This window comes from Maribacter sp. IgM3_T14_3 (assembly GCF_049603095.1).
Classification (GTDB): Bacteria; Bacteroidota; Bacteroidia; order Flavobacteriales; family Flavobacteriaceae; genus Maribacter.
The window spans coordinates 2,736,982-2,852,324 of the sequence record NZ_CP187138.1; the positions used below are offsets into that span (position 1 = coordinate 2,736,982).

The window sequence follows — 115,343 nt, forward strand, 5'->3', positions numbered from 1 at the left end:
TTGGTTGATGAAGAAACACGAAAAGACGGACACCTTTTATTACAAAAAGCAATTGAAGATAATATTACGGTAATTTGGGGAACGCCAACGATATGGCAAATTTTATTGGACTCTGGCTGGAAAAAACCATTGCATATTAAAGCGCTAATTGGTGGTGAACCGGTTTCTAAATCACTTTCATTAAAGTTGCTAGAAAAGGTTGATGAAGTTTGGAATATTTATGGTCCTACAGAAACCACGGTTTGCTGTATACTCACAAAAATTACAGATCAAAACAATCCGATTACCGTTGGAAAGCCTATCGCAAATACCGATATTTATATTCTAGATGCTCACGGTAAACCGGTGACAGCTGGGGAAGTCGGAGAAATCGTAATTGGTGGCGATGGTGTTACCAAGGGATATTTAGGACAGGAAGAACTTACCAGTGAACGTTTCATAAACAATACGTTTCAAGCGGAAACGTCCACTAAAATGTATTTATCGGGAGATCTTGGTAAACTTTTGCCAAACGGTCAGATTGAATGTTTAGGACGTAAAGATGGGCAAGTGAAAGTTCGCGGACACAGAATTGAACTCGGAGAAATTGAGCATTCTTTAAATAAATTGAAAGGAATTCAGTCAGCTGCTACAGATGTTAGAAATAATGCTTTAAAAGCATATATAGTTTATAATGGTAACGAATGGAATTCTGATGTTGCACTTTGGAAAAAGCAATTAGCAGCGGAGTTACCCGTTTTTATGCTGCCTCATGAATATATTAAATTAGATAAACTGCCAGTAACTATCAACGGTAAATTAGATAGAAAAAGTCTACCAGACGATACGCATATCATCACTACTAAAGAGGAGCATATTCAACCTTTTACCAAGGCTGAAAAATTAGTTTCAGAAGTTTGGAAAGAGTGTTTGTTTATAGATACTATTAATTTAAACGATGATTTCTTTGAATTAGGTGGACATTCGTTAATTGCTGCCAAAGTAATGACTAGGCTAGAAGAAAAATCTGGTCAACGCTTGCCGTTATCTTCTTTGTTTGAATATTCAACGGTTAAAAGTTTAGCTAGTTTATTAAAAATTGAGGAGCATATCGTAACCTGGGATTCTTTAGTGCCCATTCAAAAAAACGGATCCAAAACACCACTATTTATAGTTCACGGTGCAGGGTTAAATATACTTTCTTTTAAAACCTTAAAGCATAATATGGATCCTGATCAGCCTATTTATGCTTTTCAGGCAAAAGGGTTAGATGGTAAAGAAGAATTATTGACTTCTGTAGAAGAAATAGCAGCACATTATAATGAAGCTCTTTTGGCAACACAACCAAAAGGACCTTATAAGTTAGCGGGTTATTCTTCTGGTGGTATTATCGCCTATGAAATGGCAAAACAATTAATGGCAAAAGGGGAAGAGATTTCTGCTTTGGTATTGTTAGATACCTACGCCTATGCCCATTACGGTAAGAGTACCAGTTTAGGCAAAAAGATGGCTTATTTTAATTATTTAGCCAATAAGACCTTGCATGTTTTAAAGCAATTATCTAGTAGAGAAGGCTTTAAATATAGAATTGGAGTCACTAAAGCCAACCTGAAGAAATTGTACTTAAGAGTAAAGAAAGATAAAACTACAGTTTCTAAAACGGATTATGATTGGGAGTATGAAAGCCGAATTATTGAGCACAATAAGGTTGTTGATAGCTATCATTTACAACCATTAGCTATAAAGGTCGACTTATTTAGAATCGAAGATGTTATTGATTATACACACGATAGTGTACATCTTGGCTGGAAATCTTTTGCAGAAAACGGAATTGAGCTACATTATGTACCAGGGGACCACCTGAGTATGTTTTATCCGCCAAACGACAAGGTATTATCTGCATCGCTGCAAAGAGTACTCGATAATAACTAAAGCTTAGAAGTACTGCTAAGAGTTAAATAATAGTAGCGGCTAAAATTTCTTTTTCGCTATAATTGTCAGCACCCATATAGCTTAGATAGTGCTCTGTATTACTGTCTTTTTTGGAGTGATGCCACAAATTAAAGCCTGCATTTTTGAAAAGTAGTTCGTAATTGTGAGAAAATGAACGCTCATAACCATAAGGTTCTGAATGCTTATTAATTTTTAAATCATGATTAATGCCATTGGGTTCAATAGCGATGAAAATGGTATTTCCTAAACGATTTACCTGTTGAAGAAAATCTTGTAGTCTACTTTCAGTAAAGTACTCTAGTACTCCTCTTGAAGTTACAAAGATCATATTTTTGTTCGCATAGGTATTGACCCAATCAAAAGCATCACTAGCCACGAATTCAAGCTGAACGTTCTTTTTGTAAGTTATTCTGTTCTGTGAAATCTGATTTTGATTTAAATCAATACCGACAAATCTTTCGATTTGAGGGAGTTGTTCGCTTAGGTAATTTAAAACCTTACCATTACCTGTTCCTATCTCAACTATAGTATTAAAATCATGGTTTTTACCAGATAATTTCTCCTTCAGTAATTCAAAAATAAAAGAGCATTCTGGTAAGAAATTGTTTTCAAAAGAGTCTGATGTTGCAGCAAAAAAGTTGTCCCCCTGATTTTCCCAATAAGCTTTATGAAATTTAGACAAGGTTTCGTGATCCAAATTTACTTCGACCTTTCTCAAAAGAGATTTACGGATAAACCGTTCAGTTAATGTAATTTTATTTCCATCAGTAATAGTCATGCCGGTTTTAGCAAATTCTTCAGCCTTTTTAGGCATTAGAAAGACAAGTAAATCACCAATAAAAATTATAATTTTACTTTTCATCACAGGGTAAAAAAATAATTGATATGCAATATTAGGTATAAAGTCGATTGTTTTTTTAAAAACGTATAATTCTTAACAGATATTTTTAGTCATTTACCGATGAAATCTGCATATAAACTATGGTTATTTACCCTCATTTTTTAATCTCAATTCAATTTCGAAGAACGTCATTTTTTTATCGATGAAATTTTTGGGAATAAAATAATAATGAGTGGAGTAATTTGCACTATTATTTATTTTAAAATATTGATATTCAAATATTTATGTAATTGTAGTGGCCAAAATACCACTTTTATGCCACTTCTTTGAAATTGAATTGTTTATGATATTTAGTAATTTTACTTGATTGATTATTTGCATTATTTTAGACAGAAATGTGTATTGAGATTGAATTGTACAAAAAACTGTTGGATAAAAATTTTTATGTAATTATAAAGTTATCCATCTAGTGTTTTAAAAGGTTCGTCATTTTCCAATAAAAAATAAGTAAATAGCAACCCCACAAGTCTATATATAATTATCATTTTATAATGGAAGCCAAAAAAGTGAATTTAATAACCGATTCTACCATAGCATATTGGAAGAATATTTTATTAGATGATGTAAAATTACTAGACCTACCAAGTAGAAAGCTAACTGTAAAAAATAGCGTTGATCAAGGTTCTTTGTTACGTACCCAATTTTCTGCTGATGTCACTAGTAAAGTACAAGCCCATGTAGCTGGTGATTCTAACATCGAAGCTTTTTTAATAACAGCGTTAAGTGTGCTTTTACAGCGATACACCAATCAAAATGATATTGCATTCGGTTTAACTGTCGATGATAACGACAATGCTCATAATAGTCTAGCGCTATTTAGAAATAACATAGACCCTACAATAGACTTTACTACTTTAAATAATCAAACAAAAGAGATACTTGCATTACATAAAGCGAATCCATACCCGACCGATAAATTTTTAAAAGATTTTAATCTGGTTAAGGACAATGGTGATAATGTAGTTTTAGATGTTCTATTAGCCATAAATTCTATTATAGATCCGGCTACTATTTCAAATGACAATGATGCTACAGATGCCATTGAATTTATTGGCTCGGTCGATTCTAATTCTAATATCAAGTTTGTATTCAATATTGCTGATGAGCATATTAAATTCGATCTCATTTTCAACGAGAATATTTTTGACAAAGAGTTGATCGAGCAGTTCATGCAGCACTATAAGCATATGGTGCCGCTCTTAATTGAACAATCTTCAACAGCAGTTGGTAGTCTTAATATTCTTTCAGAAAAAGACCAATCTACATTATTGAATGAATTTAATACCCCTTATGCAGCATACCCAAAAGAGAAAACTATTGTTGATCTTTTAAATGAGCAAGCAGTTAAAACTCCGAATAACATAGCGGTAGCTTACGAAGAAAATTCGTTTACCTATGCTGAGCTTCATAAATTATCGAATCAATTTGCCGACTATCTTATACAAAAACATGGCGCCGCTAAAGGTAATTTCGCATGTTTAATATTGGAGCGTAGCGAATGGTTGATCATAAGTATGATCGGTATTATAAAGGCAGGGGCTGTATATGTACCTGTAGATCCAAATTATCCAGAGGAGCGAATCGATTATATTAAAGAAGATAGTAATTGTGATTTTACGGTTGATGCTTCGGTAATAGAAGAATTTAACGCAACTCGTGATTCTTATTCTACTGAAGACATTAAAGACATCAAACTTGAGCCAAATGATTTAATATATATTATTTACACTTCTGGTACTACGGGTAAACCTAAAGGTGTGCAATTAGAGCATAGAAATATTGTAAGTCTGTTCGTTAACGACGATCAGTTCTATGATTTTAATGAGAACGATGTGTGGACCATGTTCCATTCCTATTGTTTTGATTTCTCGGTTTGGGAAATGTACGGGGCATTATTATTTGGGGGCAAGCTAATCATTCCTTCAAAAGAGGTGATTAAAGATCCTTATGAATTCATGTCTTTAGTAATAAAGGAAAAGGTGACGATTTTAAATCAAACACCATCTTCCTTTTTAAACATTATGGGCAGTCTACCTACGGGTGATATCGATTTATACTTGCGATATGTTATTTTTGGCGGTGAAGCACTATTTCCTAAGTATCTAGAAAAATGGTATCGCAAATTCCCAGGAATTCAATTTGTAAATGGGTATGGTATTACAGAAACGACCATATTTACCACTTTTAATATCATTGATGATGAAGATATCAAAACCAATATTTCTAATATTGGTAACTGTATATCAACATTAACTTCTCATGTAGTAAATACCAATAACCAATTGCAACCTATAGGTGTTATTGGTGAATTATATATTTCTGGTCATGGTTTGGCAAGAGGTTATTTGAACAGACCAGAACTTACTGATCAGAAGTTTATTGACAATCCTTTTGAAGATGGAGAAAAAATGTACCGTTCAGGTGATTTAGTAAGAAGACTTTCTGATGGTACTTTAGAATATATTGGTAGAATAGATCACCAAGTTAAGATCCGTGGGCACAGAGTAGAATTAGGGGAAATTGAATCGTCTATTGATGCTATTGCAGGGATAAAACGTACGGTGGTATTGCCGAATATAAATGCAGAAGGTGAAGCCAGGTTGGTTGCCTACCTTTTAGCTGACGGTGAAAAACCCGAAATAAGTAGTATTAAGCAACAACTTTTTGATACCCTACCAGAATTTATGATGCCTACATTTTTTATGTGGGTAGATGAGTTTCCGACGAATTCAAACGGTAAAATCGATAAAGATAAATTACCAGAGCCGGAGTATCTTAGGTCATCATCAGATATAATTTTTAGAAAACCTCGTACTAAGACTGAAAAAGGACTTGCCAGTATTTGGGAAAAAGAACTAAAAGTATCGGGTATAGGTTTAGACGATAACTTCTTTGAAATGGGCGGTACTTCTATTGTAGCACAAAAGGTAGTTAATGCTATCATGAAAACGCTTCAAGTAAGAATACCGGTAACCAAATTATATCAACATACTACTATATCTGCGCTTTCAGAATTTATGGGCGGTGATAAGAAAACAGTGTTGTTTTCTAGTAAGCGAAAAGTAAAAAATAAGTCTAACGATGTTGCCATAATCGGTATGGCAGGTCGGTTTCCTGGTGTAAATACCATTGATGAATTTTGGGATGTCTTAAAAAATGGAAAAGAAACGATTTCATTTTTTACGAAAGAAGAATTAGATCAAAGTATTCCGGCATCTTTACGAAACGATCCTTTATATGTTGCTGCAAGAGGTGTTGTGCCTTCTGCAAGAATGTTTGACGCCCGTTTCTTTGGCTTAACGCCTAAATTGGCAGAAGCTATGGATCCCCAACAACGTCTATTTTTAGAATTGGCTTGGGAAGCCCTTGAAGAATCTGGTCACTTGCCAGAACATTATACAGGTAGAGTAGGAGTTTACGCTGGTACAGGAACAAACACCTATTATAAAAAGAATGTACTGCCAAATAGTGAAGTCGTAGAAAGCATTGGGCAACTGCAGTTAGATACGGTGAACGAGAAAGATTATGTGGCTTCAAGAACTGCGTATCAATTAAATCTAAAAGGTCCGGCAGTTAGTGTGCATTCGGCATGTTCCACATCCTTATTGGCTATTGCCGAAGCCGTAGAATCTATAAGAAACGGTCACTGCGAAGTTGCCCTAGCGGGTGGTTCTAGTATTACCGCTCCTATTAATAGCGGACACCTTTATCAAGAGGGTTCTATGCTAAGTACAGATGGTCATTGTAGACCTTTTGATGCTCAAGCAAGGGGAACTGTTTTTAGTGATGGCGCCGGTGTAATCGTTTTAAAGAATTTAGAGGATGCTAAAAACGACGGAGATGTTATTTATGGTGTTGTCAAAGGTGTAGGTATCAATAACGATGGTGGCGGTAAAGGAAGTTTTACGGCACCAAGTGCAGAAGGTCAAGCGAATGCTATTAAAAGTGCTATCGACGATGCCAATATTTCACCTGATACCATTACCTATGTAGAGGCACATGGCACGGCGACTCCATTAGGTGATCCTATAGAAATAGATGGTCTTAATCTCGCTTTTGGTACGCAATCAAAAAAGAATTTTTGCGGTCTAGGTTCTGTAAAGAGTAATATGGGGCATATGACTGCCGCAGCAGGTGTTGCGGGTGTAATCAAAACAATTTTAGCATTTAATCATAAAGTAATTCCACCTTCTTTAGGTTTTGAGAAACCTAACCCGGTAATTGATTTTGAAAATAGTCCGTTTTACGTCACTAATACATTGATTCCGTGGGAAGTTGAAGGTCCGCGAAGAGCAGGTATCAGTTCATTCGGTGTAGGTGGTACCAATGTACATGTTGTGGTAGAGGAATATGAAATGGAGGCGAAGACTTCAAAATTTCAACGTCCGTTACAATTATTGCCTATTTCTGCAAAAACACAAACTAGTTTAGCCGGATTCGAAACCGTACTTAAAAAACATATCGATGCTAAACCAGATTTGAATTTAGCCGATGTTGCGTATACCTTAAGTACTACTAAAGCTAGTTTTAGCAATCGTAGATTTATTTTAGCGAGTGATACAAAAGACACTTCTGAGTTTTTGATTGATAACGATCTAAAAGCTACACAGTCATCGGTTGTAAAAAACGTTCCGAGTGAGATTGTATTCTTACTGCCTGGTCAGGGTTCCCAGTATTTAAACATGGGTAAAGATTTATATGATGAGGAAAGCATTTTTAGAGAAGCTGTAGATATCTGTGCCGATTTACTGTTAGACACTATAAAGGTAGATATTAGAGAAATCATTTTTCAAGATGCGAATTCTGAAGCGGCAGAAAACAAGTTACGAGATACCCGTTATACACAACCTGCATTATTTACGATAGAATATGCACTTTCACAATTGTGGATGAGCTGGGGAATACAGCCAACTGTATTATGCGGACATAGCTTAGGGGAATTTGTAGGTGCTCATTTAGCCGGAGTATTCAGTTTAGAAGATGCCTTGAAATTAGTTTCAATGCGGGGTGTTTTGGTAAGCGGACTTCCAAAAGGGAGCATGCTTACCGTGAGAATAGACCAAGAATCGTTAGAAAAAATTCTTCCGAAAACATTATCAATTGCAGCTATAAACTCCGTTAAACTTTGTGTAGTATCTGGCGAAGATGATGAAATAAACAAATTCAGTGAGCTTCTAAAAGAGCAGAGCTTAGCATACCGTTTAATTGCTACCAGACATGCCTTTCATTCTTCTATGATGGATCCTATTTTAGAGGAATTTGGTGATGTGGTCAAGAATATCAATTTAAACATTCCTGAATTACCAATAATATCTACCGTTACAGGTACTTGGCTTACGAATGAAGAGGCTGTGGATCCTGTATACTGGACAAACCATTTACGAGATACCGTACGATTTTCAGATGCTATGGATACCATAGTGAAGTTAGAAGATGTGGTGCTGTTAGAAGTGGGTCCGGGTAATACGCTTACCACTTTAAGTCGCCAGAATACAGGTGCAAAAAATATAAAATCTTTGGCTTCTTTACCTATCCCGAAAAACGAAGAGAATTCTTATCACGGGGTATTGAAAGCTTTAGGTCAATTGTGGCTAACTGGTCTTACCATAGATTGGAATGCCTTTTATAAAAACCAAGAAAGGCAAAAACTTAGATTACCAACCTATGTTTTTGACCGCAAACCATGCTGGATTGACCCTGTGGTTTCTATTCCAAAAGAAAGAACCCATTTGAATGCCGATCAGCCCATAACTAGAATAATAGAAAAACCAAAAAGTGCCGCACCAATGAGAAACGTCTCTATTTTAAATAAAATTTCAGAGCTAATTTCAAATTCATACGGAATTGAGCTTGAAGTTGCCGACAAAAACAGCAGCTTTCTAGAATTAGGATTAGATTCTTTAATTCTAACACAAATGGCGATTACCTGTAAAAAAGAATTTAAAATTTCGATTACATTTAGACAGCTTAATGAAGGTATAAACACTCCTGAGCTTCTAGCTAATTACTTAGATAAGAATTTGCCGGCAGAGTTTATGGCGCCACAACCGGTTGCAGAAGCAGCTCCTCAACCAGTTGCCGCTTTTAACCAAGTGCAACAAATTGTTCCTGCTAATTATAATACTTCGGCAACGAACCAAACGGCTATTGGCTTAATAGGTGAGCAGCTTAACTTATTAAGTAGACAACTTCAGTTATTACAAGGTAATGCAGTAGCTCCTGCTCCGCAGCCTGTTGCTGTTCCAAATCCTGCTCCGGCAAAAGTGGTGAATGGGTCTTCTAGTTTAGATTCAAGATCCGAAGAAGAGAAGCTTGAACATAAAAAACCGTTCGGTGCATCACCAAGAATTGAGAAGAAATCAACGGGATTAGATCAAGCGCAATCGCAGTATTTAAAGGATCTTACTATAAAGTACAATACCAAAACTATTGGTAGTAAAAACTATGCTCAAGATAATAGAGCTAAAATGGCGGATCCTAGAGTAGTATCTGGGTTTAAGCCGTTAACCAAAGAATTAGTATATCCGGTTGTAATCGGAAAATCTTCAGGTAATCGACTATGGGATGTAGATGGCAATGAATATATAGATGCCTTAAATGGATTTGGTTCTTGTTTCTTTGGCTATCAGCCAGATTTCATTAAAAAAGCCATGCATGACCAAATTGAATTAGGTTATGAAGTAGGACCACAACACCCTTTAGCAGGTGAGGTTTGTGAACTTTTATGTGAATTTACGGGTCATGATAGAGCTGCCTTGTGTAATACGGGGTCAGAAGCGGTTCTTGGAGCTATGAGAATTGCACGTACGGTTACCGGGCGTTCACTAATTGTGGCATTTACTGGTGCTTACCATGGTATTAATGATGAGGGTATTGTAAGAGGTTCTCAAAAGAAAAAAACGTTTCCGGCTGCTGCAGGTATACTTCCAGAAGCAGTTCAAAATATGTTGATACTTGATTATGGGACAGATGAAAGTTTGCAGATAATAAAAGAGAGAGCTCATGAAATTGCTGGAGTACTTATAGAACCTGTTCAAAGTCGTAGACCAGAGTTTCAACCTATAGAATTTATAAAGAATGTAAGAGAACTAACTACTAAAGAAGAGATTGCTTTTATTTTCGATGAGGTGATTACAGGTTTTAGAATGCACCCAGGTGGTGCTCAGGCATTATTTGATGTCAAGGCAGATTTAGCTACCTATGGTAAAGTTATGGGCGGCGGAGTTTCCATTGGTGCCATTGTAGGTAAAAAAGAATATATGGATGCGCTTGATGGCGGATTTTGGCAATTTGGTGACGATTCTTATCCTGAAGTAGGTGTAACCTATTTTGCAGGTACTTTTGTTCGTCATCCTTTGGCTTTAGCTTCATCAAAGGCTGCCTTACTTCATATGAAAGAACAAGGTCCAAGTTTGCAGGCAAATGTATCTGCTATGACAGAACGCATGGCCAAAAGCTTGAATGATACTTTTACGAAAAGCGGACTCCCAATAGAAATCACTTATTTTGGATCGTTATGGAGATTGAAATTCAAGAAAGACATTCCATATTCAGAATTACTATTTGTTAGTATGCGTGAAAAAGGTATACATATCTGGGATGGTTTCCCTTGTTTCTTGACCACTGCGTATACTAGTGATGATGTTGATTTCTTGATGAAAACCTTGTTGTCTTCAATAGATGAATTGGTGGCTGTAGGAATCCTTACTAAGCAAGGGGTAAACGGTAATCATGTTGCTAGCTCGCAATCATCTTTTGATAAACTAAATACGCCTCCAGTACCTGGTGCACGTTTGGGTAGAGATGAAAAGGGTCAGCCGGCATGGTATGTAGCAGATGCGAGTCAAGAAAGTGGTTATATGAAAATCGATATTTAAAAATAATTATGACCATTTAGATGACACATGTATTGTTTACTTATTTAACCGATGAAGGCAACGATTCTTTTTTTGCCGAGGCAAAGCATCGTTTCTCAAAGGAGTTTGTAAACAAGTTCTCTAAATATAAACGTTGGCAAGATGCAAAATCTACTATACTTGGTAGGTTGCTATTAGCTTACGGATTACAGAATTTGTATCAAGTAGATATAGATACCCTCAAGATGAATTTCTCAAAGGATAAAAAGCCCTTTTTAGAGAATTCATCTATTCAATTCAACATTTCACACTCCAATGATGTAATTGTTTGCGCAATTACATCGGTGGGTGATATAGGTGTTGATGTGGAGAAAATCAGTGATATCAATATTCAAGATTTTAAAGAACAATTCTCTCGGTCAGAATACGAAGCAATCATAAGCTCGTCAAATGTGCTAGAGCAGTTTTATAGATTTTGGACTCAAAAAGAGGCCATTGTTAAGGCAAATGGTTCTGGTTTGCATATACCATTGAATTCATTTGAAATAAATAACCATCAGGCAACAATTGGTAATCAATGTTATTTTTTGAAGGAAATACCTCTCAATCCCCAGTATATATGCAATGTAGCTACTCAAAATATAATATCCGATAGCGTAATTACGTTAACAAATCTCAATACGGAATTGATTACAGATTTTGGGTCATGTAATAACTTTAAATCTTTTTGCTAATAGCGGTGTATGCCTTTTGTGGCCGTTAAAGTGTTTTCGTTTATATTCAATCTGCATAGGCGGCAATTGTGATATGGATGATTTTCTTAATTACGACGATTATATAAACGATGACGTCGGAATTTATAAGTAATCAATTTTTGTTTGGTCTAATTTTGAGCCTTACCATGTACAATAACTATAAGCTACAAATTATTTATTTTATGAAAGCTGAATTTTCCCCAATTAACCTGAAAAAAATAAAAGCCAATCTGCTTAAATTTTCTTTACTACTCTTGGTTGCATTACAAATTGCATCATGTGGTAGTGCTAAAAAATCCTCTTACTTCAATGAAGTAGGAAACAATTCATTTGCTACTTACTTTGAACCATTAGAACCAATATTACAGAAGAACGATTTGTTAAGCATAAACATTACTAGTTTAAATGCAGAAGTTACAGAGATGTTCAATCTAGCTAATAATGCTGGTGGTGCGCAACCTATTGGATATTTAATTGATCAAGATGGTTACATACGTTTCCCGGTTTTAGGTAAAATAGAAGTTTCTGGGTTGACCAAAAAAGAGCTAAGAGAATATATTAGGGAACAATTAGTATCCAAAAAATTATTAAACGAGCCAATTGTAGATATTCGATTTATGAATTTCAAGGTTTCTGTTTTAGGTGAAGTAAATCAGCCTGCAGTATTTACTATTCCTAATGAGAAAGTAACTTTATTAGAAGCATTAGGTATGGCTGGTGATATGACCATTTATGCACAGCGTAATAATGTTTTGTTAATCAGTGAAGAAGATGGAGTTAAGAGTACTAAAAGAATTGATTTGACATCAGATGAATTATTCACATCTCCAAATTACTATTTGAGACCGAATGATATCGTATATGTGCAACCTAACGATAGAAAGGTTAGAAATACATCTAATGCTGCGCAATGGTTTTCAGTAATATTAGGTTCGTTATCATTAGCGGTAATCTCAATTTCTACTTTTAAGTAAAACTCAAAAGAATATTATAAATATACGGTTTGTAAAGGCCCTAGTGTTTTTAAAATAACAATACTGGTTTTATTTACCGATTATTATTTCCCATTTAAATTTAATTGTAATGACCGAAAAGGAATATTTTGATTCACAAATGTCTTCCAAACAAAATGCAGAGAATTTTGATTTGAAGGGACTGTTGAATAAATACCTTAAATCATGGAAATTTTTCATGATTTCTTTGTTAGTGTTTTTGGGTTTAGCCGTGGCTGCCTTGCAATTTATAAGTACGTCTTATAATGTGTCGAGTAAATTATTACTAAAGAATGAAACGTCTAATATAGATGCATCTGGCAATAATTTAGCAAACAATAACCCTTTTAGTAATTCGGAAAGGGTAAACAATGCAATTGAAGTACTAACTTCAGTCCATTTAATGCGTTCTGTATTAGATACGTTGTCGTTGCATGCTAGAATTATGGTTCCAGATGCTTTTCCAAAGAAAGAAATTTATGGGTCGGCATTACCTTTTAAAATGGTAATAGATACGTTATACCCATCTGCTTATGAAACAACCTTGACTATTAAATTAGAAGCAAAGGATAGTTTTAGTATAATAGAAGAATTTGAGAATTCGGTAGAAGAGGCAAGTACGGTCAGTTCTGAATATGGTTATAATAAATACAATTATGGTTACAAAATTGAAAAGCCATATGGAGTTTTCAAGATTATGCCAAATGAAAAAAACATATCCAAGGATACCGAGTTTATTCTAGATTTTAGGGATATTGATGAAATGGCACATGACTATGTTAAAAAAGCATTAAGTGTTCATGTAATAAATAAAGACGCTTCAGTAATCAATATTTCATTAAAGGAACAAATACCTGAAAAGGGCGAAGATATTATCAATAACCTAGTCGAACTTTATGGATTAAAGTCATTTCTAGCTACAAATGCCTTGGCTTTAAGTAACGTTAAGTTTATAGATGATCGCTTAAATACACTTTCTACAGAGCTTAGTGAGGTAGAAATGAACGTTGCACAGTTTAAAACTGAAAATGAACTAGCTAGTGTTGAGTTTGATGCCAATTCTTTTGCTGCACAAGAAATAGATTATAGTAGAAAATTAGCGGATTCGGAAATCGAATTAAAGGTGCTAAGTGCTATTGAGCGTAATTTAAAAAGGGGAGATAATGAATCTACCATAAATTCGTTGAGTGTCACTAGTCAAAACTTAATTTATTTAATTGATAGTTATAATAAGTTGCAGATAGATAAGAAAAGTTTGCAGCGAACTGTACCTGAGAACAATCCTAGAATGATTGATATCAAAGATCAATTAGAACAGCTTAGGAGAAATATATTGGGTAGCCTTTCAACATCTAAGCAAAGCTTAAGAACTACAATTAATAGCATTAAGGGTAGATCTGATCAGTTTGCAGAGAAGAAGCAGAGAATTCCAACCATGCAAAGACAATTACTTGAGATTAGTAGAGAGCAGGGTATTAAAGAGAATTTGTTTCTATATCTATTACAAAAAAGAGAAGAAGCAGCTTTAATGGTTGGTGTTAGAAATGATAATTTCACCATTATCGATAGGGCGATAACCGATTTTGAATCTGGCTCGCCTAGTAAAAAATTATTTCTTTTAGTTGCCTTTTTAATGGGTCCTTTGGTGCCGATTGGTTTTATACATTTAAAAGAAGGATTAAGCACTAAAGTAAAGAATAAGAAAAATGTTGAGGACAGAATAAGTGTACCCGTAATTGGTGAGATAGTGCATAATAAGACCAAAAACAATTTAATAGAAAAAGGCGAAGAAGAAAGTCCTTTAGCACAAAGTTTTAGAATGATGCGAATGAATCTAGATTTTATGCTTTCTAAAAAGAAGGTACAAACCGTTCTAGTAACATCGGCAATTAAGGGTGAGGGGAAAACTTTTTTCTCTTCAAACTTAGGCGTGGCCTTGGCATCATCGAGTAATAAGGTGCTAATACTTGAATTGGATAAGCATAACCCTGAATTAATTGAGGCGCTAGGTGAGACAAAAAAGGAATATGGTGTTTCTAATTATCTAAATCAAAATTTTAATACCATAACCGTTAATGATCTATTAATACCTGTAAGTAATAATCCTAATCTATTTGCAATTGGTTTGGGGTCAGAAAATATTGACGGTCTAGAGTCTTTCAATTCTAATAGAATGAATATTTTAATGAATCAATTAAGAAATGAGTTCGATTATATAATAATTGATTCTGCTCCCATAGGTAAATTGGCTGATACATTAGCGCTATCTAAATTTACAGACTGTTGTATCTATATGGTTAGGGAAAACCACTCTAATCTAGAAGATTTAGCGATAATAGAAGATATTAAGGTGAACAAAAAGTTTAAAAACCCAATGGTGGTTTTAAACGATGTAACTTCTAATAAGTAGGTTGATTATTTCACCGAAAAATACTAGTACAAGGTAAAAAGAGAATGAATATATATTATATTATTACTTTGTTTTTTTTATTATTTGCTTCTAAAGCCAATTTTTTAGTTGAATCTAATTTAGCTTGGTTTGCTTTTGAAGTATGTATGATTTTTGTTGCTTTTTATTTTAAAAGGGTTAAGAAAAAAGATGTACAGTTTTTTCTAATAACTGGCGGAATTTATTTTATTTATATCTTATTTAGGTTCAAATTAAATCAATTACCTGGCGATTATTTAAAGAGTGATGTATTCTATTTTTTTAAGTTCATTTTTACATCTTATCTATTCTGTTTAATTCTAAAAGAAAAAACACTCTACTATTTAGTGAAAGTTATTTCACATTTGGCATTGGTATCTATAGTGTTCTATGTCATCCAGTTTTATCAGAACGGTGCTATTGTTAAAGCAATAGGTAATACGTTTGAAAGCTTTACGATTAATGATAACTCGCCTAGGTTTACCAACTTTTTAATATTTACTTATGATAGTCTTCATTACTATAGAAACTCTGGTTTTTGTTGGGAGCCAGGAGCCTTTGGGTCATTTTTGATTTTAGCAGTCTTATTCAATTTTTTAATGAATAATTTTAAGTTTGATAAACAAACGGTTATTCTTTTAGTCGCTATTTTAACTACCGTTTCGACTACGGCATACTTCGGGTTGTTTTTACTATTATTCTTAAGATATAGAGTATTAAGTAAGGGTAGTAAGACAACGATGATTATTTTTGCGATTATTTTTGCTCTGGCAATACCTAATGTACCATTTTTAGGAGAAAAAATAGTTGAAATTTATAATCAGGATATAAGAGATTTGAATGAATTAGAACAATTATCAACCTATTATAATGATGTTGACAGACAAATGCCGTTGAATAGATTTGGAAGTGTCATCTTCCTTTATCAACAATTTGATTGGAAGCTGTTTTTAGGGGTAAGCAATCAATATGAAAAATATTATATAGATGAGTATAATGTCAATATATCTAATGGTATCATGGACTTCATAACCAAATTTGGTTTTGTAGGGCTGTTTGTTCTCTTATATCGTTATGGGAAAGTTTGCAAGGTGTATCTCCGTAGGACAGAGTTTGTGATCTATTCCGTACTGATTTTAGTAATTCTAAGTTTTGGTGAACCTATACTTATACTACCTATTTGTATAATATTCATGTTTTTACCCACATTTAAGAATCAAGATTTTTTGACATTATCTTATACATATAGAACTAAATATTTAAAGTTTCAAAGTCCCAATAATTTATGACTATTAAAAGATATATAGTACAGTTAGGGTATTTGTAAAATTTTTTTGTTGAGAACGATTTAAAAAATAATCTATTAGTTAAGAATGTATTTACCTTTTGATATTAAGAAGTTTGGCACTGCTATTAATATTTTCAATGTGTCTATGGCATATCTTTCATCGGTAAAATTAGAATAACGAATTTTTGGAATTTGTATGGCAATTGTAATCACAAGCATAACTGGATTAATACTAGCACCTTATTAGGTGTATTTGGAAAAGAGCATGAATCAAAAAAGTATTGGTTTAAAGATTTAAATAAATTAGAGATGATGTCTTTTAAAAAAAAGAAATTAATAACAGTTTTACTTACATGTCATAATCGTAAGATGAAAACATATTCTTGTTTGGAAGCCCTTTTAAACTGCGAATTGGATGACAATTTCGAGCTAAAAATTTATTTGGTGGACGATGGTAGTACGGATGGAACGACTGAATTTATACAAGGAAAATTTGCTAATCTTCAAATAATTCAAGGTTCAGGGAATCTTTTTTGGGCTGGTGGTATGCGGACGGCTTGGAAGTATGCGGATGAGCATGAAAAAAATACAGATTATTATTTATTATTAAATGATGATACCATTGTCTTTAAGGATACATTAAAAAGATTGTTAAGTGATTTAAAATATGTAGGAGAAACTAAGAGTATCATAGTGGGACCTACTCAAAATCCAGAAACTAAGAAAATTTCTTATGGGGGGCATAAAATTTTAAGTTGGTTTTTGTTTAAAAGTGAAATGGTTGTTCCAAACGATAAATTTCCTCAGCGATGCGAACTTGGTAACGCAAATATTATGTTAGTGCCTAAAGAAGTTTATAAAGCGATAGGGCCACTTTCTGAAAAATATACGCATGGTATTGCGGATTATGACTATACTTTAATGGCTTTTAACAATGATATTTATACATATGTTTCAAGTGGTTTTTGTGGTTATTGTAATTATGACCATGGCGTAAATTGGTTAACCCAGAAAAGTAATCTCAAAGAAAGAATAGCATATTTGTATAGTCCTAAAGGGTTGTCCTACAAAGAATATTTGCAGTTTATTAAAAGGCATATTCCTTATCATTTACCTATTGCCATTACGTTAATGTGGGCAAAGACGCTCTTTCCAATTATTTGGCAATTGTTTAAGAATAAAGAATACTTAAAATGAGAAAAGAAACACCACAAGCACCTATACTTTTTATCATTTTCAATAGACCAGAGCAAACAAGAAAGGTTTTTGAAATGATAAGAGAGGCTAGACCTAAAAAACTGTATGTTGCAGCAGATGGACCTAGACCAAATAGGACGGATGAGCAACGTTGTAAAGAAACCAGATCTATTGTCGATTTAGTTGATTGGGACTGTGAAGTAAAAACCCTTTTTAGAAATGAGAATGTTGGTTGCGGTTTAGGACCTAAAGGAGCGATTGATTGGTTTTTTGAAAATGAAGAGGAAGGTATTATTTTGGAAGATGATTGTTTGCCGTCAGCTAGTTTTTTTAAGTTCTGCTCAGAACTGTTAGAAAAATATAGAGACAATAGTCAGATTATGCATATAGGCGGTTCCAATTTTCAAAACGGATATGTTTCAGATGCCGATTATTCTTATTACTTCTCCTATTTTAGCCATGAGTGGGGTTGGGCAAGTTGGAGAAGGGCTTGGAAGCATTATGATTTTAAAGTTTCAAGTTATCCTGAACTAAAAAAGAAAGGATATTTTGATAAATTTTTTTCAAACTTTATTGAAAAGAAATACCGTCTTAGTAAAATTGAAAAAACTTTAAACGCCAAAGAAGTTTCTTGGTGGGATTATCAATGGGATTACACTAAATTGGTAAACTCAGGCCTATCTATTATTCCACACCAAAATATGATTAAAAATTTGGGCTTTGGTGAAGATGCTACCCATACCATTAGTGCCAATGATGAAAGGCAAAAAAATGAAGCACATGATATGCCCTTTCCATTAGCGCATCCTAATTTTATTATCAGAGATATTAAGGCGGACAGAAGGTATTTTAAAGTTTTTTTTAAGAAAATAATCTTACGTAGAAAAATACTAGGAATTTTGAGAGTTCCAGGGTATTCTAATAGAGGTTAATTGAAAGTGCAGCTGTCCGGATAAAAAGTAAAATCTGTTTTCTCAATTTAGTTACTAGGCAGACAAGCAAAATCAAGGACTATGGCGCTTCGTGGTTCAAAATCAATATCATTCCTATAGTCTATAACGTCAAAATTATATTCTGGCCAAACAATATTGGTAGGGTTACATGATTCATAAACGATGCAGTCGATTATTTTATTACCACCACTTGTATCAAAAGCTGCAAATATTAATGAATTAGACCCTGGTTGTCCTCTGCCTTGACCTAAATCGCCACATATAATTTGCTTAGCACGTAATCTATTAAAAGTTACATTTCCAGAACCTTCAACGGATGATGCTACACCATTGCCCATCTCCAAAAAGTCAACATCTTCAACTAGTCCACCCGTACCTCCACGTGCGCCTTCGGTATTTTGATCTTCAAACATTACACCAACACCGGTAGGACTGTTATTGCCGATTATCAACCCTTTTTTAATTTGTTGACCGGCACTTTTATAAATACTAATATTATCTTCGGTCCATGCAATTTCTGTGTCATTAATCACCGAAAAATTCTCCAATAATCCTCCAATGCATTTATCGTATTGTACTAATTGCCCCCTAGGAAAAGGGCCTCTCATATTATGGCCTTCAATAAAGGTCAATACAGATGCATCGCATTGATCTAATCGAATACCCGTAGAGCCATCTTCTACTTTTACATGGGTAATTACTAAATTCTCAGTATCAAATCCCTCAATACAATTTCTCGTAGCATCAGGTAAAGGACCACTAGTAGGGGCGTTTGAATATTTTATGGAACAGTTTTTTATAGTTAAATTATCTGCCTTAGCAAATTTAATACCCATATACGCACCAGTGTATTCAATAATACAATTTGATATTACGACGCCTGTAAATCCATTAATTTCTATACCATGCTGATTTGATGTTTTAATATGCAGGTTTTCTATTCGCTGGTTATTTTCAGTGACAATTATTGGACCTGAATCTTGACGATTGCTCGTACACGGAGTTTCTACGATTATTGGTTCTACAACTGTCGGTATTACGGTATAGTCCACTTCTGCTCCTTCTACATTAGTTACCGTGTAAGTTACTTCATCACTAAAATCTTGTGGAGTGTCAGTATTGGGCTCAATCGTGGATTCTCTATCAATAGCTACAGTAGGCGTTAACTCCTCAATTAAAGTACTGCTTGAATCAATTTGAATATATATAATTTTTTTTTCTTCATCAATTACACCTATGATATCTGATTTTAAACCTTCATTATCGGCAGATTGAATGCTGAAATCAAAAATTCTAACAATCGGTGCAACACCGGATTCTTCTGGTGGCAAATTGATAACTGTTTCGCTAAGAATATCGTGATCTGACGAACAAGAAATCAATTCTAAGATAGTTAATGATACTATTAATAAGGATATTAAATTACTGTTTATGGAAAATAGGTTTACCATGTTTTCATTTATTCATTATTAATAACCACAACATATATACTACTATAAGAGACTATTGATAAAAATATTGTTCAAAGAGATTAAATTTTATAGTAAAAAATGATTAAACGGTGCAAATAATATATAATTATATAAAAAAATTAAAATATTTCTTGAAGCATATTTTTAATCTAAATAATTGAAATATAGCAATTAATTTAAATTTATGTAAGTATTGAGAATTTATTTGAAGACTTTTCTATTTGATTTACAAATCACCCTATGCCACTATTTAATCAAATAAAATCGATGTCTCAGATTAATTGTAAATCGGCAAGGTTTCTATGTAGCAGAAAATTTAATAAACACTTTTAAAATCAACTATTATAAATTTTCATAATTCCATTTACTCCATTTTGAATGCTGAAATTTTTGCGTACAAAATTTAAAGCATTCTGAGCCATTTCATCGCTAGTTTTGTCATTTTTTTGAAGATAAAGTATTTTTTCTGCCAGTTCATTATAATTTTCAGAAATTAAAAAACCGTTGTCATCATCGTGTATCAAATCTTTTAAACCATTTACGTTATACAATATGGAAGGTTTGGCACAAGCCATTGCCTCGATGGCGGCAATTGCTAAACCTTCAAACCTAGAACTCATTATATAAACATCAGAAGCAATTAAGTAATCTCTGACATTACTTTGATTACCCAAAAAAAGAATCTGCGAATTAATCCCTAAAGACTTACTAAGTTCAATTTCTTCATCTGATGTAACTCCTTTGCCCAAATGAAGATATATGCAATCTATTTCCTTATTTACAATAGACAATGCTCTAATAATGTCATGGTGATTTTTGACATCACTACAACCCCCTGTTGAAATGATTACAAATGAAGAATTTAAGATATTCAATTTTATTCTCATTTCTTCTTTTTCCTTTGCCGAATTTTGAGGATAAAACCGTTCGTCATCGTACCAATTAGGTACTAATATGGTATCGTTTTTATAGTAATTAAGTTCATTTTCATAAACACTTTGACCAATTGATTGCATTTTCAAGTTTAAAACTTTAGAACTAACATAACGTTCTAAAAAACCTTTGATCCAAGTCCATTTTCTATGCTTATAATTATTATGAACAGTGCTAACCGCTTTCTTTCCTGCTAAATAAGTAGTCAACGAAAAAAGGAAAATGTGTTTAGAGCGATGTATGTGCAAAACATCAATATTATTATTCTTCAACACTTTGTAAATCCATCTAAAATATGGTATAACAACAAAAGGATTGAACTCATTTGATGAAAGTGGCTTGTGAAGTACTTTAATGGATTCAGCTTCAAATTGAGGAAGAAACTCTCCAATGTTCTCGGCAGTACTCAATGCCATAAAATCAACACCTTTTTCTTGAAAATGTGATGCCGCATTGGCATACATTATTTCAGCACCTGAAAACTTTAACTCATAGAAAATATGTAAAACTCGCATAGTATAATTTTTAGTATTCTAATGACCAATGAACATTCTCCTTTATAACCTTATTCGGTACCCCTACCGATATGGTTTTTTTTGGGATATCTTTAGATACGATAGTGCCCATTCCAACAATGGCCCCATCATTTATTTTCGTTCCTTTCAAAATTGTTACCCGACTGCCTACCCACACTTTATCTCCTATGTAAACAGGTAACTCTTTATTAATTTTTTCGTTTTTAGAATTAAAAATACTGTGTGTATCACTAGCCCATATTTCAATATGGTCAGAAAAAAGACAATCTTTTCCTATTTCTACATTGTTTTCTTTGCCGACATTTACAATTCTAATACCTCCAAAAGTCGTTGACTTTCCAATTGAAATATTACAATCAGAACCTCTTATGATTATATTTGCTTGTCTAAGTTTAACATTTTCAGCAATGTATAAAGTGTTATTTTGTCCGCTAATTGCTATTTGCGAATGCTCTATTAAACCGTTTGTAGATTTAATGCTATTACCATAACCCGAAATTTCTATAAAAGTTTTTTTAAAGTTACCGTTCGTCAAGTTTATAATATTTCCTTTTTCTTTTTTTATTCTAACCAAAAAGAAATTTCCTGAGTAGTTGTCTTTATTATTTTTTTTAAACTGTAAAATGATTTTGTTCAGAATAGAAATAATGGTTTTAATCATGCTGTAAAATTATTAATTTATTCTTTCTTTCTATTACATTTATTTGAACCAAACACCCTTAGCTTTCTCATTGATTATTTTTTGATATTGTATAAATCCTATAATAGCGGACATCAAAGAAGAAACGCAAGTGGCTAAAATTATACCAGATAAACCTAAACCCAGGTTTTTTGCAAATAAAATACTTAGTGGGATATTAATACATAAAGTAATTAAACTAATAATTAATTGCATTCTAATTTTACCAGTTGCATTGATTAGCATAAAATAAATGGACTGAAAAGTTGATATGTCTATATAAAGAGCCATAGATGCAGATAAGGATAACGGAATGTTAATAGAATCACCTATCCATAGTACATAGAACCAGTTAGACAGAAATAACATCAATACTAGAATTACGGTAAGTGAAAGCCATATTTTCTGTATATTTTTAACTGATTTTTTTATCCAGTCAAAGTCTTTTAAGATATAAGCTTCTGTAAAGGAAGACCAATATGGTGTTGTAATTAAAGAATGAATCATAAGCAATATAGAAAAATATTTTAAGGCTATGTTGTATGGAACTACTTCTTCCGGTCCAAATATATTGGTAATAATGAGGTTGTCCGTAGTAAGTAAAACAATGTTAGCTACTTGTATTATAAAAAATATAAAACCTAAACTAGTTATATCCTTTAATTTGTCATAACGCCAATCTTTAAATTCTGGTTTAAACTGTTTGTATCTGCCATTGAATGCAATAAAATTAAAGCTGATTAATAAGATGATTGGCAACCCAGTATAGAGTGCACCAAATATCATTAAAGAGTTACCAGAGGTTTTAGTCAATAACCAAATGCCAAGTAATAGTAAAGCTTGAATAAAAAATTCTATTTTTCCTTGTATGGAAGGAAGTTGGTCAGCTGTATATATGGTTAAAATCAATTTAGCCACCAATTGCAAAGTGAAAAATGTAAATAAAATGGGCATCAGAAAGGACAGTTCCCTTCCTAAAATTTTTGAGGTATTGAATATTGTTGACCAGTCAATTAGAAAATTGCCAAATATAAAGAGGATGATAACACCTACACAAATTACCGACATAGTAATATATGCAATGCTAACATATACTTTTGCTAAGTGTATTTCTCCATTTGCTTTCGCTTCGGCAAACCTATTTCGCAAACCATGACCCAAACCTATATCAAGAACGGTAAACCAACCAATAAAAGAACTTAACGTGAGCCAAACACCATAATTTTCCTGACCTAAATAGTCAATACTTATTGGTACTAATAAAAAATTAGCTAAAATACTGCCGCCTTTAAATAAGGTGGACCAACCTATATGTTTAACTATATTTTGAGTTCTAGTACTTGAGCCTACTAATCGTTTGTAAAACTCGTTAATTTTTATGGGCACTTGAAATACTTTTAAAAGATTGAGTTATTTGAAGAAATAGTAAAATTTCTATTTTTCTTGCTTTAGGCTAATGTTTTATCAAAATTTAGCCAATATTAATTCTCATATTTTATAATCTATTTTCACTGATAATAAAATCTAAGATATTTTACCTGTTTGTTAAGAATAATTGATTGCCAATAATCTCTGGCTGGCAAACCATAGTTATCAATACTTTCTTAAATAATTTGATATATTCATCATCAAAATTAATAATCATACCATTAAAAATGTAGTTCATTTTTTTAAATCATCTGTTCATGTCAAATATACCCATTTACCCTTGCAGGGTTAGAGGGCTTGTAATTAATCAAGCTCAGACCTGTGGCAATTAAAGCTTTTCGTTAGCAAAAAATCTTGTCAATGTTACATTATATTTTTTGGATTATAATCCATTATACGATGAAAGACCTTTTTCCAAGTCCCTAATGCATAATAATTATGGTAAGAACTGACGAGAATTATAAAAGATTGTGTTTTTTTAGTAAGGAAAATCTAAACATCCATCAAAACTTTTTCAGATATTATGTTATACTTAAAAAATTCTTGGTGCGTTAAATATTGTAAAAAATTATTATTTCCATCAATAGCAAGGTTGTGTATACAATGATGCAGACCAACTTTAAACATTTTAAAATTAAAATTAGCATAAGATTTTGAAGAAAAATAAATTTTTGAATCGGTACTAATTTTAGTATTGCTAATAATATTTTTAATCCTATGCTCGTTCTATTAGAAGTAAAACCAGTTAAATTAATTTAATATTTTGTATTGAAAAATTAATTTTAAGACTTTTCTACTTGAATTATAATTCATTATACACAAATGAACTATTTCTCTTATTAGCTTTTAATTAACATCTCATTGAATAAAATCATGCAGTGGAATAAAATAATAAAAGTGATTCTCAGTTTGATTGAAAGATGGCATGTTTTTTTATTCAATAGATATCTTTAAGCTTCCTTTTCTGCATATTAACGGAACTATAATGTAAATATGGTGTAATTAGATATCTTTGTTCGTGAATTTTATTAACCCCCACTGTAATTACATTCCTATTTGATACAGTATTTGTTTTAAATAGGAATGTAATTACGATGCTTTTAGATTATTTTATGAATACTATTGATGCTAATTCAGAAGTTTTATGTCTTGGTTACCCTATTTATAATTCTTCCCTTGATGATTTACCTAACAAATCTAAATTGTTGGTGAATACTATTAATCAATACTCATATTGTATATCAGAAAAAGATCCAATTTTTAAAGAAGCACTTTTAAATAGCGATGTTATTTTACCCGATGGTGTAGGTATTGTATTTGCATCAAAGTGGTTGAATGGCGTTAGGGTAAAAAAAATAGCTGGGGCAGATTTTCATGAATATCAATTAAAACGTTTAAATGCAATAAGCGGTTCTTGTTTTTACTTGGGTGCTTCTAACGAAACATTAGGTAAAATAGAGACCAGGTTGAAAAAAGAATACCCAAATGTAAAATTTGGTAGTTACTCGCCTCCTTACAAGCCAAGCTTTACAGAAGAAGATAATGCTAAAATGATACAAGAGGTGAACAGTTTTAGTCCAGATGTATTATTTGTGGGTATGACAGCTCCAAAACAAGAAAAATGGAGCTATGCACATAAAGGTGAACTCGATGCTAAAATCATTTGCTCTATTGGCGCTGTTTTTGATTTTTATGCCGGTTCAGTAGAAAGACCTAGTAAAATTTGGCAAAATTTAGGTTTAGAGTGGTTAGGTCGTCTTTTAAAAGAACCTAAAAGAATGTGGAGACGATATATTTATTATGGTTTTATTTTTTCTAAGCATCTGGTGAAGGCTAAATTCAGTCGATTATAAAAATATACGGTTAAGAGATATCGCAAAATCTTAACCTTGTTATATCTAAATACAGTATTAATTTTAAGTATTTTCTTTGTGGAATAAACATTAATCCACTATTTATTAATTACATAGGTTAAGACTTGAATTTTCTATTGTATTGTTAGTCCCTCTTAATCTAAAACAACCGGGGCTGGTAGTAATAACCTCTACTCCAGATAATGTGACGTTAACTCCATCTGCACTGTCTAATGGGTATACCGTAGAAGTCAATGAATTATCTTTGAGTACCATATTTTCGAATATCACATTATCTAAATTACCTACAAACCTTAAGGTGTTAAATTTATGATTGGCTTGGAATATATTTGTTTCACTTTCAGCATACAGGTTTTTAAATGTACCGTTAGATATATTTTGCATGTCCGCTAATCCGTCTCGTCTGTAAGAAGCGTAACCATCTACATTTACGTTAGTGATGTTATCTGTCAATTTAAGGGAATTACAGTACCCACCACCCGATCTAACATTTATGGATCCAACATATTCTCCATAATCTATAATATCAGTCATATATACTTCGTTTGAATCGTTTGGCTGACCGTCTCTATTAATATAAAACAAATGAGGAGGTGGCGACCAGGTACCTCCATTACCTCCAATATCTCCGCCAGCTGAATTTTGAATGTCTGTATACCTATGTGAACGTATTGTTTCAGCATTAAAGTTTGAAACATTACCTTGTATCCCCATTATTGTGCCATCTAAAGTCAATCTTCTTAACGTAACATTTGATGTTTGAGTTTTAGGGTCAGTACTTTCGTTCGTTACACTGGTATTTTCGTTAAACTCTGTCGTTAACTTCATGAAATAAGGGCAGAATTGTTGTGCATTTGCACCATCTGGCACTTTTAATGAAACATCTTCTAGTAGAATATTTGAGGCGCCTCTAATATTAAAAACTGCCCAAAAGGAAATTGCTCCCGACCATGCAGGGTCAGCGCCAGAAAAAGACATTCCTTTATTAGCAATTAACCAGTTTTCTACCTGTAATTGATTGGCGGCATTTGTTTGCGAATCAATCGGTAAGGTGGAATAGGTTTGATCCCATACCATATTTAAATTTTTAAAGGTAACATTATCGGCAAGTGCTATTATAAATGCTGGTGAACGTAAGTTGTTGATAATTAATTCTGATTCAGATGTACCCTCTATCCAATCATTATCATTCAAGAAAATTGACTTTGTACCAGTAGCAGAAACATCAATAAACATTTTTCCATCAATCAAAATTTTGGCATTTGTATTATTTGCTTGCTTAAGGGTCTCTACAAGATAGTCCCTGTCATCGGTCGAACCGTTCATGTAAGCACCAAACCATTGAGGCTTAATAAATTCTGTGCCAAGGGTTCCTACTAAGTTAATAGATTCAAAAATACGTTGGTTGTCTTCAGTTTGAATTATTGTATTGTTGAAGGATATGGTTCCATTAACTAGGGTGCCACCTTTAAAAATTAAGGTAATATTTTCCGGTAATATTATTTCTTGACCACTAAGCTCAAAACGGTCAAAAATCTCCCATGAAGCATTACTCATATTTGCAGGAATATTATTCCAATCAAAATTGCTTGGGATTACAAAATTTGTACTACTTATTTCGTCGGTACCACTAGTATTATCAGTTTCCTCGTTTCCTTCTGGTTCTATTGTTACAGTGCCTTCTTCAGTTGTAGTAGAACCATCTTCCTCTTCTACTTCAATAACATAATCAAAGGTGTCAGTTTCTTGATTGATTTGTTCTTCAGTTTCAGAATCGTCGGATGATGACTCTGAAGTTTCAGTTGTTTCGGACGTTTCAGTTGAAGTTTCTGATTCATTAGCAGAAGAATCAGAAGAATCTTCATTTGGCGTTTCTGCTGTATTGGAATCATCTTCATTATCAGAAGTATCTGTAGGAGTATAAATAATTTTTTGATTTTCACTAATCTCTACAGCTCCGTTTTCTGGATTAGATGTTTGAATAATTTTTACATTTTGCCCTGTTGCAAATGTATCATTAGCTAATACATCTAAAACTATAGGGTCGTACCCGTTAATTATAAAAGCATCATCTACTGCATATTGATTATTGTTTTCAGAAATGTTGGTGACATATTCTGAGAGAATATCCGTATCCTTACTACAAGAAAAGTGGAGTGAAAATATTGCTAATAAAAAAAGTATATTAATCTTCTTGAAAATTAATCGTTGCATAAATAGGTTCATATTGTAGATGTAATTTTGGGGTCGGTGGTACTTAAACAATTACTTTGGGGTTGTAATTATTTAAATAATTATTCTGAATTATTAACTGTGTTCTCTATTTGTTTTTTGTTTATATTTTTGATATACGTATACAATTAAGGTTTTGGTTGTCCAAGACCTTGATTATTAGACTATTGCTTTTTAAAATGTTGTGAAAACCTCATTTAGGATAAGTGAAATTTTGGTTTTTTGTTGTAAATAAATACTTAAAATTTTTTTACAAAAATATTTAAATAAATAAAATAATCGATGAAATATTTAAATAATCGATGTAATACACTTAATAATTTTTTAATCTATTTTTTATTCAGCTTTTTTTAGCAAAACTTGAATAAAATGTAATTAATAGTTGAATTACGTAGTTTTTGGAAAAAACTTAATTAACAATATTTTATTTAAAGGATCTATTAAGAATGTAGAAATACAGATTTGGGTAAGATTAGAATTTGTCTGTTTCAGGAGGTAAAAAGTAAGTATAATTAAGAATATCTCTTAATTAAATTCTTACTATAGTATAGGTAATACTGTATAGAACAGATGTACCTCGATTTAAAAATGAATCTAATTATTTTTATATTTTATAAAGACTATTCTCGTAGTTTTTATAAAATTAATAAGGTATAATAAAATACTAGGTTTAAATTCTGACATACCATAGTAAATTACGGTAATCGGAAAAATTCTGTTTTCTTGAATGGTATTAATCTTGATACTTTGTATTTTTTTTGCTATTATCAGTCGAATTGTAGAGTTATGATTTTTAAGGAAAATTTAAATATTTTATTTTATTGTTTCAATGATAGAACATAGTTGGAAACTTCTATTATTTCGTCATTTGAAAGTTTATTTTTCCAAGCAGGCATAGCGCCGTTTGCCGATCCATTTTTGATAATAGATTTTATATTTTCTTTTCCCTTTCCTTCTTTATCGTTAATTAAATTAGGTGCAATGGCTCCTTGTCCCTCTTTTCCGTGGCATGTTTGACAATTTTGTTGGAAGATAGTTTTTCCAGTTTTTAATCTTTTATTAAATTCTTCATTGGTTGATGATAAGATTTTATAGTTTTCTTTTCTAATGGGTTTAAATAATGTAATGGTCAAATTATTAAAACCAGATACATAAATATTACCATTTTTAGTATCTTCTATAAGATCTAAAGGTCCGCCATCTAAAACCAAACCCATATCAGAACCTAGATAATCTTGAACTATATCCTTTTTTGATCCACCAGGTCTCAGAATAATAATATCATTGTATTGCATTCTTGTCACTAGAATACAATTTTGCAATTTTCCATTGAATGTTTTGCTTTTATATTCAATAATTCCAGTGGGGGCAACGTGTGGTCCAAAATCATAAGAAAATCCTCTAAAATTGGTATCTGCTTCTATTCCGTTATATTTAAAATTTTCAACATCTATATCACCTCGATTGAGAACGTATTCTGCTCTTAAAGGGTTTGGGTGTCCATAGTAACCGTCTTGCTCTACACGAACCATGAAATCATTTTGATCAGGCTGAGCTCCTATAATCGCTGGAATATTTTTTGGCCCTTTATAGTTTATTGATGATAGAGGCGGGACGTAGTAGGGAGATTTTGGGTTAGAGGTTGGTGTGTTTTCATTTCCTCCAGAACCATTAATGGTAGTGTATAACTGACCATTGCTATGCCAAACTAAATCATATGCATTTCTTACACCTGTAGCATAGATTTTTAATGGGGAACTATTTTGATATGGGTCATAATTGCCACCACCATCTTTTGTTTTAACATCTAGAGGTAGTTCATTTGGTAATTTATTGGTGTCTAAAATTAATATAGTAGCGGATAATGATGCCTCTTGAAAAGGTTTTTGCTTTTTCTCACAATCACACCATCCCATACCTGTGTTGGCTCCTTGACTAAAATATAGCTTACCATTCTCGTCAAAAACAATAGAGTTTGCAAAATTTTCTTGATTTGGACCAAAACGGGGCAAACCTTTAATTATTATTTCATTTCTCAGGACCTCATCTGTTTCGCTACTTAATTGTAAACGTGTTATACTACCAGCCCAATCTATTTTATCTTGATTCATTGAAGAATTTGAGAACTTTACCCAATCACTATCGGTTTCTGAATTTGAAGTCCAAATAATTAAACTGTCGGGACTGGATATGGGATCGAAAGCTAAACCAATTGTGAATTTTGATAAGTCGCCATATGGTTTAAAGGTGTGTTCTAATTGTAATTCTCCAGTTGGCTGAATGTTAAACCGTAAAATCCTTCCATTAATTTCACTTGCATATAGTTTGTGGTCAGGTCCAATAGTTAAACTGGTAAATTGTCCTTTAATAGTTTTGTCTAAATTGACTTTTTGGAACAGAACACCATCTAATTCATTGTTAGGCATTGTGTTGTATATGCGTATTTGTCTATTTATATATCTATTTATTCGATTTGGATAAAACACAAGAATTAGTAATAAGCCTAAAGTAAATAGCATTGCTATTTTTTTTGATTTACCATTCATACAAATCATTAAATAGATGAATTTTTTTAAAATTTAAAGCCTTATTTGATAGTTTTGAAGTATAAACAACTTCATTTTTTCTTTATCGCCTCCGCAATGCTTTTTTATTTCATAAATTTTTGCATCTACTAAGGTTCTATACCACCAGCCTTGTAAAAAATGCCATAAAAATCCTTCTTTACCTTGTGTAAAGCCAAGTTTTAAAAAATAACGGTAAATAAAATATATATAGGATCGCCAAAAGAGGGGCATATTAGCGTATTTTTTTTTCTTGTCTCGTTTGGACAAGGCGTCTTTTGACATCTCATATTGCAATGCTTCTGAAGATTTCGGTTTTATAAAGTTGTATTCTAAATTTAATAAATCTATCGCCTCTCTAATAGAATATCCATCATGTTTTTGAATCCACCAACCAAGGGGGTTTAAGTTATGGTCTACAAAGTATCCTTCAAAATGAATGCTTTTTCCCTTTGTCAATACTATATGCTCATCCATCCAACGCTCTTCACAAAAACCATGACGATATTTAAACAACCTTAACATATTCATTTGCAACATACCCTTGGTCATTAATGTATTAAGAAAATACATTTTTCGTTCGAATACTATTCCTGATATATTTTTTTCTAAATGTGGTAGTTTTCGATTGATTTCGGAAATCAAGTCTGCCATTAAATATTCATCGGCATCTAGACGAAAAACCCACTCGGTAGTAATTGGCAAGTTGTTCAAGCCCCAATTTAGCTGTTTGGAATAATTATTTTCCCATTTATTTTGATATACTTTTGCACCTAACGATTCTGCAATGTGAATTGTATTGTCGGTAGAAAATGAATCTACCAAAAAGATTTCTTTAGAAAATTTTTGAGCATTTTTTATACAGCGTTCTATATGCTTTTCTTCATTATAAGTTAGAATGATTGTAGAAATGGTATCCATTAGCTTTTTATTTCTCTGATTTTTATAAATTTTGCAGGATTTCCACCAACTACTGTCCAAGAATCTACTTTCTTAAACACAGCCGACCTTGCTCCAACAACGGCTCCATCTTCAATTATAACCCCTGGGCCTATAAATGCATCTGCGCAGACCCAAACTTGATTTTTTATATATATAGGGGCTGCGTACCATTCTAAAGATGGTGTTGTGTGGTAGTGAGAACTAGCGCAGATATAACTTTTCTGAGAAATTATAGTGTTTGACCCTATGCAGACCAAGCCCTGGTTATAGATATCTACATTGCGACCTATTGCACTAAACGAGCCCATTTCTAAGTTCCAGGGTGCCCAAATTTTTACACTTGCATATACTAAACTATTGTTTCCTATTTTGGCACCAAACAATCTTAATATAAAGTTTCTCCATGTTCTAAACATGTTTAAAAAAAAGAAGCGAAAGAATAAAATATAAGTAATAGACCAAATAACCCTTTTTATCCTACTTTTTAATGTAAAAGGATCATGATATTTAGACATGTCAATTCTATTCATTAAATATACTTTTAGATTGTTATTGAACTTTTAAAGATTGAAATCTCATTAGATTATAAACTGGTTTTAAGTTTTCGGCTATAAAATGAGAAGAAGTAATTAACTTTTCTATCATCCAAATCTTAACTGAACTATAATTTAAAATTTCTTTACGAATCTTATTTGCTTCTGCTAGACCCTGTTTTTTATTTACACTGGAAACTCCATCTAAGTTGAACAGGCAAATCCAATTATCGATGTATTGAATATTTGATGCCTTGCTCAAAAATTCAATTGTGAATTTATAATCAGCAGAAATAGGATAGTTATGTTGATCAAAAGATAAATTATTTTCTTTTATAATTTTGAGTGAGTATATCATGGCTTGATGATTTGTAAACATACCATACCATGAATACTTGTGGTTTCTAGCTTTCTTGTAGTTTAGGTCATTTGAATTATGTTGTTTTACAACGGCATTGCCATAAATGAAGTCAGACTCTTTGGTTTTAACATCTTCAAATATAGAAGATAGTGTGTGCTTGTTGAATAAAGAGTCTCCACTGTTTATAAAGATCACATAATCTCCCGTAGATAGGCTTAAACCTTTATTCATTGCATCGTACAATCCTTTATCAGGTTCAGAAATAAAAACATCTATCTTTTCATTGTATTTATTTATTATATCTGTAGTTCCATCATTAGAAGCTCCATCTATTATAATATATTCTTGGTTTAAATATGTTTGATTTATACAGCTAAGAATCGTCTTTTCAATTGTTTTCACTTCATTATAGGAGATAGTTATAATGGATATTTTTTTCATAGTCGTTAATTTTTTAGCAAACCATTTAGAAAAGTATTCGCAGTCATTTCTATAGAGAAATATTCTTTGTAAACATTTATAGCAGATTGGGCAAAATTTTCTTTTACTTGAAAATCGAAATCATACCATTTTCTTAGTAAAGCTTCCGTGCCTATCATGGTATCTTGTTCAATAATACCGGCATTACCTTGTTCTATTTCACGCCAAATATTAACCTTGTTACTTATAAGCACAGGTTTTCTACAAGCCAAAGCTTCAACAACAGCGATACCAAAATTTTCTTGATGGCTTGGAAGAATAAAGACATCACTTTCGTAAAATGCCCCCCATTTAGAAAGCCCTTTTAACATACCCGGAAATATGATGTTATTTGATGTTGAGGCTAGTTGTTGCATCGCTATTCCATAAGACTCTTCCAAACCTGGTCCGGCGATTATTAATTGGGGCAAGTTTTGTATTTCTTTTTCTAGTTTTAAATAAGCCATGATCAAAAGATCAACTCCTTTTTTAGGATGTACCCTACTTAGAAAGATAATATGAGGTTTCCCGTTCCATTGGGGTACTTGTTTTGAAAAAGCATTTCGCATTGAAGAATGCTTTTTTGGGGGTGGTTGAATACCATAGCCAACATTTATTTCTGTTTTAGGATTGTAGTTGGGGAAGGTAGTCCTTGCCAATAGCAACTCTTCTTCACAGGTAAATAAAATTCCATTTGCATTGTTCACTACTTTTTTCTCAATTAATTTCCAGTAAATATCATTCCGCAGTGCTTTTAGTTTGCGTGTTGTTGCTTTTTGGAAATATGGGTCTAACATGCCATGTGGCATAACATATACTTTTGGTGATGTTTTATGATTTTTTCTATGTGTTAAAATAGATTTGATACCTGCGTAACTAGAAAAAAGCCATAGCCCATGTATTATGACAATATCAAATTTATTATAGTTGTCAAGTAGCCATGGAATTAGTTTTTTATTGTATTTCCAAGGCGTTTTAGCTTCACCTAATGTATGAATAGGAAAGATATCTTGACCTAGATAATCTGCGTTTGGGCTGTCCAAACAAACTACTTCGTTATGAACATTTGATTTTTGTAGCTCGGGAATTGCGTTTCTGATTCCTTGGCAAGGTCCTCCCTGTTTAGGATCCATACTTGGAATAATACGTAGAATGTTCATGTTTTGGCTAAATTTTGATATAGTTCAACATATTGTTTGGCTATGTTCTTAACAGAAAATCTTTTTGCGTTCACTAATCCTTTTTCAATAATATCCAAGCGATACACATTATCGGTAATTACCTTTTTATATGCTCTTGAAATTGACTTTTCACTAGTTGGATCAACAAATACAGCTCCATTTCCAGCAACTTCAATAATGGGCTCTATTTTTGAAGTAATAACTATTCGACCGGTTTGTTGACCTTCAATTACGGGCATTCCAAACCCTTCATATAATGAAGGAAAATTAATTATATCACTATTAATATACTCTAATCTTATTTCTTCGTCCGTAAGATTAAACCTGTTGGAATAATCTATGTTATACATTTTTAAAAGCTGTAGTTGTAACTCGTTTAAAGTACCTATAATGCGAAGATGACAGGGTATTTCTTCTAGCGCTTTTATCGTTTTGTCTAAATTTTTATTCCAACCTGTGCCTATATGTAGAATAACCGGTCTTTCTTGATTGAACGACTTCTTGGAAAATTTAAATATCGGGTCAACGGCGTTGTGTATAACTTCTAGTTTGTCGGTTTTAATTTTACTGAGGATATTTCGTTTGGTTTGTTCAGAAATGCATACTACTTTATCGGCAATTTTTAATGGTAAATACAACCAAAACAACCATTTGTAGCAACGTTTAAAGGGGTTTTTTACATTGTCTAAGAATACAAGATCATGTATAGTTAATACGGTTTTAACGCCAATTAAAGCTAGTAATACATCATGAATATGTCCTGTAATATGATGTATGGCGTGTTTATTCTTTTTTTTATAAGTAAAAATATTGTTTTTGAGAACGTCTATTGGCATAGAGCCTACGCAAGAAACTTCATAAATGGTTATTTCTAATGTGGTATCCAACTCTTTGATTAATGTTCTGAATACTCGATGTATGGAATGACCTACCTTTGGGTTTCTAAAGAAATAGTTGATTTTCATCGTAATTTTTTTAAATATTAGATGTTACATTACTAATAATTAATGGGATTTTGTTCCCTACTTGACGTATTTTATCGGTTTTTGTATATTGAATTTTAATTTCAGAACGAGATCGTTTTTTTAATAAATCCACCATTTTTTCTGCGCTAATTTTACAACCATCTTTTCTTCTAGGCACAAAATATATTGATACGGAGAAGTCAGCTTGTTGAATTAATTGGAGTTCTTTAAACATACCCATATGTTTATTGAACATAGCTATTATATGCTCTCCTTTAATATGAAGTCCAGAAGGTGTGATAATATGAGTCGACTGTCGCCCATGTACATTATTCATTAAAGGTAAAGGGTTGCCACAAGTACAATTCAATTCTTTGTATTGACCTTCATCACCAATTTCATAACGTATTAATGGAAAAGCATAGTTCGTTAAATCTGTCAACAAAATTTTACCTGTTGTATTCGGTGGTACTGGCTGATTAAATTCATCTACAAATTCAACATGAACAGTGTCTTGCATAATGTGTAGTCCTTCTTTATTTGGGCATTCTGCGGCAATCAACATTATTTCGGTATTTCCATATTGATCGCATACAGGTGCACCAAAGGCTTTTTCCATTAGTGTTCTTTGTTCTTCAAATAATGGTGCAGATGTTACCCATACCATTTTGGGAGCATGTATTTTTATATTGTTATCTAATAAATACAAGGCAAATTCGAAAACAACATCTACATATCCTTGTAATAAAGTAGGCTTAATTCTATTAAAATCCCTAACATATTTTTCTAGCTGTTTTTTCTGGGGATTAGCTGCCGCCAAGAAAATTCTTTTAGTAGGCCACCATAGAATTGTGTTAAGTGTTTGTTTAAAAAATGACTTTTTAAAACGATAAATAAATGCTTGGTTTTCCCATGGGTTAATGCCCCACCAACTTAAAATACGCCATCTAATTGGTGTTTCTGGATGTCTATTGTCATGAATTACCGAAACAGGAAGGCTGGTACTGCCAGATGTGCTAACCTTATCACAATAAGATGGTGATACATTATTTACCTTTATAGAATGAAAATTATTACGTATTTCTTCTCTGGTTAAGGGTGGTATTTTTAAAAATTCTTCAGGTGTTAGATTACCTGTTATATTGATTTTTAATTTTGCATATTTCTTTTTGTAGAAATCAGAATGTTCTTTTGCATGTTGAAAAATTGCATTACGCTTTTTAATATTGATACTTGAAATATTTTGATTCTTCAGCGCATCATCTGTTTTCCTATGTAATCGATCTAGCTTGGGACGTAGAATTTTTGTCTTCAATAAAAATATCAATTTTGAAAAACTGCCACGTGCTGTTAATACATTTTTAGGGGGTGTAATTTGCATAAACGTTTTAGTTAATATTTAAATTCTAATCAACTATAATTTAACTGGATATTATTTCTAAAGCCTAGGTATTTCATTTATTAATGGGTTTAATGTCACTATTTTATTCGTGTAAAAGTCGATTGTTAAAGGAGTGCATAATGTTGTCAATAGCCAAATGTTCTTCGGCATAGGTTCTTGCAGCTTGTTTTATATTATGGTTGTTTGTATTAAGATATGCCTCTAAAATACCGGTGTTTAAAGCTTCTTGATTTTCCGCAGATACTAAAAGCCCCATACGATATTTACAGACCACTTTGTGTAATGTAGATTTGGCATTTGCGGTAATTAGTGCTAAGCCTCCTACGGCCAAAATAGTAGTAAGTTTGGATGGCATGACCAAATCACTAGCTTTTTCTTTTTGAATAATTAAATGCATATCTGCCATGTTTAAAAAGGTATTAAATTCTTCTTTAGGCTGTAATGGCATAAAACTTACATTATCTAATTCCATAAGTTCGGCTTTGTTTTTTAGAATTTCTTTGTAAGGTCCTGTACCGCAAATTATAAATTGAAGATTGCGATGAGCGTTTAGTGCTTTTGCAGTTTCTAGTATAGCTTCTAGTCCTTGTTTTTCGCCGATTGCACCAGAATATAACACTACGTAATCACTCAATTTAAAACCGAACTTCTCTTTTAATAGACCCTTTTCCTTTATTGGAAAAAAGTTATTTGTTTCTGTCCAATTAGGAAAGAGACTTATAGGCTTATGGGCTTTTTTACCTATTCGATCAATCATTCCTTCAGAAATACTACTTATAACGTCTGTATTTTGAAATATATAATGTTCTACTTTATATAACATTTTCAATAAATTATTAGACTTAATTATTCCCAAGTCTTGAGCAGCTTCAATTTGCATATCCTGAATGTGATATAAATGTTTGGCACCTCGAATCTTTTTTTGAAATACACCAATTAATCCTAGTTGAAAAGAAGGTGCGACCGTAATAACCCAATCGAATTTCTTTTGAAATAGAATAGGGGTACTACCCAAAAGTGCCGATATTGAAAAAGAGGTGTCTAAAAGCATACGTTTTAAGCCATTTGGTTTATTAGGTACGTACATAGGACATCTAATAATATTTAACCTACCACCTGATTCGTAATGTTTGGTTTCTTTCTTATACCAAAATCTATTTTTTCGATAAGGTTCCTGAACTTTCCAATAAGGATAATATGGATATGCGGTAAATACACAACAATGGTGTCCTTCTTGAGCCAACCAATGCATCATTTCTCCAGAATATTTGCCTATTCCGGTCAATTCGGGTGAAAAATTATACCCAATGAATAAAATACGTTTAGTGTTTTTTAGTTCCATTTCGTGTTCGTTTTTAAGCGTTATTTAATTAACCAAATCTTATAAGTCTGAGTTAAAACTATTTTTAGCTTTCATTATCCATCAGGCCATATTTCAAGTATTTTTGGTATGGAGAGAATGTGCTATTTATGTTATAACAATATGCTCAAGTTGATTTTAAGGCAATCTTACAGATCAAAATGTTTTTAAATGAGTTATATGCGGTCTCAAAAGGCTCGCATTTGTCATTTAAAAATAATGGGAGAACACGGGGGAAGTTTACATGGTAATAATGTTGAAATAAAAATTAAAAATTATAGGTTTTAGAAACCTTAGAGTGTATTCTAATTGAACGTTAGATAATATTTCTAATTATGCTTAATTGCTTCTATTCTATTATTCATTAATTGAAGGTCAAGCAACCTTATTGCCCAAAACATCTATATAAATCTCTTCAAGATGATTTAGTATAATGCTCTGGTCAAACTTACTGATGTTATCTAGCCCTTTATGAATTAAATTACTTCGCTCTTCATCGTTCAATTGAAGTGTGTCTTCAAGAACCTTAGCGGATTGAAGTGCCCAAAAAAGTAATTTTTTATGATTTGGACTACGTTTTAAATATATTGCGGCACTACCTCCAACTTCATTCATTGGAGCTTTATTTGTTGTAATGACAGGGCAGCCGGCTGCCATAGCTTCAATAATAGGAAAGCCAAAGCCTTCTTCTAATGATGGAAAGACAAATACACTCGCTCCTTGATACGCATAAGATAAAAGATTATCATTGGCGTCTTCTATAAAATAGATATCTTCTTTGTAGGGGGACCGTTCATAATAAGCTCTTATATTAGTTGATGGTTTATAACCAATCATTATTAACGGTAAAACTTTTTCAGAAATGTCTCTCCAGGCGTTGTATAGTGTAATAACCCCAATTCTGTTTTTGTAAAAAGTATTACCCCCAACATGTAATACATAACCATGCTTTAAATCTAATCTCAGATGCTTTCCTACAACGACTCTCGCATTTTCCATATTACCGGGTACAAATATTGAATCTAATGCATTGTATACTTGTTCAACACGTATAGGTTTTTTCTTTAAAAAAAATAATAAATCCTTTTTGGTGTTATTGGAGATACATACAAAATTATCAGCCATAGATAGACCTCTAAGAATTAGTTTTTGGTATATTTTTCCCGAAGTACTTGTTGGGTTTTCCTTTATAGTGCCCAATGCGGATTTTAATGCGATAAAATCATGGCAATGTACAATATGTTTTTTTTTTCGAATCAGTGGCATCCACATACTTAATGCTTGGTCAATTAAAACAAATAATACATTTTTATCCAAGACTTTACTTTTCTTTTTGAAGTATATTGGAAATATTATGTATTGATCTATATATCTTAACCACTTATTAATACCCTCAGGAAATTTATATTTTGATAGATAAAGTTTTGGACCCCAGACTTCAATATTATGCCCCTTTTTACACATCCCTTCACGTATAAAATTTTCATACCTTTTCATACTATAACCTAAGGTGTTCTCGTGATGAATTAAGAGTATAATTTTCAACTTCAATTTGAATTTTTAAATAGTAAGTAACCTTAATTAATTTAGTTCTTTTTACAGCCTAATTCTCTTCTATTTGAACTATTGGCAGAAATTAAATTTATAGCCAATCTTACTATGTGAAAAATTATGAGATATGTAAATATGCCTTCCAAATAGCCTCTTATGATATAACTGAAATCTCTTGTTATACCATTTGCATTTCTAAACATACCTAAAAATATAAATACATTCATAAGTGCAAAAGGAGCATATTGTAAACCTTTTTCGTCGAAAAAGACAAAGGAATTAAGTAGTTTGAAAATAATGAAGAATACAATAAATTGTATTGGGAAATACCAGAATCCGAAGGTAGCTAAACCATCTCCTATATGACTTGTTATTCGATAGCCGCCGAAACCAGAACCATATAAAAAATCTCCTCGCGAGAACTCCATTTTGCTTTTATCGATATGAATGTTTAAAAAACGTAAAACCGGAGTTGGAAATAATGATAAAAGATTAGTTTTAAATAACTCTCGCATTAATGGATTCGAATAACCTTTTTTTTCGGCATAATATAAGGTCTCATCTGTAATTCTTAAATTGGCATATCTAGCCATCATGAAATTATCAAGGTAATCTTCTGTCCAGCCTTCATTATATTTAGTGGAATTTTTATCTTTTTTTTTGAATTTGGCCGATTTTATTCGATTCATTAATGATTCGTTCTGCAATGTGTTTACAGTTTGTTCAAATAGCTCTAACTTATCTACCTTGGCTCTCACTTTTCTTGTATGCAGCATGGCTAAAGAAACATTAGATAGAAGGCCAATTATGAACCATAAGGTAATACCAAAGCAAATTGTTTTAAAGGGAGATAAATAGTTGTAAATTTTAATGTCATTTAAGACTACGTATAAAAAAGTAAGAATAGCCATTATTGCGATAGGACTAATAATACTTTCTCTACTGTTAGACGCAATGTTTATTATGAAAATAATACCAGTGTATATTAGAATACTTTTTAGATGAGTAAACTTTATATGTAATAGAGAAGGGAAAAATAAACATAATGGGGCATACATTAAATAGTCTAGTCCTTCTAAAAACTTACCGGTTACATTTCCGTACTCCACACCGCCTGCGCTAAAGTTGTAAATTCTTATCATTAAACCAATAATCCCAAGTCCCCAAATTATTGCAGGTGTGATTTCGAAAAAACGTAGTTTATAAAGGGTTTCCTGTATAACATTATTTTTAAGTTTTTTAGATGAATTCTGGCATGTCAAATAGAATGCCGAGGATGAAATTAAAAATAAAATTATTTCATATAAAAAAGTTTCGAAAGGGCGCTCAAATCCATAAGATATTGGCTTACCTTCTATTAATGTTCCTATCAATGGTAAATACCTGTACATAAACATTGACAAATACATTAAAAAGGCAAATGGGAAAAAACGAATATACTTTTCTTGCAAAAAATGGGAAAAAATGCTGAAACTAATTACGGCCATAATACAACCATAAAGGTTTGCCAAGGACGGAAAAATTAATAATTCTATCAGAATACCGATTATTAAAAACCACCTTAGGCCAATTTTAAAATTGGTTAAAACATGAATTGATGTTTTATTCATTTACTTTAATGATGTCAAGCATTTTTTTAATGCTTTTATTATTGGAGTAGCCAGATGTTTGACATCTTTTCAAACCTGCCTCGGTAATTTTTTTTCGTTCATCTTCATTAATTAAATAATATTTACAGTGCTTTAAGAGTTCTTTGTTAGATGAAAAATAGACAGCTTCCTTCCCTTCTTCAAAAAGATTCAAATGCTCATTTGTGCGTTCTGCTAACATAAAACCGCCACAAGCAGGAATTTCCATTGTTCTAGTAGTTTGTTGGTCAAAGTTTTTTTTACGTAAAAAGCATAGTGATATTTTAAAGGCTTGTAAAGCTTTTGAATAATCTTCTGAAAAAATGGCCGGTAATATTGTTAAATATGGTGAAGTACCTTTATAATCATTCCATTTGCCGTCTCCAAATACTTTAACTGGGATATTATTTTTAACAAGAAACAGAATACTTTCACATCGTTCTTTTTCCCATGACCCTACAAATCCTACTTCTCCACCTAACCTTTTTATATCGATATCAGCTAATTTTCTAGGGTAGTGAAAAGAATCTTCATACATATTATCTATAAACTTTATGTTTTTTGCTCCGAGATTTTTCATCTCATTTAAAATGTATGATTTATTAGTAAAAATATAATCGTAATGTGGAATACATTGAAGATAGTTTAGACTTTGATTATGGCGCAAGACCATATTATCCGGTGAGTAACTTATAACCCTGGTTTTTGGAGATTTACATTTTATAAAGGTTAAGGTAGATTTGTTAATTGTTACCCCCTTATCTATCCAAACTATATCGTATGCATTTTGAGATACTAATTCTTTGATTTTTTTATTTGCATTGGTATTATCGGGAAGCTTTATCGGAATACCTTTTTGAAATAAATGATAAGCTATTCTATGCCACAAATTGATCTTTGGCAATCCAGTTTCAATTTTATCTATAGTATCTGAATTATTTTGTAATGCCCAATGTCTATGTAATGATGTACTACTTAAACTTCTGAACCAACCAATAGATAAAATCTTCATTTTAGTTTTTGAATTCTTGAAATTTATAGTTTATCTGAGATAGAAGTTCTTGTAATTCTTGCAAACCTTTTAAAAACAAATCTTTTACTGACATTTGCATTAATCTACATGCATAAGGAATTACTAATAACACTAAAATAAAATCTAGGGAAATACTGCCTATTGCAGCACCAACTAAACCATATTGTTTCGATAAAACATATGATAGCAAAACAGATATTATTGCAACAATTACTCCGTATAATGCCATTTTATATGGCTTGTTCACAACACCAAAAACCATTTCTGCGGTCCACCAAAGTGCATTGAAAACCATGCCAGCTGTAAAGATGTACCACATAGTTTTTGGTATTTCCAATTCATTTTGTGTCCATATATTATAGAACCATAATCCAAATAATGCTAACAAAATAAAGCCCAAAATAGAAAGGGATAAAATACCAAGTATTGAAACTCGAAATACCCTTTGTGCTGTTTTCCAATTACCTTTTCCAATTTCAAATTGTAGTTCTGGAAAAACAGCTGTTTTTACCATAAACAATAATTGGTTGAGGGATCGACTCAAGGTTCTAACAGTATTAAATGCGGCAACGGCTTCTGGTCCTAAAACGATGCGGACAACAAAAGTCGTTCCTTGAAAGTAAATAACCTGCCACACAGGTGACATTAGGTAGCCAAGACCTTTTTTAGTAATATCCCTTAAAATATATGAATCTTTTTTTCCTTGAAATGTTTTAAACAAACCTAAAATTTGTGTTCCTTTTATCCAATAAAAAATATTAAAGAGAATAGTAACCATAAGCTGTGAAAGTGCAAATTCTACTACTCCATATCCTAAAAGCAAAATACATAAACCTGCCAATAAATTTAAAGTTGATTTTATCGTCAAAAAATTTATGTTCAATGCCGCTTTTTGGGCAGATCTGAAATACGATTCAATTAGTTGATCGTAAAAATTTAATAATCTTACGAATATAAGAATTGATACTGCTATTTTGGCATCTTGACTTTGTATTAATGACTTTTCAAAAATATGGAAATGGTCTAAAATTGAAATACCTACAAAACTCAATACCATTGCGGCTATAATCATTCCCGTAATAACATACATTCCTGTTTTACTAATATCGGCAGCTTTTTGCTTATCACCCGCTGCATAGCTAAGTACAAAACTATTGGCGGCTGCAGTACCAAACCCCAGATCAGAGAAGGCTATAACACTTGGTATTATGGTAAGTGTCAACCATTCTCCATAATATGCAGAACCCCAAGAGGTAATAAAAAAAGGTACTAACAGTAATTGATCTAGAATACGTATACCTTTTTGAAGAACAGACGCAATACCGTTTTTTAGGAGTCTTATTTTTAATGACATTTAGATTTGTTTTTCTATACCTAAAATAGCTTTAGAAATAGACTGCTGAGAATTATAATTTATATAGTACATGTTATAAAATTAGATTATTTAACTCTCATTTATTAATGGTGGTCATAACCATAAGATTGTCCTTCCTTAGTGTCATTAAGCAATATCATAGTGTTTTTTAATTTCTCATTTTTATAAATTGTTTCTATAGTTTTTAAATGTTCTTTATTGGTTACATCTTTTCTAACAACATATATGGTACTATCAATATATTTATTTAAGGCAAAGGCATCAGATACTAAACCAATTGGCGGTGTGTCTATAATAATACGGTCGTAGTCTTCTTTTAGGGTTTTAAATAATATGTCTATTCGTTTGCTCAGCATTAGGCGTCCAATATTTGAGGATACCACTCCTGAACCAATTAGCGATAAATTTTCTAGCGTAGGATGTTTTTGAATAATTTCATTAATTTCTATTCCTTTTTTTATTATAAAGTCAGAAATACCAGGAGAGTTGTCTAAGTTGAAATCAGCCATTAATTGAGGTTCTCGTAAATCAAATGCTAGTAGTATCACTTTTTCTCCTATGGATTCTAAAGTAACCGCTAAGTTGGAAGATATAAAAGTTTTTCCTTCGCCTTTTGAGGTAGAAGTAACTAATAGCGTCTGATTTTTTTCTGTTTTTTTAAGATAATCTAGATTAAAGTGTAATAGTTGAAAGAGTTCAGCAGTGGGCGATGTAGCTCTACCACTATTATGTATTAGAATTCCTTTTTTCTTACTTCTAGAAATTTCTCCAAGAAAAGGTACTGATAAATCTGTTGTGAGATCCTCAACTGAAGTAACTTTGTTGTCCCAAGCATCTTTGATAAAAATCATTGAAAAGGGTACTAAGAAACCAAATAATAGTCCGGTGAGATATAGAATTTTCTTGTTGGGACTTATTGGAAATTTTCCGGCTTGAGGATAGCTGACAATTCTTGTAGATGAAACTGGTGTAGCAAGTGATAGTACTTCTTCTTCCCGTTTTTGTAATAAAAATAGGTATAAGCCTTCTTTAGTACTTTTATCTCGGCTTATTTCTAATAATTTCTTTTCCATTCCTGGAACTCTCGCAATTTGCGCATCATATCGACTTGCGTTACTTAATAGATTTTGTCGTGCTATTGAATAACCATTTTTGACACTTCTAATATTCTGTAAAATAGATTCTCGTAAGTTGTTCAGTTTATCATTTAGATTCACTAGAACAGGATTGGAGGTTACGGCCGATTGTGATAATTGATTGCGTTCCAATAAGGTAGCGTTGTAGATGTTAATTAAGCTGGTCAGGCTGCTATTGTTTATAGAAAATGACCCGCCGATAGTAGATTCTGTTGTTCTTCCCAGTAATGACATTTCAATATTTTCCAATACATTAATTTGGGTTTGATATTCTGCCACTTGTTTTTTGTATTCGTTGGATTGTTGAACGTAACTATCGGCATTTCTTGCTACATCGGTTACGACATTTTCAGATTTAAAATCTGCGACTGAAGTTTCTACATCTTCAATTTCTCCAGATAAGAGTTTTAACCTCTCATCTATCATCTTTATAGTGTTCTCGGCTAATTCATTTTCATACTTAATTGTTTTATCTATGTAAGTTTCGATTAGTTCTAAAAGAATGTCTTCTCCTTTTTTCTGATGACCAGCAATGAAATTTACATTTAAAAGACTACCAGTTTCATTGTCTGGATGTACACTTAAATTTTGGAGAAAATTAGTAATGAAATCTTTCTTTTTTCCAACCACGAAATAGAGTGGTTCTAAATTCGTAATATCGATGAATTTAGGTTTTAATACAATAGTGAATGTGCCGTAAGGTAATGTTATTAACTCTCCAAAATCATGTTTGGAATACAACTCATTATTTTTGTATTTTGTACTTAATTCAAAGGTTTCCGAATCTATGATATTCAGAGAAATTTGCAGGCCATATGCTAAACTATCGGTCGTTTCATCTACTAAAATACGAACTGGGACATCCTTACCGTAAATCTCTATATCTCGTATATTACCTTTTTTAAAATACGTTATATTAAATGTGTTTTTTGTTACAACCTCTTCCATGACTACGGTAGAGGTCAGAATACCAATTTCGTCTTCAAGGCTATTGGCAGTTTTTATTAGTCCAAACTTACCAAAATTATTGTTTTCAATAATTCCCTGTCTAGACTCAGTATTTTTAATAAGTATTTTACCTTGTATTTCGTATTCTGTTTGTGCCCAATACCTTATGAACATGAAGACTGTTAAAACAGAGAATAATACGCCAATAGTAAAAAAAGACCAATATTTATTATATTTTAAGAATAAACTTCTAATGTTCCATTGTTCCATATATCACTTTATTTTTTGTTAGCTATATAATAGTTAGGTAAACTATTATACAGCTTTTACTAGTTCTTAATTTTCAATAATGAATTTTAGGATTGATTTTTTTAATATCAATTTTTAAACATTTTAATCGTAGTTGTTTTACCATAGTCGTCTACCGTCATAATGGTATAAATTCCACTAGATAAATCATCAATGTAAATTTCTACATCATTAGTATTTTCAAAATCAACCTCCAATTTTTTTACTAACAATCCATTTGCGGAATAGATAAAAACCTTCTGACTAACCGTATTTATATCGTCTGAATGAAGCGTAAATAAATCATTTACCGGATTTGGGTATAATGAGAGTTGAGAATCCTGAATTATTTTTGCTTTTAAAGCAGTGCTTTTGCTTGTAGTACCATTGTTAGGGCATAGCTTTACAAAATCTAACAGGTTTGAAGAATCAATGTCTCCGTCTGATGCTTGTACAGGAGTAATTGTAAATTGAATTTCATTAACTCCGTTAGGTACTTGAAATTGTCCGGAATGTACAACCCATGATTGAGATGACGATACCGTTGCAATAACTGTTTGATTTCCAATAGGTCCTGCTGAAATACTAATGATATCAGTACCTTCTCGACCTTGATGAGAAAGCTCCCAATCTAGTAATTGACCCGGTGTTACCGAAACTATTTGATTATGATGATTGGCATCCATTTCTACGAATACATCTCCATCTGGGGCTATACGACCTAAAAAACCACTTTGACCTAATTCTAAACTGCCTCCTTGAGAGATTCCCCCTTGTTGCAGTATTATACCACCTGTAGTAAACCATCCAGGAAAGTCATTATCTGTGTGTGTGTCAAGAAATTTAACGCCATTATTAACAGTCCCTAAATCTTCAATTAAATCATAAGCACTGGCATATGCTGGATTGCTAGTTTCTTCAAAACTGCCGTTTATTAATAAACTTAATTCTCCAGATGCGCATTGACAATCACATATATTAGAATTATTGGCAAATATTTTCACAGACTCTGTATCATCATAATTTGCGTATGATAAAAGGTCAATGGTATTGGATGATAAAATAAACGGAGTACCACCAAAGTCTAATTCTGGATATAGTTCAACGGTGTAACCTTCTTCAATTTGAACAGAACCGATATCATTGGGAAGAATACCTTCAAGTGAAATATTAGCATAATTGCCTATGCCAAAAGACCATGAAGAACCCATATAATCTTGATTTCGAAATAATGTAGCTATAGTTGGCTCTACAGTTGTCGAGCTTTCAAATATTCTTACAGATGATGCTTGGTCATTAAAGCCCGTAGAAACCAAATTAGGTCCATTTTCTTCAAGTGTAAATTTATCACCTCCAAAATCTTTTTCAGAATAAAGTTCAATGATATAACCATTCTCTAGTTGCACCGATGAGGCATCATTCTCATTAATACCCAGTAATTCTAAGTCGGGATAATCTCCTGCTTCCATTTGCCAAGAACTACCCCCATAGTTGATATCTTGAAATAATGTTGCAATAGTTGGACCAGCAATTGCTATATGCTCGTATATTTTTACTGAAGATGTAAGATCGTCAAAACCTGAAGTAACCAAATTTGTATTACTTTCATTTAGTATAAATACATCACCTCCAAAATCTTTTTCAGAATAAAGTTCAATGATATAACCTTCCGCAACCTGTACAGATGAAGCATCATTATCGTTTATTCCGTAAAAGGTTAGGTCTGGATAATCTCCTGCGCCAAGTTGCCAAGATGATCCATTATAACCTGTATTTTGAAATAATGTTGCTATGGTTGGTCCCGTAGGTGCTGAACTTTCATATATTTTAATAGATGAGGTTTGGTCATTGAACTCTTCGGATACTAAATCTGGTGAGTTTTCCTCTAAGACGAATACGTTACCTTCAAAATCTTTTTCAGAATACAGTTCAATAATATAGCCTTCCGTTATCTGTACCGATGATGCATCATTATCGTTAATTCCTTGCAGGGTTATGTCGCGATATTCGCCAGCTTCCATTTCCCATGCTGTTCCGCTGTAATTGATATTCTGAAATAAGGTTGCAACTTTTGGTCCAGTTGCTATCATAGATCGATATACTTTTACTGATGATGTTTGATCGTCAAAACTTGCGGTAACCAAATTTGAATTGTTTGCCTCCAATATGAATAAATCCCCTTCAAAATTCTTTTCGGAATACAATTCAATAGTGTAGCCTATTTCAATTTGAACTGATGAGGCATCATTATCGATAATGCCTAGTTGTGTAATATCTGGAAATTCTCCTACAGCAATTTTCCATGCTGAACCACCGTAATTTGTATTTTGAAAAAGTGTGGCCACCATTGGTCCTGAACTTGTAACACTTGGGTATATTCTAATGGATGATGTCTGGTCGTTAAATCCGGAAGAAACAAGGTTAGTTGCGTTTTCCTCTAAAACGAATACATCGCCTCCAAAGTCTTTCTCAGAATATAGCTCAATGGTATAACCTTCTGTGATTTGTATAGATGAAGCATCGTTATCATTAATTCCTTGAATAGTAATATCACGATATTCACCAGCTCTCATTTCCCATGAAGTTCCGGTATAGTTGATATTCTGGAACAAGGTTGCAATTACAGGATCAGTTGTTACTATTGATTCATATATTTTAACAGACGATGTACGATCGTCAAAACCAGCGGCGACTAGATTAGTATTGTTTGCCTCCATAATGAATACATCACCTTCGAAATTCTTTTCGGAATATAATTCAATTATATAGCCTACTTCGATTTGTACCGATGAGGCATCGTTATCGTTAATTCCTTGCAATGAAATGTCTTCATAATTACCAGCAGAAAGTTGCCATGCAGAACCGCCATAATTTGTATTTTGAAAAAGTGTTGCCACTGTTGGTCCTGAAGGCACTACACTTTGATATATCTTAGCAGATGATGCCTGGTCGTTAAAGCCTGTTGAAACCAAGTTGGGTCCATTTTCCTCAAGAATAAATACATCACCTCCAAAATCTTTTTCAGAATAGAGTTCAATAATATAGCCTTCCGTTATCTGTACCGATGATGCATCATTGTCACTTATTCCTTGTAAAGTTAAGTCGGTATATTCCCTGCCTCCATAGCCCATGAAGTACCTGTATAATTGACATTTTGGAAAAGGGTGGCAACAACATTTAATTCTGGCTCAAATACAATGATTTTAATTGATTCTGTGTCGTTATCAATGCCAAGTGATGTAAGGTTTTCAGAGTCTGATGATAATATCACAGGAGTACCTCCATAATTTAAATCTGGATATAATTCTATAGAAAAACCTTCTTCTACCTTTACTGAACTTACCTCGTTTCAAGGTTAAGCCTTCTTGAAGAAATATCAACATATTCTCCTTCTTCTATATTTTAAGAATTGCCGCTATAATCGCTATCTTGATAAAATGTTGCCACTGTTGGTCCCGAAGGCACTACACTTTGATATATCTTAACAGATGATGCCAGAGTCTGTCGTTAAAGCCTGTTGAAACCAAGTTGGGTCCATTTTTCCTCAAGAATAAATACATCACCTCCAAAATCTTTTTCAGAATACAGTTCAAAATCTTTTTCAGAATACAGTTCCTTGTAAAGTAATATATTCCTTCCGTTATCTGTACCGATGATGCATCATTGTCACTTATTCCTTCGTAAAAGTTAAGTCTGATGATATATTCCCCAAAGTTTAATTCTGCCTCCATAGCCCATGAAGTACCTGTAAATTGATATTTTGGAAAAGGGTGGCAACAACATCTAATTCTGGCTCAAATACAATGATTTTAATTGATTCTGTGTCGTTATCAAGAATGCCAAGTGATGTACAGGTTTTCAGAGTCTGATGATAATATCATTCCTTGTAAAGTTAAGAGTATATTCCCCTGCCTCCATAATTTAAATCTGGATATAATTCTATAGAAAAACCTTCTTCTACCTTTACTGATACTTACCTCGTTCAACGTTATGCCTTCTGTAGAAATATCTGTTCAACGTATTCTCCTTCCTGAAGAGGCCAAGAGTCGCCAACATAATTATTGTTTTGATAAAAGGTCGCTACAATAGGTTCTGAGGGTATTTCTGATGAATAGATTTTTATTGAAGATAACTTATCATTAAAATCGTAATGACCTAAAAAATTTGAATTTCCATCTAGGACTACCACTTCTCCTTCATAATCAATCTCTGAATACAATTCAACAATATAACCTTCATCTATCTGTAGTGAAGAGGCATCATTATTTGGTATATTCTCATAGGTAATCACTGGATAATTTCCTTCGCTAAGTTCCCAGCTAGTTCCATTGTAATCCGCATGTTGAAAAAGGGTTAGGACTGGAACGGCAAGTTCTCCATTAATAGCGTTAATATTCATTTCAATATTAAACTGGTAAGTTCTATTTAAATGCGGTACAATAGAGTTTCCTTGAGGAATAAATCCCATTACCAAATGGGGGTTAGAATTGGCATTGGCTTCATAAGATTGCCAAATATCGTCGGTAGAACCTGATGTTATGGCAGGTATTAAACTATTATCGGTAGTTGAGCCAGACCCATCAGGATATGCATCCATAAAACCTGGAGCTATACTTTCGCCAGGTTGTAAAATAACCGCATCATTAGAATGGTCACTAAAATTGAAAGTGTTATTGCCAATACTATACTCAGAAGGGGTTCGTGTTTGACCAATTGACACAACTTTAAAATCGTTTTCACCAAGAACCTTAACTATAAAAGGTGTTACTGGGTTGCCCAATCTACTGGCATAAAAGTTAAAATTTTCAAGGCATATACTTACGGAAATATCTTCGTTATTGGTGTATGACCCTGTTCTGCTTACATTTATATGAGGGCTATGGGCATCTAGAAAGTTGCCATCAGTTAAATTATCACTACCTAACAAGGCAGTATAGTCTTCGTTACAGTTTCCATTCAAGCTATTGATCCATGCTTCTACTAATTGTATAGCCTCGGTGTCTACCCTACCTTTTGCCAATGGTGGCATCATTGTAGAAAGGTCTAAAGAATTCAATCTAAAATGCACGTTTGACTGCGTAACCTCTCCGGGTACAATGGCTTTATTGCTTCCTGTCAAATCTTCTATAATATCACCTTGTATTAATGCTTGGTCTGATAATGGTGTGCTGAAACGTAAATCAAAACTTGCCCTAGTATTTCCCGGTAGATGACAATATGCGCAATTAGAGTCAAAATATGATCTTGCCCTAACTTCTAAAGATTGATTGTTATCATCAATACTAACTAGGGTGGGAACGTTTTCTAAATCTACTTCGGGAATAAAGCCTAATGCTGTCAAAGTTTCCAGTTGGTTAGATGTTCTACCAGTAGATGGATACAATATTTCTTTATTTAATTGCCTAGTATTAAAACCCAATACCCATCCAGCACTAGGGTTGTGACATTGAATACAAGTATTTGAAGCAGGATATTCATAGCCAAAGGTGTCGCCGTCAATCGTAATATTTTCATTATCACCAAGCAAAAGTAAGTCAGCTTCCAAACCGTTACTTCTCCATTTGTATGTGCTACCAAACCACTCACCATCTTCACTATGAATCCACAAACGTGTTTCTAATTTGGTGCCGTTTGTATTATTGAATTGTTTAATGAATGTTGTGCCAATAGGAAAAGTCCAATGCCCTTCTTCATTATATCCAATTTGTTCAATAGTACTATTAACATTACCATCTTGTGGAATTGAAACCCAACGTTGTTTTTCTGTACCAGAAGACCAAAGAGGATTGTTAACCTCATAAGGTATTACACCTTCCGTAGGAGTTAAATTTTGTAAATCAGAAAAGATTCCTGTTTCTGATAAAAGTGAGGGTAGAGGCTCATTTTGATTATCTTGATTATTTATAATTTTAAAAATTTTACCACCACCCGGAACGCCATTAGAAAGTTTAAGGACCATTAATTCGTTAGCATGATTATACCCTAAGGATGATATTCCATTAAATACAGATCCACCAATGTTACTGATAACCTCTACTTCGCCGAAAGTATTACCACCTGTGTGTGTTAGCGCATATACAGATCCGTTTGCATTATCACCAAATATATATTTTCCATATAGACTGGGGATTGCAGTACCCCTGTATACATACCCACCAATAACTGCGCTTCCTACAGATCCATCATATGCATAAAGGGGTTCTCTTTCTGTACCATATAGCGGATTGGGCATATTTGTTGAGTTTCGGTATCCATCTACAAAACCTTCTTTAATATTCCATTGAAAATTTAGACCAGGTTGATCTATTATATTTACTTCTTCCCATTTTGAAGCTCCTACATCACCTAACCAGAAATTGCCAGTAGGTGGGTCATAGGTCATTCTAAAGGGTTGTCTAAGACCAATGGCGTAAAATTCTTCTAAAAACTCACCGGTTCCAGTGACCCAAGGGTTATCATTTGGTATATAATAACCTTGAGTATAAGATTGATTTAAATTTATAGGTGTATTACTATTATCAGGTTGCCTTTCTATGGGATGACTTATTGTTCCTCCTTGCATGTCCACATCTATTCGCCATACACCACTTCTAAAACGGTCATTCAGTAATTGAGTATGTGGAGTGGCCTCAACGCTATGAGTACCTTCATCACCAACCGAAACATATAAAAACCCATCTCCGTCAAAGGCAAGTCCGCTACCATCGTGACCTTTTGTGGTATCATACTGATTAATCATAATTAGTTCGCTACTAGGGTCGAAAGTAGTTCCTGTCCAAGTAAACCTACTTAATCTATCATAATAAGGTTCAGTCCAATCTGAATCTTCATTTTCCGTTTTATGTACATAATAAACATAGATATAATCTTTACCTAAACTTTTTCCGAAATCGGGGTGAAAGATTACATTTTGAAATCCACCATGTTTTTGACCAGTATTGCCACTATAAGTATAGTACCAACAACGGTCCTGAATGTCCATAACCAAAGTACGTTCAGTAGTTTGGGCATTATCATTGTCTGGTATAGTGTAAAAACGACCGTCCATCTCAACTATCAATAATTTGTTCGTTTCTGGAAACGGTAAAATTGCTTGTGGTGATTCCCATTCAATATTAGTATGTATTTCTACTAGGTCAATATCTTCACTCGGTTTTGAATTAGGAAGATTACCGTTCATAAAAGGAGTAATAGCTTGAATGCTATCTAGACCGGGTTGAAAATAAATTACCGCCTTAAAACTTAAAAACGCTAAAGGTAAAAGCAATAATAACCATGATTTTTTCTGTGGGATAAATGATGTTCTCATAATTTTAGTGAGGTTATAATTAATGTAATACTAAAATGAAATTGGGAGAACTGATTTTTTATTGTTATAACTGTTTTTGGGGTACTTTTTTGTTTTGCCTTATTTACAATAATGGATAATATTAAAAATTTTATATTACTGTGGTCAATATTTAATATGCTTTTTCTTCACCTTTAATAGCATTATACACCGTATAATAAATAATGGATAGATCTAGTTTTAATGACCATTTTTCCATGTAAAAAATATCGTATCGAACTCTATTTATAATGTCTGATTGCTTTATTATTTCGCCTCTATAACCTTTTATTTGAGCCAATCCTGTAATGCCAGGTTTAAGAAAGTGCCTTACTAAATATTTGTCTACCGAATTTTGATATTTTTCGGTATGTAAATGCATGTGTGGTCGTGGGCCAACTACGCTCATATGGCCTAAAAAAACATTTATGAACTGCGGTAGTTCGTCTATGCTTGTTCTTCTTAATATGCGCCCTAACTTAGTTACTCTCATATCGTTTTTACAGGCCATAAGAGTATCACAATCATTTGATCTTGTCATTGATCTATACTTATAGCATAAAAAAGTTTTTTTATTTAAGCCATGTCTGCTTTGTGTAAAGAATACGGGGCCAGGAGAATCAAATTTTTGTAAAATATAAATTAGAGGTGATAGCCAAGAAAGAATAAAAACAATGACAAGACTAGAGAAAAATATATCGAAGCCACGCTTAACTAAATTCGCATACTCTAATTCTAAAGGTGAAGCTCTTAAGTCTAAAACAGGAACATTTCCGTATAGCTCTACTGACATCGCTCTTGTGAAAAACTCTTTATTGTCAGGTATAATTTTAATATGTTTAAAGGTATTATCGGTAATTCTTATTAGTTCTTTTATTTCGTTTTTAGTTAGTTGAGATGCAATACAGAATACTTCAGTAATATCATTTTCAAAAATATATTTGTAACACCTTTCTATTGGTCCTAAGTATGTGGGGCTTTTCGAATTTTTATTGTCAAAAAAACCAACATACTCAAAGTTGTGATTTTTATTGTCAAAAATTGCTCTTACTTTTTTTAGATTTTTATCCCAACCTACAACTACTACTTTATTTGGTTTAGAGATTGAAGAATAATAGATTTTTTTTATCCAATAAAAAAACATTCTAAAAACTAATAATTGTAAGCATATAAAGCCATAAACACTAAAAAGGTATATTATACTATAGGTTTTTGGTCCTAAAAAGGTGAATGAAGAAAAAAACACCAACCCGTATAATACAAAAACCCGTAAAAAATTAAACGTTTTAGACGTATTAGCTTGTCGTTTCGCATTTGAATAAAATTTAATACTATGAGTTACAAATAACCATCCCAAATTATAGTAAATAACCCCGGTAATACCATATCTATATGTCTCAGCTGTAAAATAATACAAAGTAGCATTTATGGCAACGAGATGAATTAACAAAGAAAGAGGTATTCCAAAATAGGATTTTTTCATGTTATTAAATTATATATCAATGAACTAATTAAACATGGTTAGTGAATACTATTTAAAAAAGTTTCAAAAAGTCAAATTGTATTTTTTGGATAGTAAAATCTAAGATTTAATAGGGATATTTTTTTGAAATTAAATGGGTTTTATTATTTGATTAAATTGTTGAATCTGATTAGATATAAAATTTTTATTCAAAGTAGTTATAGGTTGTATAACCACCATTTTTTAGATATTGATCTTTTTGCATTAATTTCAAATCGCTATGAACCATATCTTTTATTAAGTCTTTTAATTCATATTCAGGAGTCCAACCTAATTTGGTATTGGCTTTAGTTGCATCGCCTATAAGTAGTTCTACCTCGGTAGGTCTAAAATATTTTGGATCTACATTTAATATTTCTTTGCCAATTTCAAGTTGTAAATCTTTATTCGAACATGATTTAACATATGCTTTCTCATTTATGCCTTCACCTTTAAATTCTAATGTGATACCTAGTTCTTCAAATGCCATGCGAACAAATTCTCTTACAGGTGTGGTAACGCCAGTAGCAATGACCCAATCTTCAGGTTCTTCTGCTTGTAAAATCATCCACATCATTCGTACATAATCTTTGGCATGTCCCCAATCTCTTTGTGCATCTAAGTTTCCTAAATAGAGTTTATCTTGTAAACCTAAAGCAATTCGAGCAGCAGCCCTGGTAATTTTTCTAGTTACGAATGTTTCTCCTCTAATTGGGGATTCATGATTAAACAATATACCATTACAGGCATACATGTTATATGCTTCACGGTAATTCACTGTAATCCAAAATGCGTACATTTTTGCCACTGCATAAGGACTTCTTGGGTAAAATGGTGTTGTTTCAGATTGCGGCACTTCTTGTACTTTTCCGTACAGTTCTGATGTTGAAGCTTGATAAATCCTGGTTTTTTTTTCAAGTCCTAATAAGCGAACTGCATCTAAAATCCGAAGTGTTCCTAAACCATCGGCATTACCTGTATATTCAGGAACTTCAAAAGATACTTGTACATGACTCATCGCCGCTAGATTGTATATTTCGTCGGGTTGAATTTCTTGAATTAAACGTATCAAGTTTGTACTATCAGTCATGTCTCCATAATGTAGAATGAAATTTCGATGTTCAACATGTGGATCTTGATATAAATGGTCTATACGATCTGTATTAAATAAAGATGCTCTTCTTTTTATACCATGTACTTGATACCCTTTTTTAAGTAAGAATTCACTTAAATAGGCTCCATCTTGTCCAGTAATTCCTGTAATTAATGCTATTTTCATTGGTAATGATTTAGAAATATTCTTAAAAAGAAAGCTTGTTGGTTATGGAAATTTAACACAGCGCTCCGCATCGTAAGTCACAAAAATGTAGATTCACGGTAGTTATAATGTCAAATTTGAAGTATATAAATTACTTCTGAAAAATATATCTGGGGGGAAGTTTAAATGTCAATGATTTCAAACAACTGAATGGGGAGAATTAAATAACAAAACAAACATATGTTGCTAAAAGATACATTCCAAAATAAAATGTTAACAAATTTAAAAATTACGGAATATGTATTTTTGGCAAATATTTTAAAGTATATCGACAAATATTAGCGGTGAAATCTGTCAAAAAGATATAGCTAACTATTTGATATTTAAATTGGTAGAATTTTGAAATAGATTAAAGGTAGAATTGATCGATTATCTGCACAGTTAATTTTACAAAATGAATTTTCATTAGTTTTTTTGCTTTTAGGTTAACCTACATAGTAGGTAAACCAGTGAAAATTATACAATATCCCTCAATTTCATATTAAGAACAACACCCATACCTTCTAAAATTAATCTTACTCGGGTTTTTCCTATTTCAATAATTTCTGCTTTCTGGTCTTTTAAAGCTCCATATTTTATTGAAACTTTATCGCCAGATTCTAGTTTGGTTAGACTGTAGTTTTCGACAGTGTCGTTTGATAACCATTTTTTCAAAGTTTCCATTTCAACCTCACGCACAATAGCTGGTTTTCCCAACCAATATAAATATCGTACAACACCAGGAACTTCAAATACCTTTTGTCTTTCTGATTCTGAGATATGAACGAATACATATGATCTAAATAAGGGTATTTCAATGGTCTTTTTTCTATCGCTCCATTGCTTTACTTCTTTGATCATTGGGCAATAGACTGCTACCTGATGAGCCGATAACCGTTCGGCTACCTTCTTTTCATTTTTAGGTTTAACATAAAGTACGTACCAATTTTTGGTCATAGGGTCTAAAAATAGATTCTGTAATAAGGTAACATTCTTTTTGCTTTTCTAGTATTTAATAGAGCTTTATAATATATATATATTATAAGTGCTAAAGCTGTTTTATCAACCTAGAAAGTATTGGATATAGTAGTTTGATTTGTATTCGTAATTATTTCAAATAGTTTTATGTAAGAAAAAGATTACGTATATTATACTATTATTAGATTTAGACCGTTATATATAAAATCTTAAACTCCCATCTTATGTTTTTAAACCTATTTAATTCTAGTATTAAACAGAAGAATACGAAATCTCTCTCTAAAAATTCAGTTACTAATGAATTGAATTCTTTATTAAATGATTTAACGATCGATAGTACGAAAAAACGTAAAGATGCTAATGTAGATAGTTCAATTAAGGAAAAAGCTACATCGGTAGTTTCTTCTTTAGAAAGACAAATAGAGGAGAATCAGATTCTATACGCGAAAATAATGCAAGAGCGAATGATGAGAACGAAAAGAAAATTAGTGTAGCAGCATATTAATAGCACTATTTAGAAATTTACTAAAGTAAAATATTGAGTCGTCCTAAAATAGGTTGACAGTTTTTAAATAATTAATATTAAACCAGAGAAGCTAGCTTCTCTGGTTTTTTGTTATGTATAAAGTTAGGTGTTTTATATTTTAGGCTCAAGTGCGGTCTTTTGTTATTATACGTTCTTATTGATTCTGCTATGAGCTTTTTCAATTCTTTGCCACTGTTACATTTATATATCAAGAATTCCCCTTTCAATATGCCGTTGATTCGTTCCGCCAATGCATTTTGGTAGCAATCATACCCATCCGTCATTGATGGGGTCATATTACTTTGCCGTAGTTCCTTTTGGTATATGGCGGAGCAATATTGCAATCCTCTATCGGAATGATGAATTAGCTCTTCGCTCGTCAGTCTATTGCCGTTCGCCATTCTTACTGCCTTTACCACATTCTCGGCACTCATGTCATCACTAAGATGATACCCCATTATTTTTCTACTATAGGCATCGGTCACCAAGGATAGGTAATGTGTCCGCTCCCTGCTTTTAATGTATGTAATATCACTGACGAAGAACTCCTCCGGTCTGGAAACCTTTATTTCTTTCATCAGATTGGGATGTTTTCTAAGCCAATGTCTTGAGTCTGTTGTCCTGGTGTAATTCTTCCTTGGCCTTATCAGCATCGATTCCGAGCGTAAATATCCAAACAGGGCATCTCTTCCTATTTTTAAATTGTGCTTTGCGAATTCGGGCTTTAACAGGTAATACAACTTTCGTGTACCGATCCTGGGCATATCCTTGCGAACACCTTCGACCAGGTTCTTTACCTTTACAAGCTCTTGTTCTCTTTTTATGATACGTTTTTCTGCTTGGTAGACAGCTTGTCTACTTATCCCAAACAATCGACAACAACGAGATAGACTTAATCGTTGTTCTTGTCGGATGCGCTGGATTGATTGGGCAAATGCTTTTTTCTGATAGCGGTACCATACTGTTTATCGGAGATGTCGATCATGGTGTTGAGAATCTTGTTCCTCAGTTTTTCATCGGAAAGCTCTCTCTCCAGGCGTTTGATTTTTTGGGCTGGTGTTTCTTTTGATTTTGGCATTTGACGGCGTATAGGTTTGCTCCAATCTAATGTACCATGTTTTCTCAGCCAAACCAAAACAGTACTTCTACCTTGAATACCATAGGCCTTTTGAGCCTGCTTATAGGTCATCTCGCCTTTTTCGACCTGATGGACAACACTTAATTTAAAGCACAGATTATAATCGCGTTGAGTACGCTTGTTTACCGTAATAATTGAATGTTTCATAAATAAGTCGATTTTGTGTCAACTTATTTCAGGACGGGACATATTTATAAACTAAAAAGCTCTCAATTTATTGAGGGCTTTTTTTGTTAAGGTTCTCGGCTGAGCCGAGACAGGCAAGTACTCGAACCCGCGACCCTTTCGGCTGAGCCGAGACATCTATTCTAAGCTATTTTAAAAGGTTTGTTTTTTGATTGAAAAGCCAAAGTAAATACTGCCGATGTTGCCTTTTTAGCATTTTCTCTTTTATAAGAGCTTCTTTTTTAGAATCTAATTTTTCTGCATAGATCAGTTTCCATGGTCCTTTGTTTTTAGTGTATGTTGTTTTGCCTTGATTATGTTGTTCCAGTCGCATTATATAATCTGTAGAATATCCTTTGTAATAGAGATCATGCGAAGAAGAATAAATAATGTATACGTAGTGGTTGGCCATAAAAACAGAAAAAAGTTTGTAAACGAAAAAAGCTCTCAATTTCTTGAGAGCTTTTAGCGGTCTGGTTCTCGGCTGAGCCGAGACAGGCAAGTACTCGAACCCGCGACCCTCTCGGCTGAGCCGAGACATGTATTCTAACCTATTTTATAAGGTTCGTTTTTTGACTAAAAAGCCAGAGTAAATATTGCCTATGTTGTCTTTTCAGCATTTTCTCTCTTATAAGAGCTTCTTTTTTGGAATCTAATTTTTCTGCATAGACCAGTTTCCATGGACCTTTGTTTTTGGTGTATGTTGTTTTGCCTTGATTATGCTGTTCCAGTCGCATTATATAATCTGTAGAATATCCTTTGTAATAGACATCATGCGAAGAAGAATAAATAATGTATACGTAGTGACAGGTCATAAAAACAGAAAAAAGTTTGTAAACGAAAAAAGCTCTCAATTTCTTGAGAGCTTTTAGCGGTCTGGACGGGATGCTGCCCCTGTAATTTAACTTTTCATTAACATACATTATTTTACTGATTATCAAGGTTTTATGTGAAATAATTTTTTTATTTTACACCATAAAACACTATTTTTGGTAAAAATGCAGCACGAATGCAGCACGCTGATGTATAATTTTAGGTTTTACATATCGGACAAAACCAACCAAAATGGAACCCATAGTATCAAATTAAGATACTATGAAAATCGTCATGCCAGAATTCAAATCGATACCGGAATCGAAATTCCTTTGAAGTATTGGAATAAGGAAAAATCTTTCCTTAAAAAATCAAAGGAAGTGGGTTCAGAATATGTTCAGCTCACTCAAATGGATAGTTTGGCCAATCAGATTATTTCTTCTTATCGAAACCAAGGCAAACCGCTTTCCAAAAAATTATTTAAAAGGCAATTTGAAGATGGTGAACCCTCCATAAACACAAAACCTGTTGAAGATTTTTTTACTGAATTTGAGCATTATCTAGAAAGCAAAAAGGGAAAGGTAGTCAAAGACGTTATCAAGGATTACAATTCCCTTAAAAAGCATTTGCAAGGTTTTCAGGAATTTTCTGGAATCATCATTGATTTTAATGCATTCGATTACCATTTCTACCAAGAATGGACGGATTATCTGGCCTACCATGCCCCTTTAAAAAATGGAGGAGTCGGTATGAAGAACAATACCATTGGTAAATTGGTCAAGAACCTGAAGGCTTTTCTAAACGACCGCATGCGCAGAAATAGAATCAAACCTATCGATTTAACGGCCTTTAAGGTGATTCAGGAAGAAGTAGACCATATTTACTTAACCGCCGAGGAGATACAGGCCATAGCGGCCGTTGATTGTAAAGATGATGAAGAGCTGGAAGGGGTAAAGGATTTTTTTGTAATCGGTTGCTTGACCGGACTTCGGTTTTCCGATATTTCAAGGATTCGGCCTGAGTATTTGGACAATGAGGGTTTTTTAAATATTAGGCAAAAGAAAACTTCAGGCCGTATTGTAATTCCATTACGCAAACAGGTGAAGGAAGTTTTAGCAAAATATGGTGGCCAAGCCCCGGATATTGATTCCTTTACCTTTAATAAACGTATCAAGGAACTTGGGGATGGGGCAGGACTTCATCAAAAAGTGGAAATTGAACATAAACGGGGTACCATTAAAGAAGCACAACTTTTGGAAAAGTATAAACTGATCAGTTCTCACACATGTAGACGCTCTTTTTGTACCAATGCCTATCTGGATGGTATCGATGTGCAGTTGATTATGAAAATTTCAGGACATAGATCGGAGAAGGCATTCCGCCGTTACCTCAAAATATCAAATTACGAGGCCGCACAGAAATTGAAGAAGGCTTGGGGTTTGGATTGAAATTAATTTATGAACAACCTCTTATTACTGCCTAAAATAAAATGACTAAGGTCGTTTGACCGGATTGTTCAGGACCAATTTTATTCATTTACCCCCTTTTTTTAGTGTCTAGGATTTACATGTCTATGGACAATTGGTGATTATATTCACCAAAAGTTATCCAAATTGTATAGACTTACTACACTAATTGCCCATTATGAAAGGATTTTATTCGGGCTTTTCCAAATCCAATATTAAAATCTCATAGCAATATTCGTTTGATTAAACGCATGATAAATGCTTTAAATGAATATTGATACATATGTTCATATGACTATAGCATCATATGATGATAGCAATATTGCATTGTATATTCCGATGGATTGTTTTTGTAATGATTTTACTTTTTTGTGGTTAGGGGGAAAAAGACCTAATGTAGACTACCCTTGGTCTTTCGACCCTCCACCTTAGTCATTCCTTTCCCTAGCCACATCCTTTCTACGGAAGTTCACAAAAACTGCTGGTTTTTGTGAACACCCTTGAAAAAAGAGGATAAAGGTGAAAAGCGAAAGGGCTTTTCACCCTTATCTGCCATTCCGTTTCAAATCCCATAAAATTTAGTTCAAATATGCTGTACAGCATTTTGTGTACAGCACTCAGGTAAAATGCTGTGTAATGCTGCTAGGTTTGTAAAATAAAGTACAAGAGCAACTTGTTGCAAAAAGGGATAAGAGATTCTTTTATAGTCCAGTCTTTTTAAGGTCTTATACTAAAAAAGTTGAATTTTTTAAGGGTTACCATACACAAAATGATGTATGCCAAACAAATAAAATCTTGTCCAATGCTATTAGGTTTGTTCAATAAGGTAAATCATTAAACCACTGTATCATGAAACGAATATTTATCATGGATGATGACGGACTCAAGGAATATGTTCCGTTAGAATTACTTCAAAAGCAGAAGGATTCGGTTATCGAAAAACCGGCTGAAGAAGTTTCAACCGAAGAAGAATTGTTGACCATTGCCGATTTGGTCAAAAAATTCAAAGTAACACGACCAACAATCTATGCATGGATGAATAAGGGTCTATTGAACAAAATTACGATAGGTGGAAGGGTTCTTTTTCACCCTGACGATATCAATGAGCTTATTAAGCGAATGAGAACTGCTTCTTCGTAAAATGAGTAGAAAGAAACTGAAATTTAAATCAACCCTATTTTTAATCGGAGTTCGTGAAGCAAGCCATGTTTTTGCAAGCAAAAACTGCTCACTATGTTCGCATGGCTTGTTGGGAATACTCCCCAAACCCCTAGGATATGGCAAGACCAAAAAAGAAAATACAAGACTTGAAAGCTATTCGGGTCAACGTTAGGATGACCGTATCGGAATATCTAACAGTATCTGAAAATGCAATTACCTTGGGCGTTTCAATTCCTGACTTTATACGTTTGAAAACGACTGGTCGGGTATTGCCCAGAAAAAGAATAGCACCTGAGGACAGAAAACTTTTTGTTGAGATGGGTAGAATCGGAAATAACATTAATCAATTGACCAAAAAAGTACACTTGGGAATGAACAACTTTCCGCAACTCAATTCGCTGTTATTGGAACTCAAAAGCAACCTCGATGTCTTAAAATCAAATATTGTAAACAATGATAGCCAAGCAGATTAAAGGAAAAGATTTTTATGGAGTGTTGGGCTATAACGAAAAAAAGGTCGGCCAAGGAATGGGTTATGTACTGGATACCAATATTACCTATGGAAAAACTGTTCACATGACCCAAGAATTCAATATAGTTAGACAGCTGCGACCAAGATTAGGGAAGGCGGTATATCATGTTTCGCTGAGCCTGCCCTATGAGGATACATTGAGCGATAAACAATTTACTTCTTTAGGAATGGATTACCTAACGGGCATGGGGTTCGAGGACAACCAATATATCATGTACCGACATCAAGACCAAGAGCATGAGCATATCCATATCATTGCCAATAGGGTAAAGTTTTCTGGAGAACTGGTCAACGACAGCAAGGATTATGAACGAAGTGAACGCTTGGTAAGGAAAATGGAATTGAAGTATAGTCTATCTCAACTTGAGGATAACAAATTGACAAGAAAAGCAACCATTACCCACAAAGAGATACAAAAAGCATTTCGAACTGGGGAACCACCATTGAAGTTGACCCTTCAATACCATCTCGAAAATGCAATCTCAAATTCTAAGAATACATCAGAATTCAAAAGAGAATTGGGCGCAAAGAATATAAGTGCCAAGTTCAATGTAAGTAAAAGTACGGGTAGGGTAACCGGAATATCCTTTAGATACAAAGAAATCATTTATAAAGGAAGCAGTCTGGGGCGACAATATTCCTGGAATAATATCATAAAACGAATTGATTATGAACAAGACAGAGACCGTACAATTATTTTCGAAACTAATCGCACAGAACGAAGAATTGATATATCTTTTGAAGAAAATTCAAACTCAGCAACAGCACATATCGGAAAGAAACAACCTATTCCAGGACGGCATATCAAAGCTGCTGAGCAACCAAAATCTTATCTGGAAAAAGCTCCATCAGACGGATTGAAACCCTTTCAAATTGAGGATAATCCTTGGAATGCATTCAAATTAGAACTTGATAACGACAGTCGATTTAAAAGGAAAAATCGTAATGAAAAAGGGTGGAAACGGTAGTAGTAATTATTGCCAATATACTTCCAAGTTTACTAAGACCCCATTAAAATCTTATTTACAGCAAAAAAAAATTGGTAAAAAATATAATCCTATCACTCAATTTGCTCGGATTCAAATAAGAGAATATTATTTCAAACAAGTCTTACTTCGATTTATTTGTGGACTATAGCAAGGGAAACCTGCTGCAGTAATGAATAAGATAAAGAAACTACTACTATACATTAATCATTCATTAGCCCATGAAACGCTCTAATTAACAGAGATATAGTCTAATATTAGACTAAATTCATTGGAAAGCTTTCGATTTTCTATTAATATGCTATTACAATTATAATTAAATCAATACATTCGTATATCGCGATTCGCGAATCACAAACCATCCATATGAAAAAACATAGTGGTATGCGGCCGCATGATGTGGTTATATTGCTTAAAATTGTTGCTAAGGGCGATGCATCTTGGTTCAATAAAGATTTGGCCAATGAATTATATATCAGTCAGAGCGAAATCAGTGAATCATTAAACCGAAGTAAAATTGCCGGTCTTATTTCTGGAGACAAAAAGCAAGTTTTTAAGTTAGCCCTGCTCGATTTTTTACGGTACGGTTTACGTTATGTTTATCCCGAGCAACCGTCATCCTTAGTTCGTGGGGTGCCTACTTCCCATAGTGCTCCACCGCTAAATGAAGTGATTCAAAGCGAACAAAACTTTGTTTGGCCTTATGCCCTTGGTACAAATCGTGGGTTCTCCGTAGAACCCTTACATCCCAATGTACCCAAAGCTTGTTTGGAAGACCCTAAACTTTATGAATTGTTGGCCATGACAGATGCTTTGCGATTAGGAAAGGCAAGGGAACGAAATTTAGCTATTGAAGAACTTGAAAAGCGTCTACAATGAGGAACACGCTAATAAATAAAGAAATTATTAAAAGAGTGGCCTTGGCTTTGGGGGATTTGAACAATGTTGTCATTTATGTAGGTGGTGCTACAGTTAGTTTGTACATCAATGACCCAGCTGCCGATGATGTTCGGCCCACCAAAGATATTGATATTAGTTTACAGATTCTTTCCATTCCACAATTGGAAGAAATCAGGGAGCAATTAAATGAAAAAGGGTTTTCTCAATCCGCTGATCTCGACGTAATTTGTCGTTTTAAGTTGGATGACATTCTAGTAGATGTAATGAGTACCAAGGCTGTTGGTTGGGCTCCTGCCAATCCATGGTTCGCAAAAGGTTTCGATAAAAGGGAGAAAGTGAAGATCGACGATATTTCAATACAAATCATGCCGCTCCCTTATTTTCTAGCCAGTAAATTCTCAGCCTTTAAGGATAGAGGTGGTAATGATCCCCGTCAGAGCAAAGATTTGGAGGATATCACTTATATTTTAAACAATCGCACTGATTGGCATGAAGTTATCAAGGATTCCGGGAAAGAGGTGATAGACTTTTTGAAAATGCATTTTCAAGAAATTTCTAAAAGTGCTGGAATTCAAGAAGCCATGCGCGGATTTTTGTTTTACGAAGAGCAATCGGAGCGATTTAAGATGATAACCAAAAAGATTGATTACTTATTATAAATCGATTTTAATTAAAAGAAATGCGGTGGTAAATTTCGTAGCACGCAATTATTTAAAGCTTTAAATGACCACAGAATAGCGAATAGAAGAACACCTCATAAAGCACGCCTAAAGATTGATTTTATCACCTAAATTTTTTACTAAAAGCGTCGCGGAAAAGACTTTGACAATAACTGCCTTACCGAAGAACATGAATTAGAATGATTACGATTGACGATCAATTATTAGTAACAGACGAAATGAATGCAGTCGTAATTGATTACACTCAAAAAATAGTCTTGAAAAAATTATTGATGAAATTCGCTTTTAAGTCAGGGGACCAAGCTGAAGTTGTCACCGATTTAATTCAAAGTGTTAATTATTATGGGATGGATACAAAACCTCCCGAAATTGAACTTGAGCTTTCAGCGTATGTATGGAGTTTCTTTACGGCTCTCAATAAAGAAGAACTTACCGCTTTATACTTTTGGGTACTTAACAAAAACTACCTCTGCTATTTGGATGAATTTGAATGTAATGACGACCCGTTCGACGAAACTGAATTCGACCAAAGATTTGGTAGGGAATTGGCCTTTAAATTTTATGAGCCAAATGATAGCGGTTTAATACAAGACACCATTCACGCGCTGAAGAACTATATAATCAATTTTGCCATGGAATTGGATTTATCTCTAGTTGATGAATATACTTCAGAACAGATTTTTGAAGAAATGGATAATTATTGTTCGTGATGTACTGATTATTTCATTCTTCAACCTTTTCAGTTAAAGCTGTCCTTAAACCTGCTAATACATAGGTAAATTCAAAATAATTGGGCAGCACCGCTTTTGATTATGCCGCAGAGCCATTATTGTAATCGAACAGAATTGATTTGACATCAAATTATCGGCAGTAAATATATTTTGCTGCCGTAATATAGTTTTGCGAATTTTTCGCCTTAGAACAGTGCTACTATATTTAGTATCGGAGAATCGCTAGGACACATAGACTTAACTGCTCACGTTTATTTGAAAGAATTAGGAAGCATCGATATTAATTGTGCCCCGGCTTTATTGCTCTGACCAATTACTATCACTTAGCGGATTTAAGTTTTTAATGACTTCTCTTGCCCAGGATATGTAGTCCTTGGTATTCGAATTCATCTCGTTTTTTTGTACAGCTTGTTCTTCCATTGCGCTTATATATTGCTCAGCTACTTTTGCTTTATTCCAATTTTCTACATCAATAAATAATTGGTTCACTTTTGCTTGCTCAGCTACTTTGGCTTTTTTTAGGGCCTCTAGTTTTTGTTCCTGTAGCAATCTCTTATTCTCTGCAATGGCCTGCTCTGCCCTAAGGTCATGCCAGTACTTACAGTCCTTTTCTATCCAGGCTATTATTTCGGGTAGACATTCTTCAAGTTTTCGTTTTGTATTGTCAATCCATTTTTTTTGATTGAATGAAGGGCCAGCCTGAAATTCAAGTTTATCAGACTTTTCCCAAGATTCTCTGCTCCATCCGCTTTCATCTTTATTTCTTATTCTATATACCTTCTGCCTTAGGTTTATTTATGTTTTTTGACCAAAAATCTCAACGTGTGCACTATTACAATAAAATACAATTTTACATCCCATGGCTTCCACGATTTTTATTAAAGTGTCCATAAACCGTAATGCTCTGTCTCTATGTTTCAAGTCTGTATGAATGGGTAATAAGTCGTTTTCATTTGCTACTTCCCAGTATCTAAGTCTTTTCTCGCTATTGTCTATTTTTTCCAGGAGTTTCTTTGAAGTCATGATTAATGGATGATACATTGAGATTCTTGCCGGCACTTTAAAATTTAAATCTCTCCGCTGTTCAAGTTCAAAAGCCCTTCTATGGTAATCGGTTTTAAATTTTTTATGTTGTTGCCTAGGATCAAGGTTTATTTTAGGATTCTTGTTTTCAATTTTTGGTAGGGTAATTTTTTCTATTTCCTTATTGAACCTGACTTTAGACCAATAGCCTCTGGTAGGCAACGGTATGTTGTTTTCTAAGCAAATGTCTTTAAGATATTGGTTTTCGATGTTGAACTTTGTAGCCAGTTTACTTAAAGGTTCATTCCAAACGAGGGTATACAATTGTTGTCGGGTGTATATTTTTTTATCCACGATTCTAGTATTTTAGTAAAAATGCGAGATAATTAGTAATTATAGCTAACTTACTCGGAAAATTATTATAAGTGTATCTGGCTGATTACATAAAAGAAAAACTTTCGTTAGAAGAGTACTCTTTTTCTACAGAAGAGTTAAGGGCGGCTATGCACAAAGAAAAAGAAGCTTTGACCACTGACTTGTCTTACTTAAGAAAAAAGGGAGATATAATGCCTTTAAGAAGAGGGTTTTACCTGATTATCCCTCCTAGGTACTCAAAACAAGGCAAATTACCCCTACAGTTGTTCGCTGAAAATCTTTTTAAATATTTAAACCGACCTTATTATGTCGGTCTATATGCTGCAGCTAAGTTTCACGGAGCAAGTCATCAGCAAATTCAACGCGATTATATCATTACTACAAAACCTACATTACTTGACATACATAAAGGAACTATTGACTTGCGATTTTTTACCACGGCAAATTGGCCTAAAAAGAATATCCTTATTCAAAAGTCCGATGCTGGGGTTTTTAAAATTTCTGACCCGGTCTTAACAGCCGTAGACCTTATCCATTACCAAAATAAGTTGGGTGGATTAAATAGAATATTCTCCGTTCTTGAAGAACTTATGGAAGGCATAACCTATTATAATTTATCAGAATTATTATCATGGTATCCTCATAAAAGTACATTGCAGCGCTTGGGATATTTTCTAGATGGTTCTGAGCTAGATGATCAGGAATCTTTAGTAGGGTTACTAGTTAAATATTTTCAATCTGTTTATTACTATCCTATATTATTGAGTCCATCATCAAATGAAAAGGCGGGCGCAGTAACAAATCATTGGAAAGTTGATGTAAACATAAAACTGGAAAGTGATATATGATACCAAGACCGCACATAACACATTGGCAAAACATGCTTCTTGGAAATCATTTTCACTAGAGAAATACAAGATTTATTTCGGACAGAAATTTAGTATGACCAAGAAACTGCTTTTTAGTAGCTCAAAGCAAATTCAATCAATATTTGAATATTAACTTTAATGATGTGTATCTATCTTGGCAATTAGTAATGCTATTCTTCTAATTTTACGAAGAATGGCTGATGTAGTTATAACCGATAAAGACTTTAATGTACTTATTCAGAAACAAATGAACTCTTTTTATTGATATGCTTTGGCACATACGTTTCAATAATGTGAGGCGTTATTTTTCGTAACGTTTCTCCGGTCCTAGGATGCAGTCCTGGTGCCGTAAAATATTCAATTTCACCTTCCTTGTTTTTGAAGTACCAAATTAACGGTTCATTTTGTTCATTAAAAAATGGGTAGCCCAGCCTAACACTAACTTGTTTCAACTTTTTCAATTTCATAATGTCCATGGGTTCAACTTTGGTTCCAAATGCTGAATATGGTCCGGTAGTACATGGAACTGCAACATATAAAGAGTCTGCCCAAGTCATGCAATTTGCATTTGGATTATCATTAACAACCTCTTTGTCTATAATAATGATAGTCAAGACAAGTGCCACAAAAACAAGACCGAGATAGACTAGGATTTTTGGATTAAAACCTTTGCCCGAGTCTTTTATAACTTCCTTTGTTTTCGATTTTCTACTGGTATTTGAAATCTTTTGTTTTACATCTTCTTCAGTTTGATTTTTTTTAATAAAATCTGCATAATCTGTATACCCTAAATAGTTGCACAAATAAGACAGGACTTTAGGCTTTAATTCTTCTAGACCTTCTTTATTGTTTAAGGAATTTGTGTAATAATCTCTTAAGGTTCGCTCGCTAATAGAGTATTTATGTTCTTCTAGAAGGTAATCTGAAATATGCTGCGCTCTATGTGTTTTCTTACTTGAACCTATTTCTTTTTCAGCTTTTTCAAAAGCGAGTACTATTACTTCGATAGACATAGTGTTTGGTGATATCATTCATAAAATTAACATTTCTATGGAACTTTCATGGAAATTCTTTTCCGGAAATTCTTTTCCAGCCTTTCTCCATCACCTTCTTTTTACTTGCCATTACTTTGTCAGCGAGGATGATTCCACTATGCATTGCTAACATAGTACTTCTAGAAAATCATGCTTACGGAAATGTAAAATGCGGTCTGTGTTTGGCCAAATGGAAAGTAGTTAAAGACTGCCGCATTTGATTTCCACTTTCCAAAAATTAAAGGAGTGTTCCAAACCCTTAAGGGGTTTGTGAAAATGAATTTGAGAGAATCTCGAACAGCCACTCCTATACCAAATTTTTAAAAATAAATAGTATGAAAAAAGTAATAATAGCTGTAATGGCAATGGTTTTTAATATGTTCTTATTTTCCTGTACAGATGACTCTGTTGCAGAGGTGGATAGTCTTTATGATATTCAAGCTACGGAAGGGGATGATGGTGATACACCGCCACCTCCACCAGATAACTAGTGCATGCATTAATAATTTGTATTTAATTAAGCTATACCTTTAGGTATAGCTTTTTTTTTAGATATTTTTAAAAAAAACATTCCTTTTGAAAATCTTTTATTTTGTTCTGGTTATTACGTTGTTGGAATCTTGTGATATAAGCACAGAAAAAAATGTCATAGCCCATAGCACATCAATTGACAGTGTTTTGTTTTATTATAATATTTCCAAAGACAATAGTTTTTCTTTAGAACAGCGTCAAAAAGCTATTAACAAATCATTTATCCATGTAAGTAAGAGTAATAAGGACACCACTTATTACGAAGTTCTTTATCAAAAAAACTCAATTTATTTTTTGTTAAAAGAGTACGATAGTCTTTTGATTTTCAATAAACTGTTTTTAAAAAGTTCCAATGGAAATAACGCTGAATTTATTTTTGGTAAGCAATTTTATTTGATGGGCTATTATTATGGTGAAGTTGTCCAAATGCCTGATAGTGCGTTCAATAATTACAATACCTCAAAGAATTATTTTGAGAAAATAATGGATAGTAGTCGGATAGGAAAAAATCTTTTAAATATGGCGACTATTCAAAAGAATCAAAATGATTTTTTTGGAAGTAAAGAAACCTTAACCGAAGCTTTACCCTTTATTACAAGAAAAGAGGATAGTTTATCTATTGGTGCCCTATATAATACACTCGCTACAGACCATAGAAAGCTATTTAACTATAAAGAGGCAGAAACTTATTATCTAAAAGCAATAGAAGCAACAAATAATTCAAACTATAGATTGGTTTACAAAAATAATCTTGCGGCAACTTATATAGTTAATAAGGATTACATCAAAGGAATTTCATTATTCAAATCAATTCTAATTGATTCTAATCTTATCAAAGATCAAAACGAATATGCACGTGTTCTTGATAACTTGACTTATGCACAATGGCTCTCAGGGGATAAGATAATAGAAAAAGAGTTTCAAAAATCTTTGGAAATCAGAAAACAAAACTACGATAAACGAGGACAAATAGCCAGTTATACACATTTAGGTGAGTACAACAGTGCAACCAACCCTAAAAGGTGTATAAGTTATTTTGATTCTGTAATTCAATTATCTAGAAAGTTAAAAATACCTAGGGCGGAGGCTGATGCGCTTAGGTTTTTAATGAAGGTTGAGCCTAAAAATTTATATATCAGGGATAGGTATGTTTTTTTACAGGACAGCTTGTATCAACAGGAGTTGAAGGTAAAGACCCAATTTGCCAAATATAAATATGATGACAAAGTAACGCAGGAGGAAAACTTGCGTTTGGAAAAGGAAAATACTGAAAAGGAATTAGAGGCAAGTCGAGAACGAAATCAAAAGATTTTATACCTAGGAGGTTTTCTCTTTATTACTGCCGTTCTTGGGCTTTCTCTCTTTGGTTTTAGACAACGTACCAAACGATTAAAGCAAAAAGGTAAGGCTGAAAAGCTAGAAGCTATTCAAGAAACCGAAGCGGAACTATCCCGAAAGTTACATGATGACCATGGTGGTAAATTAAATCAGCTAATGTCACTAATACAGCTAAATGCGGACAAAGAAGTAATTTTAGATAAAACAGAAGAACTTTATAATCATACTCGGGACTTTTCTAGAACCTTAAATTCGGTAGATACAGGTCCAGATTTTTGGAAGATTCTCAAAGCTACCTTAGAATTTGCGAAACCGGCAGAGGTCGAAATGATGTTTAATGGAGGTAAAGAATTGGATTGGTCAATGGTAAGTAATCAGTCAAAAACCATTCTTTTTAAAGTATTGCAAGAATTGGTAATCAATATGGCTAGGCATAGTAAGGCAAACCAAACCGTAATTTTATTCAAAGACCAATATAAAATGCTCTATGCTTACTACGAAGACGATGGGGTTGGAGCATCAAAAGAAGCTCTATTAAGAAAAAATGGACTTCAGAATACAGAAAAGCGTATTCAAGCCATAGGCGGAAGCATTATTTTTGATTCAGAAGAGGGGAAAGGGTTTCGGGCAGAAATCCAGATACCTAAGTAATTAAATACACCATGTTCAAAAAAATACTATTGGCTGAGGATTTTCAAGGAGAAAACTACGGCATTGTTGAAACCCTAAAAGACAAATTAGCCATTGAAGAATTGCAAAACGAATTGTATTGCGATAAGGCTTTTACGCGATTAAAAGTAGCCCTTAAGAATAATGATGCGTACAAGTTATTGATAACCGATTTGTTTTTTGAACAAGATTATGTAGACCGAAATCTGACTTCTGGTTTTGAACTAATTAAAGCAGCAAGAACCTTGCAGCCTAGTTTAAAGATTATTGTGCACTCTATGGAAAACAATCCCTTACAAATCAATACGCTTTTTAAAGAGCAAAAAATTAATGGTTATGTATGCAAGGGTCGTAAAGGTATGGTGGAGCTGGTTAGTGCCATTAACGAAGTGTACCATAATAGAACCTATGTGTCCCCGCAGCTAAATTTGAACGTTCCCCACAATGTGGTAGAATTGGATGATTTTGACCGTGCTATATTAAAAGAACTCGCCAACGGACTTACAAAAAAAGAGGTGTCTGAAAAGTTTAAAAAAGAGAAGATTACCCCTAATAGTGAAAGCACGATTGATAAAAGAATAAGCAGGCTTTATGATGAGTATGAGGCCAAGAATACTACAAATTTGCTCTTTAAGCTTGCGAAGGAGGGTAGAATTTAACTCCTAACGTTTCTTATAAACTTCATAAAAGTTAAACAAATTTTAATCGCTTACAGATATCTGTAAGGGATTGTCTTTTAATGGGTTTAGGTTTGTCCTATTATTAATTTAAACTAAAAATATGGCAAAGTACTATGTTAACAATACTGCACAGTCAAATGGTGATCATGAGGTTCATGAAGACGGTTGCTATTGGCTTACTCTTGTAGTAAGCAAAAAGGATTTAGGATTCCATACAAATTGCAAATCAGCAGTTACAGAAGCAAAGAAGACCTATAATAAGTCTAATGGATGTATTCACTGTTCTAAAGAATGTCATACGTCATAATTTGTTAGAAATGATAAAAACTATTTTGATTGGCCTACTTCTTTTAATGGCAAAGGTTTCTTTGGGTCAGGAAAAAAGTAATTTGAGTAATGTAGAAATATTTTCTTCTAAGGCCGGCACTTTAATTGAAAAAGAGTTTTTAGATATTGGACAAATAAATAAAACTACTGAAATCAAAATTTTGAAAATAACTGATATGATTTCAGGTGATTCGATTAAATCAATGAGAATTACCAGTGAAATACCTGGATCTTATTCTACTGAAACTAAAATAGCACAATTAGATTCAGATGAAATAGATGGCTTAATCAAATCTATATTGATTATCAAAGACAATGTACTTAATACAAACGCAGAGAATTATACTGAAATTACTTTTAAAAGTAGAAGTGGATTTGAAGCTGGATGTTATTGGAGTAAAAATGAATGGAAAACATATCTCCAAATTGAAAAATATGACAGAAAATCAATGGTTTGGTTTAGAGGCGATGAATTTGAAATGTTTTTCGAATTATTAAATAAAGCAAAAGTTAAAATGTAACTCCTTAACCATGTTAGTATTCTACTAAAAACAAGAATCTTGAATAGAACTGATGTAAATAATAAATATTTTATACCACTTTTGTTGGTCTTATTTTTTTCTTCTTCTTTCAGTATGCCAGTAAATGAGGCGACCAATGTCTACATCTGCAAAGGAAAAGGAAGTAAGAAATATCATTTTGTAAAATCATGTAGAGGCCTTTCCAACTGCTCAACGAATACTTATCAGGTTTCGTTATCTAAAGCCCAAGAAATGGGTAGAACTCTTTGTGGTTGGGAGGATTGATTTTTGAATCAAATTCATAAAAAAGAACAGTCGATAGCTGTTCTTTTTTTTATGCCTTACGGATATCTGTAAAAAATTTAAAAATAATGGGTTTAGGTTTGAAGAACTAAAAATCTAATCTTGAAATAATGGGATACAGAAGAGGATATTATAAAAAAGATGGCACGTATGTTCAAGATCATTTTGTAAGCAAAGATCACGGAGGAAAAAGACTAAAAAACACCAACAAGAAGGGATGTTGGGGAGTTTTTCTATTGTTATTGGTTACTTTTTTTAGTTTCTCCTGTGAAACGGCATCTACTTGCCAGTCTAGGAATTGTGCAGATTTTGCCAATCAGGCAGAAGCCCAAGCCGCTTACGAAGGGGATAAAAGTTGTTATTCAAATTTAGATCGAGACAATGATAACATAGCCTGTGAAAACGGCAATTACTAAAATATGGAGAAACTAAATATATCAGTAGGGTTAAAGAGCCATTTTCTTAGGCTATATCAAATGGCATTTGCAGACGATAATTTTGACGTCCTAGAATTAAAAATGCTTTACAAGTTCGCAGAGGAAAGGGGGCTTAGTAAAAATCAGTTAAATGAAATTCTATTAAACCCTTCCCAAGAGTCTTTTGTTCCAGATTCTTTAGAAGAGAAAATAGAGTACTTGTATGACTTAGCGCTTATGATTTGGGCTGACGGAATTATAACTGAAGACGAAACCAATACCTTAAAAAAATACTGTTTAAAATTTCAATTTATAGAAGAAAACATTGACGATATCTGTGAATTTCTTCTTGAAAATGCAAAAGTGAAAATTTCTTTAAAAGAACTAATAGCCAAAATGCAAGACTAATATGGGATCTTTAAAAAATATATTCTCTATTAAAAAAAGTGCTCCGCAGGAAGTTGAAAAACCTATGGAGCAAGATGTTAAAAAAATAAAACTTTCATTTTTTGAAAGTGGTTATGGTTCATCTAAGCAAGCATCTGGTAATCATATCATATTTAAGGCCTGTTTGCAAGATGTCTATATGGATTATAAGGGTAAATGTAGGGAAGATGAAAAGTTGCAGAAAGAATTAAAGGAACCCTATGTGCAGGAAAGAGGTAAGTATGAAATTGAACTAAAGAAAAGGAAAACGGTAAAAGGTATTATTGAGGAGGGTATAGCCAATTTGGAAGAAAAAATAAGAACTTTCAGGAATGAAATAGCCGATGTAAAGCATAATCCTGAAAAATATGTGGAGGATGCTGACAAAAAACCTAAGGCTCAATTTTATATTGGTTTGTTTGTGTTGATTCCGATAACATTTTATTTGCTGGTATTCTACATTTCCGCCTCTTACTCAGCTTTCTTTAAAAAGTTTGACACAGAGCAGCTTACAAATGCAATTTTTGATGCCAATGCCTTGACCAAGGCAATAAATGATGGTTGGCAAGAAGGTATTTTTGTTGCAACCATTCCCTTTGCATTTATGGGGTTAGGTTATTTGATACACATGTTTCAAAAACATAAGAATTGGTTGTCTTACGTGAAGATAGCAACCTTATTTGTGGTCACTTTTATTTTCGATGCCATACTGGCCTATCAAATTGAAAAGAAGATTTATGATATAGAGAAAACCCTTAATTCATCTGAATTTAATGTACAGATAGCTTTTACAAAAGCTGAGTTTTGGGGGATTATCTTTGCCGGTTTTGTAGTTTATATTATTTGGGGTTTGGTGTTCGATTTTATAATGAAGGAATATGACAACTTCGATAAAATCAAAACTTTTATTAAATCTAAGCGCGAAGAAATTAAAAACTATGAACAAGAAATTACAGAACAAAAGGAAAAGCTTGGGCCTATAAAAGAGGAGATTTCAGGTATAGAAGGAAAAATATGCGACTTACAAAGAACCATAGATGGGTTTGTTTTTTCCAACAAACAGTATCTCACCTATCATGCTGAATATGTGAAGGGTTGGTTTTTAGGCATTGCTGATAATTTTGATGATTTAAAAAGAAAAGACCAACTATTAAACCTTTGTACTACTGAGGAAAAAAAGCATTTAGAGGAACATGATATTGCCGATGAAAGTTATGAAGGTCGTTTGTATAAACTAATTAATTAGAGAAGATGAAAAAGTACACCCTGTATTTTTTAGCCTTGGCATTTTTAAGTTTTACACTTTTATCATGTAAAGAAGAGCCAAAGAAAGATAAATTAATTCATGAACATGATTTCCCTAAGGTTGCTGTAAATTCCAATTTGAATATAAGTATCCTTTTGGATTTATCAGATAGAATAAACCCTGAGAAGTATCCTTCCCCGGCAATGGAGTTTTATCAAAGGGATATTGGTTATTTAAAGGCTGTTGCAGAGAATTTTGAGTCGCATATAATGAATAAGAAATTAATAAAAATAGATGACAAAATGCAGGTATTCATTGATCCAGAACCTTCAGATAAAACTCTAAACCAAAAACTGGAGGGTCTTAAAATCTCTTTTGATAAGAGTAGCGTTTCTAAGGAAGCAATCTTAGCTACCTGTAAAAAATACGATAGTATTTCAACACTGATATATGAAGCAGCCATTAAAGATGACCACTATGTAGGATCTGATACGTGGCGCTTTTTCAAGAACAAGGTAAATGATTATTGTATTGAAGAGGGGTATCGAAATATTCTGGTGGTTTTAACTGATGGCTACATCTACCATAAGGATACCAAAATGAAGGAAGGAAATAAAACCACTTATTTAACACCTAAGGAAGTCAGGGACTTTGGCTTTATCAAATCAGGTTGGAAGGGCAAGTTTGAACAGCAAGATTTTGGTTTTGTGGCTGCCAATAATGACCTCAATAATCTTGAAGTATTGGTCTTGGGTATTAACCCAGATGATAAAAACCCCTACGAGGAAGATGTTATCAGAGCCTATTGGACCAAGTGGCTAACTGAAATGAATGTCAAAAACTTTGAAATAAAACAAGCGGACTTACCTTCAAACATGAAGAAGGTGATACAAGATTTTATTTTGAAAATAGATTAATTATGGAATACTCAAAGTCAGTATTAATTAGATGAAGTAAGGTTATTTAGATTCCATAATATGAAAATAAACGAATATTACATTAAAGCTAGATTGTTTCCGACAATATTAATTTCTATTCCAATTCTCAGTTTGTACTATTTTGGCTTTAGCGAAAAACTAATAGAATTTATGACCTTTTTGGAGGGTTATGAATGGGCTAGCGACATAACTCTTTCGATTGCAATAATCTATTTCCTTGTGCAAATCAATCGACTAATTTCAAAAGAACTATTCCAAAATATATTCTTCAAAGAAGAATTAAATATGCCAACAACCAATTTTCTTCTTAATTCAGATACCTCTTTAGCAAAATCAATAAAATCTCAAATAGCCCAAAAAATAGCTGCTGACTTTAATATTCACTTATTAAATTCAACTTCTGAGAACGAGAACGAAGAAGAAGCTAGAAAAACTATTTCAAGCGCAGTGGCTCAAGTTAGAAATGTTACTAGAGATAATTCAATCCTACTTCAGCACAATATTGAATATGGCTTTGTAAGAAATCTGATTGGCGGTAGCGTTTTAGCTGTTGTAATTTCAATAATTAATATCTTTTTGTTTCAATATACTTTTCCAAATCCATTTGCATTCAAACTTAATTTAGTCTTTCTAAGTATCTACATTTTGCCAATTATTTTGAGTAAGTTTTTGATTAACAGATATGGTATATACTACGCAAAGATTTTATTCGAACAATATTTAAAAAAATAAATGAAATGGATTTTAGTATTGATATGCTATCACTTGGCAATGCAGATTGCAATATAATATGGACAAAAGCAGAAAACGCTGACTTTGTAACAATAATTGATGGTGGTAACCCAAAAGACGCAAAAACAATTATTGAGCATTATGAAAGCTATATAAAACCACACATCTCTAATGATAGTCCAATATTAATAATTAGTACCCATCCTCATTCCGACCATATCGGTGGCTTGGTAGATTTAGTTCATTATTTTAAAAATAAGATTGTTCGATTTTATTACAATGACCCAACAGACTACATTGAAGAAGCAAAAAGAAATGAATTAAAAAGCTTAAATGAATCATTTTTGTATTCGAACCAAAGAGTTAAAAAGCTCTTTGCCTCGTTACAACAGTCTGATGACCTAAGTGATGTTCTAGAACAATATGGAATTCCTAAATTAGAAGCCTTTTCAGACAATAAACTAGACCATAATTTATTTGAATTTGTTGGTCCGTCAAAAATATTTTATTTACAGCAACTTAGATATTTTACAAACATTGACATTCTAAAAACGTCAGGTTCTAAAATTCAACCTGAAAGCGATATTAATGAAGTACAAGAAGGATTAAATTCTTGCGATATAGTTGATGAAAAAAATGATGCTTCCGCAGAGAATTTGACATCAGTTCTAACAAAATTTATTGATTCCAGTAATCGAAAGTACTTATTTACAGCAGATGCTGGAGTTGATGCTTTTGAATCAGCAGCTAGTAACGGATACAGTATTAAAGATTTGCATTTTTGCCAATTACCGCATCACGGAAGTAGAAGAAATGTAAGTACAAATTGGATTAGTAATTTCAATCCTAAACAATTTTGGGTTTCCGCAAATGGAAGCAAAAAACACCCTAGAAAAGCTGTTATCAGTTGTATAAAAAAAAACTTGCCTGACTGCAAAACATATAGTACTCATAAAACAGGAACTATACATATTAACTCTAAAGCAAATCTTTTCCCTGATAGGAATTGGGGTACAGCGGAGCCGTTATAAAAGTGGATGAAAATATTATATCATCATTCAATTTTGGCTAAACTATTAGCAGGAGATAAAATATAATATTTTTAGCTAATAAAGAACTTTTGCACAATCTAGTAACATTAATAATATCATGGCTTGGAGATTTAGAAGAAGAATTAAATTAATTCCTGGTGTGTATTTAAACCTTAGTAAAAGTGGTATTAGCACTTCTATTGGTATAAGAGGAGCAAATGTTACGCTTGGGAAAACAGGTGTTTATTTGAATACAGGAGTTCCTGGGACAGGAATTTATCATAGACAAAGATTAGCTGGAGATAAACTGGCTTATGAAAAGAATCAATTTGTTTCAGTAGAACATTCTGAACAACACATTTATGCCGAAAAGGAAATTATTAGTGCAGATGTTCAAGAGATTACAAGTCAAGATATGCAAGGAATTAAAGATTCCATTTTATTGGCACATCAACAAAGAATCGAACTTAATCGTAATCTTCAAAAAGTAAGTTCGAAATTAGCATCAACAAAATTAAAATTGACCATAAGCTATGTATTATTATATGGTCTAATTAGCAAAGGAATCTCAGAAAGAATAAAAGCTGATATTTTAGCACAGAAAGAGGTAATTACTGAACTTGAAAATCAAATAAATAATTGCTTTGTTCATTTAGAAATAGATTTCGATGAAGAATTTAATTTAAAATATAAAAAACTTGTCGCTACATTCAAGAATTTGTGTAATTGTCATAAAATTTGGGACGTTACCAGCGCAAGTCTTCAAGACACCGTTAAGTCAAGATCATCTGCCGGAACATTGGTGGATAAAAAAGAGGTCCGATTTGGATTTAAAAGCCTGCCTGATATAAAATTTGACTGTGATGCAATGTACTTTAAAAATGCAAACGGTGCTGACTTATATTTTTATCCCAATTTTATTGTAATGTTCTCTTCAAAGCACAAATTCGCTATTATAGGTTTTGAAGAGTTGGATTTTTATCATCGTAGTGTTCGTTTTACTGAGACAGGTAAAACCCCCAAAGATTCTAGAGTAATTGACAGAACTTGGGCAAAAGTCAATAAAAACGGCACTCCGGATAAACGGTTTAAAGGTAATTATCAAATACCAGTAGTGAAATATGGTGAAATTAAATTATCAACTGATACAGGAGTTAATGAGGAATATGAATTTAGCAATTATGAATTTTCCGAAGATTTTGCCATTGCTTTTAAAAATTATCAAAACCTGTTAAAGGCTTCTAGGGAATCATAATTTTCATTTCAACTCAATACTCAAGTAAACAGGTAAATGATCTGATAATTTTCGGGCCCTTTCCAAATTGTCACATTCCCTTACAAAATCGATGACACTGCTTTTTGTTTTAGCAATGGTCTTGGAGTAGAATATATTATCAATGGCATGGTTTCGATAGTCATAACCATCACAAGCTCTTTTTAAGGTCGTTTTTTGGTTGGTAACGGCGGGGGAGTACCCTTTTTGCTTAAAATCGTTGAATACCGGGTTGGCTTCGTCAACATTAAAGTCGCCCGCTAAAATGAGCGGTCCGGTAATTTTGCTATTTATGTATTGGGTAAGTGCCTTAATTTCGGCCTCAGGGTTTTTGTCATGAGGCCTTGAGTGAAAGTTGATAAGGGTTAATTTTTTATCCTTTAAGTAAAAATCCAGTATAAAGGGTTCCCGATCAACTACGGTCTCTAGTTCCTTTATGAGTCTTCCTCTATTTTTAATCTTAATATGTTTTGTTTTCCAAACAATGGCATAGCGCTCGGTCACATATTTTGGAATTCTTGTGGGGTTACTGATTGCATAATCCCATTGAGCGCCTTTACGGTTAAGTATATCGGTTAGTTTGGCCACTGCTTGCGCACCACCAAAACCAGATACTACTTCTTGTATAGCCACAATATCGGCATCTCTCAACAGTTCTGCCATTTCGTTCAATTCATCATTGCTTTTAGTCTTTCCAAAATCTTGGATGTTCCAAGAGATTATGTTGATTTCTTCTTGTTGTGAGAAGGTTTGTAATGAAGTTAAAACGAGTAATAAGAGGAGTATTATCTGAAACATGCCTGTTCATTCAATTAAATGCAAAGCTACTGAAAGTTAATGTTACAGATTTACGTAAATCTGTAATGAATGTTTGAATGAGCCAAATAAACTACTTAATCAACTCATAAAAATACTATATTTGAGCCGAATAATTAGTTTAATCGGCTCATGAAATATAATTGGCAGCAAAAAGACTGGCCTCATTTTCAGTATGAAACTGAGGCTGTTGAAGATTTACTCTATGATTTTGCAAAGCGTACGGGGCGCATTAGTGGAGTATTGGATGGTTTTTCTGAATCCGAACAGACAGAAGCTATGATAAACTTAATGGTTTCCGAAGCTATAAAGACCTCGGAGATAGAGGGAGAGTATCTGAGCCGAAAAGACGTCATGTCCTCTATAAGAAGGAATTTGGGCTTAAATTCTGAGCTACCTGCATCTAAGGATAAAAGAGTTGAAGGAATAACCGATTTAATGCTGGCAATCCGTAAACACTTTACCTCCCCTCTCACAGAAAAGATGCTTTTTGATTGGCATACCATGCTAATGAAAGGTAGTAAAGGAATAGAAATAGGTCAATGGCGTTCGCACGAAGAACCCATGCAAATAGTTTCTGGAGCTATAGGTCGAGAAATTGTTCATTTTGAAGCGCCACCATCAAATACCGTTTCTTCTGAAATGAGTGCATTTATAGGGTGGTTTAATGAATCTCAAATTACTATCAAGAAACCCATCATAAGGTCAGCTATTGCACATTTATATTTTGAAACCATACATCCATTTGAAGATGGTAATGGCAGAATAGGTAGAGCCATAGCTGAAAAAGCTCTTTCACAAAGCATCGGTAGACCTGTTCTTTTTAGTCTATCCAAATCCATAGAGCGCAATAAGAATAAATATTATGATGCCCTAAAGTCTGCTCAGCGTTCAAACAAAATTACTGATTGGATAAACTACTTTGTTCAAACAGTTTTGGATGCTCAAATTGATGCCGAGCAAGAAATTGAATTTACCCTTAAGAAGGCCAAGTTCTTTGACAACCTTAAAGTTGAGCTAAACGAGCGACAACAAAAAGTAGTTCGGAGAATGTTGGAAGAAGGTCATCAAGGTTTTGAGGGTGGTATGAACGCACGTAAATATGTTTCCATTGCTAGTGCATCAAAGGCAACTGCCACAAGAGATTTACGGGAATTAGTTCAAAAAGGGATATTTGAACCTATTGGCGGTGGGCGTAGTACTAGATATAAACTACTCGTTTAAACTACACTAAAGAATTTCATAGTTCATAAAAGGAGTCATGTCATCCTCTTTCAAATACATACAGATAGTGCCATATAAATGTACTTACTGAATAAACCAAGGTTTATATCCTTTTACAATTATATAATAGAGGAGTGAAGAAGTAATGTAAAATGCTGCAAAGAAGTAAAAAAGGGGCAAAAATGCAGCACGAACGCAGCACGCTGATTAACTTTTTTTAACATTAACATTTTTATAACATTGATTATCAGTTATTTATAATAAAAAAGCCTCTAAAAATAGAGGCTTTTGCGGTCTGGACGGGACTCGAACCCGCGACCCCCTGCGTGACAGGCAGGTATTCTAACCAACTGAACTACCAGACCGTGGCGTTTAGCGAGTGCAAATATATACAGTTATTTGTATTGCACAAACATTTTTTTTACTTTTTTTTCACTCTAGAGAAATTTATTTCTTTCTACAAGAAAAGTATTGAGCACTGTAGAGAAATCTCGCTGTATATCAATATCCACATATTTGATTTTATATTGGGCGCATTTCATTTTTATATCAGATAAATACGCAGTAATACGTTCATTATAAGCTTCTTTAATATTATCGGCATACAAGTCTAAATGTTCACCGGTTTCTACATCGACAAATCTCTTCGGTGTATTTTCAAAATTGAAGAATAATTCGTGCTGTTTATCCATCGGGTGAAAAAGTACGACATCATGCTTATTATATTTTAAATGGCGGAGCGCTTCGAACAATTCATCATCATTTTTTTCGGTTTGAAACATGTCTGTAAACAGAAAAATGAGACTTCTGCGTTTAATATTCTCTGCAATTTGATGTAAATAGGTATAAGTATTTGTCTCTTTTGGCGGATTTTTAGTCATACCAACTGCACTTAATTGTGCCAATAACATTTGAAAATGACGTTCGCTTCCTTTTTCGGGTGCATAGTAATTATATGTATCTGAATAAATACTTAACCCTACAGCATCGCGCTGTCTTTTAAGAACGTTCATTAATGCAGCTATGGCTAAGACACTAAATCCTATTTTGTTCAAAGAATCAATACTTAAATTATCTACTTGCGGATAATACATGGATGCAGAATTATCCAATATCATGTGGCACCTTAAATTCGTCTCTTCTTCGTACCGTTTTGTGTACAATTTATCTGTCTTTGCAAAAAGCTTCCAGTCTATATGCCTGGTGCTTTCCCCATTATTATAAATTTTATGTTCAGCAAATTCCGCTGAAAAACCATGAAACGGACTTCGGTGTATTCCACTAATAAAACCTTCTACTACTTGGTTGGCTAGCAGCTCAAGATTAGAGAATAAAGATGATTTGTTTAATTCTGATTGTAAATTCACAATATTAAAGATACTAAAGACAATTCAACTAGATGTATCGGTCGAATTAAAATTAAACCAAATAAAAAGAGCTGACATATGCCAGCTCTTTTTATCTTTTATATAAATATGTAGTGCTTACAAAGCTGCGTCAATAGCATCTGTGTAAACTTTCTTAGGTGATACACCTACTTGTCTGCTTACAATTTCACCATTTTTAAATACTAATACGGTAGGTATATTACGTACCCCGTATTTAGCTGCGAATTCTTGATTTGCATCTACATCAACTTTACCAACAACAGCTTTACCGTCGTATTCAGTACTAACTTCGTCTATGATCGGACCAACCATACGACAAGGACCGCACCATGCTGCCCAAAAATCTACTACTACTGGTTTATCGCTTTTTAATACTACCTCGTCAAAAGTAGCATCTGTTATTTCTAATGCCATCTTATTTACTTTTATTGATTATGCAAATTTAGTCAATTATTCTTCTGTTTCCTTACGGGTCAACAATTCCTTTTGTCTATTAAGGTATCAAGCTAATTTATCTATTTATATAGTTCTTTTCTTACAGTCCACTAGTAAATTAAGGTTGTAGTTAGCGGTTACTGTTTGCGAAAATTTTCCATTTTAGATAGCTAGCCTAATACTTGCCGATTTAATTTAGTTTAAAATGAACGTCTTGTTTTTCTAAAAGTTGTAATAATTCACTTGAAATCTGTACTTTTTGTTTTCGGCTATTTAAATTCACTTTTATCTTCTCTTCCATCTCATAAACGATAAAATTGATGGCGTGATCACCTTTATGATTGGTGAAAACGTCTTTTAAAGCTCTCACTTTTTCTTCTTTCAGTTCGGCAATGTTCAATTTTATAGTAAGTTTCTTCGCATATGTTTCCATAACTTCCTGCAGAAGCATAAAGCTATTGAACTGCATTCTGGGATCTCCTTTTTTACCGGTGTCCTTATTCATCCATCCATCACGAACAAATAACTTTACGTAGGCAAATGAATTGATCATTAAGAAGTGTCTGAATTTCAAATACTCCTCACCAAAAATGCGGAATTCATAAGAGTCCGTATAATCTTCCATTGTGAAAGCCGCCCAACCTTTCCCATTTTTAGAAACCCTGTGTTGCACGTCTGTTATTACAGCGGCAAACGTAAGTTCTCTATTTACATAGGTTGGCAAATCATTTACGCAAGCTATATTGGCATTGCAAAATGCCTTTACTTCGGTTTTAAAATCATCTAATGGGTGTCCGGAAATATAAATACCGACCACTTCTTTTTCTCTTCGAAGCTTCTCCATCGTTCCCCATTCTTCACATGGCGGTACTACAGGTTCTGGTATTTGTACTTCGCTGGCATCACCAAATAAGCTTACTTGACTAGAATTTTCACTTTCTTGAAACTTAGCGCCATACTTAATTGTCTTCTCTAGAAATGTAACTCCGTCTCCCTCATCATGAAAATATTGTGCTCTATGGGTATCGCCGAAAGAATCGAATCCGCCGGCAACTGCTAAACTTTCAAATGCCTTTTTGTTGGCGGCACGAAGGTCAATCCGTTTGGCAAAATCAAAAACGGATTTATAGCTTCCTTCTTCTTTTCTGTTCTCTACAATAGTTTCAACGGCACCACGACCGACGCCTTTTACGGCGCCCATTCCGAAACGGACAGCACCGGCATCATTCACGGCAAATTTGTAGTACGATTCGTTTACATCTGGCCCCAGTACATCTAAGCCCATTCGTTTACATTCTTCCATAAAGAAAGTAACCTGCTTAATGTCATTCATATTATTACTCAATACTGCGGCCATATATTCGGCAGGGTAGTGGGCTTTACAATATGCGGTCTGGTATGCGATCCATGCATAGCAGGTAGAGTGAGATTTGTTGAAGGCGTACGCTGCAAATGCTTCCCAATCTTTCCAGATTTTTTCTAATTTATCAACGGCATGTCCTTTTGCTGAAGCTTGTTCAATGAACTTGGGCTTCATTTTATCAAGTACATATTTTTGCTTTTTACCCATCGCCTTACGCAAGACATCAGCTTCACCTTTTGTAAAGTCTGCCAATTTTTGCGATAAGAGCATCACTTGCTCTTGGTATACCGTAATACCATAGGTTTCTGCTAAGTATTCTTCGTTAGCATCAAGATCATATACAATTTCTTCGGTACCATGTTTACGAGCAATGAAACTTGGTATATATTCCATCGGACCAGGACGATACAAAGCGTTCATGGCAATTAAATCTGCAAAAACAGTAGGTTTTAAAGCCCTCATGTGTTTCTGCATACCAGGAGATTCATATTGGAACACCCCAACAGTTTCTCCTCTTTGAAAGAGTTCGTATGTTTTTACATCATCTAACGGAAAATTCTCCGGATCTAAAACAACACCGTGTTTCGCTTTTACGATTTTAACGGTATCCTTAATTAAGGTCAGTGTTTTTAATCCCAAGAAATCCATCTTCAACAATCCTGCATCTTCCACAACCGAGTTGTCGAATTGGGTACAGTACATCTCAGAGTCTTTAGCCAGCGCTACGGGAACGAACTTGGTAATATCATCGGGAGTAATAATAACCCCACAGGCATGAATACCAGTGTTACGAACAGATCCCTCTAGAATATAAGCTTGGTTTAGAGTTTCTGCTTCAAGACCATCGCCCTCAGAAATCGCCAAAAGCTCATTTATTTTTTCTAAATCTTCAGACCGAAATTTCGCCCTTAAGATTTTTTCATCGACCCCAATAATCTTTTTCAGTTTAGACATATCGGGTATCAACTTCGCCATGCGATCGGAATCTTGCAAAGGCAAATCTAAGGCACGAGCTGTATCTCTAATGGCAGATTTGGCAGCCATGGTACCATAAGTGATTATCTGTGCTACTTGATTTGAACCATATTTATTGATTACATAATCCATAACGCGACCACGACCTTCATCATCAAAGTCAATATCAATATCGGGCATAGACACACGATCCGGATTTAAGAAACGCTCAAAAAGCAGGTCGTACTTAATAGGGTCTAAATTCGTAATCCATAAACAGTAGGCAACGGCAGAACCTGCGGCAGATCCACGACCGGGACCTACGGAAACATCCATAGCTCTTGCTGCCCTTATAAAATCTTCAACAATTAAGAAGTAACCAGGATAACCGGTTTTTTCGATTACTTTAAGTTCAAAGTCTAATCGCTCATCAATTGCTGGCGTTATTTCGCCGTATCTTTTCTTGGCACCTTCATAGGTAATATGACGTAAAAATTTATTTTCCCCACGTTTACCCTTATCAAGTTTGTCTTCTTCAAATTGAAATTCTTCTGGGATATCAAAAGCAGGTAACAGTACATCACGTGCCAAGGTAAAGGTATCAACCTTGTCTACGATTTCTTGAATATTGATGATAGCTTCAGGAATATCCTTAAAAAGCTCTTTCATCTCATCAGATGATTTAAAGTAGTATTCTTGGTTTGGTAAGCCGTAGCGATAGCCACGACCACGACCGATCGGTGTCGCTTGTTTTTCGCCGTCCTTTACACATAAAAGAATATCATGCGCATGTGCATTTTCCTTTTCTGCATAATAGGTATTGTTGGTAGCAACTAGCTTTACATTATGTTTTTTTGCAAACTGAATCAATACTTGGTTTACCCGGTCTTCATCTTCTTGACCGTGACGCATGATTTCGATATATAGATCATCACCAAAAGTCTCTTTCCACCAAATTAACGCTTCTTCAGCCTGATTTTCACCTACGTTCAAAACTTTACTCGGAACCTCACCATACAAGTTTCCTGTTAAAACAATGACATCTTCTTTGTATTGCTCAACAACTTTCTTGTCGATACGTGGTACATAATACTTACCCGAAACGAATGCTATAGAAGACATTTTCGCAAGGTTTAAATACCCTTGTTTAGTCTTGGCAAGCATTACTATTTGGTACCCGTTGTCTTTTTGCGATTTATTGGTATGATCTTCACAAACTTGAAATTCACAACCTATAATTGGGGTGATTTCTTGTTCCGGTTCCGGTAATTCGGTTAAAGGTTCTTGCCCTTCTTCTAACGTGCCGTTTTTGGTCGCTTCAAATCGTTTTTGGTTCGCTTCATTTCTAGAGACTACACCTTTGTTATGGTTCAGTACCCCGTTTACGAAGTGAAAGGCACCCATCATGTTCGCATGATCCGTCATTGCGACCGCAGGCATTTTTGCTTTGGCGGTATTGGCAATTAAATCTGATATACTGGTGGTAGATTGTAATATCGAGAACTGTGTATGGTTGTGTAGATGTGCAAAACTGGCATTTTCTAATGTTGCCAAATTCACTTCTATTTCTTCTTCTGTTACACCGCCCGTATCTTTTGCCCAAAGTGCATCGGCTATTTTTTTCGATGCCTTTTTTAGGTTGATATGTTTAAGACCGATAAGTTCAATTTCTTTTGGATTCGCCTCAGAGAAATTCTTGAAATAATCAGGTTGAACATCCAACTGTTCTTTGGTGTACTCTTGCTTACGTATAAGCTCTAAAAAGCAACGCGTGGTCGCCTCAACATCGGCAGTTGCATTGTGCGCTTCGCCAAAAGGTTCGCCGAATAAGTATTGATGTAATTCTGTTAATGTAGGAAGCTTGAACTTACCACCACGACCACCGGGTATTTGACAAAGTTGTGCCGTATGCTCTGTACAAGTGTCTAAAATAGGAAGTTCTTGTAACGGATTTTCAACACCCATTCGGTGGAATTCCGCACCCATAATATTTAAATCAAAACCCACATTCTGCCCTACCACAAATTTTGTTTTAGACATGGCAATGTTGAATTTCTCTAATACCTCAGATAGAGAAATACCTTTTTGCTCTGCCAGCTCAGTAGATATACCGTGAATTTGTTCGGCGTCATAGGGAATGTTGAATCCGTCTGGGCGAACTAGATAGTCTTCATGCTCAATGCATTTTCCCATTTCGTCATGCAACTGCCATGCTATTTGTATACAACGTGGCCAGTTGTCGGTGTCGGTAATAGGGGCGTTCCAATTTTTTGGAAGACCGGTGGTTTCGGTATCAAAGATGAGGTACATAGCGAGTTTTCTGTGTGTTCAAAAGTGGTCAGTTACTTGACCTAAAAAGTGCCTATAAAATTACAAAAAAGGAGTTGTTTGAAAAAGTAGAGTTGCTAAGAGTTATTAACGAACGACATAATTGGTGTATAATAAAGAATGATTCACTAAATTTTAATTTGTAACATGAATTGATAATTGTTAGTATACATCAGTGTTTAATGTGGTTTGTGTGATGTTTTCTTATTTTTACATCTGAATTATATTGAAATCTTTCTATTGTTTTTTAAATAACTATTATTAGTGGTTGTCAATTCGGTATTTTGAATTATATTTGCACCCGCTTAAGAGTAAGCGAAAAACTAGAATTAATAATCAAGGGTCGAGCACCCTACAAATTAATGTGATATGCCAGTAAAAATTAGATTACAAAGACACGGTAAAAAAGGAAAACCATTCTATTGGGTAGTTGCTGCAGATGCAAGAGCTAAAAGAGATGGTAAATTCTTAGAGAAATTAGGTATCTACAATCCTAATACAAACCCTGCAACAATTGAACTTGATGTTGATAGTTCAGTAAAATGGTTGCAAAATGGTGCACAACCTACAGATACTGCTAAAGCAATTCTTTCTTATAGAGGTGTTCTTTTAAAGCATCACTTATTAGGTGGTGTTCGTAAAGGTGCATTAACTGAAGAGCAAGCTGAAGAAAAATTCAATACTTGGGTTTCTGAAAAAGAACAAGCTATTGCTGATAAAGTTGGTGGTTTAGATAAAGTTAAAGCTGATGCTAGAACTGCTGCCTTGAAATTAGAAAAGGAAGTAAACGCTAAGCGTGCTGCTGATGCTGCCGCTGCTGCTTTACCAGAAGTTGCTGAAGGTGAAAACGCTGAAGCTGAAGTAGAAGCTGTTGAAGCTGCTGGCGAGCCAGAACAAGTTGTTGAAACTCCAGAAGCTCCGGCTGCTGAAGAAGATAAAGCATAATTTTTAAGAAGCGATGCGAAAGGAAGATTGTTTCTACCTAGGTAATATAGTTTCAAAATATAGTTTCAAAGGTGAGGTACTAGTAAAACTAGATACCGATAATCCCGAGATATACGAAAACATGGAATCAGTATTCGTTTCTTTAGGAAACAATCTGGTTCCATTTTTTATTAAAAAATGCCGCCTTCATAAATCGAACTTACTTCGCATAGATTTTGAAGAGGTGAAATCAGAATCTGATGCAGACCGCATTATGAAATCTGGACTCTATTTACCCCTTACCATGTTACCTAAACTTACGGGTAACAAGTTTTATTATCACGAAATAATCGGTTTTACCATGATAGACTCCGTTCATGGTGATATTGGTATTGTACAAAGTGTAAACGATACTACAGCGCAAGCCTTGTTCGAAGTCGAAAAAGAAGATAAGCAACTTCTTATACCTGTTAACGATGATATTGTTACCAAAATAGACCGCGAGAACAAAAGTATTTTTGTGAAGACCCCAGAGGGACTTGTTGATTTATATCTTTCGTAATTATTAAGTTTCAACTCAATATTTTTAAGATTTATTAATTCAAGTTGAATAGGCTTATTTTTTCTTAGTTTTAGCAGTCATTGTAATTAAGGAAAAAATTAATATGGCCAATAGGGTTACGAAATACTTTAACAGGTATTTTTCTTCTATTAATAAAAATATTAAACCCTGGCACCATATTTTATTTTGGTCGGTCTACTTTGGGTTTAATACTTTTCGTTGGACCTTCATTCACGACGATTTTCTACTTTCTTTACGTACCAATTTAATAGGTTTTCCTATACACATGTTTTTGGCGTATTTGAATGCCTACTACTTAATGCCAAAGTTCATTTATACCAAAAAATACGTTCAGTATACTGTTTATATATTGTTGGCTTTAGTCGTAATGCTCTTATTCAAATATAACCTTACCTATTATTTGGTGAGCACAGATGTTATGCCCGAAGCGAACGAGGTTATAGATACACTTACAGTTGGTTACGCTGTGCAAACTATGATAGGTGAAGTGTATGTAATATCATTTTTTACCGCAATTAAACTTACGGTAGATTGGCTTAGAGAAAGCAGTAAGCTTCACGATTTAGAAAAGCGACAATTAAAAACTGAGCTCCGTTTTTTACGTTCTCAGGTTTCTCCACATTTCTTTTTCAATACCTTAAATAATATCTATTCTTTAACGCTAGAAAAATCTGATCAGGCGCCTGAGGTTATTTTAAAATTATCTGAGCTAATGCGTTATTTATTGTATGCAACAAAAAAGCAACGGCAAGATTTAACCAGCGAAATTAATTGTATTAGAAATTACATAGATTTGGAGCGCATTCGGTTCGATGACTCTTTAAAGATTGATATGAATATATCTGGCGACCTTGGTAATTGTAAAATACCACCGATGTTACTTATCCCACTTATAGAAAATTGTTTTAAACATGGAGCCAGTAAGAATATTGGCGAAATGAAAATTAAAATTGACGTAAAAGTTGAAGACGGCTTTATGGATTTTAAAGTCTCAAACTCTATACCTAATGTCAATAAAGAATATGTTTATCCTGTAAAAAGAGGTGGTATCGGTTTGTCGAATGTGAAAAAGCGTTTAGAGTTGGGCTATGGTAAAAATGATTATGATTTGCAGATATTCGAAGAGAATAAAATGTTCAATGTTTTTTTAAAGCTTAAGGTAATATGATTTTGAAAGTGATAGTAGTAGATGATGAACCGTTGGCAGTAAACGTGCTTAAAAACTATATTCTCAGAGTTAAAGAACTGCAGTTAGAAGGCACCTTTTCAAATGCCTTAGATGCATCAACTTTTTTAAGAGACAACCAAGTTGATATTATGTTCTTAGATATTAATATGCCTTTTCTTGACGGATTGGAATTCTTGAGTACCCTGCATAAAAAACCATTTGTAATCATGACAACGGCACATGAAGAGCATGCATTGAAGAGTTTTGAGCTAGAGGCGATAGATTATTTGGTAAAGCCTATTTCTTTACCACGTTTTTTTAAATCTGTAGACCGTGTAATTGGTTTAAAGAAAGGAATAGACAATGGTTCGTCAGATAAAGACGAGAAGCCTTCTATTTTTGTAAAGGTCGATAAAAAGAAACTTCAGAAAATATATCTTGATGAAATTATGGTGATAGAAAGCCTTAAAGATTATATCAGAATTATTACCCCTACCGCAAAATATATTATCCATAGAACGCTAAGTAGTTTTACCGATGAGTTACCAGGCGATAATTTTCTTAGAATTCATAGATCGTATACCATTGCCGTTGATAAGGTTAGTGTGGTTGAAGGTAATAGTGTTGAAATTGGTGGTATAAGATATACTATCGGTAGAAGCTACTTGACAGATGCCAAAAGTAGAATATTAAATGATTTAACGGATTAGGATTTTACTGTGAGCGAACCTTTTAAATTTAAGCAGTTCTGTGTCAACCAAGATCGCTGTGCAATGAAAATTGGTACTGACGGTGTTCTTTTAGGTGCTTGGGCAAATGTCGAAAACAATCCTGAATCTATTCTTGATATTGGTGCTGGTACAGGTGTAATTTCTTTAATGTTGGCACAACGTTGCTTTGCAGAGGTAATGGATGCTATTGAAATTGATGCAGATGCCTATGAGCAATGTGTAGAGAATTTTGAGTTATCGCCATGGGGAGATCGGTTATATTGCTACCATGCGGGTCTCGATGAGTTTGTTGATGAAATCGAAGACCAATATGAATTGATTGTGTGTAACCCACCTTTTTATGCTGAAACAGTAACTTCAGGCAATCTACAGCGGGATCAAGCACGACAAAATGAGTTTCTCCCTTTCAACGAGCTTCTTGCCGGAGTTTCAAAATTGTTAACTGAAAACGGACAGTTCGCTACAATTATTCCTTTTAAAGAAAAAGAGGCATTTGTGCAAATGGCGGCGGACTTAGGTTTGTTTCCAAAAGAATGTCTTCATGTAAAAGGGAACCCGACTTCAGAAATAAAACGTGTGTTATTGGCGTTCTCTAGAAAAGAGCAAGAATGTAAGACTGCCGAGTTGGTCATTGAAACAGACAGGCATGTCTATACTGCTGAGTATGTGGACTTGACTAAAGCGTTTTATTTAAAAATGTAACTTTAGTCTTGCATAACGTTATATTTCTTTATTTATCTTTGATAAAAGCATTGTTATGAGACCAGATTTATTTGAAGCACCAGATTACTACAACTTAGATGATTTATTTTCTGAAGAACATCTGTTAATTCGCGATGCCGCACGCCAATGGGTGAAGCGAGATGTATCTCCTATAATTGAAGAATATGCTCAAAAAGCAGAATTTCCAAAGCAGATAATAAAAGGTCTTGCCGAAATAGGTGCTTTTGGTCCATACATTCCTGAAGAGTATGGTGGTGCAGGACTTGATCAAATTAGTTACGGACTCATCATGCAAGAAATTGAGAGGGGCGATAGTGGTGTTCGCTCTACGGCATCGGTACAATCGTCTTTAGTAATGTACCCTATATTCACGTACGGTACAGAAGAACAACGAAAAAAATATTTACCAAAATTAGCTTCTGGTGAATGGATGGGGTCTTTCGGGTTAACCGAGCCTAACCATGGTTCTAACCCAAGCGGTATGGAAACCAAGTATAAAGATATGGGTGATCATTATCTTTTAAACGGTGCTAAACTTTGGATATCAAATTCACCTTTCTGTGATATTGCCGTTGTATGGGCGAAGAATGAAGAAGGTCGTATTCATGGTTTAATTGTTGAACGTGGTATGGAAGGTTTCACAACGCCAGAAACGCATAACAAATGGTCCTTAAGAGCTTCGGCTACAGGAGAATTGATTTTTGATAACGTAAAAGTTCCGAAAGAAAATCTTTTGCCAAATAAATCAGGATTAGGTGCGCCATTAGGTTGTTTAGATTCTGCAAGATTCGGTATTGCTTGGGGTGCAATCGGTGCAGCGATGGATTGTTATGATACGGCATTAAGATATGCAAAAGAGCGTGTGCAATTCGGTAAGCCTATTGCAGCTACGCAATTGCAACAAAAGAAATTGGCAGAAATGATAACCGAAATTACCAAGGCGCAATTATTAGCGTTTAGATTAGGTCAGTTAAAGAATGAAGGTAAGGCGACTACTGCTCAAATATCAATGGCGAAAAGAAACAATGTTGAGATGGCTATTAACATTGCTCGCGAAGCTAGACAGGTATTAGGTGGTATGGGTATTACTGGTGAATACAGCATTATGCGCCATATGATGAACTTAGAAAGTGTAATTACCTATGAAGGTACTCATGATATTCATTTGTTGATAACAGGTGCAGATATTACAGGAATGCCAGCTTTTCAATAAGGTAACATTTTGGTATAATTGCCTTAACATAGAATAAAGAACGTACATATACCTTTGAACAGCGCGTGTAAGATGTGTGCATGTTTTTTGGATAAAAGCTTAAGCCGATGGGAGCATCGGCTTTTTTTATGCCCTATTTTCTGTAGGATAAGAATTTAGAAAACCATTTCCCTGATTCTTTAATCGTTCTCTTTAGTGTTTTAAAATCGATATGTACCAATCCGAATCTTGGATGGTAACCTTCTGCCCATTCAAAATTATCTGTAAATGTCCACACGAAATATCCATGAATATTTAAGCCTTCTTGTTTCGCTCTTAGTACTTCACTCAAATAACTTTGTAGAAAATTTAATCGGTCTGTGTCAGTTATAATTTCTCCTTCAATGGTGTCTTTAAAAGCAGCGCCATTCTCTGTGATAATTATTTTTTTAATCTGAGGATACTCACCGAATTTCTTAATCATATTGTAAATGCTGGGTGGGTATACTTCCCAATCCATCAAGGTGGTTTCTACATTTCGTTTGCTGGCTTTTACAATTTTAGCTCTTATATATGGCACCAAAAGACTGTACTTTACTTTCTCGCGAGTATAGTTTTGAATTCCGATAAAATCAAAATCGAACTTACAGTCTTCCATGTCGGTCGGCTGAATGTAGGGTTGCAATTTTTTTAGAATTGGAGCTTCAATTGTGGGGTAACCTAAGCCTAGAGCGGGTTCAATAAATAGACGATTGAGCAAAGCATCTACCATTATTGCAGTTTTTTTATCTCGCTTATTCTGTCTGTACGGGGTAATTTGTGAGCATGAAAATGTAGTGCCTATTTGTGCGCCAGGTACTAATTTTCTGAGTATTCTGCCACCTTCCGACTGACAAAGAACTGCGTGGTGTGCAGCGGGTAGAAAATTCTTTAATCCCTTCTTTCCGGGTGCATGCACGCCTAAAAAATATCCAGCTCCAGTGAATACCATGGGTTCATTTAAAACCATCCAATGTTTTACCCGGTCGCCAAAGGCATTGGCGCAGACTTTTGTAAATTCAGAGAACCATGTTACAATTTGTCTATTTGTCCATCCTCCTTTATTTTCCAATATTTGTGGTAGATCCCAATGGTAGAGCGTAACCCAAGGTGTAATTTCGTTTTCTAGGCAAAAGTCTATTACCTTATTATAGAAATCTAATCCTGCCGCATTTATGGTTCCTATACCATAGGGTGAAATTCTGGTCCACGATAATGAGAATCTATAGTTGTCAATATTCATAGACTTCATCAAAAGAATATCTTCTTTATACTTATGATAAAAATCGCAAGAGACATTTGCATTCTCTCCATTATGAATCATTTTCGGGGTGTCGGTAAACTTGTCCCAAATGGATCGGCCTTTACCATCTGCATCATGACCACCTTCAATTTGATATGCTGCCGTTGATACGCCCCATGTAAAATCTTTACCAAAATCTGATGCATTCAAAAAGGGCTCTTTTTGTTCTTTCAATTGAATTGGGCTTTTTTAGCGAATTACTAGGGATTCTTCTAGCAGTTTTGAAACGATTTGATCTGTAATATCTGGGTAATCTACCGGTATGATAGTATCGCTATCGAGCCAATGTTTCAGTTTAGCTAAATGCTTTTTTTTGAGCGATTTAATTACAGGAACTCCCATTTCTGATAATGCTGCGGCATTGCATTGCTGTTCGTATTGCCCTTTCATGGGTATGACCAGTAATTTCTTTTGCATGAAAAGACTTTCTGCAGGGGTTTCAAAACCGGCTCCGCATAATACACCTTTACTAGAAGCCATACTTTTTACAAATGCTTCATTGGTAATGGGTTTTATATGAATGTTATTGCTGAAATATTCATAGGTGCTGTGCTTTGAAAAAACCTCCCATTTTACTCTTTTCATCTTGCTTAAAAAGCGCAATAATTTTTCATCGCTATATGAGGGTAAATAGACTGTATAATGCTCGCCGTTTGAAACTATAGCAGAACGAATATCGTTTCTAATAATGGGCGTGTATATGTTTGGTTCGTACGATTTAAAATGAAGTCCGAATTGATGACTGGTTGGTGCGTAGTTATTCAAAATCCATTTCCCTATGCTGTCTTTCTTCTTAGGCTTCGGAGCCAAATTAGATAGTACTGCAGCTTGGTGACTAAAGCCATAACAAGGTTTGTTTTTTAACTTACATGCCCATGCTGTTACGGGTTCAAAATCATTTATGATGAGGTCATATTCTTCTATAGGTATACTTTTAATTTCTTTCTGTAATCGAAGGGAGTTTGCCTTGTAATATGTCTTCCAAACATCTACGCCTCCTTTTTTTCCGAAGATGAAACTGAGCCCTTTTAATTGATATTTAATAGGGTAGGGCAGCTTAATATCTGCTTGTATACCGCTCACCAAAATGTCTAAAGAAATGTTGTGTTTTAATAATGCTGGGATAACGTCTCGTGCTCTGCTTAAATGTCCGTTGCCGGTACCTTGTATTGCGTATAGTACTTTCATTTGGTCTGTTGGGTCATTCCACTAATTCTAAACTCTTCTAACAGGCTTTCAAAAAGCTCGGACTTTTCTAAGACAAAGGTTTCCTCTTTACTATCTTCTTGGTGGTCAATTACGAGTTGATCTTCTAAATAGGAGTATAGTTTCCACTTGCCTTTGTGGTATTCAAGTGCTGTTAAATTCTCGATCCAATCTCCCGAATTTAAATAGGTGACCTCACCCTTATCTGTCTTTATTTTACGAATTTCTGGTTGGTGAATATGTCCGCATATCACATAATCATAACCATTTTCTATAGCGATATCGGCAGCAATCTGCTCAAAGTCATTTATAAACTTAACGGCAGATTTTACACTGTTTTTTATCTTTTTAGACATAGAAATGGGGCCTCTGCCTATTTTCTTGCTTATGAAGTTAATAGCTCTATTTAGTAGAATTAAGGAGTCGTACCCTTTCGCGCCAAGTTTGGCAACCCATTTACTATGTTGCATGGTTACATCAAAAACATCACCATGAAAAATCCATGCTTTTTTATCTTCAAGCGGAATCACTATTTTATTAACGATGCTTAACGACCCCATGTTATTACCAGAGAATTTACGCAACAGTTCATCGTGGTTACCTGTAATATAATGTACAGGTACACCTTTGGCAACCCACTCTAGTAAAAGCTTAATTACTTTCATGTGAGATTTTGGAAAATAGCGTTTACTAAATTGCCAAATGTCAACAATATCACCATTAAGAATTACTTCTTTTGGCTTTATAGATTTCATGTATTTTAAAAGCTCTTTAGCGTGGCAGCCGTATGTTCCTAAATGAACATCAGAAATGACTACAATGTCAACTGGTCTTTTTTTCATAAAATGAATGGAGGTTTCTTACCTGTGAATTTTGAAATACGTAATAGGGGTAGATTGACCTCCAACTTGGCATTATATGCAAGAAGGGTATTTGAGAAAACGGTCAATTCAATAGATTTCATGCACTGAAACATATGACCGTAAAGATTCTAATAATAAGATAATAACTAGGTTACTGCTAACTTATTTTTGAGTTACCAGATGGTTAAGTATTTGAATTTCAGTGAAATTTTAGTTAACTATTTCTTTACCAATCTCACCTTAACGGACTTGCTAATAGGTGTTTTGCTTCGGTCGGCAAAATGATTGTAGGGGACCAATACATTAGTTTCAGGAAAATAAGATGCCAAATTACCTGATGGTATATTGTACGGTACTACCTTAAAGTTATGAGCAGTTCTAACCTGATCATCATACGTGCTGGTAATATCAACTACATCTAACTTTTTGAGTCCGACGGCTTTCATGTCATCAATATTCATGAAAATTACCCGTCTTGCATTGTATACTCCTCTATAACGATCATCAAGACCATAAATGGTAGTATTGAATTGATCATGAGAACGAATGGTCATTAACATGTACTCATCTTTAGCCAATTTATGTTCGGGTAATTTATTGACCGAAAATTGTGCTTTGCCATTTGGTAGCATACTAAAATCTAACTCACGTACATTGTTTGGTAAGTAGTAACCTGCACCTACAGAACGTTCTTCTGTTTTACTGAATCCTTTGGCAACTTGATCTATTTGTGTTCTGATCAATTCATAATCATTACCAAGAGCCTTCCAATTCATAGAATGACCTTCACCGAAATATGCAAGTCCCATATTCGCGATAATCTCTGGTTCGCTCATTATGGTGTCTGCGGCAGGTTTGAGAATTCCTTTAGAACGTTTTACACGTCCCATACTGTTTTCTACCGTAAAATGGCGTGGTTTGCCATCTTTCATGTCTTTCTCTGATCTACCTATAGTAGGGAGAATAAGGGCTGTTTTACCAGTAATTAAGTGAGTTCGGTTCAATTTGGTACTTACCTGTACCGTAAGGTCGCAATTTTGAATACCCTTGGCGGTATATTCAGTATCAGAAGCCGCCATTAAAAAGTTGCCGCCCAAACACATAAATACTTTTGCTTTGCCTTCGTACATCGCTTTTAGCGTGCCTACCACATCTACACCTTCATGATCTGGTGGGGTAAAACCTAAATGTTCTTTAATTCGTGCGTTCATCTCTTTATCAACAAAATGCTGAATACCAACACTACGATCACCTTGTACATTACTATGACCACGTACTGGGCAAGTGCCCGCATTTGGTTTGCCTATGGCACCTTTAAGTAAAAGAAGATTTATAAATTCTCTAATATTCTCTACACCGTTTTTGTGTTGTGTAAGACCCATTGCCCAACACACAATAATTTTAGATTTGCTAGCTAATAAGGCTACAGTTTCATTAATTTTTTCTTCGGATACGCCAGTTTGTGCTAATAGTTCTTCGGATGTATAATTCTTAAGGTCAGCAATTAAAGACTCATATCCATCTGTATATTTTTCAATAAAAGCGTGGTCAAATACATCTTTTGATTGTTCATCTAAAGCAACTAATTTCTTAAGAATCAATTTCACTAAAGGGATGTCTTGATTGATGTTGACCGGTAAATAAATATCTGCCATGTCTTCGCCACCGCCGATCCATCCGCCAAGATGTTGCGGATTTTTAAAATTCACTAATCCAGATTCTTCAAGCGGATTAATACTAATCACCTTACCACCATTTTTCTTGCATTTTTCTAACGCAGATAACATTCTTGGGTGATTGGTGCCTGGGTTTTGACCGGCAATTAAAATGACCTCTGCTTCGTAAAGATCTTCTAGAGTTGTTGATCCTTTGCCTATACCTAAAGTTTCGCCTAATGCAACACCGCTACTTTCATGGCACATATTAGAGCAGTCGGGTAAATTATTGGTGCCTAAGGCACGGGCAAACATACCATATATGAAAGCGGCTTCGTTACTAGACCTACCAGAGGTGTAGAAAATAGCCTCATCGGGATTATTTAATTTTTTTAATTCAGATGCGATTAAATCAAAAGCAGCTTGCCAAGAGATAGGTTCGTAGTGAACACTACCAGGTTTTAAAATCAATGGTTCCACTAAACGCCCAAATTTGTTCAGTTCGTAGTCGGTTAATTGAGATAATTCTTCAACCGAGTTCTTTTGAAAGAAACTTGCGCCAATTTTTTCGGTAGTAGCTTCATCGCCTAATGCTTTAGCCCCATTTTCGCAATATTCAGCTACAGGAGATGGATGTTCTGGATCGGGCCAGGCACAACTAGGGCAATCAAAACCGTCTTTCTGATTCATGCTCAATAATGTACGCATGGATCGTAAAACGCCCATTTCTTTAAATGTATGTTTTAAAGCTTCACGAACACCGAGATAGCCTGCGGCATGCGTAATCGGGTCTTTTAATTCAATATCTAAAAATTCTTCTGACCCTCTAAATGAAACGTTGCGTTCGGTTTTTGCATCCATTCAATAAACTTAGTAAATGTATAAGAAACCACAGCAATCAAATGCATTAAAACTACCTTAAAAATGTTGAATTATACTAGATATTAACTCAACTTAGGGTTGGGGTAATTATCAGATTGATCTTCAATAGTATTATCAAGACAAGTAAAATCTTTTTCTAAAAGTAAGTAGAGTTCGTTGCCAGATGTTGTTTTTATAGTATGGTCATAGGTGATGATATCATTTTCAAACCAAACCTTACCTGTAGTTTCTGGCATTTCTAAAGTAACCCGATTGTTCTCAAAGCTAATTTGTAATTGATTGGCATCAGGCTTTAGAATAACTCCGTAACTGAATACCTGACTTCCAAAATTAGTGCTGTCGTAAATCTCACCATTTGTAGAGAGCGATTTAACTTCTGATTGGGTTAGTCGAAACCTAACGGAATCACCTTTTATTCTAATTTTCATAGCTATAAATTGAGTTCACAACAAAAATAGACCATCTGACAACAAAAAATGAGTAGTTGACATCAATTTGTTTCTAATAGTTAACCTTACCTGTACATTTACAGTGTAATAAAAAACGAATTAAAATTTTTTCATTTTCATATAGTGTTCTCGTAAAAGAGTCCGGTCTGTTAAGATCGGACTCTTTTTAGTTTAGGTCATTTTTGAACATAAAAAAACCCATTAAATAATTATCTAATGGGTTTTAATTTATACTAATGAAATTCTTATTTCCAAATAGGAGCAGGGTATTTACCTGAGTCGGATTTTTCTTTTAAGCTATTCATTGCTTTTTCTTTATCACTTGCATAAGTTACACCAAACCAGTCTCCGCCAGAAGGTATACATTTTACTTCGATCTCTTTTGCTTGAAGCATTTCTTGTATCATTAAAGGAATGTACAATTCGCTGTTAGCAATGCGGTCATCGTCTTTCAAGAAAATTCTGAATTCAGATTCTATTTTATCAAAGATTGAAGGTCTACATACCCAAAAATTCATACTAGCTTGTTCGTCGCCAGTAAATTCTAGGTTGGTGTCCTCATCAACAATGTTGTTTTCTTTTTGAACCAATTTCAAACGCTCTTGTACAGAAACTAAATTATCTCCGTTCACTTCACAAACGCCTCTAGAAACAGAGCCGTGTTCAGATAAAGTGTCTTTTAAAGTGTATCCTAAAAGAGCATAAGCTTCATCATTAGATTTCATGAAGTCAGCTGCTTTCTTATAAGCAGATTGTCCGTAAAAATCATCAGCGTTAAGAACTACAAATGGTCCGTCGATTACTTTTCTTGCGGTCCAAACTGCATGTGCCGTACCCCATGGTTTCTTACGCTCACCAGTAAACGTAACTCCGTCAGGTAAATCTGTAAGTTCTTGGGCAAGAACATTTAATTTTATAGTACTAGGTATTCTTTTAGAAAGATGCTCTTCTAAAAAAGAAACGTTCTCTTTTTTAGTAATAACTACAATTTGCTCAAAATTATTCTGGATGGCGTCATAAATGGCAAACTCCATTAAAAACTCACCATTAGGACCTAAATCATCAAATTGTTTAAGCTTTCCATATCTACTACCGCTACCGGCAGCCATTAAAAGTAATGTCATAATTTTCTGTATTTACACCGCAAAAATAGCGAATGTGATTAAAATTAGTACAAATTATCGGGTGTAACCTCATTATTATTGATGATAAGTTAATATGGGTCGGTAACTTTTTATAAATTCAGAGTTCATAAAATTAACATCGCATGGCATCAAGAAGAAATTTTATCAAGAATACATCGTTAGCAGGTATGGGTCTATTTGCTGTACCTGGTTTTGCACATAATAGTTTTAGTGCTGCCGATAAACTTAATGTTGGTCTTATAGGTGTAGGCTTGAGAGGTACAAATCATTTGCAGAATTTACTGCTAAGAAAAGATGTGAATGTTACCGCTATTTGTGACGTTGATGCCGAAAGAATAACTATTGCTAAAAAGAACATTGCTGATGCTAAGGGTAAAGCCCCAAAAGTCTTCGGATCAAATGATTATGATTATAAAAACCTATTGGCATTGCCAGATGTTGATGCCGTAATTATTGCAACACCTTGGTTGTGGCATACGCGTATGACTGTTGATGCTATGGAAGCCGGTAAATATGCTGGTGTAGAAGTCTCCGCTTCTAATACTTTAGAAGAATGCTGGGATTTGGTAAATACACATGAGCGGACAGGTACACATATGATGATTTTAGAAAACGTGAATTATCGTAGAGATGTTCTTGCAGTGCTTAATATGGTAAAGCAAAATGTATTTGGTGAAATGGTGCATTATAGATGTGGTTATCAGCATGATTTGCGACATGTAAAATTCAACGATGGTAATACGGCTTATGGAAAAGGGGTGGAGTTTGGTGAGAAAGGAATATCGGAGTCTAAATGGCGTACCGAGCATTCGGTAAAACGTAATGCAGATGTATACCCAACCCATGGATTAGGACCTATTGCAGTGATGGCAGATGTAAACCGTGGCAATCGTTTTATGTCAATGACCTCGCATGCATCAAAAGGTATTGGATTGCATAATTATATTGTTAAAGAAGGTGGTGAACAGCACCCTAATGCAAAAGTGAAGTTTAAGCAAGGCGATGTAATTACCTCTACTATTGATACTGCTAACGGAGAAACCATTATCATTACCCATGATTGTAATTTGCCAAGACCTTATTCTTTAGGATTTCGAGCGCAAGGTGCCAACGGACTCTGGGAAGTTGACGGTAGTCGAATTTATGTGGAAGGAAAATCTGAGCCACATCAATGGGATGAAGCTCAGCCTTGGTTAGATGAATATGATCACCCGCTTTGGAAAAAATATGGTGAATATGCCTTAAATGCCGGTCATGGTGGTATGGACTTCTTTGTTCTGAACTCTTTCGTAGAATCTGCAAAACAGAATATTGCACCGCCATTAGATGCTTATGACGCTGCGGCATGGAGTGCGGTTACACCGCTTTCAGAGCTTTCTATTGCCAATAACGGTGAGCCTCAAGATTTCCCTGATTTTACTCGAGGCCTTTGGATGAAAAGAACACCTTATCAGTGGATGAAAGAAACCTATTAAAATTTAGCTAGCTTTGGCTTCGTTTAAGGTTTTCTCTTCTTTATAGTCACCCTTTGCAATGGTCATTTTAGATTTTTTTTTCAATAATTTACTTGCTATTTTACGTTCTCTATCTACTCTAAAACTAGTGGTTTTGAAAATATCTGGAGCAAAGGAGATGGCTAGAACAATGGCACCTAAGCCAAGTAGCATAAACGGATTAATAAAGTAATCGCTAAAAGAGAAAATACCTATAATTAATAGCGTTGAAAAAGGTAGGGAACATGCCAAGATGTTTAAACCAAAGTTAACATCAAATGTAGGGTTGGGTTGCTCGTCTTTATCTTCCATCGACTGTATGGCACTCATGTGGGCAAATGGCCAAAAGCTACAGGCACTTTGTGGAAACACCACCAATAGTAAAATCATTGCCGGAGTTAAAGCGGGTATAGCGTAAGCAAAAAGTCCGCTTAATAAAAATGCAAGTCCCATTCTTCGAAACAACATAGAAATTATCAATTTAAACTCACCTTTGTTGATTCTAACGGCCATACCAATAAATAGCAGTACCAACGGCGTCATTAAATCTTTAATGCTTAAAGCGGTGTTTTGAAAGAATGTAGGTAAAGAGGTAAGGTCCAGACCGAAGCCTAACATTAATAAACCAACTACAATGACGATGTTTATTGGCTCGTTTATTAAAGAAATAAACAACCCTTTTAATTTAGCCGAAGAAGATTCCTGTTTTTCTACAACAGCATTTTTTCGATACCAGTGCATGGCTAGCATGTATAGAAGTATCAGAACAAATATTTTATTTCCAATATCTGCAAGTGCAGCTAGTGCTAAGGTATCATCACCTAAGTAAGCTACAATAAATGGAAAGCATGAAAGACCAGGTGCAGTAGATGGTAATAGCATCATCAAGGTCCGTTTTTTACTTTTCTCTTCTTTATGTAAAGATGCGGCCAAAAAATATTTGGTAGCCAATAACATCAAAAGATTAAAAGTTAAGGCTGCTAACGGAAAAACTAATAAGGTTCCGTTAAGTTCTATTTTTAAGAGAGCTACGAATATTGTCGCTGGTAACGCCACACTTAAAATAAGGACTTTGACACCTTTTAAATCTTGCTTCGCTACCTTTTTTTGTAGAAGCACACCAAGTCCTATAATTAGGATTAATTCGAGGGTTTTCTGTAGTGCAAAATTCATTTTTCGAGTGTTTTGGTTTGAGCAGATAAATGAATTATGAATAGTCCGAAGGAGTTGAATTCAGGATTTTTGTGTCAAGGCAATTATCCAATCTTCCAACTCCTGGACTAATTCAAACTTAAACTAGCACTTTTTCAAGGGCAGCTGTAAACAACTTCATCTCATCCATAGTACCCATGCTTACTCGGCACCAGTTTTTACCATAGATTTCAAAAGCTCTTACGCCAACACCTTCGGCGGTCATTTTTTCTAAGAAAGGTTTACCGTCCATTTCAATCGGGAAAATGATGAAACTGGTAGAAGATGGAACATAATCATACCCCATTCTTTTCAAGTTTTTATATACGTACTCCCTACACTCCTTATTTAAAACAATAGTCTTCTCAGAAAAAGCAGTGTCGTCCATACTAGCCATTGCTGCGTGAACCGATGGTAGGGTTATGCCCATACCACCTCGTGTTACACTCTGTATGATTTCTAAAGTTTCCGGTTGGGCGACCACATAACCTACACGTAGCCCGGCCATACCTTGTATTTTTGAAAACGTACGTGCGATCATTACGTTTTTACCTTCGTTGATTAACGAAACCATACTTTTCTTTAAACCTTCTCCTAAAAATCCTAAATAGGCTTCATCAATAAAAATCGGCACTTTTTCAGAAACTCGTGAACAGAAATCTAAAAGTTCATTATGTTCGGTTATGCTTCCGGTTGGGTTGTTAGGATTACAGATATAAATTAATTTGGTATCAGAATCGATAGCTGCTTCCATACCTGCCAAATCGTGAGACCAATCGTCTTTTAGTTTAATAGGTTTCCAAGTTGCCCCAGTTGCCTCTGCGACTTTGATCAGAGACATGTAGGCTGGATCTGCTGAAATAATGTTACCACCTTCCTTAAAAAAGACCATAGCTGTTTTTTCCAATAGATCAGATGAACCCGGTCCCATCATAATTGATTCAGCCTTTACGCCTTCATATACGGCTATCTTCTCCATTAATGCGTATAGCTCTTTCCAAGCGTAACGATTTCCTCCAACGGCATACTTCTGCATAGCAGCGATGGCCATAGGCGATGGCCCGATCGGATTTTCGTTGGCATTCAGTTTTGCCGAAAGTTCTACCGGTGCCTGAGGAGCATGTGGTAAATATTCTTTAAAAAACGGAGTATAAGGGATGTTTCCTTTTGCATCTAACGATATTGGTTGCGATGGGAATGCCCCATAGGTCAAATACGGCGCTGCCATAACTCCCGCAGCAGTTAAAACTCCTTTTTTAAGCCAATCTCTTCTGTTTACATTTGTTTTCATTTGTGCTATATTTAAGTTATTAATATTCTGTCAGTTTGTTTCCACAGGATCTGCATTTGTACCAATATCTCCTGTGGCAACGATAGTATCATCATCGGTACTTAAGTAAATACTAACATGGGCATCTAACATACCAAGTGAATCATAAAAGGTTTCATCGGTAATCACAAAGAATTTGCTCGAAGAAAACTCACCCGATGAACCATCAATATTATCTAAGGTTATAGATGTTGTGGTTCCTGTACCAGAGGGGCCATCAAGAATTAATGCAGGATGCATAATACCATCAATGGTATTATACAATGATATTTGCACCAATGTTTGATCTAAGGTTGTTTTGTAGAACACTACTCTACCGTAAACGTTAGAGCCCATTGGGTCTGTAGATTCTATGGTATAGGCGGTATATGTATTTAAGGTTCCGCCACCATCTGCAGTTGTTAGTACTGGTTCTAGACGCTCTTGTTCACAAGAGACCAACAAGCCAAAAACCAATGTTAATAATAGTATGTTCTTTATATAATTTCTCATAATTTTATTTTTAACGATGAACTTGTTGTTTATAGGCTAAATGTTAGTCTTCCAAAGTAATACGCACCTGCCGATCCCTGTTGATAATTTGAATACAGATTAAATGTTCTTAATTCATATCTGATAATTTCAGGATACTCATTAAAGATATTGTTACCTCCAACAGTTAAACTAAGTGCATTCGAAACTTTATAGGTCAAGCCTATATCCGTTGTAAATTCTGGAGTAAAATACTGATCTGCATAATCGGTAGTGCCATCCAAAAGAGTTCTTTGTCTGCTATCTCTATTTTGTACTGATCCAAAACGCGTTCCTCTAAGCATTGCAGAGAACTTTCCTAATGAATAGTTTACCGTTCCGATAACTTTTGCACTAGGCGTTCCAGTCTCAAATTGTCCAATTAGTGAACGGCTCACATAAAGATCGACTAACTCTTCATCTGTTAGTGTGGTATTTATATCGGGTACATTGGCACCTTCGAATTTGTTTTCTCTGAATGTACCTGCAAGTACTACGCCTAAATTACCGGCACCAAGGTTGGTGTTGTAATTTACAACGGCCTCAATACCTTTTGTACTTACATCTCCACCATTGATTCTGAAACTTGCCAATCCGCTACCAATTATTGGTTCAAGCACTGGTGCACTTGCAGCATCAAATTCACCCGTTTCAAAAATTCTGTCTAAGATGTCAATTTTATAAGCATCTAGGGTAATGTCTAATTTTCCAATTTTTGTAGTAAATCCAAGACTTACGTTTCTAGATCTTTCTTCAGTTAATTGTCCTATACCCAATGCTTTTGCAGCTGAACTGCTATTAGGATATAGTGTACCGTCGAAAGGCACTAAACCTAAGAAGAAAGTGTAACTATGAGAATAGTTTAATTCTTGTAGCGAAGGTGCTCTAAAACCGCTACTAAACGATCCTCTTAAAGCAAAGTTCTCACCAATTTTATAACGACCTGCAATTTTTCCCGTCATTACGTTTCCAAAATCTGAATAGTTCTCTACACGTAAAGCACCAGAAAGTAATAAATCTTCATTAACATCTAATTCCATATCCAGATAAGCAGCCATTACAGATCGCCAGCTGTCACTTTCGTTTTCAGGAGCAAACCCTCTAAAACATTGACAGTTTAATGCATAATTTTTCACCAACTGTTGGCTTACGCCTGCATATTCTAAAACCTGTGGTGCGCCATTGCCATCTACATATGGGTTTCCGCCAAGGTCTTCCAAAGGAAATCCGTCAGGACCAACTAAGGCTTGGTTATCTTCAGTAGCAGTTACTACACCATACGTGCCAGATGTCCAGCTTTCTTCTTGCCCTGCTTCAATAGCATAGTTTTCAAATCTAAGTTCTCCACCAAATGCAACATTTAATCCAGATAAGATATCCTCATAAAAATGTGATGCATCTAAGTTGATCGTATTTTGTAAAAAGCTATGTGTACCCAAGTTCATGTCTGTAGGCGAACCAGGACCGATACTTGCGTTCCACGTATTGAACATGCCAAATTTTGCAGAGTTGTTTCCGAAAGTATTGCTTAAATCAAATTCATAATCACCTAACATTCCGGTAACCCCAGTGGCTAGAGAGATGTTATATTGGTCATTGTATATCTGTGGTCTAAATCCGTTAGGGTATAAATCAAAACTGGCCCTGTCAGATTGTGCCGCTCTTCTATAAAAACAACTATAAGCATCTGAGTACTGGTAGCCAACGTCACCGAATGCATAGAAACTAGCTGTATCTGATAACGGAGATTCTAAATTAAATGCAAAGCTCATGTTTGTTTTAGCAGGAAGACCAGAATAGGTAGCTACATCTATTTGTTCAATATCTCTAGCATCCATTAATCCTCTTACGGTCTGTAAAGAAGCTATTGATACAGCATCGCCGGCAGCTTGTGCCGCAATTAATTCTGGATTCGTTATTATTGGCAAACCTTGTGTGGTGGTTCTACCATTAGATAGGTATAGGTCGTCATAAAGTGGAGCTCTGTCGATACCTAATACTGTTGGTCTAACGGTACGTTCAGATTGTGCTACCATTATTGAAGCATTGAAATAGCCTCCGTTCTCAAAACCTACACCGTAATTACCATCAAATTGAAAATTCTCACCATCCCAACCATCTAAAGATCGTGTAAGTTCGCGCTCACCATCTGTTAGGTCAGATTCGTCATAATTAGGTTTGTTTGTGTAAGCACCAGCGGTTAAACTACCAGTAAACTCACCAGTACCTTTTTTCATAACCATGTTTATAACACCTGCAATGGCATCTGAACCATATTGTGCAGAAGCGCCATCTCTTAATATTTCAATACGTTCTACCCCAACTGATGGTATAAAACGCATATCAACACCCGGACCTGGTGTTCCTGTTTGGTTGCCTGCTAAAATTGCAGACGAGTGTCTACGTTTTCCATTAACTAGTACTAACATTTGACTTGCAGCCAAACCTCTTAAACTTGGTTGGCTTACAAAGGAAGACAAATCACCACCACCACTGGTAAATGCGGTAAATGATGGTGCTGCTGCAGCTAACATTTGTGAAATGTCTTGCTGTGGCATGTTGATAGCATCTTGTGCTATATTAATTACGTCTACAGGTACAGGAGTGTCAAGTTTTGTGCGACCTTGTCTTCTTGATCCCACTACCACGGTCTCTGTCAATTGTTGAGCAGATTCTACCAGTGTAGCGTTTACTGTTGTTTTACTATTAACTGGAATTTCTAATTTGGCATACCCTATAAAGGAGTATACTAAAGTGGCGTCGCTATCGGCTGTAATGGAATATAGACCATCAAAATCGGTGATGACACCTTTTGTGGTTCCTTTGACCAAAACGTTAACACCTGGTAAAGGCCCTTGTGCATCTGATACTTTACCGTTAATTGTAATTTCCTGTGCTTGTGCTACGAATAGTGTACATAGTAGCAAGAAGGATAATGTTAGAATTTTCTTCATAATCATGTGAGTTTAGTTGTTGCTCAATGGTGTATCTACCTAATAAGCAATCCTGGGGTTAGCAGGAAAACTACTGGGGGAAATACCTTATGCGTAAAAGAAAAGTTCCGGATACTTTACGAGTCAGAAAATCATGTTATTAGGTGACTAAATGACTTAGACAATATTATAAATTGTTATAGAAAAACAAAAATAGACATAGCCGGTATGAGTCTGTTTATGAAGTTGTTATGCGGTATAAAATAGAATTATCATCAGTTTTAGTATAAAAAGCTGTCAATAATTCTATTTTATTAATCTGCATGATATTAAATGTGCCTAAGTGATATTATTGCCTAGAAAGATGCTTTTTATGCTATTTGTAATTTGATTAGCAGAAAATAAACAATACCTCATTTATTGGCTATTTTATTGTCATATTATTACTAAAAATTACATAACTATAAATTAAATTTGTTAAAAATGGTTAAAAGGCTATAATAGTTTAATGAAAATTTAGAATTTATTGAAAAAAGTTATTTAAAACCATTAGCACAGATGAGGAATAAATTAGACCAGGTTGATTTTAGTATTTTAAACATTTTAGCTGAAAATGCACAGACTCCTTATACAGATGTAGCGAAACAATTAATTATTTCGCCGGGTACGGTGCATATGCGAATGCGAAAGATGCGAGAGATGGGTTTAATTACTGGTGCTACTTTAAGTTTAGATTATGCTAAAATGGGTTGGAAAATGACCATTTTCTTAGGGATATTCTTAAGTGAAATAAGTCTGTTCAAAAAGGTGATGGAGCGGTTGAACGATATTGAAGAGGTGGTTAAAATACACCACGTAACGGGTAAATACGACATCTTTATAAAAATGCATGCTCGAGATAGCTTTCACTACAAGCAAGTATATCAAGATGAAATTCTGAGTATTTCTGGTATACGTGGTATAGAATCTTTTATATCGATTGAAGAGAATTTGGAACGCCATATTCAATTCGTAGAAGTAGAAGAAGATTAATTATAATAATTTCATTTCGGTCGGATCCCAGTCTACCGGTTGTTTTCTTGAATAACTTTCATTTGCCAATAGTGCCGCACCTGCAGCTCTTAACCCAAATTTTGGATCTTGTATTACCTTTCCGTTAGTTCTAATACTTGTAAAGAAATTAAAGAAATGATCATAATGAGCTCCTTTATAATCTCTGGGTGCTTGCCAAGTATTTGTACCTGTAGCTAAGCTACTTGCTCTAGTATCTAATTTTTTAGCAGCATATTCATCTCTTATTTTAGCTTGCATATCTTCTGTAAATGATATCATAGAATACCCGCTAGGTTCCATGCCCAATTTAGAGCGATTTACGGTTACCGAATTCTGACCTATTTCCATTTCGCCTTCGGTACCAATTAATTTGAATCCGCCACCACCGCCACTTCCTGCAATGAAATTAATACGAAATGCAGCATTAAAAGGAGCATGGGTTGTTGTTTTTGGATAATCATAAAGTGTTATTGAAACATCAGGTACATCTCTACCATCTTTCCAATAACGGAGTCCGCCTGTTGCCAAAGCTCTGTTTGGTCCCTCTGAACTTATCACATAATTTAAGGTAGAAAATGCATGTACGAATAAATCTCCGGCAACACCGGTACCGTAATCCTGATAGTTTCTCCATCTAAAAAATCGATTATTATCAAAAGGGACTTTTGGTGCGCTCCCCAGAAAGGTATCAAAATCAACGGTTTTAGAACTGGCATCTGTAGGTATTGGATATTGCCAAGCTCCTTCCGCAGAATAACGATCATTGTACATATCTAACATCACAATATCACCAATAGCGCCATCTTCATAAAGTTCTTTTGCTTTTTCATTACCCAATGATGACATCCCTTGACTTCCTATTTGACAAATTTTGCCAGAATCTTTTTGTGCTTTAATGATTTCTTGACCTTCATTGAAATTTTGAACCATAGGTTTTTCGCAATACACATGCTTGCCTGCTTTTAATGCGGCTACGGTTATCGTTTGGTGCCAATGATCTGGTGTGGCTATTAATACGGCATCAATATCTTTTCTATTTAAAATTTCTCGGTAATCTCTTGTTACGAAAATATCTTGTCCCCAAAGCTCTTTTGCTCGGTCAAGTCTGCCCGTATACAAATCACATGCCGCTACTATTTTTATACCGTCAACTTGTAAAGCTGCCTGTGTATCATAAATGCCTTGAATACCCGTGCCTATAAGGGCTATATTAATTTGGTCATTTACCCCGAACTCTTTAAAAGAATAAGCTCTTTGTAATAATTGAGTTTCGTGTTTTGGTGCGGCAAGAAGAAATGGTGTTGTGCTTAAAGCTGCTGAGGTAAGTGAAGCTCGTTTTATAAACGACCTTCTAGAATTATTTTTTGTCATGATGGTAAGCGTTGAAATTTGTTGTTGGAGCTATTAAAAATACCAAATAATAATGGTCTGGTGTGTATGCGAATCAGCATAATCTTCTAATCTTATTATTCTAAAAGCGAATGCGCTGTGTTTTATAGACATTCACCGGTATAATTGACCAATTGGCAATATTTATGATTTAAATGGCATAAAATTTTTCGAGATCAACGTAGTTTTGCATTCGCTTAAAAAAATAGAATTGTTGAAAGATATTCTTATTGCTGCACTTTGGAGTATCTCCCCACTAGGAGAAGCTAAAGTTGGTATACCCTATGGTCTTCTACAAGGGGGTAATATTTACGTAGTATTTGTGGTTTGTTTTTTAGCTAATGTTATGGTATTCCCTATAATGATGTTTTTCTTAAACACCGTAAATAGGTACTTGTTAAGGTGGCATTTTTATAAAAAGAATGCATTGTTCGTTGCAAGAAGAGCAAAATCAGGTTCTGGAGATCAGATTAAAAAATACGGATTTTACGGACTCATATTTTTCGTAATGTTACCAGTGCCTGGTACTGGTGTTTACGCTGGTAGTATTGCCAGTTACCTTTTTAAGATAGAAAGAAAGAAAGCCTTTTTGGCAAATACCATTGGTATATTTTTATCTTCTTTAATTGTTTGGGCAACTACTTTGTTGACCATGAAGGGTATGGCGTAATAATACAAAACAAAAATTTTTATCCATTTATTTTGTGAATAACTATACCCGATAAAAATTTAATTAACACGCTTTGCCTTTTAAATTTGCAGCTTTTTCAAGCTATGGATACCCTAAATATTGGCGATAAATTATATAATGTAGAGCAGAACGGATTTAACGATTTTGCTAGATATTCTTTCTCTGAAGTTGTTCGACTTACCGAAACTCTTGCGGTTTTGAAAAACGGTGTACGGCTTATTAATAGACCTAAACAATCTTACATTATGGAAGATGTTGGGTATTCGGTTTCTAGAAATAAGGGGGCTCATTGGCATATTGTTTCTTTAAAAGCAATTAGAAATGCCCAGATAGAAAATGAAAAAATAAGAATTCATGACTGGTTTGAAGTGAAACAATTTACGCTAAAAGAAAAACAACATATCTATAAGATGTTTAAAGCTCAAGAGGCGCAGTAATATTTAAAAAGGCTTTACTTGTTACAAGAAATGAACAGACCGTTTTTTTATTAAAAAACCTTTATTACCTTTACAGCGTTGTGTTGTGTCTCAAAGAGATTTGAGACAATTGTGTTTATCGAATTTAATCGATAGAACCCAATGAAAGGCTTTCCATTAAGGGAGGCTTTTTTTGTTTTTACCCTATAGCTTATGAATTACGTAATGAACCAACGAGGCAGCTAGTTTTGCAGTTTGGTCATCAATATCATAATTAGGGTTTAATTCAACTACATCAAATCCTACTAATTTTCCAGAATCGATGATTAGTTTTAGACTTTCTAATACAATATCTGGAGAAAAGCCCATGGGCGAAGGGGCACTTACACCTGGTGCAAAAGCGGATGAAAAACCGTCTAAGTCTATTGTAGTATACACATAATCTACATCTTCTAGAAATTGAATGAGCCTTAATTGAACATGTTCAAGGTAGTTCATATTAAAATACTTCTGAAAAAGGTAGTTGACTTGATGCGCCTCGGCAAATTCGAATAAATCCTTTGTATTTGCATCTTTTCGTATGCCTAAAGCCATATATTTAATGACCTGACCTTTTTCTTGATGATCTATGGCAATTTGATAAAACGGTGTGCCAGAATTGTTTTCTTTCGTATTTGCCCTTAAATCAAAATGAGCATCAAAATTAATAATTCCTATTTTTTCTTTAGTTTTTACATGTTCTAGTAAACCGTTGTAGTGAGCATATGCCAAATCATGACTACCCCCAATTAGTATTGGTGTTGCCCTATTTTTTATTAAATGGCTTACGGCTTTAGTAAATTCGATTTGTTGCTCTTCTAAATCTTGATCTTTACATTCTAAATTTCCAAAATCTATTAATCGGGTATTATCTTTTAAATGATTGGGCATTTTCGCTAATTGCTTACGAATTTCGTCTGGTCCTAATGCGGCACCAACTCTGCCAGAATTTCGTCTAACACCTTCGTCACTACTATAGCCCAATAAAGCTATTGTCTTATTGTTCGTAACAGGTAAAGGGTCTTTAATACTAGAAAATGATATTTTTTCGTGCAGATAGAGCTGTTGGTCAGAAACACGTCCTTTCCAATTATCTTTATTAGCTAACTTATAATTTGCCATATCATTTAATTCAGATAAATATTACGATTTTAAATCCGTCGTTTTATTAAAACGATAAAGTAGTCTTAATCTTACATTTTTAGAATAAATCTTTTAAATGTTTTTCTGCTACTATAGATGGCATGGTAACTTTTAGTGTTTTTGTTCTGTCCATTTCTCGTTGTAAAGCAAACATTGCTTCTTTATTTCTCGCCCAGCTACGTCTTGCAATTCCGTTGTTTACGTCATAAAAGAGCATATTTTTTAGCTTTCGTTTAGCATCTTTTGATCCGTCGAGAACCATTCCGAATCCGCCATTGGTGACTTCGCCCCAGCCTACGCCACCTCCGTTATGTATAGATACCCAAGTAGCACCTCTAAAACTATCGCCAATCACATTATGTATTGCCATGTCTGCGGTAAATTTACTGCCGTCGTAAATATTGCTTGTTTCTCGATAAGGTGAATCTGTGCCGCTTACATCATGATGGTCTCTACCTAATATAATGGCATCACTTAACGCTCCATTTTCGATGGCATCGTTAAATGCCAGCGCTATTTTTGCCCTACCTTCTGCATCGGCATATAAAATTCTAGCTTTTGAGCCAACGACCAATTTATTTTGTTCGGCTTCAGCTATCCATTTTATATTATCTGATAGTTGCTGCTGAATTTCTGGCGGAGCATTTTTCTTAATTTCCTTTAGTACGCGTAATGCAATTGCATCGGTCTTTTGTAAATCTTCTAATTTTCCTGAAGAGCATACCCAACGAAATGGTCCAAAGCCATAATCAAAACACATAGGGCCTAAGATGTCTTGCACGTACGACGGATACTTGAAATCTATTTCGTTTTCTGCCATAACATCGGCACCTGCTCTTGATGCTTCTAATAAAAAGGCATTTCCGTAATCAAAGAAATAAGTGCCTTTTTCGGTATGTAGGTTTATGGCATCGGCATGTCTGCGCAACGATTCTTGAACTTTTGTTTTGAAAGCTTCTGGGTCCTGATTCATCATTTCATTTGCTTTCTCAAAAGATAATCCGGCAGGATAATAGCCGCCTGCCCATGGGTTATGTAACGATGTTTGATCAGAACCGAGATGTATGAAGATGTCCTCCTTAAAAAAACGCTCCCAAACATCTACCACGTTGCCAATAAATGCTAATGAAACTATTTCATTTTTAGATTTGGCAATTTTGGTTCTAGTAACTAAAGTGTCTAAATCTTCAATTAACTCATCTACCCAACCTTGCTCATGTCTTTTCTTTGCTGCAAGCGAATTTACTTCTGCACAGATTGTGATGCATCCGGCTATGTTACCGGCTTTTGGTTGTGCACCGCTCATTCCACCTAAACCTGCAGTCAAGAATATTTTTCCATTCGGATTTTCATCCGCCTTTAACACCTTTCTAAAAGCGTTCATTACCGTAATTGCAGTACCATGAACAATGCCTTGCGGACCTATGTACATATAAGAACCCGCAGTCATTTGACCGTATTGTGTAACACCAAGCGCATTATACTTTTCCCAATCATCTTGTTTGGAGTAATTCGGAATCATCATTCCGTTGGTGACCACAACTCTTGGAGCTTCTTTTGATGAGGGAAATAAACCCATAGGATGCCCTGAATAGATATGTAAAGTCTGCTCATCGGTCATTTCAGACAAATACTGCATCGTCAAAAGATATTGTGACCAATTTTGAAAAACGGCACCGTTACCGCCATAGGTAATTAGTTCTTGTGGATGTTGTGCTACCGCTGGATCTAGATTATTCTGTATCATGAGCATGATTGCGGCAGCGTGACTTGTTTTTGCCGGATAATCTGAAATAGCTCGGGCATGCATATCATAAGATGGTTGAAAACGATACATGTAAATTCTGCCATACGTCTGTAATTCTTCGGCAAATTCAGGAGCCAAAACAGCATGCCAGTTTGCCGGAAAATAACGCAACGCATTTCTAATCGCCAATTGTTTCTCTTCTTTAGAAAGAATTTGCTTTCGGTTTGGTGCGTGACTTAATGCCGAAGAACGCTCTTTTTTGGGCGGTAACTCAGTCGGAATTCCAATCTGTATCTGTGCTTTAAAATCCATCTTTATATTTTTAAGTCCGGAATATTTCAGCAGGTTTTCGACTGCGCTCGACCAGACATTTATTTTATAATTTTAACCAACAACCAACAACCAACAACCAACAACTACTTATGCCTATCAAAAACCAACGCTCCATTTTTCCAAACCATACACGGTTTTAGATTCCCTTGGTTGTAAAGAATATCTTGGTAATTATCTGAGTGAAAAACTACTAAATCTGCAAGTAAACCCGCTTGCAATTTTCCTCGGTCATGTAATTTTAATGCAGCTGCTGCTCTAAAAGTGATTCCTGCCAAGACCTCGGCATTCGTTAATTTTTGAAATGTTCCAAGAATACTGGCTAGGGTCAGTAAATCGCCCATTGGTGCAGAACCAGGGTTGTGATCACTCGCGATTGCAAGTGCCGCACCTGCATCTAACAATTTACGAGCGGGAGTAAAATCGCATCCTAAACCAATGGAGGCTCCTGGTAGTGCAACAGAAATAGTATCGCTTTGTGCTAACAATTCTATTTCTGTATCTCCGCTTGCTTCTAAATGATCTGCACTTATTGAATTAAAATCCATAGCAACTTTACTGCCACCTGCAGAAAATTGGTCTGCGTGAACGG

Annotated in this window: 93 protein-coding genes and 1 tRNA gene (2 of these 94 only partly in view); 43 read left to right on the forward strand and 51 right to left on the reverse strand. The window is 34.2% G+C overall.

Annotated elements, in window-relative coordinates; genetic code table 11:
• A protein-coding gene (locus tag ACPF9A_RS12270; RefSeq protein ID WP_423997285.1) for a non-ribosomal peptide synthetase crosses the window boundary here: on the forward strand, positions 1-1,911 show its 3' portion. 2,043 nt of this gene lie to the left of the window's left edge; 1,911 of the gene's 3,954 nt are visible here — the last part of the coding sequence; its start codon lies off the left edge, out of view; its stop codon occupies positions 1,909-1,911.
• Between the two features lie 22 nt (positions 1,912-1,933).
• Here the strand turns inward: ACPF9A_RS12270 and ACPF9A_RS12275 are convergent, their stop codons facing one another.
• Positions 1,934-2,794 (reverse strand): class I SAM-dependent methyltransferase, encoded by an 861-nt coding sequence (locus ACPF9A_RS12275; protein WP_423997287.1) that lies wholly within the window; start codon positions 2,792-2,794, stop codon positions 1,934-1,936.
• A 530-nt stretch (positions 2,795-3,324) separates the two neighbouring features.
• Here ACPF9A_RS12275 and ACPF9A_RS12280 point away from each other — a divergent pair.
• From ACPF9A_RS12280 to ACPF9A_RS12310, 7 genes are all read left to right on the forward strand, one after another.
• On the forward strand, positions 3,325-10,710 hold the full coding sequence (locus ACPF9A_RS12280; protein ID WP_423997289.1) for an amino acid adenylation domain-containing protein: 7,386 nt from the start codon (positions 3,325-3,327) through the stop codon (positions 10,708-10,710).
• 20 nt (positions 10,711-10,730) lie between these two features.
• The gene (locus tag ACPF9A_RS12285) at positions 10,731-11,423 is read left to right on the forward strand and encodes a 4'-phosphopantetheinyl transferase family protein (protein WP_423997291.1); all 693 of its coding nucleotides are present in this window, start codon (positions 10,731-10,733) and stop codon (positions 11,421-11,423) included.
• 203 nt (positions 11,424-11,626) lie between these two features.
• Positions 11,627-12,418, forward strand: a complete 792-nt coding sequence (locus tag ACPF9A_RS12290) for a polysaccharide biosynthesis/export family protein (protein ID WP_423997293.1) — start codon at positions 11,627-11,629, stop codon at positions 12,416-12,418.
• A gap of 109 nt (positions 12,419-12,527) precedes the next feature.
• Positions 12,528-14,846: a GumC family protein gene (locus ACPF9A_RS12295; RefSeq protein WP_423997295.1), complete on the forward strand. Its 2,319-nt coding sequence runs from the start codon at positions 12,528-12,530 to the stop codon at positions 14,844-14,846.
• A 44-nt stretch (positions 14,847-14,890) separates the two neighbouring features.
• Positions 14,891-16,153, forward strand: a complete 1,263-nt coding sequence (locus ACPF9A_RS12300) for a hypothetical protein (RefSeq protein ID WP_423997297.1) — start codon at positions 14,891-14,893, stop codon at positions 16,151-16,153.
• Positions 16,154-16,464: 311 nt separating this feature from the next.
• Positions 16,465-17,349 carry a glycosyltransferase family 2 protein gene (locus ACPF9A_RS12305; protein ID WP_424004469.1) on the forward strand — a complete coding sequence of 295 codons (885 nt, stop codon included), beginning with the start codon at positions 16,465-16,467 and terminating at the stop codon, positions 17,347-17,349.
• The gene (locus ACPF9A_RS12310) at positions 17,346-18,281 is read left to right on the forward strand and encodes a nucleotide-diphospho-sugar transferase (protein ID WP_423997299.1); all 936 of its coding nucleotides are present in this window, start codon (positions 17,346-17,348) and stop codon (positions 18,279-18,281) included. Before ACPF9A_RS12305 ends, ACPF9A_RS12310 begins: the two co-directional genes overlap by 4 nt.
• 47 nt (positions 18,282-18,328) lie before the next feature.
• Here the strand turns inward: ACPF9A_RS12310 and ACPF9A_RS12315 are convergent, their stop codons facing one another.
• The 5 genes from ACPF9A_RS12315 to ACPF9A_RS12335 all read right to left on the reverse strand — a co-directional run bounded on the left by ACPF9A_RS12315 (position 18,329) and on the right by ACPF9A_RS12335 (position 23,588).
• Positions 18,329-19,753: a right-handed parallel beta-helix repeat-containing protein gene (locus tag ACPF9A_RS12315; protein WP_423997301.1), complete on the reverse strand. Its 1,425-nt coding sequence runs from the start codon at positions 19,751-19,753 to the stop codon at positions 18,329-18,331.
• 356 nt (positions 19,754-20,109) lie between these two features.
• The gene (locus tag ACPF9A_RS12320; RefSeq protein ID WP_423997303.1) at positions 20,110-21,222 is read right to left on the reverse strand and encodes a glycosyltransferase family 4 protein; all 1,113 of its coding nucleotides are present in this window, start codon (positions 21,220-21,222) and stop codon (positions 20,110-20,112) included.
• Between the two features lie 10 nt (positions 21,223-21,232).
• Complete coding sequence (locus ACPF9A_RS12325) at positions 21,233-21,904, reverse strand: acyltransferase (protein ID WP_423997305.1); 672 nt, start codon at positions 21,902-21,904, stop codon at positions 21,233-21,235.
• Between the two features lie 39 nt (positions 21,905-21,943).
• Positions 21,944-23,308, reverse strand: a complete 1,365-nt coding sequence (locus ACPF9A_RS12330; protein ID WP_423997307.1) for a lipopolysaccharide biosynthesis protein — start codon at positions 23,306-23,308, stop codon at positions 21,944-21,946.
• A 148-nt stretch (positions 23,309-23,456) separates the two neighbouring features.
• The gene (locus ACPF9A_RS12335) at positions 23,457-23,588 is read right to left on the reverse strand and encodes a hypothetical protein (RefSeq protein ID WP_423997309.1); all 132 of its coding nucleotides are present in this window, start codon (positions 23,586-23,588) and stop codon (positions 23,457-23,459) included.
• An 874-nt stretch (positions 23,589-24,462) separates the two neighbouring features.
• Between ACPF9A_RS12335 and ACPF9A_RS12340 the strand changes: the two genes are divergently transcribed.
• Positions 24,463-25,203: a WecB/TagA/CpsF family glycosyltransferase gene (locus ACPF9A_RS12340; protein ID WP_423997311.1), complete on the forward strand. Its 741-nt coding sequence runs from the start codon at positions 24,463-24,465 to the stop codon at positions 25,201-25,203.
• 105 nt (positions 25,204-25,308) lie between these two features.
• On the opposite strand, the gene ACPF9A_RS12345 is transcribed toward ACPF9A_RS12340, so the two are convergent.
• The 20 genes from ACPF9A_RS12345 to ACPF9A_RS12440 all read right to left on the reverse strand — a co-directional run bounded on the left by ACPF9A_RS12345 (position 25,309) and on the right by ACPF9A_RS12440 (position 56,264).
• Positions 25,309-27,450: an Ig-like domain-containing protein gene (locus ACPF9A_RS12345; RefSeq protein ID WP_423997313.1), complete on the reverse strand. Its 2,142-nt coding sequence runs from the start codon at positions 27,448-27,450 to the stop codon at positions 25,309-25,311.
• Between the two features lie 824 nt (positions 27,451-28,274).
• The gene (locus ACPF9A_RS12350; protein ID WP_423997315.1) at positions 28,275-29,882 is read right to left on the reverse strand and encodes a c-type cytochrome; all 1,608 of its coding nucleotides are present in this window, start codon (positions 29,880-29,882) and stop codon (positions 28,275-28,277) included.
• 153 nt (positions 29,883-30,035) lie between these two features.
• Positions 30,036-30,941 (reverse strand): glycosyltransferase family 2 protein, encoded by a 906-nt coding sequence (locus tag ACPF9A_RS12355; RefSeq protein ID WP_423997317.1) that lies wholly within the window; start codon positions 30,939-30,941, stop codon positions 30,036-30,038.
• Positions 30,941-31,492: a putative colanic acid biosynthesis acetyltransferase gene (locus ACPF9A_RS12360; protein WP_423997319.1), complete on the reverse strand. Its 552-nt coding sequence runs from the start codon at positions 31,490-31,492 to the stop codon at positions 30,941-30,943. The genes ACPF9A_RS12355 and ACPF9A_RS12360 overlap by 1 nt, the downstream gene beginning before the upstream one ends.
• 19 nt (positions 31,493-31,511) lie before the next feature.
• Positions 31,512-32,297 (reverse strand): glycosyltransferase family 2 protein, encoded by a 786-nt coding sequence (locus ACPF9A_RS12365; protein WP_423997321.1) that lies wholly within the window; start codon positions 32,295-32,297, stop codon positions 31,512-31,514.
• 5 nt (positions 32,298-32,302) lie between these two features.
• A complete protein-coding gene (locus ACPF9A_RS12370; RefSeq protein ID WP_423997323.1) occupies positions 32,303-33,475 on the reverse strand; it encodes a glycosyltransferase in 1,173 nt (390 codons plus the stop codon).
• Positions 33,472-34,461 carry a glycosyltransferase family 4 protein gene (locus ACPF9A_RS12375; protein ID WP_423997325.1) on the reverse strand — a complete coding sequence of 330 codons (990 nt, stop codon included), beginning with the start codon at positions 34,459-34,461 and terminating at the stop codon, positions 33,472-33,474. The genes ACPF9A_RS12370 and ACPF9A_RS12375 overlap by 4 nt, the downstream gene beginning before the upstream one ends.
• 10 nt (positions 34,462-34,471) lie before the next feature.
• Positions 34,472-35,842, reverse strand: coding sequence for a phenylacetate--CoA ligase family protein (locus ACPF9A_RS12380; RefSeq protein WP_423997327.1), 1,371 nt, complete (start codon positions 35,840-35,842; stop codon positions 34,472-34,474).
• Between the two features lie 103 nt (positions 35,843-35,945).
• A complete protein-coding gene (locus ACPF9A_RS12385) occupies positions 35,946-37,205 on the reverse strand; it encodes a WcaI family glycosyltransferase (RefSeq protein WP_073242142.1) in 1,260 nt (419 codons plus the stop codon).
• A gap of 393 nt (positions 37,206-37,598) precedes the next feature.
• Positions 37,599-38,720 carry a glycosyltransferase gene (locus ACPF9A_RS12390; protein WP_423997330.1) on the reverse strand — a complete coding sequence of 374 codons (1,122 nt, stop codon included), beginning with the start codon at positions 38,718-38,720 and terminating at the stop codon, positions 37,599-37,601.
• An 89-nt stretch (positions 38,721-38,809) separates the two neighbouring features.
• A complete protein-coding gene (locus tag ACPF9A_RS12395) occupies positions 38,810-40,165 on the reverse strand; it encodes a hypothetical protein (RefSeq protein ID WP_423997332.1) in 1,356 nt (451 codons plus the stop codon).
• A 211-nt stretch (positions 40,166-40,376) separates the two neighbouring features.
• Positions 40,377-41,414 (reverse strand): CgeB family protein, encoded by a 1,038-nt coding sequence (locus tag ACPF9A_RS12400; protein ID WP_423997334.1) that lies wholly within the window; start codon positions 41,412-41,414, stop codon positions 40,377-40,379.
• A gap of 1 nt (position 41,415) precedes the next feature.
• Positions 41,416-42,789 carry a lipopolysaccharide biosynthesis protein gene (locus tag ACPF9A_RS12405; protein ID WP_423997336.1) on the reverse strand — a complete coding sequence of 458 codons (1,374 nt, stop codon included), beginning with the start codon at positions 42,787-42,789 and terminating at the stop codon, positions 41,416-41,418.
• Between the two features lie 104 nt (positions 42,790-42,893).
• Positions 42,894-45,164, reverse strand: a complete 2,271-nt coding sequence (locus tag ACPF9A_RS12410) for a GumC family protein (RefSeq protein WP_423997338.1) — start codon at positions 45,162-45,164, stop codon at positions 42,894-42,896.
• A gap of 107 nt (positions 45,165-45,271) precedes the next feature.
• Positions 45,272-48,313, reverse strand: a complete 3,042-nt coding sequence (locus ACPF9A_RS12415; protein WP_423997340.1) for a beta/gamma crystallin-related protein — start codon at positions 48,311-48,313, stop codon at positions 45,272-45,274.
• The gene (locus ACPF9A_RS12420; protein ID WP_423997342.1) at positions 48,280-48,453 is read right to left on the reverse strand and encodes a hypothetical protein; all 174 of its coding nucleotides are present in this window, start codon (positions 48,451-48,453) and stop codon (positions 48,280-48,282) included. Before ACPF9A_RS12420 ends, ACPF9A_RS12415 begins: the two co-directional genes overlap by 34 nt.
• A 717-nt stretch (positions 48,454-49,170) precedes the next feature.
• Complete coding sequence (locus ACPF9A_RS12425) at positions 49,171-52,491, reverse strand: PQQ-dependent sugar dehydrogenase (protein ID WP_423997344.1); 3,321 nt, start codon at positions 52,489-52,491, stop codon at positions 49,171-49,173.
• Between the two features lie 151 nt (positions 52,492-52,642).
• Complete coding sequence (locus tag ACPF9A_RS12430) at positions 52,643-53,992, reverse strand: exopolysaccharide biosynthesis polyprenyl glycosylphosphotransferase (RefSeq protein ID WP_423997346.1); 1,350 nt, start codon at positions 53,990-53,992, stop codon at positions 52,643-52,645.
• Positions 53,993-54,176: 184 nt separating this feature from the next.
• Entirely contained in the window at positions 54,177-55,289 is a 1,113-nt protein-coding gene (gene gmd, locus ACPF9A_RS12435) for a GDP-mannose 4,6-dehydratase (protein ID WP_423997348.1), read from the reverse strand.
• Between the two features lie 495 nt (positions 55,290-55,784).
• Positions 55,785-56,264 carry a UpxY family transcription antiterminator gene (locus ACPF9A_RS12440; protein ID WP_423997350.1) on the reverse strand — a complete coding sequence of 160 codons (480 nt, stop codon included), beginning with the start codon at positions 56,262-56,264 and terminating at the stop codon, positions 55,785-55,787.
• A gap of 245 nt (positions 56,265-56,509) precedes the next feature.
• Between ACPF9A_RS12440 and ACPF9A_RS12445 the strand changes: the two genes are divergently transcribed.
• Entirely contained in the window at positions 56,510-56,779 is a 270-nt protein-coding gene (locus ACPF9A_RS12445; protein WP_423997352.1) for a hypothetical protein, read from the forward strand.
• 88 nt (positions 56,780-56,867) lie between these two features.
• On the opposite strand, the gene ACPF9A_RS12450 is transcribed toward ACPF9A_RS12445, so the two are convergent.
• From ACPF9A_RS12450 to ACPF9A_RS12460, 3 genes are all read right to left on the reverse strand, one after another.
• A protein-coding gene (locus tag ACPF9A_RS12450; protein WP_423997353.1) for an IS3 family transposase occupies positions 56,868-58,096 on the reverse strand; the annotation gives its coding sequence in 2 pieces (ribosomal slippage) (positions 56,868-57,742 and positions 57,742-58,096; 1,230 coding nt in all).
• A 166-nt stretch (positions 58,097-58,262) separates the two neighbouring features.
• Positions 58,263-58,526: a GIY-YIG nuclease family protein gene (locus ACPF9A_RS12455; protein WP_423997355.1), complete on the reverse strand. Its 264-nt coding sequence runs from the start codon at positions 58,524-58,526 to the stop codon at positions 58,263-58,265.
• A gap of 139 nt (positions 58,527-58,665) precedes the next feature.
• The gene (locus ACPF9A_RS12460; RefSeq protein WP_423997357.1) at positions 58,666-58,929 is read right to left on the reverse strand and encodes a GIY-YIG nuclease family protein; all 264 of its coding nucleotides are present in this window, start codon (positions 58,927-58,929) and stop codon (positions 58,666-58,668) included.
• A 183-nt stretch (positions 58,930-59,112) separates the two neighbouring features.
• Here ACPF9A_RS12460 and ACPF9A_RS12465 point away from each other — a divergent pair, with 183 nt between their 5' ends.
• From ACPF9A_RS12465 to ACPF9A_RS12500, 8 genes are all read left to right on the forward strand, one after another.
• On the forward strand, positions 59,113-60,375 hold the full coding sequence (locus tag ACPF9A_RS12465) for a tyrosine-type recombinase/integrase (protein WP_424004471.1): 1,263 nt from the start codon (positions 59,113-59,115) through the stop codon (positions 60,373-60,375).
• A gap of 285 nt (positions 60,376-60,660) precedes the next feature.
• On the forward strand, positions 60,661-60,825 hold the full coding sequence (locus ACPF9A_RS12470) for a hypothetical protein (protein ID WP_423997359.1): 165 nt from the start codon (positions 60,661-60,663) through the stop codon (positions 60,823-60,825).
• 417 nt (positions 60,826-61,242) lie between these two features.
• The gene (locus ACPF9A_RS12475; protein WP_423997361.1) at positions 61,243-61,533 is read left to right on the forward strand and encodes a helix-turn-helix domain-containing protein; all 291 of its coding nucleotides are present in this window, start codon (positions 61,243-61,245) and stop codon (positions 61,531-61,533) included.
• Between the two features lie 137 nt (positions 61,534-61,670).
• Entirely contained in the window at positions 61,671-62,027 is a 357-nt protein-coding gene (locus ACPF9A_RS12480) for a plasmid mobilization protein (RefSeq protein ID WP_423997363.1), read from the forward strand.
• Positions 62,008-63,054 (forward strand): relaxase/mobilization nuclease domain-containing protein, encoded by a 1,047-nt coding sequence (locus ACPF9A_RS12485; protein WP_423997365.1) that lies wholly within the window; start codon positions 62,008-62,010, stop codon positions 63,052-63,054. The genes ACPF9A_RS12480 and ACPF9A_RS12485 overlap by 20 nt, the downstream gene beginning before the upstream one ends.
• Positions 63,055-63,438: 384 nt before the next feature.
• A complete protein-coding gene (locus ACPF9A_RS12490; protein WP_339337514.1) occupies positions 63,439-63,951 on the forward strand; it encodes a hypothetical protein in 513 nt (170 codons plus the stop codon).
• Positions 63,948-64,631 (forward strand): nucleotidyl transferase AbiEii/AbiGii toxin family protein, encoded by a 684-nt coding sequence (locus ACPF9A_RS12495; protein ID WP_423997367.1) that lies wholly within the window; start codon positions 63,948-63,950, stop codon positions 64,629-64,631. Before ACPF9A_RS12490 ends, ACPF9A_RS12495 begins: the two co-directional genes overlap by 4 nt.
• A 200-nt stretch (positions 64,632-64,831) precedes the next feature.
• A complete protein-coding gene (locus ACPF9A_RS12500) occupies positions 64,832-65,362 on the forward strand; it encodes a hypothetical protein (protein ID WP_423997369.1) in 531 nt (176 codons plus the stop codon).
• Between the two features lie 318 nt (positions 65,363-65,680).
• Here the strand turns inward: ACPF9A_RS12500 and ACPF9A_RS12505 are convergent, their stop codons facing one another.
• Both ACPF9A_RS12505 and ACPF9A_RS12510 read right to left on the reverse strand, forming a co-directional pair.
• On the reverse strand, positions 65,681-65,932 hold the full coding sequence (locus ACPF9A_RS12505) for a hypothetical protein (protein WP_423997371.1): 252 nt from the start codon (positions 65,930-65,932) through the stop codon (positions 65,681-65,683).
• A gap of 246 nt (positions 65,933-66,178) precedes the next feature.
• The gene (locus ACPF9A_RS12510; RefSeq protein WP_423997373.1) at positions 66,179-66,760 is read right to left on the reverse strand and encodes a hypothetical protein; all 582 of its coding nucleotides are present in this window, start codon (positions 66,758-66,760) and stop codon (positions 66,179-66,181) included.
• Between the two features lie 71 nt (positions 66,761-66,831).
• On the opposite strand from ACPF9A_RS12510, the gene ACPF9A_RS12515 reads away from it, so the two are divergent.
• Positions 66,832-67,629 (forward strand): type IV toxin-antitoxin system AbiEi family antitoxin, encoded by a 798-nt coding sequence (locus tag ACPF9A_RS12515; RefSeq protein WP_423997375.1) that lies wholly within the window; start codon positions 66,832-66,834, stop codon positions 67,627-67,629.
• 254 nt (positions 67,630-67,883) lie between these two features.
• Here the strand turns inward: ACPF9A_RS12515 and ACPF9A_RS12520 are convergent, their stop codons facing one another.
• A complete protein-coding gene (locus ACPF9A_RS12520; protein WP_423997377.1) occupies positions 67,884-68,681 on the reverse strand; it encodes a hypothetical protein in 798 nt (265 codons plus the stop codon).
• A gap of 338 nt (positions 68,682-69,019) precedes the next feature.
• Between ACPF9A_RS12520 and ACPF9A_RS12525 the strand changes: the two genes are divergently transcribed.
• The 13 genes from ACPF9A_RS12525 to ACPF9A_RS12585 all read left to right on the forward strand — a co-directional run bounded on the left by ACPF9A_RS12525 (position 69,020) and on the right by ACPF9A_RS12585 (position 79,097).
• Complete coding sequence (locus tag ACPF9A_RS12525; protein WP_423997379.1) at positions 69,020-69,175, forward strand: hypothetical protein; 156 nt, start codon at positions 69,020-69,022, stop codon at positions 69,173-69,175.
• An 85-nt stretch (positions 69,176-69,260) separates the two neighbouring features.
• Positions 69,261-71,204 carry a hypothetical protein gene (locus tag ACPF9A_RS12530; protein WP_423997381.1) on the forward strand — a complete coding sequence of 648 codons (1,944 nt, stop codon included), beginning with the start codon at positions 69,261-69,263 and terminating at the stop codon, positions 71,202-71,204.
• Between the two features lie 11 nt (positions 71,205-71,215).
• A complete protein-coding gene (locus tag ACPF9A_RS12535; protein ID WP_423997383.1) occupies positions 71,216-71,881 on the forward strand; it encodes a DNA-binding response regulator in 666 nt (221 codons plus the stop codon).
• 121 nt (positions 71,882-72,002) lie between these two features.
• Positions 72,003-72,209, forward strand: a complete 207-nt coding sequence (locus ACPF9A_RS12540) for a hypothetical protein (RefSeq protein WP_423997385.1) — start codon at positions 72,003-72,005, stop codon at positions 72,207-72,209.
• A gap of 10 nt (positions 72,210-72,219) precedes the next feature.
• Entirely contained in the window at positions 72,220-72,750 is a 531-nt protein-coding gene (locus ACPF9A_RS12545) for a hypothetical protein (RefSeq protein ID WP_423997386.1), read from the forward strand.
• 39 nt (positions 72,751-72,789) lie between these two features.
• Positions 72,790-73,035 (forward strand): hypothetical protein, encoded by a 246-nt coding sequence (locus ACPF9A_RS12550; RefSeq protein ID WP_423997388.1) that lies wholly within the window; start codon positions 72,790-72,792, stop codon positions 73,033-73,035.
• Between the two features lie 128 nt (positions 73,036-73,163).
• Positions 73,164-73,469 (forward strand): excalibur calcium-binding domain-containing protein, encoded by a 306-nt coding sequence (locus ACPF9A_RS12555; protein ID WP_423997390.1) that lies wholly within the window; start codon positions 73,164-73,166, stop codon positions 73,467-73,469.
• Between the two features lie 3 nt (positions 73,470-73,472).
• Positions 73,473-73,877: a hypothetical protein gene (locus ACPF9A_RS12560; RefSeq protein ID WP_423997392.1), complete on the forward strand. Its 405-nt coding sequence runs from the start codon at positions 73,473-73,475 to the stop codon at positions 73,875-73,877.
• A 1-nt stretch (position 73,878) separates the two neighbouring features.
• Positions 73,879-75,141, forward strand: a complete 1,263-nt coding sequence (locus tag ACPF9A_RS12565) for an ABC transporter permease (RefSeq protein ID WP_423997394.1) — start codon at positions 73,879-73,881, stop codon at positions 75,139-75,141.
• A 5-nt stretch (positions 75,142-75,146) separates the two neighbouring features.
• The gene (locus ACPF9A_RS12570) at positions 75,147-76,058 is read left to right on the forward strand and encodes a hypothetical protein (RefSeq protein ID WP_423997396.1); all 912 of its coding nucleotides are present in this window, start codon (positions 75,147-75,149) and stop codon (positions 76,056-76,058) included.
• Between the two features lie 60 nt (positions 76,059-76,118).
• Positions 76,119-76,811, forward strand: a complete 693-nt coding sequence (locus ACPF9A_RS12575; RefSeq protein WP_423997398.1) for a hypothetical protein — start codon at positions 76,119-76,121, stop codon at positions 76,809-76,811.
• Positions 76,812-76,816: 5 nt separating this feature from the next.
• The gene (locus tag ACPF9A_RS12580) at positions 76,817-77,842 is read left to right on the forward strand and encodes an MBL fold metallo-hydrolase (protein ID WP_423997400.1); all 1,026 of its coding nucleotides are present in this window, start codon (positions 76,817-76,819) and stop codon (positions 77,840-77,842) included.
• A gap of 118 nt (positions 77,843-77,960) precedes the next feature.
• Complete coding sequence (locus ACPF9A_RS12585) at positions 77,961-79,097, forward strand: DUF4236 domain-containing protein (RefSeq protein WP_423997402.1); 1,137 nt, start codon at positions 77,961-77,963, stop codon at positions 79,095-79,097.
• A 3-nt stretch (positions 79,098-79,100) separates the two neighbouring features.
• Here ACPF9A_RS12585 and ACPF9A_RS12590 read toward each other — a convergent pair whose 3' ends face one another.
• Positions 79,101-79,913, reverse strand: a complete 813-nt coding sequence (locus ACPF9A_RS12590; protein ID WP_423997404.1) for an endonuclease/exonuclease/phosphatase family protein — start codon at positions 79,911-79,913, stop codon at positions 79,101-79,103.
• 150 nt (positions 79,914-80,063) lie between these two features.
• Between ACPF9A_RS12590 and ACPF9A_RS12595 the strand changes: the two genes are divergently transcribed.
• The gene (locus tag ACPF9A_RS12595) at positions 80,064-81,155 is read left to right on the forward strand and encodes a Fic family protein (RefSeq protein ID WP_423997406.1); all 1,092 of its coding nucleotides are present in this window, start codon (positions 80,064-80,066) and stop codon (positions 81,153-81,155) included.
• Between the two features lie 291 nt (positions 81,156-81,446).
• Here the strand turns inward: ACPF9A_RS12595 and ACPF9A_RS12600 are convergent.
• The 4 genes from ACPF9A_RS12600 to dnaE form a co-directional block, all read right to left on the reverse strand.
• Positions 81,447-81,520, reverse strand: a tRNA-Asp gene (locus tag ACPF9A_RS12600).
• Between the two features lie 72 nt (positions 81,521-81,592).
• Positions 81,593-82,522 carry a DUF58 domain-containing protein gene (locus ACPF9A_RS12605; RefSeq protein WP_423997408.1) on the reverse strand — a complete coding sequence of 310 codons (930 nt, stop codon included), beginning with the start codon at positions 82,520-82,522 and terminating at the stop codon, positions 81,593-81,595.
• A gap of 117 nt (positions 82,523-82,639) precedes the next feature.
• Complete coding sequence (gene trxA, locus ACPF9A_RS12610) at positions 82,640-82,957, reverse strand: thioredoxin (RefSeq protein ID WP_013550701.1); 318 nt, start codon at positions 82,955-82,957, stop codon at positions 82,640-82,642.
• A 211-nt stretch (positions 82,958-83,168) separates the two neighbouring features.
• Positions 83,169-87,605: a DNA polymerase III subunit alpha gene (gene dnaE, locus ACPF9A_RS12615; protein ID WP_423997410.1), complete on the reverse strand. Its 4,437-nt coding sequence runs from the start codon at positions 87,603-87,605 to the stop codon at positions 83,169-83,171.
• A 387-nt stretch (positions 87,606-87,992) separates the two neighbouring features.
• Here dnaE and ACPF9A_RS12620 point away from each other — a divergent pair, with 387 nt between their 5' ends.
• From ACPF9A_RS12620 to ACPF9A_RS12645, 6 genes are all read left to right on the forward strand, one after another.
• On the forward strand, positions 87,993-88,568 hold the full coding sequence (locus ACPF9A_RS12620) for a 30S ribosomal protein S16 (protein ID WP_423997412.1): 576 nt from the start codon (positions 87,993-87,995) through the stop codon (positions 88,566-88,568).
• A gap of 13 nt (positions 88,569-88,581) precedes the next feature.
• Complete coding sequence (rimM, locus tag ACPF9A_RS12625) at positions 88,582-89,109, forward strand: ribosome maturation factor RimM (RefSeq protein ID WP_423997414.1); 528 nt, start codon at positions 88,582-88,584, stop codon at positions 89,107-89,109.
• Between the two features lie 319 nt (positions 89,110-89,428).
• Entirely contained in the window at positions 89,429-90,298 is an 870-nt protein-coding gene (locus tag ACPF9A_RS12630) for a sensor histidine kinase (RefSeq protein ID WP_423997416.1), read from the forward strand.
• Positions 90,295-91,008 carry a LytR/AlgR family response regulator transcription factor gene (locus tag ACPF9A_RS12635; RefSeq protein ID WP_423997418.1) on the forward strand — a complete coding sequence of 238 codons (714 nt, stop codon included), beginning with the start codon at positions 90,295-90,297 and terminating at the stop codon, positions 91,006-91,008. The genes ACPF9A_RS12630 and ACPF9A_RS12635 overlap by 4 nt, the downstream gene beginning before the upstream one ends.
• 63 nt (positions 91,009-91,071) lie before the next feature.
• Positions 91,072-91,731, forward strand: coding sequence for a tRNA1(Val) (adenine(37)-N6)-methyltransferase (locus ACPF9A_RS12640; RefSeq protein WP_423997420.1), 660 nt, complete (start codon positions 91,072-91,074; stop codon positions 91,729-91,731).
• Positions 91,732-91,786: 55 nt separating this feature from the next.
• Positions 91,787-92,965, forward strand: a complete 1,179-nt coding sequence (locus tag ACPF9A_RS12645) for an acyl-CoA dehydrogenase family protein (RefSeq protein ID WP_423997422.1) — start codon at positions 91,787-91,789, stop codon at positions 92,963-92,965.
• 133 nt (positions 92,966-93,098) lie between these two features.
• Here the strand turns inward: ACPF9A_RS12645 and ACPF9A_RS12650 are convergent, their stop codons facing one another.
• From ACPF9A_RS12650 to ACPF9A_RS12675, 6 genes are all read right to left on the reverse strand, one after another.
• Entirely contained in the window at positions 93,099-94,460 is a 1,362-nt protein-coding gene (locus ACPF9A_RS12650) for a GH1 family beta-glucosidase (RefSeq protein ID WP_423997424.1), read from the reverse strand.
• Between the two features lie 15 nt (positions 94,461-94,475).
• Positions 94,476-95,474, reverse strand: coding sequence for a glycosyltransferase family protein (locus tag ACPF9A_RS12655; RefSeq protein WP_423997426.1), 999 nt, complete (start codon positions 95,472-95,474; stop codon positions 94,476-94,478).
• The gene (locus tag ACPF9A_RS12660) at positions 95,471-96,334 is read right to left on the reverse strand and encodes a UDP-2,3-diacylglucosamine diphosphatase (protein ID WP_423997428.1); all 864 of its coding nucleotides are present in this window, start codon (positions 96,332-96,334) and stop codon (positions 95,471-95,473) included. The genes ACPF9A_RS12655 and ACPF9A_RS12660 overlap by 4 nt, the downstream gene beginning before the upstream one ends.
• Positions 96,335-96,573: 239 nt before the next feature.
• Positions 96,574-98,871 carry an FdhF/YdeP family oxidoreductase gene (locus ACPF9A_RS12665; protein WP_423997430.1) on the reverse strand — a complete coding sequence of 766 codons (2,298 nt, stop codon included), beginning with the start codon at positions 98,869-98,871 and terminating at the stop codon, positions 96,574-96,576.
• An 83-nt stretch (positions 98,872-98,954) separates the two neighbouring features.
• On the reverse strand, positions 98,955-99,320 hold the full coding sequence (locus ACPF9A_RS12670; RefSeq protein WP_423997432.1) for a DUF7009 family protein: 366 nt from the start codon (positions 99,318-99,320) through the stop codon (positions 98,955-98,957).
• Positions 99,321-99,586: 266 nt separating this feature from the next.
• Positions 99,587-100,465, reverse strand: a complete 879-nt coding sequence (locus ACPF9A_RS12675) for a nucleotidyltransferase family protein (RefSeq protein WP_423997434.1) — start codon at positions 100,463-100,465, stop codon at positions 99,587-99,589.
• 143 nt (positions 100,466-100,608) lie between these two features.
• Between ACPF9A_RS12675 and ACPF9A_RS12680 the strand changes: the two genes are divergently transcribed.
• Positions 100,609-101,961, forward strand: coding sequence for a Gfo/Idh/MocA family protein (locus tag ACPF9A_RS12680; protein WP_423997436.1), 1,353 nt, complete (start codon positions 100,609-100,611; stop codon positions 101,959-101,961).
• A gap of 3 nt (positions 101,962-101,964) precedes the next feature.
• Here the strand turns inward: ACPF9A_RS12680 and ACPF9A_RS12685 are convergent, their stop codons facing one another.
• From ACPF9A_RS12685 to ACPF9A_RS12700, 4 genes are all read right to left on the reverse strand, one after another.
• Positions 101,965-103,152 (reverse strand): AEC family transporter, encoded by a 1,188-nt coding sequence (locus tag ACPF9A_RS12685; RefSeq protein ID WP_423997438.1) that lies wholly within the window; start codon positions 103,150-103,152, stop codon positions 101,965-101,967.
• A 118-nt stretch (positions 103,153-103,270) separates the two neighbouring features.
• Complete coding sequence (locus ACPF9A_RS12690; RefSeq protein WP_423997440.1) at positions 103,271-104,461, reverse strand: pyridoxal phosphate-dependent aminotransferase; 1,191 nt, start codon at positions 104,459-104,461, stop codon at positions 103,271-103,273.
• A 30-nt stretch (positions 104,462-104,491) separates the two neighbouring features.
• Entirely contained in the window at positions 104,492-104,992 is a 501-nt protein-coding gene (locus ACPF9A_RS12695) for a hypothetical protein (protein ID WP_423997442.1), read from the reverse strand.
• A 29-nt stretch (positions 104,993-105,021) separates the two neighbouring features.
• Complete coding sequence (locus ACPF9A_RS12700; protein ID WP_423997444.1) at positions 105,022-107,964, reverse strand: TonB-dependent receptor; 2,943 nt, start codon at positions 107,962-107,964, stop codon at positions 105,022-105,024.
• A gap of 537 nt (positions 107,965-108,501) precedes the next feature.
• On the opposite strand from ACPF9A_RS12700, the gene ACPF9A_RS12705 reads away from it, so the two are divergent.
• The gene (locus tag ACPF9A_RS12705; protein WP_423997446.1) at positions 108,502-108,975 is read left to right on the forward strand and encodes an Lrp/AsnC family transcriptional regulator; all 474 of its coding nucleotides are present in this window, start codon (positions 108,502-108,504) and stop codon (positions 108,973-108,975) included.
• Here the strand turns inward: ACPF9A_RS12705 and ACPF9A_RS12710 are convergent, their stop codons facing one another.
• Complete coding sequence (locus ACPF9A_RS12710; RefSeq protein WP_423997448.1) at positions 108,976-110,367, reverse strand: Gfo/Idh/MocA family protein; 1,392 nt, start codon at positions 110,365-110,367, stop codon at positions 108,976-108,978. It abuts the gene before it with no gap.
• Positions 110,368-110,596: 229 nt separating this feature from the next.
• Here ACPF9A_RS12710 and ACPF9A_RS12715 point away from each other — a divergent pair, with 229 nt between their 5' ends.
• Complete coding sequence (locus tag ACPF9A_RS12715) at positions 110,597-111,055, forward strand: COG2426 family protein (protein ID WP_423997450.1); 459 nt, start codon at positions 110,597-110,599, stop codon at positions 111,053-111,055.
• A 104-nt stretch (positions 111,056-111,159) separates the two neighbouring features.
• Positions 111,160-111,513, forward strand: a complete 354-nt coding sequence (locus ACPF9A_RS12720; protein ID WP_423997452.1) for a pyruvate kinase — start codon at positions 111,160-111,162, stop codon at positions 111,511-111,513.
• Positions 111,514-111,696: 183 nt separating this feature from the next.
• Here ACPF9A_RS12720 and hutG read toward each other — a convergent pair whose 3' ends face one another.
• From hutG to hutI, 3 genes are all read right to left on the reverse strand, one after another.
• The gene (hutG, locus tag ACPF9A_RS12725) at positions 111,697-112,653 is read right to left on the reverse strand and encodes a formimidoylglutamase (RefSeq protein WP_423997454.1); all 957 of its coding nucleotides are present in this window, start codon (positions 112,651-112,653) and stop codon (positions 111,697-111,699) included.
• 79 nt (positions 112,654-112,732) lie between these two features.
• The gene (locus tag ACPF9A_RS12730) at positions 112,733-114,733 is read right to left on the reverse strand and encodes a urocanate hydratase (RefSeq protein ID WP_423997456.1); all 2,001 of its coding nucleotides are present in this window, start codon (positions 114,731-114,733) and stop codon (positions 112,733-112,735) included.
• A gap of 104 nt (positions 114,734-114,837) precedes the next feature.
• Positions 114,838-115,343, reverse strand: partial view of an imidazolonepropionase gene (hutI, locus tag ACPF9A_RS12735; protein ID WP_423997458.1) — the final stretch only. It continues 742 nt past the right edge of the window; the window shows 506 of its 1,248 coding nt (coding positions 743-1,248); its start codon lies beyond the right edge, outside the window — the gene reads right to left on this strand; its stop codon occupies positions 114,838-114,840.

Excerpts from the sequence above, each read along its gene's own strand:
- ACPF9A_RS12410 (WP_423997338.1), bottom strand. The coding sequence starts at position 45,164 with ATGGAACAATGGAACATTAGAAGTTTATTCTTAAAATATAATAAATAT.
- ACPF9A_RS12660 (WP_423997428.1), bottom strand. The coding sequence starts at position 96,334 with ATGAAAAAAAGACCAGTTGACATTGTAGTCATTTCTGATGTTCATTTA.
- ACPF9A_RS12425 (WP_423997344.1), bottom strand. The coding sequence starts at position 52,491 with ATGAGAACATCATTTATCCCACAGAAAAAATCATGGTTATTATTGCTT.
- ACPF9A_RS12445 (WP_423997352.1), top strand. The coding sequence starts at position 56,510 with ATGTTTTTAAACCTATTTAATTCTAGTATTAAACAGAAGAATACGAAA.
- ACPF9A_RS12685 (WP_423997438.1), bottom strand. The coding sequence starts at position 103,152 with ATGAATTTTGCACTACAGAAAACCCTCGAATTAATCCTAATTATAGGA.
- ACPF9A_RS12655 (WP_423997426.1), bottom strand. The coding sequence starts at position 95,474 with ATGAAAGTACTATACGCAATACAAGGTACCGGCAACGGACATTTAAGC.
- ACPF9A_RS12720 (WP_423997452.1), top strand. The coding sequence starts at position 111,160 with ATGGATACCCTAAATATTGGCGATAAATTATATAATGTAGAGCAGAAC.
- ACPF9A_RS12705 (WP_423997446.1), top strand. The coding sequence starts at position 108,502 with ATGAGGAATAAATTAGACCAGGTTGATTTTAGTATTTTAAACATTTTA.
- ACPF9A_RS12480 (WP_423997363.1), top strand. The coding sequence starts at position 61,671 with ATGGCAAGACCAAAAAAGAAAATACAAGACTTGAAAGCTATTCGGGTC.
- ACPF9A_RS12485 (WP_423997365.1), top strand. The coding sequence starts at position 62,008 with ATGATAGCCAAGCAGATTAAAGGAAAAGATTTTTATGGAGTGTTGGGC.
- ACPF9A_RS12440 (WP_423997350.1), bottom strand. The coding sequence starts at position 56,264 with ATGACCAAAAATTGGTACGTACTTTATGTTAAACCTAAAAATGAAAAG.
- ACPF9A_RS12395 (WP_423997332.1), bottom strand. The coding sequence starts at position 40,165 with ATGTACAGGTATTTACCATTGATAGGAACATTAATAGAAGGTAAGCCA.
- ACPF9A_RS12570 (WP_423997396.1), top strand. The coding sequence starts at position 75,147 with ATGAAAAAGTACACCCTGTATTTTTTAGCCTTGGCATTTTTAAGTTTT.
- ACPF9A_RS12670 (WP_423997432.1), bottom strand. The coding sequence starts at position 99,320 with ATGAAAATTAGAATAAAAGGTGATTCCGTTAGGTTTCGACTAACCCAA.
- ACPF9A_RS12535 (WP_423997383.1), top strand. The coding sequence starts at position 71,216 with ATGTTCAAAAAAATACTATTGGCTGAGGATTTTCAAGGAGAAAACTAC.
- ACPF9A_RS12340 (WP_423997311.1), top strand. The coding sequence starts at position 24,463 with ATGAATACTATTGATGCTAATTCAGAAGTTTTATGTCTTGGTTACCCT.
- ACPF9A_RS12585 (WP_423997402.1), top strand. The coding sequence starts at position 77,961 with ATGGCTTGGAGATTTAGAAGAAGAATTAAATTAATTCCTGGTGTGTAT.
- ACPF9A_RS12630 (WP_423997416.1), top strand. The coding sequence starts at position 89,429 with ATGCCAAAGTTCATTTATACCAAAAAATACGTTCAGTATACTGTTTAT.
- ACPF9A_RS12495 (WP_423997367.1), top strand. The coding sequence starts at position 63,948 with ATGAGGAACACGCTAATAAATAAAGAAATTATTAAAAGAGTGGCCTTG.
- ACPF9A_RS12290 (WP_423997293.1), top strand. The coding sequence starts at position 11,627 with ATGAAAGCTGAATTTTCCCCAATTAACCTGAAAAAAATAAAAGCCAAT.
- ACPF9A_RS12560 (WP_423997392.1), top strand. The coding sequence starts at position 73,473 with ATGGAGAAACTAAATATATCAGTAGGGTTAAAGAGCCATTTTCTTAGG.
- ACPF9A_RS12490 (WP_339337514.1), top strand. The coding sequence starts at position 63,439 with ATGAAAAAACATAGTGGTATGCGGCCGCATGATGTGGTTATATTGCTT.
- ACPF9A_RS12470 (WP_423997359.1), top strand. The coding sequence starts at position 60,661 with ATGAATATTGATACATATGTTCATATGACTATAGCATCATATGATGAT.
- ACPF9A_RS12675 (WP_423997434.1), bottom strand. The coding sequence starts at position 100,465 with ATGACATTACTTTTAATGGCTGCCGGTAGCGGTAGTAGATATGGAAAG.
- ACPF9A_RS12315 (WP_423997301.1), bottom strand. The coding sequence starts at position 19,753 with ATGGTAAACCTATTTTCCATAAACAGTAATTTAATATCCTTATTAATA.
- ACPF9A_RS12390 (WP_423997330.1), bottom strand. The coding sequence starts at position 38,720 with ATGAAAAGGTATGAAAATTTTATACGTGAAGGGATGTGTAAAAAGGGG.
- ACPF9A_RS12350 (WP_423997315.1), bottom strand. The coding sequence starts at position 29,882 with ATGCCTAACAATGAATTAGATGGTGTTCTGTTCCAAAAAGTCAATTTA.
- ACPF9A_RS12405 (WP_423997336.1), bottom strand. The coding sequence starts at position 42,789 with ATGTCATTAAAAATAAGACTCCTAAAAAACGGTATTGCGTCTGTTCTT.
- ACPF9A_RS12580 (WP_423997400.1), top strand. The coding sequence starts at position 76,817 with ATGGATTTTAGTATTGATATGCTATCACTTGGCAATGCAGATTGCAAT.
- ACPF9A_RS12525 (WP_423997379.1), top strand. The coding sequence starts at position 69,020 with ATGAAAAAAGTAATAATAGCTGTAATGGCAATGGTTTTTAATATGTTC.
- ACPF9A_RS12295 (WP_423997295.1), top strand. The coding sequence starts at position 12,528 with ATGACCGAAAAGGAATATTTTGATTCACAAATGTCTTCCAAACAAAAT.
- ACPF9A_RS12645 (WP_423997422.1), top strand. The coding sequence starts at position 91,787 with ATGAGACCAGATTTATTTGAAGCACCAGATTACTACAACTTAGATGAT.
- ACPF9A_RS12695 (WP_423997442.1), bottom strand. The coding sequence starts at position 104,992 with ATGAGAAATTATATAAAGAACATACTATTATTAACATTGGTTTTTGGC.
- ACPF9A_RS12320 (WP_423997303.1), bottom strand. The coding sequence starts at position 21,222 with ATGCGAGTTTTACATATTTTCTATGAGTTAAAGTTTTCAGGTGCTGAA.
- rimM (WP_423997414.1), top strand. The coding sequence starts at position 88,582 with ATGCGAAAGGAAGATTGTTTCTACCTAGGTAATATAGTTTCAAAATAT.
- ACPF9A_RS12430 (WP_423997346.1), bottom strand. The coding sequence starts at position 53,992 with ATGAAAAAATCCTATTTTGGAATACCTCTTTCTTTGTTAATTCATCTC.
- ACPF9A_RS12465 (WP_424004471.1), top strand. The coding sequence starts at position 59,113 with ATGCAGCACGAATGCAGCACGCTGATGTATAATTTTAGGTTTTACATA.
- ACPF9A_RS12380 (WP_423997327.1), bottom strand. The coding sequence starts at position 35,842 with ATGCAAATTACACCCCCTAAAAATGTATTAACAGCACGTGGCAGTTTT.
- ACPF9A_RS12590 (WP_423997404.1), bottom strand. The coding sequence starts at position 79,913 with ATGTTTCAGATAATACTCCTCTTATTACTCGTTTTAACTTCATTACAA.
- ACPF9A_RS12665 (WP_423997430.1), bottom strand. The coding sequence starts at position 98,871 with ATGGATGCAAAAACCGAACGCAACGTTTCATTTAGAGGGTCAGAAGAA.
- hutG (WP_423997454.1), bottom strand. The coding sequence starts at position 112,653 with ATGGCAAATTATAAGTTAGCTAATAAAGATAATTGGAAAGGACGTGTT.
- trxA (WP_013550701.1), bottom strand. The coding sequence starts at position 82,957 with ATGGCATTAGAAATAACAGATGCTACTTTTGACGAGGTAGTATTAAAA.
- ACPF9A_RS12365 (WP_423997321.1), bottom strand. The coding sequence starts at position 32,297 with ATGAAAAAAATATCCATTATAACTATCTCCTATAATGAAGTGAAAACA.
- ACPF9A_RS12475 (WP_423997361.1), top strand. The coding sequence starts at position 61,243 with ATGAAACGAATATTTATCATGGATGATGACGGACTCAAGGAATATGTT.
- ACPF9A_RS12285 (WP_423997291.1), top strand. The coding sequence starts at position 10,731 with ATGACACATGTATTGTTTACTTATTTAACCGATGAAGGCAACGATTCT.
- ACPF9A_RS12310 (WP_423997299.1), top strand. The coding sequence starts at position 17,346 with ATGAGAAAAGAAACACCACAAGCACCTATACTTTTTATCATTTTCAAT.
- ACPF9A_RS12555 (WP_423997390.1), top strand. The coding sequence starts at position 73,164 with ATGGGATACAGAAGAGGATATTATAAAAAAGATGGCACGTATGTTCAA.
- gmd (WP_423997348.1), bottom strand. The coding sequence starts at position 55,289 with ATGAAAATAGCATTAATTACAGGAATTACTGGACAAGATGGAGCCTAT.
- ACPF9A_RS12385 (WP_073242142.1), bottom strand. The coding sequence starts at position 37,205 with ATGGAACTAAAAAACACTAAACGTATTTTATTCATTGGGTATAATTTT.
- ACPF9A_RS12460 (WP_423997357.1), bottom strand. The coding sequence starts at position 58,929 with ATGACCTGTCACTACGTATACATTATTTATTCTTCTTCGCATGATGTC.
- ACPF9A_RS12500 (WP_423997369.1), top strand. The coding sequence starts at position 64,832 with ATGATTACGATTGACGATCAATTATTAGTAACAGACGAAATGAATGCA.
- ACPF9A_RS12355 (WP_423997317.1), bottom strand. The coding sequence starts at position 30,941 with ATGGATACCATTTCTACAATCATTCTAACTTATAATGAAGAAAAGCAT.
- ACPF9A_RS12595 (WP_423997406.1), top strand. The coding sequence starts at position 80,064 with ATGAAATATAATTGGCAGCAAAAAGACTGGCCTCATTTTCAGTATGAA.
- ACPF9A_RS12575 (WP_423997398.1), top strand. The coding sequence starts at position 76,119 with ATGAAAATAAACGAATATTACATTAAAGCTAGATTGTTTCCGACAATA.
- ACPF9A_RS12400 (WP_423997334.1), bottom strand. The coding sequence starts at position 41,414 with ATGAAGATTTTATCTATTGGTTGGTTCAGAAGTTTAAGTAGTACATCA.
- ACPF9A_RS12370 (WP_423997323.1), bottom strand. The coding sequence starts at position 33,475 with ATGAACATTCTACGTATTATTCCAAGTATGGATCCTAAACAGGGAGGA.
- ACPF9A_RS12300 (WP_423997297.1), top strand. The coding sequence starts at position 14,891 with ATGAATATATATTATATTATTACTTTGTTTTTTTTATTATTTGCTTCT.
- ACPF9A_RS12520 (WP_423997377.1), bottom strand. The coding sequence starts at position 68,681 with ATGATATCACCAAACACTATGTCTATCGAAGTAATAGTACTCGCTTTT.
- ACPF9A_RS12305 (WP_424004469.1), top strand. The coding sequence starts at position 16,465 with ATGTCTTTTAAAAAAAAGAAATTAATAACAGTTTTACTTACATGTCAT.
- ACPF9A_RS12690 (WP_423997440.1), bottom strand. The coding sequence starts at position 104,461 with ATGAAAACAAATGTAAACAGAAGAGATTGGCTTAAAAAAGGAGTTTTA.
- ACPF9A_RS12545 (WP_423997386.1), top strand. The coding sequence starts at position 72,220 with ATGATAAAAACTATTTTGATTGGCCTACTTCTTTTAATGGCAAAGGTT.
- ACPF9A_RS12335 (WP_423997309.1), bottom strand. The coding sequence starts at position 23,588 with ATGAACTACATTTTTAATGGTATGATTATTAATTTTGATGATGAATAT.
- ACPF9A_RS12455 (WP_423997355.1), bottom strand. The coding sequence starts at position 58,526 with ATGGCCAACCACTACGTATACATTATTTATTCTTCTTCGCATGATCTC.
- ACPF9A_RS12565 (WP_423997394.1), top strand. The coding sequence starts at position 73,879 with ATGGGATCTTTAAAAAATATATTCTCTATTAAAAAAAGTGCTCCGCAG.
- ACPF9A_RS12640 (WP_423997420.1), top strand. The coding sequence starts at position 91,072 with ATGAAAATTGGTACTGACGGTGTTCTTTTAGGTGCTTGGGCAAATGTC.
- ACPF9A_RS12345 (WP_423997313.1), bottom strand. The coding sequence starts at position 27,450 with ATGAACCTATTTATGCAACGATTAATTTTCAAGAAGATTAATATACTT.
- ACPF9A_RS12280 (WP_423997289.1), top strand. The coding sequence starts at position 3,325 with ATGGAAGCCAAAAAAGTGAATTTAATAACCGATTCTACCATAGCATAT.
- ACPF9A_RS12275 (WP_423997287.1), bottom strand. The coding sequence starts at position 2,794 with ATGAAAAGTAAAATTATAATTTTTATTGGTGATTTACTTGTCTTTCTA.
- ACPF9A_RS12620 (WP_423997412.1), top strand. The coding sequence starts at position 87,993 with ATGCCAGTAAAAATTAGATTACAAAGACACGGTAAAAAAGGAAAACCA.
- ACPF9A_RS12540 (WP_423997385.1), top strand. The coding sequence starts at position 72,003 with ATGGCAAAGTACTATGTTAACAATACTGCACAGTCAAATGGTGATCAT.
- ACPF9A_RS12375 (WP_423997325.1), bottom strand. The coding sequence starts at position 34,461 with ATGAAAATCAACTATTTCTTTAGAAACCCAAAGGTAGGTCATTCCATA.
- ACPF9A_RS12415 (WP_423997340.1), bottom strand. The coding sequence starts at position 48,313 with ATGGGCTATGGAGGCAGGGAATATACCGACTTAACTTTACAAGGAATA.
- ACPF9A_RS12710 (WP_423997448.1), bottom strand. The coding sequence starts at position 110,367 with ATGACAAAAAATAATTCTAGAAGGTCGTTTATAAAACGAGCTTCACTT.
- ACPF9A_RS12680 (WP_423997436.1), top strand. The coding sequence starts at position 100,609 with ATGGCATCAAGAAGAAATTTTATCAAGAATACATCGTTAGCAGGTATG.
- ACPF9A_RS12730 (WP_423997456.1), bottom strand. The coding sequence starts at position 114,733 with ATGGATTTTAAAGCACAGATACAGATTGGAATTCCGACTGAGTTACCG.
- ACPF9A_RS12700 (WP_423997444.1), bottom strand. The coding sequence starts at position 107,964 with ATGAAGAAAATTCTAACATTATCCTTCTTGCTACTATGTACACTATTC.
- ACPF9A_RS12635 (WP_423997418.1), top strand. The coding sequence starts at position 90,295 with ATGATTTTGAAAGTGATAGTAGTAGATGATGAACCGTTGGCAGTAAAC.
- ACPF9A_RS12325 (WP_423997305.1), bottom strand. The coding sequence starts at position 21,904 with ATGATTAAAACCATTATTTCTATTCTGAACAAAATCATTTTACAGTTT.
- dnaE (WP_423997410.1), bottom strand. The coding sequence starts at position 87,605 with ATGTACCTCATCTTTGATACCGAAACCACCGGTCTTCCAAAAAATTGG.
- ACPF9A_RS12360 (WP_423997319.1), bottom strand. The coding sequence starts at position 31,492 with ATGAATAGAATTGACATGTCTAAATATCATGATCCTTTTACATTAAAA.